Origin of the sequence: Sinimarinibacterium thermocellulolyticum, assembly GCF_040327995.1 — a bacterium.
Classification (GTDB): Bacteria; Pseudomonadota; Gammaproteobacteria; order Nevskiales; family Nevskiaceae; genus Solimonas; species Solimonas thermocellulolyticum.
The window spans coordinates 56310-154901 of the sequence record NZ_JBEPIJ010000008.1; the positions used below are offsets into that span (position 1 = coordinate 56310).

Here is a 98592-nt window from a genome sequence, read left to right on the forward strand (position 1 = left end):
CGCGCGCGGCGGGCGCTATGACGGTGTCGGCGCGGTGTTCGGCGCGGCGCGACCCGCAACCGGCTTTTCGGCGGATTTGAACGAACTGCTGCGGTTGGGTACGCAGCGTCAATCGAGAACCAAGCATGGGTGAGTCCGTGGCGATCATCGGCGCCCCGGGGCCGAGTTTCGTCCCGGCCGTGGACGATGCGGGGTATCGCCCCATTGGGCGCAGGAGCACGCAGCATGGGTAAGTCCGTAGTGATCATCGGCGCCCAATGGGGCGACGAAGGGAAGGGTAAGGTCGTCGACCTGCTGACCGACCGCGTCCAGGCGGTCGCGCGCTTTCAAGGCGGTCACAACGCCGGGCACACACTGGTCATCAACGGCGTCAAGACCGCGCTGAACCTGATTCCGTCCGGCATCATGCGCCCCGGCGTCGCCTGCCTGATCGGCAATGGCGTGGTGCTCTCGCTGCCACATCTGCTCGCCGAGATCGAAAAGGTCGAGGCCACCGGCGCGTCGGTGCGCGACCGCCTGCGCATCTCCGAAGCGGCGCCGCTGGTCCTGCCCGTGCACGCGCAGCTCGATCAGGCGCGCGAACACGCGCGCGGTGAGGCCAAGATCGGTACCACTGGCAAAGGCATCGGCCCAGCTTACGAGGACAAGGTCGCGCGTCGCGCGGTGCGCGTCGGCGATCTATTCCATCGCGAACAGCTCGCAGCCAAGCTCGGCGAGCTGCTCGCGTACCACAACTTCGTGCTGCAGAACTACTTCAAGCAGGAGCCGGTCGATTTCCAACGCACACTCGATGATCTGCTCGGCTACGCCGAAGTCATCCGGCCGATGGTCGCGGACGTCACCGAGCTGCTGCGTCAGCATCTGCAACGTGGCGACAACGTGCTGTTCGAAGGCGCGCAGGGCGCGCTGCTCGATGTCGATCACGGCACTTATCCGTTCGTGACATCGAGCAACACCACCGCTGGCGGCGCGGCCACCGGTACTGGCGTCGGCCCGCGCGAGCTGAATTACGTGCTCGGCATCGTCAAAGCCTACGCGACGCGGGTCGGTTCCGGCCCGTTTCCGACCGAGCTGGACGACGACATCGGCCAGCACATTCGCGACAAGGGCGCCGAGTACGGCACCGTGACCAGGCGTCCGCGGCGCTGTGGCTGGTTCGATGCGGTCGCGGCGCGGCGCTCGATCTTCAACAACAGCGTCAGCGGCCTGTGTGTGACCAAACTCGACGTGCTCGATGCGCTCGACGTGATCCGCATCTGCACCGGCTACAAGGTCGACGGCAGGCCGGTCGAAGTGCCGCCCATCGGCGCCGAGGGGTTGGCGAAGGTCGAGCCGATCTACGAGGAGCTGCCCGGCTGGAAGTCCAATACTTACGGCGTGAAGCGTTTCGGCGATCTTCCCGAGAAGGCGCGCAACTACCTCCGTCGTATCGAAGAGGTCACCGGCGTCGAGCTCGCGATCGTGTCCACCGGCCCCGATCGTGAACACACCATGGTGCTGCGCAATCCGTTCGATTGAGCCACTGCCGCCGGCGCGCGATCCGCTGCGGCTTGCGCGCCGGTCTGCCACGCTGGCATTGCGGCGGGCAAAGCCAGACACTAAAAAAGGCCGACCGCAGGGTCAGCCTTTTTCGAGATTCAAATGGTGCCGAGAAGAGGACTCGAACCTCCACGGTGTTACCCGCCAGTACCTGAAACTGGTGCGTCTACCAATTCCGCCATCTCGGCTTGAGGGCGCGCATTGTGGCGACGCCCCCGACCTTTGTCAATGAAACCCAAGACCCCGAAAAAACCCAGAAAATCCAACGGAAACACCGCTGTCGCGCCGTGGCGCAGCCGTGATCCGGATTTCGCGCAGCAGGCCGAGCGCTACGCCGAGCCGATCCCCAGTCGCGAGCTCATCTTGCAGACCTTGAGCGATCACGACGGGCCGATGACGCTGGATGATCTGATCGCCAGCTTCGAGCTGCGTCGTCTTGGCGAGCAGGAGGCACTGGCCAAGCGGCTGCAGGCCATGGTGCGCGATGGCCAGTTGGTGCAGAACCGACGCGGCGCCTACGGGCCGGTGACCGAGATGCACCTGATCGCCGGCGTGGTGCAGGCGCACCGCGACGGTTTCGGCTTCCTGATTCCCGATGCCGGCGGCGATGACGTGTTCCTGCCGCCGCGGCAGATGCGCGAGCTGATGAACGGTGACCGCGTGCTGGTGCGCGTGGTCGGTCGCGATTTCAAGGGACGCCCGGAGGGTGTGGTCGCCGAAGTGATCCAGCGCGTCACGCGCAGCGTGGTCGGACGGCTGCACGTCGAGCAGGGCGTGTCTTACGTGATTCCGGACAACCCGCGCGTGCAGCACGATCTGCTGATTCCGCCGGAGCATCGCGGCGGTGCACAGCACGGGCAGATCGTCGTCGCCGAGATCGTGACGCCGCCGGGACGCCGCACACTGCCCATCGGGCGTGTGCAGGAGGTCGTCGGTGACTACATGGCGCCGGGCATGGAGATCGAGGCCGCGATCCGTGCGCATGGTCTGCCACGCACCTGGCCCGACGCGGTCGAGGCCGAGCTCGCGAAGATTCCGGACGAGGTACGACCGCAGGACATCAGCGATCGCGTCGATCTGCGTGATCTGCCGCTGGTGACGATCGACGGCGAGGACGCGCGCGACTTCGACGACGCCGTCTACTGCCGTCCGCAGCGCGGCGGCGTGTTCGGCAAGGGCGGCTGGACCTTGTGGGTCGCGATCGCCGACGTGTCGGCCTATGTGAAGCCGGACACGCCGCTGGACAAGGAAGCGCTCAGTCGCGGCACCTCGGTGTACTTCCCGCAGCAGGTCATCCCGATGCTGCCGGAGAAGCTGTCGAACGGCCTGTGCTCGCTCAATCCGCACGTCGACCGTCTGTGCATGGTCTGCGAGATGCGCGTGCTGCCGGACGGCACGGTGGCCAAATCGCGTTTCTACGAGGCGGTGATGCGCTCGCAGGCGCGCCTGACCTACGACGAAGTGGCCGAGATCCTCGCGCAGCCGCAGGGGGCGCGCGCACGCGCCAACGCGGCGCTGGTGCCGCATCTTCAGGCGCTCGATGCGGTGTTCGAGGCCTTGTTCGCAGCGCGCACCGAGCGCGGCGCCATCGACTTCGATTCGACTGAGACGCGCATCGTGTTCTCGGGTGAACGCAAGATCGAACGCATCGTACCGGTGCGGCGCAACCGCGCGCACCGTCTGATCGAGGAATGCATGATCGCGGCCAATGTGCAGGCGGCGATGTTCGTCGCCCGGCGCAAATTGCCGAGCCTCTACCGCGTGCACGAGTCCCCCGATCCGGTCAAGCTCAGAACATTGCGCGAGTTTCTGGCGCTCAAGGGTCTGTCGCTCGGCGGCGGCGACAAGCCGACGGCGAAGGACTACAGCCGAACCATCGCGCAGCTCGCTGGACGCGACGACGCCCATCTGGTGCAGACGGTAATGCTGCGTTCGATGATGCAGGCGCGTTACAGCCCGGACAACGTCGGCCACTTTGGACTCGCGCTGGACCATTACGCGCACTTCACTTCACCGATCCGGCGCTATCCGGACTTGCTTCTGCACCGCGCGATCAAGCATGCCTTGGCGCGCGGCAGGGCGAGGGCCAGACGGGAGTGGTATCGCTACGATGCCGAGCGCATGCTCGCGCTCGGTGCACACTGTTCAATGACCGAGCGCCGCGCCGACGAGGCCACGCGCGAGGTGATCACCTGGCTCAAGTGCGAGTACATGCGCCATCGCATCGGCGAGGTGTTCGAAGGGACGGTGTCCAGTGTCGCGCCCTTCGGCCTGTTCGTGGAACTGGAGGGTCTGTACATCGAAGGCTTGGTTCACGTCTCGTCGCTGCGCAACGACTACTACGAACACGACGCGGCGGCGCAACGCCTCGTCGGCAGTCGCAGCCATACGGTCTATGCGCTCGGCGAGCGAGTGCGCGTCAAGGTGGTGCGCGTCAACCTTGACGAACGCAAGGTGGACTTGGATCTGGTCGAGGTGCTGCGGCATTCATCACGGATTAAGTCCTGCGGCTCAGAATCCGCAGCATCACGAAAATCACGTCAACGCCAGAGGAAACGTACATGAGGACCATGAAGATCGCGGTATGCGCAGCGGTCGCCGTCACGCTGGTCGGATGCGCCACGGACGATCCAAATCGTCGTGCCAAGACCGGTGCGGCGATCGGCGCGGTGGCCGGTGCGGTGCTCGGTAAGCAGGTCAGCGACGCGCGTGGTGCGCCGATCGTCGGCGCCGTCATCGGTGCGATCGCCGGTGGTGCCGTCGGCAATTACATGGACAAGCAAAAGGCCGAGCTCGAGCGTCAGCTGGCGGAGGAGGCGGCGCGCAACGAACTGCGCATCACGCAGCTTTCCGGCGACGCACTCAAGATCGGCATCGCCAGCGACGTCAGCTTCGACGTCGATAGCGCCCAGCTCAAGCCCGAGGCGCTGGCGACTTACGCCAAGATCGCCAACGTGCTCAAGACCTACGACAAGACCGTGGTGCACATCGTCGGGCACACCGACTCCACCGGCAGCGACCAGTACAACCAAGGCCTGTCCGAGCGGCGGGCGGCTGCGGTGGCCAGCTACATGGGCGGTCAGGGGCTGCCGGGCACGCGCGTGCGCGTGGAAGGTCGCGGCGAGAGCCAGCCGATCGCCAGCAACGATACGGCCGAGGGCCGTCGGCGCAATCGGCGTGTCGATATCGTGATCAAGCCGGTGGTCGAAGGCCGGGAGCAGGAAGCCTGGACGCCGCCGCCGTATCTCGGCGCCTGAACGATCTTGAGGTGCTCCCCCGAGACGCCCCCGGATGCGGGGGCGTCGCGCTTTGTGCACACTGCCGGGCACGGTCGATCATGCGAGTGACGAGGTGGCCAAGACAATCCTGATCGGCGGCTTTCACGCCGTGCTCGCGGCGCTCGAAGACGCCCACGACAAGCCCTTCGAGGTGCTGCTCGCCGACCGCCGTGACGACGCCCGCGCGCAACAGGTGCGCGATCTGGCCAAGGCCCATGGCGTGCGGCTGCGCGTGACCGCGCGCAGCGAGCTCGATCTGAAGGCGCCGGGCTTGCGTCATCAGGGTGTGCTGGCCTACGTGCCCGAAAAAGCCTTCGATGCCGAGGACCTGCTCTACCGACAAGCCGAGTCCTCGCACCTGCTGCTCGTGCTCGACGGGGTACAGGATCCGCACAACTTCGGTGCCTGCCTACGCACCGCGGAGGCGGCGGGCGTGACTGCCGTGATCGTGCCCAAGGATCGCAGCGTCGGCCTGACGGCGGTTGCGCGTAAGGCGGCGGCCGGTGCGGCCGAGCGCGTGCCGCTGGTTGCGGTGACGAATCTGGCGCGGACGCTGACACGACTCAAGGCGCTCGGCTACTGGATCACGGGCTTGGCCGGCGACGCCGACGAAACGATCTACGACGTCGATCTCACCGGACCGACCGTGCTGGTGATGGGCGCCGAGGGCGAGGGCATGCGCCGGCTGACGCGCGAATCCTGCGACCGGGTGGTCAAGATCCCGATGTACGGCAAGATCGAGAGTCTGAACGTCTCGGTGGCGGCCGCCGTGTGTTTGTACGAGGCCTTGCGCCAGCGGCGGCCGCGCAGGGGCGGCAAATCGGGCGCGAGCGGGGCGATTGCAACGAGTCGCTGATTCCCCTAATATCCGCCGCCCCCGTGCCGTCAGGGCTGCGGGTTTTCTGTTTTCTATCTGCCACTTGCTCCACGGCCGGCCTTCGGTCGCGACCGGGAGCCACACGGATCGCGATCGAACGACGCGTCCGCGTGTCCACAAGGAGATGCGATGCGACACTATGAAATCGTCGTCATGGTGCATCCTGACCAGAGTGATCAGGTTCCGGCCATGATCGAGCGTTACAAGGGCATGGTCGAGGCCGGCGGCGGTAAGGTCCATCGCCTCGAAGACTGGGGGCGTCGTCAGCTGGCCTATCCCGTCGCCAAGGCACACAAGGCCCACTATGTGCTGATGAATGTCGAGATCGGTGGCGAGACGCTGGCCGAGCTCGAAGCGGCGTTCAAGTTCAATGACGCCGTCATCCGCCGCCTGATCATTCGCAAAGACAAGGCTGTGACCGCGCAGTCGCCGCTGTTCAAGGCGCCGGAAGACGAGCGCAAGGGCGCCAGCGACTACCGCTCGCGCCGCAGCGAGGTCGATGCCGACGGCGATGCCGAGTCCGACAGCAAGGAGTCCGAGGAGGCCAACGCCTCGGAAGAAGGAGTCTGAGCCATGGCACAGTTTTTCCGTCGCAAGAAGTCCTGCAAGTTCAGCGCCGACGGCGCGCCCGAGATCGACTACAAAGATCTCAACGTGCTCAAGCAGTACATCGGCGAGAACGGCAAGATCGTTCCGGCGCGCATCACCGGGACGCGTTCGCGCTATCAGCGTGAGCTGGCCTTGGCCATCAAGCGCGCGCGGTATCTCGCGTTGCTGCCGTACACCGACCGTCACGGCTGAGGGAGTGCGAGCATGGAAGTGATCCTGCTGGAAAAAATCAAGAAGCTCGGTGACCTCGGCGATACCGTCAAGGTCAAGGCCGGTTTCGGCCGCAACTACCTGCTGCCGCAGGGTAAGGCGCTGCCGGCGACCGAAGAGAACCGCAAGGTCTTCGAGGCGCGCAAGGCCGAGCTGATCAAGAAGGCCCAGGACAGCCTCAACGCCGCGAAGATGCGCGCCGAGAAGCTCGCCGGCCTGAGCTTGACGGTCACGGCACTGGCCAGCGAGGAAGGCAAGCTCTACGGCTCGGTCGGCCCGGGCGACATCGTCGCCGCGGCCGCCGCACAAGGCGTGGAGCTGCATCGCAACGAGATCGACATGATCTCCGGGCCGATTCGTGCCGTCGGGACTTACACCGTCGCCGTGCAGTTGCACTCCGAGGTCCAGTCCAGCATCACGGTCGTGGTGCAGGAGCAGAAGGCGCAGGCCTGACGCTCTGACTTCGTCGTGAGCGGTACCGCGGCCCGCCTCGCGCGGGCCGCTGCGTTTTGTGCCGCCGTCATCCGAAATCCCCCGCTTGGTCCCCGGATATACACAGGAATTGCTCTTTCCCCGGGGACGATGGCGGGCGAGAATCCGCCCTTGCCATGAGCAGCCATGAGCAACACCGTGACCCGACTGCAGGCGCAACCCAAACTGCCGCCTTACTCGATCGAGGCGGAGCAATCGGTGCTCGGCGGACTGATGCTCGACAACCGCGCGTGGAACGAGGTGGCCGACCGGCTGTCGCCGGAAGATTTCTATCGCCAGGACCACCAGCTCATCTATCGCGCGATCTGCGAGCAGGTCGGCGCGGGCCGGCCTTGCGACTTCGTCACGCTGTCGGAGCATCTCAAGGCGCGCGGGCAGCTCGACGAGGTCGGGGGTCTGGCCTATCTCGGCAGCCTCGCCAACGACACCCCCAGCGCCGCGAACGTACTGGCCTATGCCGACATCGTGCGCGAACGGGCGGTGCTGCGCGGCCTGGTCGCCGTCGGCGGCGACATCGCCGAGCTGGGCTTTCGCGCCGACGGACGCAGTTACGCCGAGCTGCTCGATCTGGCCGAGCAGAAGGTCTTTGCCTTGCGCTCGCGCGCTGAGCACGCCCGCTCCAGCTATCACGCGATGCCGGAGCTGATGCAGAAGCTCGAGGAGAAGATCGAGTTTCTGCGCAAGAATCCGGGCGGTCTCGCGGGCCTGTCGACCGGCTTCGTCGACCTCGACGCCAAGACCACGGGCCTGCATCCGGGCGATCTGGTGATCGTGGCCGGACGTCCGTCGATGGGCAAGACGTCCTTTGCACTCAATATCGCCGAACACGTGGTGCTGTACGAGAAGAAGCCGGCAGCGGTGTTCAGCATGGAAATGCCGGCGGAGCAGCTTGCGCTGCGCATGCTGTCTTCGTTCGCGCGCATTCCGATGGGACGCTTGCGCAGCGGTGAGCTCGACGATCGCGACTGGGACCGCCTGGTCTCGCAGGGCGGCCTGATCCGCGAAGCGCCCCTGTACATCGACGAGACCGGCGCGCTGTCGCCGTTGGAGCTGCGCGCGCGCGCGCGGCGCATCAAGGCCCGCCATGGCCTGGGCCTGATCGTGGTCGACTACATCCAGCTCATGCAGGTGCCGGGCACCAAGGAAAACCGCACCAACGAGATCTCCGAGATCTCGCGCAGCCTCAAGGCTCTGGCCAAGGAACTCGAAGTGCCGGTGATCGCGCTCTCGCAGCTCAACCGTGGCGTCGAACAGCGCGACAACAAGCGGCCGCGCATGGCCGATCTGCGCGAATCCGGCGGTATCGAGCAGGACGCCGATCTGGTCCTGTTCATCTATCGCGACGAGGTCTACAACAAGGACTCGCCCGATGCCGGCACTGCCGAGATCATCATCGCCAAGCAGCGCAACGGTCCGCTCGGTACGGTGAAGACCGCGTTTCTCGGCGAGTTCACGCGCTTTGACAATCTCGCGCAGGGTTACGCAGAAGACTACGGCGCATGATCCCGCGCGTCACCGCGACCGTCGATCTGTCGGCGCTGACCCACAATCTCGGCATCGTCCGCAAGCTCGCCCCGCGCTCGCGGGTCATGGCTGCGGTCAAGGCCGACGCCTACGGACATGGCGCGGTGCCGGTGTCGCGCGCGCTCGAACAGGCCGGCGTCGACGCGCTCGCGGTGGCCTGTCTGGAAGAGGCGATGAGCTTGCGCCAGGCGCGTATCCAGGCACCGATCGCCTTGCTCGAGGGCGTGATCTCGGGCGAGGAGGCAGCGCAGGCGGTGTACGAGCAGTTGCAGATCGTCGTGCACGACCACTGGCAAATCGAGCTGCTGGAGCGGTTGCCCGACAGCGCGCGGCTGACGCTGTGGTTCAAGCTCGACAGCGGGATGCACCGCCTTGGCTTTCCGTTGGCCGACGTGCCGCGGCTGCGCGAGGTGCTCGCGCGGCATCCGCTTTGGCGTTTCGCCGGCTGGATCACCCATCTGGCCTGTGCCGACGAGCCCGACAATCCGTTCACACGGGAGCAGATCAGTCGGTTCGAGGCGGCCTTGGAGGGTGTGCCGGGGCCGCGTTCCATCGCCAATTCCGCCGGTCTGATCGCCTGGCCGCAGACGCGGGTCGACTGGGTGCGCCCCGGTCTGATGCTATACGGCTGCTCGCCGCTGCCGCAGGTCTCGGCGGCGGCGCTCGGGCTGCGGCCGGCGATGCGCCTGGAAAGCCGCATCATCGCCGTGCGCGAGTACGCGGCCGGCGAGGGCATCGGTTACGGGCTGAGCTTTCGATGCCCGGAACGCATGCGCATCGGCGTGGTCGCGATCGGCTACGCCGACGGCATGCACCGCGCATTCGGCAACGGTACGCCGGTGATGGTGCGCGGGCGCCGCGCCTATCTGGCCGGCCGCGTGTCCATGGACATGATCACCGTCGATCTGCGCGAGGTGCCCGACGCGGCGGTCGGCGACCCGGTATTGCTCTGGGGCGAGGGCCTTCCGGCCGAGGAGATCGCCGGCTGGGCTGGCACCTTGTCGTACGAGTTGTTTTGCGGCCTGACCCAGCGTGTGCGGTTTCGTTACCGATGACGGCTCATCGGTGACCGCCGCGCCGGGCCCGGTGCGGGATCAGCGTACGCTCGGCGACAGGCGACGGATCGCATCCGCCGTCGTCGTTGCGCCGGTGCGTTCGATCTCCTCGCGGGTGATCACCTGACCAGGCGCTGCCACACAGGGCCGCGCCTCGCTGCGGCGGATGCGGCTGCCGGTGTGCTGTAGGCAGTTGGAGCTCTCGGCCGCTGCGGTTTGAGCGTCGGCGGGCGCGGTCGGCGAGTGGGTTTCCGATGCGTACGCGGCAGACGAGGTCAGCAACGCGGCGGTGATCCAGACCAGCGGGTACAAGCGCTTGTGCTTGGCTGGGGTGTTCATGTCGCCCTCCGTGCGTCGATCGAGCGAGCCCTACGCTGCGCCGGGCTTGCCGAACGCTCGCTGAACACGCCCGCGTTCGCGGCTCATGGATGCATCAGGAAGGTCATCTTGGTGCCGACCAGCTCGACCGTATCGTTGTGGCTGAGCTTGCGTGCCTGGGTATCGATCGGTTGGCCATTGACCAGCGGGCGCTGCGAACCGGTGTCGCCGCCGACGTGCACGATGTAGTAGCCGTCGGCGCGCCTCGTCACCGCGGCGACCTGCACGCCGGGTTTGCCGATCGTCGTCAAGGCCTTGGACAGCTCCAGCTCCTTGCCCGCGTTCGGACCCGACGCGACGCGCAGCTTGGCGAGCATGGGCTTGGCTGCCGCCGGCGCTGCGGCGGCGGGCGGACGCGGCGCATCGCTCGACGGCGCGCCGCCGACCGCCTTGCCGACCTGGGCATCGAACGCCGCGCCGAACTGGCCCGGCTTGAGGATCATGGTCCTTTCGAAATCGTCCTCGGCGCCAGCGTTGCTTTCATAGCGCAGTGTGTTGCGGCCGATCGTGATCACATCGCCGTGCGACAGCGGGTGCTTGGTCACCGCCTTGCCATTGACCTGTGTGCCGTTGGTCGAGTCGAGGTCTTCGAGAAAGGACTCCTGGAGCACGGTGATCACGACCGCGTGGTGTCCGGAGACGGCCTTGTCCGCGAGCGCGATGTCGTTGTCGGCGTGGCGGCCGATGGTGACGCGCTCCTTGGTCAGTTCGAACTCTGATGTCTTGCCGCTGCTGTCGGTGACGATGAGCTTGCCCATATCAGAACCAGTCGATCAAACGTTCATACCAGCGTCGGCCGCGTGCGAACGAACGGTCCACGCGGGCCAGCGCCACCGAGACATTGTCTTTGCCGCCCCGGGTGTTGGCGAGCGTCACCAGCGCGTCGGCTGCGTAGTCAAGCGTAGCAGCGTGCTTGGCGAGTGTTAAGCCGATCAGCTCGTCGCTGACCATGTCGCTGAGGCCGTCCGAGCACAGCAGGATCAAGTCGCCGACCTCGACGGTGTCCTCGATCAGGTCGATCGCGACTTCGGGCTCGACGCCCAGCGCGCGGGTGACGATGTTCTTGCGCACGAGTCTCTCGGCGTCCGCCCGGCTGTAGTGGCCGCGGGCAATCAGCTCCTCGACCAGCGAGTGATCGCGCGTGATCTGCTCCAATTTGCCGTTGCGCAGGCGGTATAGGCGCGAGTCGCCGACGTAGGCGATCGACATGCGATCGTCGTGCAGCAGGCAGGCGACGATGGTGGTTCCCATGCCGGCACACTGAGGCTGGCTCTGCGCCAGCGTATGGATCGCGCGATGCGCCTGCTCGATCGCCGCGCGCAGGGTCAGTGCCTCGACGCTGTGGCCGCTGTCGGCATCCACCTCGCCGTGACGCAGCTGCGCCCAGCGCCGCCGGACGACGTCGAGTACCGTGGTGACCGAGATGCCGCTGGCGATTTCGCCGGCATTGTGGCCGCCCATGCCGTCGGCGAGCACCAGAAGGCCGATGTCCGGATCCTCGCCGACCGCGTCTTCATTGTTGCCGCGCACACGTCCGGTGTCGCTGCGCAGTGCGGTGGCGACCTTGCCCTTGAGCGCCATGCGCACCCTCAGGCCGCGGCGGCGCGTAGATCGCGTGCGACCTCGGCGCCGCGCGCGTAGCGGGCGTCGGCGCTCTTTTCGAGCAGCCGGTCGATGATCGGGACGATCGCCGCGGGCAGGTCGGGACGCAGCGTCAGGATCGGCGGATGCGGTTCGGCGGCGATTCGCATCATCAGATTGACCATCGAATTGGCCTGGAACGGCAGCGCGCCGGTGAGGAGCTGATAGAGCGTCACCCCGAGTGAGAACAGGTCGGACCTTCCATCGACGCGCTTGCCGGCGATCTGCTCCGGGGACATGTAGCTCGGCGAGCCGAGGATGGTGCCGGTTTTCGTCTTGCTCGAGTCGGTGAGCCGGGCGATGCCGAAGTCCATCAGCTTCACCGTGCGGCTGGCTGCGACCAGCATCATGTTCGCGGGCTTGACGTCGCGGTGGACGATGCCGTTGCCGTGCGCGTAGTCGAGCGCGTCGGCAGCGTCGGCGATCAGGCGTAGCACCTCGGGCACCGGTAGCAGCGCATCAGGTTTGACGTGGCGTGTCAGATCGTGGCCGTCGACGAACTCCATCGCGATGTACGCGAGCCCGTCCTGTTCGCCGACGTCGTAGATGGCGACGATGTTGGGGTGGTGTAGGCGCCCGGCCGTCTCGGCTTCGCGGAAGAAGCGTTCCTTGACGCCGGCGAGCTTGTCAGCGGCAAATTCCTGAGACAGCGCCAAGGTTTTGATCGCCACCCGTCGCCCGATCTTGGGATCGCGGCCCAGATAGACGACGCCCATGGAGCCTTTGCCCAGGGTTCTGTCGATCTGATAGCGGCCGAGCGTCGATACCGGGATGTCGGTCGCGCCCTGCGGCGCGCCCGCACCAGCGGGCTGTGCCTGCGCTTTGGGTTCGCCGAGTATCTCGGTCTCTATCGGCTGCTCGGCGCGATCGAGCTTGCGGTGCACGTCGCGATAATCGGGCTGGTGCGCGCCGATGTACCGATAGACCGCTTCGGCGCGATCGAATCGATGATCGCGTTCGAAGTCGAGGGCAAGCCCGTAGAGCTGATCGAGCAGGGGCTCATCGATCGGACGCACCCGGCGCAAGGCCTCGAAAGCCTCGTCGAGCTGGCCTTGCCGCTGCAGGTAGAGGCCGAGTGCGCGGCTCGACGCCGCGCCCGGGGCATCGCCCTGGGCACCACCGGCGCGCGCGGGGTGGGCATCCGGCTTGCGCTTTCTGAGCATGACGAAGAAATGCCCGGCGGGCAGGAACACCGCGGCGATGCTCAGTTTGATCCACAGCCCCTGGCCCACCATCAGGGCGAACGGGCCTGTGACGAGCAGCAGCGTGAGCAGCGCGGTGACGGCCGCAGCGGGCAGCGTCGCCAGCCGCGGCAGCAGCAGGGCGACATACGAGGCCAGGGCCGCGAACACCGCGCCCTCTACCCAGGGCGCCCACGCCGGTCGGACGACGAAGTCGCCCTGCAGCAGCGTCGATACGGCGTGGGCGAGTCCGATCACCGGGGTGGTCGCGGCCGAGACCGGCGTGGCGAAGGTCTCGACGCTGCCTGCGGCGGTGGTGCCGATCAGCACGACGCGATCGCGGTAGCGTCCCGCCGGCAGACGGCCGCCGAGGACGTCGGCGGCGGAATCGGCCACGAAGGCGGCTCCGCCGTCGCGCTCGCGATAAAAATGCGTGCGCATGCGTAGCGCCCGGTCGGTGTCGATCACCCGATCACCGAGCACGACGGCTTTGCCGGGCCGCACCGCGATGTCCCGGGCAGCGAGCTCGAGCGCCGCGGCCGCGATCAGCAGCGATAGCGACGGATACAGCGCATCGTCATAGCGCAGGACCAGCGGTTCGACGCGCACCTTGCCGTCGACGTCGGCCATCAGGTGCAGATGGCCGATGCCGGCCGCGGCATCGCCGATCGTGGCGATCGGCATCTGCGCGCCAAGGGCCTGCAGCGGCGCGGCGCCGGCGTCCATGTTTGCCGCGATCGTCGTCAGCGCATGGCGGCGCACGTAGTCCGGCAGCGGCGCCGGCGGTCGGCCGTCGGCCTCGCCGAGCACGAACCTCATCGGCAGGATCGCGCGACCCTGCGCGGACAGCGCGGCCGCGAGGGCGGCATCGCCGGCGCCCGCCTGGTCGGCGGCGAGGCCGATCCGGGCCGTAAGCTCCGTGATCAGTCGCGTGTAGTCGCGCGCCAGCGTGGAGTCGGCGTAGGCCGCCGCCAGCGGCCGCAGCCGCGGATGGTCTGCGGCCGCCTGCGCGAGATCCCGGCCGAAACGCTCGATCTCGGCGGGCACGCGTTGCGTCAGCGGCGAGGCGTCGAGCCAGCCGCGCAGCGCATTCAAGGTCTCGGCGCCGATCACGGACTCCGGCACCGAGTACGGCACGGTGATGCCGATCACCCGCGCGCCGTCTGCGCGCAGTTTGTCGATCAGCTCGGCCTGGCGCTGGCGCGGCCACGGCCAGCGGCCGAGGCTGCGGATGGATTCGTCGTCGATCGCGACGATGCGGATGTGCTCGGTCGGCGCACGCTCGCGCGCACGCAGAGCCAGGTCGTAGGTGTAACGCTCCAGCGACTCGAAGCTGCGGTCGAAGACCGCGAACGCGAGCAGTGCAAAGACCGCCGCGAACAGCAAGCCAGCGAATCCGTCGCGCTCCACGAGCTTGACGCTCACTGCGATCGTCCCCCAAGGCATTGCGCTAACCTGATGGTAACGGTTTTCCCCGATGACTCCACACGACCCGCGGCGGCCGATGGCGAAGAACAGGATCGAGTATGTCTGCCAGAGCTGCGGCGCGACGAGCCCCAAATGGGTCGGGCAGTGCGCCGACTGTGGCGCCTGGAACAGCCTGATCGAGACGCCGGCGGCGCCGCGCCTCGCTCGTGCCGGTGGCATGAGCGGCACCGCCGGCGGGGGCGTGCGGCGGTTGAGCGAGGTCGGTGCCGAGCCTGCGCCGCGACTGGCGACGGGTTTGATCGAGGTCGATCGAGTGTTCGGCGGCGGCATCGTCGCGGGCGGCGTCTGCCTGCTCGGCGGCGATCCGGGCATCGGCAAATCGACGCTGTTGCTGCAGGTGCTGTCGGCGCTGCAGGGACGCGCGTCCACGCTCTACGTCACCGGCGAGGAATCGCTGGCACAGGTCCATCTGCGCGCGCAGCGGCTCGGCCTCACCAACCTCGACGTGCCGGTGCTGGCGGAGACCTCGGTCGAGCAGATCCTCGCGCAGTTGGCGCAGCTCAAGCCGGATTTCGTCGTCATCGATTCGGTGCAGACGCTCTACACCGAGGCACTGGACTCGGCTCCCGGCTCGGTATCGCAGTTGCGCGAATCGGCCGCACGGCTCGTGCGCCATGCCAAGCTGCACCGCACCGCCATCGTGCTCGTCGGTCACGTCACCAAGGACGGCGCGATCGCCGGGCCGCGCGTGCTCGAGCATATGGTCGATACCGTGCTGTACTTCGAGCACGATGCGGGCTCGCGCTATCGCATCGTGCGTGCGATCAAGAACCGCTTCGGTGCCGTCAACGAACTCGGCGTGTTCGCGATGACGGACACCGGGCTCAAGGAAGTCGGCAACCCGTCGGCCCTGTTCTTGTCGCGGCACGGCGATCCGGTGCCGGGCAGTGTGATCACCGTGGTGCGCCAGGGCAGCCGGCCGCTGCTGGTGGAGGTGCAGGCGCTGGTCGATCGCTCGCTGGTCGGTGCGCCGCGACGGGTGACGCTGGGGCTGGAGAACAACCGACTGAACATGCTGCTCGCGGTGCTGCACCGTCACGGCGGCATCGCGCTCGGCGATCAGGACGTCTTCGCCAACGTGGTCGGCGGTATGCGCATCCAGGAGACCGCAGCCGATTTGCCGCTGCTGCTCGCAGTATTGTCGAGTTTCCGCTCGCGGCCGTGGCCGTGTGATACGGTCGTCTTCGGCGAAGTCGGGCTTGCAGGTGAGGTCAGGCCGGTGGCCGGCGGCGAGGAGCGGCTCGCCGAGGCGGCCAAGCACGGTTTTAAGCACGCCATCGTGCCGCACGCCAACAAGCCGCGGCGCGGCGCGAAGCTCGATATTGACGTCGTGCCGGTGACGCGACTCGATCAGGCGCTCGAGCGCCTGTAGGCCGACTCGGCGCCGCGGGCACCGCAGCCGCGGCGCTGCCGCGGAAATGGTCTCACGCCATCTTGCGCGCACCCGATGTCCCGGCCTGTGGTGGCCAGACGCGCGTCGACTTGACGGCATTGGCGCGCGTTTCGGTGATCTCGAAGACATAGCCGGCCACTTCGACCTTGGCGCCGGGTTGCGGCAGGGTTTCGAGCTGTTCGAGCAGCAGGCCGTTGATGGTTTTCGGACCGTCGGTCGGCAGCTTCCAGCCGAGATTCTTGTTCAGACTGCGGATGGTCACCGAGCCGGTAACGCGGTAGCTGCCGTCGGCATCGGCGTAGACGTTCTTGATGCGTGTGGCCGGATCGGAGGTGAACTCGCCGACGACCTCTTCGAGGATGTCCTCCAGCGTCACCAGGCCCTGGATGTCGCCGTATTCGTCGACGACGAAGCCGATGCGCCGCTTCTGGTTCTGGAAATTGAGCAACTGCTGGTTGAGCGGCGTGCCCTCGGGGATGAAGTAGGGCTCGCGCGCGAGCGCCAGCAGACCCGGTACGTCGAGCGTGTTCTCTGCGGCCAGGCGCACGACGCGGCGCAGGTGGACCACGCCTTTGAGGTGGTCGATCGAGCCATCGAACAGTGGAACGCGCGTGTGCTGGCTGTTGATGATCGCATCGCGGATCGCCGGCCACGGCTCGGAGATGTCGATGCCGACGATCTCGTTGCGCGGCACCATGATGTCTTCGACCGTCTCCTTCTCCAGATCGAGGATCGACAGCAACATCTTCTGGTGGCGCCGCGGAATCATCGCACCGGCCTCGGCGACCACGGTGCGCAGTTCCTCGGTGGACAGGCTGTGCTGGGCGGCATCTTCCGGCGAGACGCCGATCAGGCGCAGGATGCCGTTGCCGATCAGCGTGACCAGCCAGACCAGCGGCCAAAAAAGACGCATCAATGGCCACAGCACGTAGGCCGCGGGAATCGCGAAGCGTTCCGGGTGCAGCGCGGCGAGCGTCTTGGGCGTGACTTCGCCGAAGATCAAAAGCAGCAAGGTCAGGCCGCCCGTGGCCACGGCGATACCGGTCTCGCCGGGGAACAGACGCAGGCCGATCAGCGTCGCCACCGACGCCGCCAGCGTGTTGATGAAGTTGTTGCCGAGCAAGATGGTGCCGATCAGCCGATCGGGTCGCTGCAGCATGCTCTGCGCGAGCCGCGAGCCGCGGTCGCCTTTCTGCGCACGGGTTTTGAGGCGGTAGCGGTTCATGGTCATCAACCCGGTTTCGGAACCGGAGAAGAAGGCCGAACACGCCAAGAGGGCAAAGAGCAATCCGAACAGCGCGGATAAGGGGATGTCGTCCAAGAGGGCGGCACGTGATGACCGTTAAGGCCCCGTTAAGTAGCCAAGGCGGAGGTGCGCTGTCAACCGGCATCACTCGAAGTTTGTGGCTCAACTCCAATGTCTGCCGAGGATTTGTTCGAGAATCAGCTTGCTGCCGAAGTACGCGAGCAGCAGCGTCGCGTAACCCGCCAGCGTCCAGCGAATCGCCGTGCGGCCGCGCCAGCCATGGCGTAAGCGCCCCCACAGCAACACGGCGAAGATCAGCCATGCGGTGATCGACAGCACGGTCTTGTGCGCGAGGTGCTGGGCCAGCCAGTCGCGGATGAACCACATGCCGGACAGCAAGGTCAGCGACAGCAGGCCGAAGCCGATCGCGATGAGCTGGAACAGCAGGCGCTCCATCGTCTGCAAGGCCGGCAGGCTGCGCATCAGCCCGGTCATGCGGTGGTCGTGCAGCAGGCGCTCTTGCATCGCCAGCACGCCGGCGTGCACCGCCGCCAGCGTCAGGAGTCCGGCCGACAAGAGCGACAGCACGATATGCGTGCGTGCCTTCCAGTCGCCGGCGGTGACATCGCTCAGCGGCGTCGGCAGCGCGAACGCCATCAGCAGCGCCAGCGCGGCAAACGGATAGACCACGGCGCCGAGCACGCGCAGCGGCTCGCGCCAGCACAGGGCCCACAACAGCAGGGCCGACTGCCAGGCGAACAGCGACACGGCCTCGTTGACGCCGATGGTGATCGCATCGCCCCGGAACACGTGGTCGCTGAGCACCCAGACATGCAGGGCCAAAGCCGGTAGCGGCAACCAGCGCTCGAAGCGCCGCGCCTCGGGGCGAGCGTGCAGCCAGCCGGCGGCCAGGTACAGCGCGAGGGCGACGAGGACCGGGATCATGCGCGCAGCTTAGCATTGCATCCGTGGCCTTCCGTGGACGCGGGGGGGCGAGGGCGCTGTGCTAGCATCGCCAGCGACTTGCGCACGATCGACTGCATGCGGATCAAGGTCCTCGGCTGTAGCGGCGGCGTCGGTCCGGGGCTGCGGACGACGAGCCTTTTGGTCGACGACGAGTTCCTGATCGACGCCGGCACCGGCGTCGGCGATCTGACGCTGGCCCAGCAGCGCCGCATCCGCGGCGTTTTTCTCACGCATGCCCATCTGGACCATGTCTGTGGTCTGGCCTTCATGGCCGACAATCTGTTCGATCTGATCGATCGCCCCATCGCGGTGTACGCGACCGCCCAGACCCTGGCCGCGCTCCGTGAGCACATCTTCAACTGGACGATCTGGCCAGATTTCTCGACCTTGCCCAACGTAGACCAGCCGCTGCTGCGCTGGTGCGATATCGGCGTTGGCGATACGCTCGCGCTCGACGACAGCCGCGAGCTCACCGTATTCCCGGTGCTGCACACAGTGCCGGCGGTCGGTTGCGCGATCGCCGGGCGCCGCGGCACCTTCGCTTTTACCGGCGACACTTACGCCGACGACCGCCTCTGGACTGCGCTCAACGCCTTGCCGCGGCTGGACAAGCTGATGATCGAGATCGCGTTCGCCGACGAGCAGGCGGCGCTCGGACACGCGTCCAAGCACTTCACGCCGAGCCTGCTCGGCAGCGAGCTGCACAAGCTGCGCCACCACCCCAAGCTCTATCTGACCCATCACAAGCCCGGCTGCGAGGGCAGCATCGAGCGCCAGTGCCGCAGCGCGCTACGCGGCTGGGACTATGTGCACGTCAAGCGCGGCGACGTGATCGCGTTCGACTAGCACGGACGTCCTACAATGGCGGCCATCCAGTCGGTACTTCGCCCGGTTCACCCATGTTCGAAAATCTGACTTCGCGCCTGTCGCGCGTGCTCGACAGCATCCGCGGCCAGGGGCGCCTGACCGAGGAGCAGATCAACACGGCCGCGCGCGAGCTGCGCATGGCGCTGCTCGAGGCCGACGTCGCCCTGCCGGTGGTCAAGCGCTTCGTCGAGGAAGTCAAGCGCAAGGCGCTCGGTGCCGAGATCACGCAGTCGTTGACGCCGGGCCAGGAGTTCCTGCGCATCGTCCAGCGGGAGCTGACGGCGACGCTCGGCGGCAAGGCCGAGCCGCTGAACCTGCGGCAGCAGCCGCCGGCGGTCATCCTGATGGCCGGCCTGCAGGGCTCCGGCAAGACCACGACCACCGGCAAGCTCGCGCGCCTACTCAAGGAACACGAGAAGAAAAAGGTGATGCTCGTCTCCTGCGACGTCTACCGTCCGGCGGCGATCGAGCAGCTTCTTATCCTTGCCGGCCAGGTCGGCGTCGAGGTGTACCCGTCTGCGGTCGGTCAGGATCCGGTGGCGATCGCGAGCGCTGCGCTCGCCGAGGCCAAAAAGCAGTACGCCGACGTGCTGATCGTCGATACCGCCGGTCGCACCACGGTCGACGAGGAGATGATGCGCGAGATCGCAGCGTTGCACGCCGCGGTCAAGCCGGTCGAGACGCTGTTCGTGGTGGACAGCATGACCGGCCAGGATGCGGCCAAGACCGCGCGCGCCTTCGCCGACCGCGTGCCGCTGACCGGTGTCGTGCTGACCAAGGTCGACGGTGATGCCCGCGGTGGCGCGGCGCTGTCGGTGCGCGAGGTCACCGGCGCGCCGATCAAGTTCCTGGGCGTCGGCGAGAAATCCGACAAGCTGGAAGTCTTCCATCCGGACCGCATCGCCTCGCGCATCCTCGGCCAGGGCGACGTGATGACCTTGATCGAGGAGACAGTCCGCAAGGTCGATCACGACAAGGCCGCCAAACTCGCCGACAAGCTCAAGAAGACGAAGCGTTTCGATCTCGAAGACTTCCGCGAGCAGATGCTGCAAATGCAGAACATGGGCAGCATGGCCGCGTTGCTCGACAAGCTGCCCGGCGGTGCGCAGTTGCAGGCGCAGCTGCGCAACGTCGATGCCGACAAGCAGGTGCGCCGCGCGGTCGCGATCATCAACTCGATGACCCCGCACGAGCGGCGCTTCCCGGATGTGATCAAGGCCTCGCGCAAGCGCCGCATCGCCGCCGGCAGCGGCGTGGAGGTGCAGGAGGTCAACAAGCTGTTGCGCCAGTTCGACACCACGCGCGAGATGATGAAAAAGGTCGCCAGCGGGGGCATGGGCAAGCTGATGCGGGCGATGGGCGGCCGTCTGCCGCCTGGACTTTTGCCGCGACGCTGATGCCTGTAGGGTCGGTCAAGACGAGGCGCGGCGGCTTTCTGCTGCCCACTGCGTTGGCCGTGTTGACCGGCCTCGGTCCGCCGGCGTTGGCAAGCAGTGGCCATGCGCCCGGCGCCCCCTTGGGCCGCATGGAGTCGATCGGCGCCGGCGTCGAGGCGCCGGAAGCCTCCGGCATCCTCATCAGCGGCAGCGCGCCGGCCAGCGTCATGGCCTTGCGCGGGCGCGTGTTGGTCGTCGAGTTCTGGGCGTCCTGGTGCGGGCCGTGTATCGAGGCGTTGCCGCGTCTGGACGCCCTGCGCCGGGAAATGCACGCCGCCGGTTACGGCGATCGCTTCGAGGTGCTGGCGGTCGGGCTCGACAAACGGGTCGAGGATGCGCGCCGCTTCCTCGGCTCGCGGCCGGTGGGCTATCCGGTCGTGGTGGACACCATCGGCATCGCCTCGCGCAGCTACGGCGTCTGGCGCATGCCGGCGACCTTCCTCGTCGACGTCGACGGCACGATCAAGCAGATCTACCACGGCTACGGTCCGACTTTCGGCGCCGATCTGCGCCAGCGGGTGATCGATCTGCTGCGTGCCGACGCGATCCGGCGCGCGCAATCCATGCAAGGCGGCGGCGCCGTCCATCCGGTGCGGCGCACGGCGCCGTGATCGGGGCGCGCGCTACGCCGTTGGCGTGCGCCGCCCCCGGCTCGGTTGCGCCGGCGTTGGCAGGTTGACCCTCTACCCCGCGGTGTCTGCGCGGCTACAGCCTCCGCCCCGCGCCTGCGCTTGATCGAGCACCTTCCAAATGCCATCGGCGCTGGCCAGGGTCCGCGCGCCGGCCACGAGCAGGCCGCGCACGAAAATCAGATGCGTGCTGCGGCGGACCAGCTCGGGCCGGCAGTGGATGAACTCGCCGACGCGGCCGCCGGAGACGAAGTGCACCTGCAGTTGGGCGGTGACCAGATGCGAGCCGCCGAGGGCGTCGGCGGCGGCGTAACCGAGCGCGATGTCGGCGAAGGTCATCAAGGCGCCGCCGTGCACCGCGCCGGCCTGGTCGTTGCCCTGCTGCGCCGTGGCGATGAAACCGATCTGGCGCTCGCCGGCGCCGCCGAGGACCCAGATCGGCCCGAGCTGGGCCGTGAAGCCCCGACCCTCGATCGAGCGCCAGCCGGCGGCGCTCAAGGCGGCGCTGTCCATGGGCGAATACGTGGCGATCAGGCGGCTCTGGGCACGCGCTCGGCCAGTAGGGCTTCGGCGCACAGGTACTTGGTGGTGGTCCAGCCGCCATCCAGGGCGATGCTCTGGCCGTTGATGTAGCTGCCCTCCTTGGAGGCGAGGAAGTGCACGAGGTTGGCGACATCCTCGACGGTGCCGTCACGGTCGAACGGCGTCATTTCCTGATTGATGCGCTGGAACGGCGGTGCGTCCCAGTACGCGCGCGTCATGTCGGTCTTGATCACGCCGGGCGCGACCAGGTTGCTGCGGATGCCCTGGGCACCGTACTGCGCCGCCAGCGTCTGCGTCAGGCCAACCAGGCCGGCCTTGACCGCGCAGTAGGCGCCGCCGTCGAGCCCGCCGATCAGGCCGAAGGTGGAGCCGATGTTGATGATCGATGCGCCGCGCTTCATCACGCCGAGCGCCGCGCGGCAGAAACGGAACGGCGCCTTGAGGCTGGTCTCGACCACTTCGTCGAGCGTGGCGTCGTCGCAAAGATGCACCGGGGCCCACTTGCCGGCGCCGGCGTTGTTGACCAGGCAGTCGAGCCGATCGAAGGCCTGCATCGCCAGATCGACTGCCTGCTGCGGCGCGCTCGGTGCGGTGACGTCGAGTGCGAGCGTGCGCACCTCGGTGATCGGTGTGAGGCTGCGCTCGAGTGTGGCGAGTTTCTCCTTGCCGCGCGCCAGCGCGACGATGCGATAGCCGCCCGCCGCGAAACGCCGGGCGATGGCCTCGCCGATGCCGGCGCTGGCGCCGGTGATCAACACTACCGGCCGGTCTGCGCTGTGGTCCATGAACTGGGTTCTCCCGAGTGGACTGCACGAGAATCGGCACGGCCGCTGCGGCGCGCGTGCACGAGCTCTTTGCGATCTTATCGGCCGCGCGGCTCGATGCACGCCCGGCAAGGCGCTCGCCGAAAGGGATTGCGCCGGCAGACTGGTCGCCGCGCGGCCACAGACCAGGCGCAGCCCGGGGCTCCGGTGAGCTCAGCCGGTGTGTGCGCCGTCGGTATCGCGTGCCGGCATGTCCTGCACGGCTTCGCGCCGGAAGCGCTGCGGCGGCATGCCGGTCCAGCGCTTGAACGCACGGCCGAAGCTCGACCGGTCCGAGTAGCCGAGCATTGCCGCGATCGCGTCGATCGACAGCACGTTTTCCCGCAGCCGTGCCTTGGCCATGTCGATCCGCAGCGCTTCGAGCATGTCGGAAAACCGCAAGCCGTGTTCGCCCAGGCTCATCTGCAAGGCGCGTACCGACACGCCGAGTTTCTTCGCGCAGTGCTCGATCGAGCAGTTGCCTTGCGGCAGCGCGCCGCGCACGTAGTCCTGCACGCGCTCGACGAGCGACCTCCTCGACGCCGCGCGAACCCGGTCGAGATAGCCGTAGAGCAAGCGGAACAGCGTGCGGTTGGCGCTGGCCACCGGGCGGTCCAGAACGGCCGATGCGAACGCGATCGCGTTGTTCGGCATGTGTGCGCGAAACGTGCAGCCGAACATACGCTCGATCTCGGGAACGTCGAGGCTGCGCACCGGCACCGTGAGGTGGACGTAGCTGGGCCGGAAACTCTCGCCGCCGATCACGCGCAACAGCTTCACGTTCAGCAGCGCCGCCTGCAGGCTGGCCTGCACGTTGAGTCCGAGGTCCGCCGGCACGCGCCAGCGGATCTCGCTGATGTCGGCGCCCTCGACCAGCGCCAGTTCCGGCACCGGCGAATGGATCACCGGGATGTAGCGCACGAAGCAGTCGATCGCTTCGCGCATCGTCGCGGCGGCGCGGCACAGCACCGCGACCGCGCCGTAGACGTCGGGTTGCTGGTTCTGCGCCAGATGCAGGCCGAACAGCGGATCGCGCAGCGCGCTGCTGCAGTACTCCAGCACATCGACCAGTGCCTTGCTGTCGATGAAGGCATCCGGATCGTGGACGATGCGCGGGTCGATGCCGTGCTGCTGCAGGATCGCGCGCGGATCGGCGCCCAGAGCCCGCACCAGGTCGGCGAAGCCGCGCAGATTCGCGGTGCGCATCTGCCGCTCGACCGGCACGGAATCGAGCGGTCCTTCGAGGCTGAAGAAGTGGGTTTCGCCCATGATCCGTCCCATGCCCGTTGCCGCGCGCCCGTCGCCGACGGGCGGCGCGCCGGTGCGATGATGCTACGAAGCGCGGTGGCGCAGACTCAAGACTCGACCGGCTGCCGCCGATAAGGGCAGCGAGTCCCAGCGAAGTTCATCCGCCGTGTCCTACGTCGCCCTGCAGCACTATCGAAGCACGTCCCACTACGCCGGTGTGGTCGAGGCGACGCCGCACAAGCGGGTCGCGATGCTCTATGACGGCGTGATCGAGCGCCTGATGATGGCGCGCGGCGCGGTGCTGCGTGGCGAGGTGGCGGTCAAGCTGCGCACGCTCGACTCGGCGCTGGCCATCGTCGAGCACCTGCGCCTTGGGCTGGACCGCGACGCGGGCGGTGCGATCGCGCGCAACCTCGATGCGCTCTACGACTACATCGGCCGACGGCTGGTCGAGGCCAATGCGCGCGACCGCGTCGAGACCCTCGACGAGGTGCTGGCGCTGCTGCGTCAGCTCAAATCGGCCTGGGACGGCATCGCGCCGTCGCACTGAGTCGCCGATGCAAGGCCCGCTAGACCACTGGCTCGGCTATCGCGACTGCCTGCCGTTGGTGCTGTCGCCCTTGCCGGAGCTTTGTGCGGCACAGCTCGAACGCTGGCACGACCAGAATCTGCGCATGCTGCAGGCGATCGCCGTGCTCGACGAGCACCACGCCGCAGTCGAGGGCGGTGGCGCGCTGGAAGCCGAGATCGCTCGCCTGCACCAGAAGCTCGACGTCGCGCTCGAACTGCTGGGCGCGGTGCTGCGCGCGGGCCGCCGTGACGCGCCGCCGGTGGCCGTGCGCCTGAGCCGGGAAGGGCTGTCGTGGCCGGCGACGCTGCCGACGCCGCCGGCACCGCGGCTGCTGGTCGAGCTGGGCCTGCACCCCCTGGCGCCGAGCCCGCTGTGCTGGCCGGTCGTGCCGATCGGCACGCACGAGAACGAGGTATGCGCGCGCTTCGAGGACATGAGCGAGTCGCTCGGTGCGGCGCTGGAGCGCCATGTGTTCACCCGGCACCGGCGGTCGGTCGCCGGTGCGCGTTCGCCGGCCGGCGCGCTCAGCGCGTCAGGCGCTTCCCGACAATCGGTCCGTCATTCCTCAACATGAATAGGACCCTGCCATGCGCCTCGTTTTGGCCGATTCCCGAACGCTCGTCCTCGCCGGGTTCAAGCGGCTGATCGCCGAATACACCGACGCCAGCGTGGTCGGCGAGGCCCGCGACGGTCAGTCGCTGCTGGAGCTGGTCGGTCGCTTGCGCCCGGACGCCGTGCTCACCGAAATCGACCTGCCGAAGATCAGCGGCCTCGAAGCCCTGGTGCAGATCCACCGGCATTACCCGGAAGTCGCGGTCCTGATCCTGACCGGATTGACCGACGGCCAGCACGTGCGCGCAGCCCTGCGCGCCGGCGCCGCCGGCTTTCTCGACAAGGACGCAGAGCCGATCGAGCTCGGTCTTGCGCTGCGTGCGGTGCAGCGCCGCCAGATCTATCTCAGCCCGTCGATCTCGCACGCCGCGGTGGAGCGTCGCAACGGTCCTCTGGTCGAGGATCGCGTGAGCCTGACGCCTCGGCAGCGCCAGGTGTTGCAGCTCATCGGCCGCGGCAAGTCCACCAAGGAGATCGCGAGCCTGATGGGGGTGAGCGTCAAGACCGTGGAAACACATCGCGCGCGCATGATGAATGCGCTCGGCCTCTACGGTACCAATGCGCTGATGCGCTACGCGATCCGCACCGGACTCGACTACGCCCACGTCTGAGCCCGTACCGGCGGAATTCCGACGCAGCTAAGGGAATCCCTTACAAATCGTAAGGAAAATCTTGCTTTGGTTGGCGCCACCGTTTCGCCATGCTGACGGCACACCGATCGGCATGGCAAGACGAGGAGACAAGGCGCATGAAACCGCACCTGCAGATGAAGACGGCGCAATCCTTGGCGATGACGCCGCACTTGTTGCAGTCGATCCGCCTGCTGCAACTGACGTCGCTGGAACTCGAACAGGAATTGCGCGCGGCGCTGGCGCGCAACGTCATGCTCGAAGCGGTCGAGGACGAGGAGCCCGAACCCGAACCGGCCGCAGTGGCGCAGACGGACACCGACGGATTCGCGCCGGTGTCCGGCGCTGACGTCGGCGCCATCGCGCGCGTGGACGCCGACTTCGACTGGTCCAGTCGCGAATCCTGGTCCGGCGGTGAACCGGTGGACGAGGACGGCGAGCCCTGGGAGGCACGCATCGGCCAGCCGCGGACCACCGACGCGCGCGTGGCAGCGATCGAGCAGCTGCGTCTGATGGTGCTCGACCCGCGGCAGGCGCAACTGACGCTCACCATCGTCGATGCCGTCGACGACAATGGCTATCTGCGTCAGCCGCTGGAGGGCATCGCCCTCGAATCCGGACTCGACCCGGAGCCGACGCCGGCCGAGGTGGAGGCCGCGCTGCGGCTGGTGCAATCCGTGGAGCCTTGCGGCTTCGCCGCCCGCGACTTGCGCGAATGCCTGCATTTGCAACTGGCGTCACGGCCTGCCGACGCGCCGGGACTCGCGCTGGCCCGGCGCATCGTCGACGAATGCCTCGAAGCCATCGCCGAACGCGACTTCGATGGACTGTGCGCGCGCTACGGCGTCGATCGTGTCGAGCTGCATGCCGCGCTCGATCTGATCCTCTCGCTCGATCCCAAGCCGGGCGCGGCCTGCGCCGCCGATGCCGAAGCCGTGGTGCCCGACCTGATCGTCAGTGGATCGGTGGGGGCCTGGAAGGTCGAGCTCAACGCCGAGCGCCTGCCGCGTGTGCGCGTGAACGCGCTGTACGAACGGGCGCTGACCGTGCACGCGCACCGTGCCCTGCGCGAGCAATTGCAGGAAGCGCGCTGGCTGGTGCGCGGCATCGAGATGCGCCACGACACGCTGTTGCGCACCGCTCGCGCGATCTTCGAGCGGCAGACGGCCTTCCTCGAACGGGGCGAGACGGGCATGGCACCGCTGACCTTGCGCGAGATCGCCGAGGCGATCGGCATGCACGAGTCCACGGTCTGCCGTGTGACCAGCAACAAGTGGGTGCAGACGCCGTGGGGGGTCTACGAGCTCAAGGCTTTCTTCCCGTCGCAGATCGCGATGCGTCAGGGCGACACCTCCGGCACCGCGGTCAAGGCGATGATCCGGCGCATCGTCGACGGCGAGAATCCACACTCGCCGCTCGCCGATGGCGACATCATGGCGATCCTCGCGCGCAAGGGCATCCATATCGCCCGACGCACGGTCGCCAAGTACCGCGAGGCGATGAACATCCCGTCCGCCAAGGAACGGACGCCGGTCGTCGGTCCGCGTCGCGCAGGCTTGCGCATCTGACGTACAACCGTCTCCGGCGACCAGGAGCGGTTGCCGGCCTCAAACGATTCGAGCAGCGGTGCGACAGGGAGTCCTCGGCTGCGTGTCACGCGCAAGGAGTCATGCCATGTCCGAGGGACGGGTTCTGGTCATCGATGCGGATGAGGAGCGCTCGCAGGCGCTGCGTACGGTGCTCGAATTCGTGCACTGCCGCGCCCAGGTCACGGACCGGCCGTCCGACATCGCCGCGACCTCGCCGCGCGACTGGGATGCGGTGATCCTCGGCAAACTCGCCGCCGACCCGCTCGCCGAGTTGTTGCACTGGTTGCGCCGCGATCGTCTGCACGCGCCGCTACTGGTGCTGCAGCCCTATTACGATGCGGTGCTCGACCTCTCCGGCCTCGACCGCAGCGCCTGCCTGCAGCTCGACACGCCGGTGCGCTATGCCCAGCTCTCGGAGCTGCTGCGGCGTGCCGGACAGATGTCGCCGGCCGACGCCGGTGCATCCGGGTCCGGTCGTCGCAGCTTGGGCCCGACGGGCAATTCCGCGGCGGTACGACGCGTGCGTCGCCTGATCGAGCAGGTGGCCGGTTTCGACACCACGGTGCTCATCACCGGAGAGTCGGGCACCGGCAAGGAAGTCGTCGCCCGCGCGATTCACGAGCGCTCGAACCGCGCGCGCCAACCGTTCGTCGCGGTGAACTGTGGCGCGATCCCGCACGAGCTGCTGGAGTCCGAACTGTTCGGACACGAGAAGGGTGCGTTCACCGGCGCGATCACCGCGCGCAAGGGGCGCTTCGAAATGGCCGACGGCGGCACGCTGTTCCTCGACGAGATCGGCGACATGCCGCTGTCGATGCAGGTCAAGATCCTGCGCGTGCTGCAGGAACGCACCTTCGAGCGCGTGGGCGCCAACCGCAGTTCGCAGTGCGACGTGCGCATCATCGCGGCGACGCATCGCAACCTCGAGGATGCGATCGTCAAAGGCAGCTTCCGCGAGGATCTGTATTACCGCCTCAACGTCTTTCCGATCGAGATGCCGCCGCTGCGCGAGCGGCTCGAAGACCTGCCGCTGCTGATCGAGGACCTGATCCAGGCGCTGGAGCGCAGCGGTCACGGTTCGGTGCGGCTCGCCGCCGACGCGGTGCACGCGCTGCGCGCCTATCACTGGCCGGGCAATGTGCGCGAGCTGTCGAACCTGATCGAACGCCTCGCGGTGCTGCACCCGGGCGCCAGCGTCGGCGTGGCGGATCTGCCGCCGCGCTACCGCGCGCGCATCGAGTGTGCGCCGAGAGCCGCAACGGCGGATTCCTGGGACGAGCCGGAGTCCGATCCCGAAGCGCCGCTGCCGGTGCACAGCTTCGCGACCCCGGCCACGTGCGCCGCCGCGCACGTGGAACTGCCGCCCGGCGGCGTGAATCTCAAGGATCACATCGAAACCATCGAGCTGGCGCTGATCCGCCAGGCGCTGCAGCAGGCCGGCGGTGTGGTCGCGCATGCGGCCAAGCTGCTCAGCACGCGGCGCACCACGCTGGTGGAGAAGCTGCGCAAGTACGGTCTGAGCCGGGAAGTCGCCGCCTGAGCGGCCGAGCGGATACGATGCGCCGATGCGCGCGTCGATCCGAGCCTCATTGTTGCCGATCGTCCTCATGGCGTCGCTCACGGCGAGCGGCGCGGCGTGTGCGCTGGCGATCGGCGTTAAGCCGCCGCAGGCGCTGGGCCGAAGCGCGGACGCGCGCGTGCTGTGTACCGCCGATCACCTCGGACGTGTCCTGGTGGTGACCTTCTGGGCGAGCTGGTGCGCGCCGTGCCTTTCCGAGATGCGCGCGCTCGAAAGTCTGCAACGGCAGGCCGCTGGCCGGCTCGCGGTGGTGGCGGTGAACATCGAGGATCGTCGCCGCTTTCTTGCGCTGCATCGCGCACAGTCCGGGGATTTGTCTCTGACGCTCTCGCACGACGACGATGGGCGCGTGCGCGAGGCCTGGGGCGTAGGGCCCATTCCGCACACCTTCCTGATCGACCACGAAGGGCGGCTGGCTGGCGAATATCGCGGCTACGACGATGCGTTCATTCCGGTGCTGGTCGATCGCATCCGTGAGTTGTTGCGGCGCCGCGCCGCAAACGCCGCCGCGTCGGCGTCCTGACGCGCGAGGTACACCGGCGGCGGGAACGAAACTTGCTCCGCTGAGCGCAGGTTCCCGACGTGGTACAGGCGCATGAGCCAGATCGAGGTGAGTCGCGTGCTGGCGCAGATCCGCGCGCTGCAGCAGCAGGCCGCGGTCAAGCCGGCCGTCCGCGAGGCGGGCGCCTTTGCGGCGCCGGTGAGCTTCCCGTCGCTGCTCAAGGAGGCGATCGCACAGGTGAATGCGAGTCAGCAGGCCAGTGCGCGGCTGCAAGAGGCGTTCGCGCGTGGCGATCGCAGCGTCGAGCTGGCCGACGTGATGCTCGCATCGGCCAAATCGCAGGTGAACTTTCGCGCGATGACCGAGGTGCGCAACCGCCTGGTGGCGGCGTACCAGGACATCATGAACATGCCGATCTGAGACGAGCGCTGATCGATGACAGGGACTCGGACGGCTCTGGTGGACGTTCGCCAGCTCGGCGACTCGCCGGCGCTGCGTCAGCTCGTGCTGCTGGGCAGCATCGCGCTCGCGGTGGCGCTCGGGCTGTGGGTGTTCCGTTGGTCGCAGCAGCCAGCTTACGCGCCACTGTACAGCGGCCTCACCGACCGCGACGCGGCGGACGTGGCCGAGGCCCTGCGCGAAGGCGGCATCGAGTTTCGCTTCCACAACGGTGCCGTGCTCGTGCCGCAAGCGCAGGTCGATCAGGCACGGCTGCGGCTGGCGGCACGAGGTTTGCCCCGCAGCGGGGGCGTCGGTTTCGAGATGATGCAGCAGGACCAAGGCTTCGGCACCAGCCAGTTCATCGAGAGCGCGCGCTACCAGCACGCGCTCGAAACCGAGCTGGCACGGACCATCAGCGCCCTGCAACCGGTGCGTGCCGCGCGCGTGCACTTGGCGATCCCCAAGCCGTCGGCGTTCGCGCGCAACGGCGGCACGCCGAGCGCATCGGTGTTGGTCGACCTGCACGCCGGACGCACGCTGGAGCAGAACCAGGTGGCGTCGATCGTGTACCTGGTGGCATCGAGCGTCGCCGGCATGCCGGTGAGCGCGGTGGCGGTGATCGATCAGTACGGACGCCTGCTCAGCCAGAACGACGGCGACGGTGCCGCTGCGCCGAGTGCCGCCCAGCTCGAACACACGCGGCGCATCGAGAGCGATTACGTACGCCGCATCAACGAGCTCTTGCTGCCGATGCTCGGCCCCGGACGCGTCAGCGCGCAGGTCACGGCCAGCGTCGATTACGCGGTCACCGAGGAAGCGCGCGAGACCTACACCCCGGATCCGGCGAAGGTGCGCAGCGAGCAGATTTCCGAGAACTCGCGCCGTGGCGCGGCATCCGCGGTCGGGGTGCCCGGTGCGGTCAGCAACCAGCCGCCGCAGGAACAGGCCGCGGTGCCGCTCAACGCGCCCGCGAATGGCGAGGAGGTGCAGAACCTGTCGCGCGAGACGGTGCGCAACTACGAGCTCGACCGCACCCTGAGTCACACGCGCCAGGCCAGCGGCCGCGTGCAGCGCCTGTCGGTGGCCGTGCTGGTGGACTACGTGCCGCGGCCCAAGCCCGGCGGCGCGCCGGACGAGATCGAGCTTTCGCCGCTGACCGAGGCCGAGCTGGCCAAGGTCGAGGCGCTGGTGCGCGAAGCCGTCGGTTTCGACGCCGAGCGCGGCGACTCGGTCAGCGTGCAGAACGCGCCATTCATCCGGGACGGCATCGAGGCGCCGCAAGCGCCGCCGTTGTGGCAACGCCCGGAGCTGCGCGAGCTGGCGCGCCAGGCTGGTGGCGCGCTGCTGGTCCTGGTCCTGATCCTGTTCGTGCTGCGCCCGACGCTGCGCCAGTTGCTGGCGACGCCGCTGCGTGCGAGCCCGCCGGCGGCGCTCGCGCAGGGCGACGAGGCACAGCGTGCCGTCGCCGACGATCGCGTCGCGCTGTCCGCCGAGTCGGCCGCACTGCCGGCGCTGGCCTACGAGAACAAGCTGCAGACCGCGCGCGCCGCCGTCGCGCAGGATCCCAAGCGGGTCGCGCAGGTCATCAAGAACTGGGTGGGGCAGGAAGGCGGATGAGCGCAACGCAGACCAAGGCGACCGAGATCAGCGGCGTGGAACGCGCCGCGATCCTGTTGATGTCGCTCGGTGAAACCGAGGCGGCCGAGGTGCTCAAGCACATGGGCGCCAAGGACGTGCAGAAGCTCGGCGCGGCGATGGCGACGCTGTCGAACGTCTCGCGCGAACGCGCGACCGAGGTCGTCGATGCGTTCATCGCCGAGCTCGATTCGCAGACCTCGCTGGGCGTCGGCGCCGACGACTACGTGCGCCGCGTGCTGGTCGGCGCGCTCGGCCAGGACAAGGCCTCCGGGCTGATCGACCGCATCCTGCTCGGCCGCAACAGCAAGGGCCTGGAAGCCCTCAAGTGGATGGAGACGCGCGCAGTGGCCGACATCGTGCGCAACGAGCATCCGCAGATCGTCGCCATCGTGCTGTCCTATCTCGATCCCGACCAGGCCGCGGACGTGCTCGGTCAACTGCCGGACCGCATGAAGAGCGACGTTTTGATGCGCATCGCAAGACTCGATGGCATTCAGCCGGCGGCGCTGCGCGAGCTCGACGAAATCATGGAGAAGCAGTTCACCGGCGGCAACAACCTCAAGGCTTCGAGCGTCGGCGGCGTGAAAGTCGCGGCGACGATCCTCAATCTGATGGACTCCTCGGAGGAGCAGGCGATCATCGGCCGCATCGGCGAGCTGGATCAGGAGTTGTCGCAGCGCATCCAGGATTTGATGTTCGTCTTCGACGATCTCGCCGATGTCGACGACCGCAGCGTGCAGACGCTGCTGCGCGACGTCGGCAGCGAGACGCTGGGGCTCGCGCTCAAGGGCGCGGACCCGCGTGTGCGCGACAAGATCCTGCGCAACATGTCCAAGCGCGCCGCGGAGATGCTGGTCGAGGACATGGAGGCCAGGGGCCCGGCCAAGCTCTCCGACGTCGAGGCGGCGCAGAAGGAGATCCTGGCGATCGCACGCCGGCTCGCGGATGCCGGCACCATCGTCATCGGCGGCAAGGGCGAGGCCTTCGTATGAGCGCGACGCGTCGAGCCTGGTTGGGTGCTGGGCTGCGATCGCGATGCCGTGCGGACGGCTCGTGGTGCGCCGGGGCAGGGCGATGAACGATATCGAGACCACGGCGATACTCCCGGCGGAGACGCTCGCGGATCCACCGGTCCGCTGGCAGTTGCCGAACTTCGACACCGTCTCGGCCGAGCCGCCGAGCGCACAGCAGCTCGAATCGATCGAGGCTGCCGCCTATCAGGACGGGTATCAGCGCGGATATGGCGAGGGCTTCGCCGCCGGCCAGCACGCGGTGCTGCAGCAGGCGCAGCGCCTGCACGCGCTGGTCGAGCACATCATGCGCCCGCTCGCGCATCTGGACGAGGAGGTCGAGCGTGCGCTGGTCGATCTGGCCAGCGCGATCGCGCGGCGCCTTTTGCGCGACGAGATCAGGGCGGCGCCCGAGCGCGTCGTCGCACTGGTGCGCGAAGCCCTGTCGGGCCTGCCGCCGCAGTTGCGCAGTCTGCGCCTCTCGGTACATCCGCAGGACGTGACGCTGCTGCGCGAGCATCTGCAGCCGCCGGGCGATGTCCAAGACTTCTGCATCGTCGCCGATCCGGAGCTTTTGCCGGGCGACTGCCGCGTGGTCACCGAGTCCGCACTGGTCGATGCGCGCCTGGATCGGCGCATCCGCGTCATCGCCGAAGCCCTCGCCGGAGACGGCGCGTGAGCACCTGGGCGCAAGGCAGCAACCAGCGCCTGGCGGCTCGCTTGCAGGAACAGGCCTCGCGTATCGCCACGTTGCCGAGCGTGCAGGTCGAAGGGCAGTTGCGGCGCGTCGTCGGCCTGACGCTGGAGGCCGTCGGCTGCCAGTTGCCGATCGGTGCGCGCGCACGCATCGCCAACGCCGACGGCAGCGGCGTCGAGGCCGAGGTCGTCGGCTTTTCCGGCGATCGCATCTATCTGATGCCGAGCGGCGACATGCAGGGGCTCACGCCGCATGCGCGGGTGGTGCCGGCGGCGGGACGGCTCGAAATCGGCGTCGGCGGCGCGTTGCTCGGGCGCGTGCTCGATGCCCAGGGGCGCCCCATCGACGGTCGCGGACGCCTGGCCTGCGACGGACACGTGCGCCTGCACCGCCCGCCGCTCAACCCCCTGGAACGCGCGCCGATCACGCAGCCGCTCGACGTGGGCGTGCGCGCGATCAATGCGCTGCTCAGCGTCGGTCGCGGCCAGCGGCTCGGCTTGTTCGCTGGCACCGGCGTCGGCAAGTCGACGCTGCTCGGCATGATGACGCGCTACACCGCCGCTGACGTGATCGTCGTCGGCCTCGTCGGCGAGCGTGGCCGCGAGGTGCGCGACTTCCTCGATCACGCACTCGGCGCCGAAGGCCTCAAGCGCGCGGTGGTCGTCGCCACGCCGGCCGACCACTCTCCGCTGCTCAGGCTGCGCGCGGCCTACACGGCGACGGCCATCGCCGAATACTTCCGCGACCAAGGGCGCCACGTGCTGCTGCTGATGGATTCACTGACGCGCTTTGCCCAGGCGCAGCGCGAGATCGGGCTCGCCGTCGGCGAGCCGCCGACGACGCGCGGCTATCCGCCGTCGGTGTTCGCGCGTCTGCCGGGGCTGGTCGAACGCGCCGGCAACGGCCCGCCGGGCGGCGGTTCGATCACCGCCTTCTATACGGTGCTGACCGAGGGCGACGACCCCAGCGATCCCATCGCCGATGCCGCGCGCGGCGTGCTCGACGGTCACATCGTGCTGTCACGCGCGATCGCAGAGTCCGGACTGTATCCGGCAATCGACATCGAGGCCTCGATCTCGCGCGTGATGGATGCCGTCGTCCCCGTCGCGCACGTCGAGCGCGCACGCCAGTTGCGCACGCTGGTGTCGGCCTACCAGCGCAACCGCGACCTGATCCACATCGGCGCCTACCAAAAGGGTGCCGATCCGCGCGTCGATGCCGCGATCGCGCGCTGGCCGCAGATCGAGGAGTTCCTGCGCCAGAGCATCGACCGCGCGGCGAGTTTCACCGACAGCGCCCATGCGCTGGCGGCCCTGCTCACGCGGTCCACCGGAGATCGCCCATGAGTCGTGCGATGTCGTCCAGTCGCCTCAGACCGCTGCAGCGGATCGCCGAGTTGCGTGAAGACGAGGCGGCCAAGCGCCTGCTGGATCAGCGACGCGTGCTCGGCGAGCGCGAGCTGCGGCTGCAGGAGCTGACGCGCTATCTCGCCGAGTACGAGGGTCTGGCCAGCGCCCAACATCCGCGCCTGCTGATGAATCGGCAGGCCTTCATCGAGCGTCTGCGCGAAGCGGTCGCGCTGCAGGCGCAACTGGTCGAACAGGCGCGCAGCCAAGTCGAGGCGCAGCGTGCCGAGTGGCTGCTCCAGCACCGCGAGGTCGCGACGCTCGATCGGCTCGCCGACTGCTACCGTCGGCGCGAACGCCGCATCGAGGAGCAGCGCAGCCAGCGTCAGCTCGACGAGTTCGCGCTGGCCCGCTTCGTCGCGGCGGACACGCCGCCGTGAACCTGCCGGCGATCGGCGGTCCGGCCGCCGTGCCGCCGGCGGCGACACCGGCTGCGCCGGGCGCTGGCGGCGCGCCGCAGGCGCCGCCTTTCGTGCTGTCGGCAGACACCTCGCCGGCACTGGCGCCCACGCTCGTCCCGAGTGATGCGCCCGCCGCGCAAGCGCCGCCGGCCGACGACGCGGCGCCGCTGATCGGCTGGCTGTTCGCGAGCTTTGCGCTCGCGCCTGCGTGCGCTGCCGCAGCGCCGTCGCCCGCGACCGCGGCGGCTGCGCCAGCGGTCACGCGCAGGACCTCGGAGCCGCACGCGAGTCCGATGCCGACGCCGGACTGGAGCGCGGACACCGAGCGAGCCTTCGTGGCGAGCGTCGTGTCCGACACGAGGGATGCGGCTGGGGTGCCGGCGATCGCAGCTTCGCCCGCGGCCACCGGCGAAGACGGCGCGGACCCGGCGCCGCCGCTCGCCGCGGCCTCGTCGCCACCGTTGCCGGCGCCGGCGTCGCCTGTATGTGCGCCGACGGTGGCGAACGCCGCGCCGCAGGCGGCGGCCGTGAACCCATACGGCGCGTTACCGCTGGTCGTGGATGTGCCGGACGTGGCGCTGGACCTTGGCGAGCGCATCGCCTGGCTGCTCGATCAAGGCCTGAGCGAGGCGATTCTCGAACTGCACCCGGCGGAACTCGGCGCGCTGACCATCCGCATCGAGACGCAGGCGCAGCAGGCGCAGGTGCACATCATCGCCGCCGAACCGGCGGCCCGTGCGCTGCTGAGCCAGCACCTGCCGCAGTTGCGCGAGCTGCTCGGCGCCAGTGGTTTGACGCTGACCCGCGGACAGGTGGAGTGCGCCGAGCGTCGCGCGCCCCCGGCATCCGGCGCCGGCGAGCCGTCGGTGCGCATCGCGCGTCGACGCATCACCGCCGTGACTCTCGTCGACACCTACGTCTGAGCGTCGGGTCGCCGTCGCGGCTGCGTGGAACAGGACTTGCTCCGGGCCTGAGCACAGTTTCCCGACGAGCGAGCCCGAGCCGATGGCTGCCGCGAAATCCGAAGAGGCGATCGAGACCCAAGCCCCGCCATCATCGTCCGCTCCACGCAAGAACGGCGGTGTGGCGATGATGCTCATCGCCATCCTGCTGTCGACGCTCGGCGGTGGCGGCGCGGCGTGGTTCGTCACCCGGCAGGCCCTGGCCGGCGCACAGCCGAAGTCCGCCGATGTGCACGGCGCCGAGCCGCAAGTGCCGAAGGCACCGGCCCGCTACGTGGCGCTCGAGCCGCCGTTCATCGTCAACCTCGAGGATGACGGCGGCGAGCGCTTCCTGCAGGTTCAGGTCGAGCTGATGAGCCGCGATGCCAAGACCATCGAACAGATCCAAAAGCATGCGCCGCGCATCCGCAGCCAGTTGCTGTTGCTGTTCGGTCAGCAGCAGGCGAGCGCGTTGGCCACGCGCGTCGGCAAGGAGAAGCTGCAGGCCGATGCGCTCGCCGAGGTCCGGGCGATTCTCACCGCGGAGACCGGCGAGGCACAGGTCGAGGCGGTGTATTTCACCAGTTTCGTGATGCAGTAGGTGCGCGATGGCCAATCCCAACGATCTGCTGTCCCAGGACGAGATCGACGCGCTGCTGCACGGCGTCGACAGCGGCGCCGTCGACACCACGCCGCCGCCGCCGGCGCCGGGCGAGGCGCGTCCCTTCGACTTCACCGCGCAGGATCGCATCGTCCGCGGGCGCATGCCGACGCTGGAGATGATCAACGAACGCTTCGCGCGCCTGTTTCGCATCTCGCTGTTCAACATGCTGCGCCGCTCGCCGGAGCTGACGGTGGTCGGTGTGGAGACCGCTAAGTTCACCGAGTACACGCACTCGCTGTACGTGCCGACCAATCTCAACCTGATTCGCGTCAAGCCGCTGCGCGGCACGGCGCTGGTGGTGTTCGAGCCGCGCCTGGTATTCACCGTGGTCGAGAACTTCTTCGGCGGCGACGGGCGCCTGAACACGAAAATCGAGGGCCGTGAGTTCACGCCCACCGAAATGCGCGTGATCCAGCTCTTGTTGCGCCAGACCTTCGCCGACATGGTCGAGGCCTGGAGCCCGGTGATGCGGCTGGAGTTCGAGTATCTGAACTCCGAGGTAAATCCGCATTTCGCCAACATCGTCGCGCCGAGCGAGATCGTCGTCGTCAGCAAGTTCAAGATTGAGTTGGAAGGCGGCGGCGGCCATCTTCACGTGACCTTCCCGTACGCGATGATCGAGCCGATTCGCGAGCTGCTCGACGCCGGCATCCAGTCCGATCGCGTCGAGAAGGACGAGCGCTGGGTCACGGCGCTGCGCGAGCTGATCAAGGACACCGAGGTCGAGCTGTCGAGCGAGCTTGCGCGCACCACCCTCTCGCTGCGGCAGCTCGCCCGCCTCAAGCCCGGCGATGTCATTCCGATCATCCTGCCGAAGTCGCTCGATCTGTGCGTCGAACGCTTGCCGCTGTTCCGCGGTAGCTTCGGCGTCGCCAACGGCAACAACGCCATCCGCATCACCGACGTGAACGCAACCGCGCGTTCCGTCAGCCAACGAGAGGCCGCATGAGCGCCAGCACCCAAACCAACAGCAGGCCCGAGCCCGAGCGCGCGAGCTTTCAGAATCTCGAGGATCGCTCGCCGCCAAACAAAGACGGCGAGACCAATCTCGAGCTGATCCTCGACGTGCCGGTGACGCTCTCGCTCGAAGTGGGGCGTTCGCGCATTCCGATCCGCACGTTGCTGCAGCTCAACCAGGGCTCGGTGGTCGAACTCGACCGCGCCGCCGGCGAGCCGCTGGACGTCTACGCCAATGGCACGCTGATCGCGCATGGCGAGGTCGTCGTCGTCAACGAGAAGTTCGGCATCCGTCTGACCGACGTGGTCAGCCCGGCCGAGCGCATCCGCAAACTCAAGTGAACGAGCAAGCCGCCGTATCCGCCGCCGGCATGCTCGACGTCTTCGTCAGCCTGCTGCTGGTCATCGGCGCGATCTTCGCGCTGGCCTGGCTCGCGCGCCGGTTGCAGGGCGCACGCGTGGCCCGCGGTAGCGCGATCCGGGTCTGTGGCGGCGTCCAGCTCGGCGCCAAGGAGAAGGTCGTACTGCTGCAGGTCGGCGAAACCCAGTTCCTCGTCGGCGTCGCCAGCAGCAGCGTCAGCCTGCTGCATCGCTTCGAGTCGGCCGTGACCGACGATCCGCCGACGCCCGACACCGGCTTCGCCGAGCGTCTGCGCCAGGCGCTGACCGGCGGCCGGAGCGCGACATGAGATCCGCACTGCGCCTCGTTGGCACTTTGGCCGCGCTGTCCGCGCTGCCCGCCTTCGCCGCGCCGGCCTTGCCGGCCGTGACCGCGACGCCGCTGGCGAGTGGCGCCACCGAGTACAGCCTCAGCATCCAGGTGCTGCTGCTGATGACGGCGCTCACGTTGTTGCCGGCGGCGCTCCTATCGATGAGCGCGTTCACGCGCATCGTCATCGTGCTCGGCCTGCTGCGCCAGGCGCTGGGCACCGGGCAGACGCCGACCAATCAGGTGCTGATCGGCCTCGCGCTGTTCCTGACCTTCTTCGTCATGGCGCCGGTGATCGACAGCGTCTACGAGAACGCTGCGCAACCCTACATGGCCGGCGAACTCGCATTCGAGCCGGCGCTGAAGGCCGCCGCCGAGCCGATGCGCGCCTTCATGTTCGCGCAGACGCGCGAGGCCGACCTGCTCAGCTTCGCCCGCATCGCCGGCGACGAGCCGTACCGCTCGCCGCAGGACGTGCCCTTCGCCGTTCTTGCAGCTGCGTTCCTGACCTCCGAACTCACGACGGCCTTCCAGATCGGCTTTTTGCTGTTCATCCCGTTCGTGATCATCGACCTGATCGTCTCCAGCGTGCTGATGAGCATGGGCATGATGATGCTCTCGCCGATGCTGATCTCGCTGCCGTTCAAGTTGATGCTGTTCGTGCTCGTCGACGGCTGGTCGCTGGTCACCGGCATGCTCGCCGCCTCGTTCCGGGCCGTGTCATGACCCCGGAGAGCGTGCTGACCATCGGCCGCGACGCGCTCGTGCTCGGCATCCTGCTCGGTGCCCCGCTGCTGCTGACCGCGCTCGCCGTCGGCGTGCTCGTCGGCGTGTTCCAGGCCGCGACGCAGATCAACGAGATGACCTTGAGCTTCATCCCCAAGCTGCTGGCGATGGCCGCGGTCGGCGTCGTCGCCGGCCCGTGGATGCTGCGCCTGCTGATCGAGTACACGCGGCGCCTGGTCGATAGCATTCCGGGCATGCTGGCCTGATTCGTGTGAGCGCGCGATGAGTTTCACCGACGCGCAACTCATCGCCTGGGTCCAGCACTTCGTCTGGCCGCTGATCCGCATCAGCGCGCTGTTCATGATCGCGCCGGTGCTCGGCGCGCGCGCTGTGTCGCCGCGCATCCGCCTGCTCTTGGCGCTCGTGATCACCGCCGTCGTCGCGCCGCTGTTGCCGGCGCCACCGGTGACGGCGCCGCTATCGGCACCGTGGTTCTCGACGCTGCTGCAGCAACTGCTGATCGGCCTGATCGCCGGTTTCGTGCTGCTGCTGGTGTTCGAGGCCGTGGTCATGGGCGCCGAACTGATCGCCTTCGGCATGGGTCTGGGCTTTGCACAGCTCGCCGATCCGCTGCGCGGCACGACGACGCCGGTGATCGGCCAGTTCCTCACGGTGATGGCGAGCTTGCTGTTCCTCGCGCTCGGCGGTCACTTGATCCTGATCGAGATGATCGTCGCCTCGTTCGCGACGCTACCCATCGGCAGCGAGGGTCTGGGCATCGACCAGATCGGCACGCTGCTGCGCTTCGCCGGCATTATGTTCTCCGGTGGCCTGCAGCTCGCACTGCCGATCGTCATCGCCCTGCTCACCGTGAACCTCGCGATGGGCGTGGTCAGCCGCAGCGCACCGACACTCAACCTGTTCGCGGTCGGCTTCCCGGTCACGCTGGTCGCCGGGCTGTTGCTGCTGCGCGCCGGTTTGCCGGCGCTTGGGGAGGGTGTGGTCCAGTTGCTCGACGAGGCCTGGGTGCTGCTCGGTGCGCTGCTGAGGCTCTGAAGCCATGAGCGGACAGGCCGGCAGCCAGGACAGAACCGAACGCGCCACACCCAAGCGCCTGCGCGACGCGCGCCGTCGCGGCGAGATCGCGCGCTCGCGCGAGCTGGTCAGCTTCGTCGTCGTCGCCGGCGGTCTGCTGACGCTGCTTTTGTTCGCCGGCACCATCGCCAACGGCGCGGCCACGTGGATGCAGCGCGCGCTGTCGCCGGAACTGCCGCTGGTCGAACGCCCGCAGGATCTGGCGCGCCACTTCGGCTTGATGCTCGGCGCCGGCTTCGCCGTCGCGCTGCCGCTGCTCGGTGCGGGCTTTCTCGCCGGCATCGTCGGCCCCATCCTGCTCGGCGGCTGGAACGTCTCGGCGGAAGCGCTCAAGGCGGACTTCAAGCGCGTGAACCCACTGTCCGGACTCGGCCGCATGTTCTCCGCGCAGAGCCTCGTCGAACTCGGCAAGGCCCTGCTCAAGGTCGGCGCGCTCGGCGCCATTGCCGTGCTCTTCCTCGTCACGCGTCTCGACGAGATCATGGCGCTGGGCCGCGAACCGCTGGAACCGGCGATGGCGCATGCCATGCGCATCGCGCTGGGCTGCCTCGGCTGGATGTGCGGCGGCCTGCTGCTGATCGCGCTCATCGACGCGCCTTACCAGCTTTGGTCGCATGCGAAGAAGCTGCGCATGACGCGCCAGGAAGTGCGCCAGGAACACAAGGAGACCGAAGGCAGCCCGGAAGTGAAGGGCCGCCAGCGCCAGCTACAGCAGCAAATCTCACGGCGCCGGATGATGGAGGCGGTGCCGGGCGCCGACGTCGTCGTCGTCAACCCGACCCACTATGCCGTGGCCCTGAAGTACGACGCCGGCAAGATGCGCGCCCCGCGCGTCGTCGCCAAGGGCGTCGATCTGATCGCCCTGTCCATCCGTGAACTCGCGCGCCGGCACCGCATCCCCATCGTCGATGCGCCGCCGCTGGCGCGCGCGCTGTACCGCAGCGCGGGCCTCGGCGACGAGATTCCCGCTCCCTTGTACGCGGCCGTCGCCCAGGTGCTCACCTACGTCTATCAGCTCCGCGACTGGCGCCGTGGACCCGGAGCCCGTGGGCCTAGGCCGTGCGCGCCGCAGATCGGCGAAGTGCCCGGCGGGGAGGCGGATGCCGGGGCTTGATGCGCCGCGCGCCTGTGCTCGCCGACGCGCCCGGTGCGCGCGGCGCCGGACTCGCCACCGGGCCGACCGGAACGCCGAAAAAAGAAGGCCGCCCGGGGGGAGCTGGGCGGCCAAGGTGCGAGATCCCGTGACCGGGATCTGGAGGAGACTCGTTGCCGACCGGGCGGTGGCACCAAGGCACGCCGCTCGCGGTGGTCATGGCGGCATTCTGGGGCTCCGGGTAAAGTCCGACAACCGAGATTTTTCCCGCGATGATTAATCAAATCTAAATCGATGCGTCTCCCCCCTTTGAACGCACTGCGGGCTTTCGAGGTCGCGGCACGGCATCTGAGCGTACAGAAGGCGGCGCAGGAACTGTTCGTGACGCCCGCCGCCGTCAGCCAGCAGATCAAGGCGCTCGAACAGCGTCTGGGCGTGTCGCTGTTCCGGCGCCTGCCGCGCCGACTCGAGCTCACCGAGACCGGCGCGGCGCTGATGCAGCGCCTGAGCGCGGCCTTCCGCGAGATCGAGGACGCCGTCCAGCAGGTCGAGATCAAAAAGTCCGATGCACGCGGGCGCTTGGTGATCGGCGCGCCGCCGGGTTTTGGTTCGAGTTGGCTCTTGCATCGACTCGCCGATTTCCAGACGCATCGACCGGACATCGAGTTGCAGTTGGCCGCGAGGCCGACGATGTCAGATCCGGTGCGGCGCGCCTCCGACGATCCGGACGATCTGTTCGAAGGCTGCGATGTCGCCATCCGTTTCGGCGATGGCCACTATCCGGGCTGCGTGGTGCACAAGCTGTTCTCGCTGCATTCGACGCCGATGTGTCACCCGGCCCTGATCGACGGCCGCCACCCGCTGCGTGAACCCCGCGATCTCGCCGACCACACCTTGCTGCACATCCGCAACGACGTGCCGCAGATGGATGTCGGCTGGCCGGGATGGCGTGACTGGTTCAAGGCCGCCGGCGTGCCCGACCTGGACTACCGCCGCGGCCCGGTGTTCAACCAGGTCGCACTGGCGATCGAGGCGGCGGCCGATCGTATGGGGGTGGTCCTCGGCGTGCCGCTTTTGGCTGCGCGCGAACTCAGCCGCGGGCGCCTGGCGATTCCGTTTCCGATCAGTCTGACCATGAGTGCCGCGTACTACGTCGTGCATCCGCAGCAGGCTGCGGACGAGGTGATCACCTTCCGCGACTGGCTGATCGGTGAAGCCGCACGCGAGAAATGGGCCCGTCCGCTCGGCGGTCTCGAACCGCTACGCTGGATTCCGTAGCTCGCCCCAGGGCGATCGCCGCCGGCACCGCGCCTGCACGCGGATCGAGGACGGATTAGCATCACGCCCGGCGATCCTGCGGTTGGCTGATCCATCCGCTCCACGCCCGCCCATGGAGGTCCTCGTGCGCCGCATCCGCAAGCTGCTCGTCGCCAACCGTTCGGAAATCGCGATCCGTGTGATGCGCGCAGCGGCGGAGCTCGGCATCCGCACGGTGGCGATCTATGCGAACGAGGACCGCTACGCGCTGCACCGTTTCAAAGCGGACGAAAGCTACCGGGTCGGCGCGGGTCTGAAGCCCATTGCGGCATACCTGGACATTGCCGGCATCATCCGTATCGCCAAGCAGGCCGGCGTCGATGCCATCCACCCCGGCTACGGTTTTTTGTCGGAGAACCCGGACTTCGCCGAGGCCTGCGACAAGGCCGGCATCCTCTTCGTCGGTCCGCGGCCCGAGGTCATGCGCACGCTGGGCAACAAGGTCGCCGCGCGCAACGTGGCGATCGAGGCCGGCGTGCCGGTGATGCCGGCCACCGGCCCGCTGCCGCGCGATGCCGCCGAGGTTCGCCGGCTCGCCGCCGAGATCGGTTATCCGCTGATGCTCAAGGCGAGCTGGGGCGGCGGCGGTCGCGGCATGCGCGTGATCGAGTCGGAAGCCGACCTGGAGCATCAGGTCGAGGTTGCGCGCCGCGAGGCGGCGTCGGCCTTCGGCAACGACGAGGTGTATCTGGAAAAGCTGGTGCGCCGCGCGCGTCACGTCGAGGTGCAGGTGCTCGGCGACACCCACGGCAATCTCGTCCACCTATTCGAGCGCGACTGCTCGGTGCAGCGGCGCAACCAGAAGGTGGTCGAGCGCGCGCCGGCGCCTTATCTCGACGACGCGCAGCGCGCGCAGTTGTGCGAAGCCGCGCTCAAGCTCGCGCGCGCGGTCGACTACACGCACGCCGGCACCGTCGAGTTTCTGATGGATGCCGACAGCGGCAAGTTCTACTTCATCGAGGTCAATCCGCGCATCCAGGTCGAGCACACGGTCACCGAGGAAGTCACCGGCATCGATATCGTCAAGGCGCAGATCCGCATCACCGAGGGCATGCGCATCGGCACGCCGCAGTGCGGGGTGCCCGAGCAGAAGGACATCACGCTCACAGGTCACGCGCTGCAGTGCCGCGTGACCACCGAGGATCCGGAGAACGGCTTTCAACCGGACTACGGCCGACTCACCGCGTATCGCAGCGCCGCCGGTTTCGGCGTGCGCCTCGACGGCGGCACGGCGTATCCGGGTGCGGTGATCACGCCGTACTACGACTCGCTGCTGGTCAAGGTCACCACCTGGGGCGCGAGCAGCGACGAGGCGGTGCAGCGCATGGACCGTGCGCTGCGCGAGTTCCGCATCCGCGGCCTGTCGAGCAATCTGCAGTTCCTCGAAAACGTCATCAACCATCCGACTTTCCAGTCCGGCGAGAACACGACGCGTTTCATCGACGAGACCCCGGAGCTGTTCAAGTTCGCCAAACGCCGCGACCGTGCGACCAGACTGCTGCGCTTCATCGGCGAGGTCGTCGTCAACGGCAATCCCGAGATGAAGGGCCGCACACCCCCGGCGACGCCGATGGCCGAGCCGGTGCTGCCGCCCGTCGACCTCGCCGGCGACGCTGGCGGCAAGATTGCCCCGGGCACGCGCGATCGCCTGCGCCAGCTGGGCGCGGACGGTTTCTCCGCGTGGATGCTCAAGCAGCCGCAGGTGCTGCTCACCGACACGACGATGCGCGATGCGCACCAGTCGCTGTTCGCGACGCGCATGCGCACGCGCGACATGGTGGCGATCGCGCCGTACTACGCGCGTCTGCTGCCGCAGTTGTTCTCGCTCGAATGCTGGGGCGGTGCGACCTTCGACGTGGCGCTGCGCTTTCTCAAGGAAGACCCCTGGGACCGACTCGCGCAGTTGCGCGCGGCGATCCCGAACATCCTGTTGCAGATGCTGCTGCGCGCGTCCAACGCCGTCGGCTATACCAACTATCCGGACAACGTCGTGCGCCAGTTCGTGCAGCAGGCGGCGGCGAGCGGCGTCGACCTGTTCCGCGTGTTCGACTCGCTGAACTGGGTCGAGAACATGCGCGTGGCGATCGACGCCGTGCGCGAGACTGGCGCACTGTGCGAGGGCACGATCTGCTACACCGCCGACCTGTTCGACGAGTCGCGCCCCAAGTACAACCTCAAGTACTACGTCGACATGGCCAAGGCGCTGGAGAAGGCCGGCGCGCACATCATCGGCATCAAGGACATGGCCGGCGTGTGTAGGCCGCGTGCGGCGCATGCGCTGGTGACCGCGCTCAAGCAGGAGGTCGGCCTGCCGATTCATTTCCATACGCATGACACCAGCGGCATCAGCGCCGCCAGCGTGCTCGCCGCGGTCGAGGCCGGTTGCGATGCGGTGGACGGCGCGCTCGATGCGATGTCCGGCCTGACCTCGCAGCCGAATCTCGGTTCGATCGCCGCGGCGCTCGCCGGCACCGCGCGCGATCCGGGCCTGTCTTTGGATCACATGCAGGCGATCTCCACCTACTGGGAAGGCGTGCGCCGCTACTACGCGCCGTTCGAGGCCGACATCCGCTCCGGCACCGCCGACGTCTATCGCCACGAGATGCCGGGCGGGCAGTACACCAATCTGCGCGAGCAGGCGCGCGCGCTCGGCCTCGAAGCGCGCTGGCCGGAGGTGTCGAAGGCCTATGCCCAGGTGAACCGCCTGTTCGGCGACATCATCAAGGTCACGCCGACCTCCAAGGTCGTCGGTGACATGGCGCTGTTCATGGTCGCCAACGATCTGGACGCAGACGACATCACCGACCCCGATCGGGAGATCGCGTTTCCGGAATCGGTGGTGTCGCTGTTCAAGGGCGAACTCGGCTATCCGCCGGACGGTTTTCCGAAGGCGCTGCAGGCCAAGGTGCTCCAGGGCGCGCGCCCGATCGAGGGCCGGCCCGGCGCCTCGCTGCCGCCGGTCGATCTCGAACGCGCGCGCGCCGAAGGCGAGAAGGCGACCGGGCGCAAGCTCAGCGATACGGACCTCGCCTCGTACCTGATGTATCCGAAGGTGTTTCGCGAGTATGCCGAGCACCGCAGCCAGTTCGGCGATGTCTCGGTGCTGCCGACCCCGACCTTCTTCTACGGTCTGCAGGAAGGCGAGGAAATCTCGGTGGACCTCGAGCCCGGCAAGACGCTGCTGATCAAGCTGCAGGGCAGGGCCGAGGTGCCGGAGGAAGGCATCGTCAAGCTGTTCTTCGAGCTCAACGGCCAGCCGCGTGTCGTGCGCGTGCCCAAGGCCGGTGCCGCGACCAAGGCCGAACGCGCCAAGGCCGAGGACGGCAATCCGGCTCACGTCGGCGCGCCGATGCCGGGTATGATCGTCGCCGTCGCGGTCAAGCCGGGGCAGAAAGTCAGAAAGGGCGATCCGCTGCTGTCGATCGAAGCGATGAAGATGGAAACCCAGATCCGCGCCGAGGCGGACGCGACGGTCCGTGAGGTGAACGTATCCCGTGGCGCCACCGTCGAAGCGCGCGATCTGTTGATCGTGCTCGAAGCAGGTTCCGCATGAATAAGGTTTCGTCGGCGTTGATGCTGTTGCTGGCCGGGGCGGCGCATGCCCAGAACGAACCCTTGACGGCCGAGGCGTTGGCGCGATGCGCGCAGCAGGTCCTGCACCTGCGCAGCGAAGCCCCCCGACTTATGGCGCGCAACGCCGAGCTGGACCTGCAGCGCGAGTCAATTCAGCAGCGTCAGCGTGCGTTGGCCGATGAGGCCAAATCGATCGGTGTCGACGATCTGCGCGCCGGCCTCGATTACACCGAGCGCCGGCGCGCGCTCAACGACGAGGCACGCGCCTTCAATGCCGCGATCGAACGCATCAAGGACGAGATCCGTGCGATCAACTTGGTCAAGCAGCGCTACGACGCCGACTGCGCGCGACGCAGCTACCGTCGCGCCGACTTCGAGCGCCTGAGCCCCGAGGCGCAGGCGGCGATGCGCGCGGGGCTCGACGGCATCGTGGTGCCGTATACGGAGCCGTGACCGCCGGCTCGTGAGCCGCGCGGCCCTTGTGGGCTTGGGGCCGAGGTCATGGTGCGGCGCGCAGCGGTTGCAGGGCGGCGCGTAGCGCATCGGCATCGACGCCGCGCGCTGCCCCGGCCTCGCGCCCCGCGGCACCGCGAGCAATCTCTTGCAGGTAGCCGCGAACCGGCTCCGCCGGCGCTGCTCCGATGGCGTCGAGTTCGCGCAGGATGCGCCGTGCCAGCGACGGTGACAGCGGCGGCGGTGCGCCGGCGAGCTGCGCACGCAGCGTTTCGGCGAGTGCTTCGACTGAGCGGTCCTTGAGCAGGTGGCCGTCGGCACCGGCGTGGATCGCGCGAAACAGGTACGCATCGTCGTCGAAGATCGTCGGCACGAAAATGTGTGCGTCTGCTCGCGCGCGAAACAGCGCCTCGATCAGCTCGACACCGCTACCATCCGGCAGTCGCAGGTCGATCAGCGCCAGATCCGGCCAAGCCTGGTCGACGCACAGGCGCCGCGCGGCCGCGAGGCTGCCAGCATGGTCGACCCGTATCGTGCCGAAAGCCAGGCGCAGGGCCGCGTCCAGCCACTGACGCGTCCGTGGCTGGTCATCGACGACCCAGGCGGTGCGCGGCGTCATGCCCGGGTGCCCGGCAGCGGAAAGCGCAGCAGCACCTGGGTGCCGCCCAGCGTGTCGGTGTTCCAGGCGATGGTGCCGCGCAGTTCCGCGGCGCGCCGGCGCATGTTGTCGCTGCCGCGACCCTCCGGTTCGCCGGCGCTACCGGCGCCGTCATCGGTGATCTCGAACACCAGCTGATCAACGCTGCAGACGACGCGGATGCGGACATGGTTCGCCGCGCCGTGGTGCAGAGCATTGCTCAGCGCTTCGCGCACGATGCGGAAAAGATGCAAGGCCTGACCCTGGGCGAGTGGCGGGTCCGGCAGGTCCTCGGCCTGCTGCCAGTCCAGGCGGCCGCCGACGAGCAAAAGACGCTGCTCGGCTTCGCCGCGGATATCCTGCAGCACTTCGTGCAGGGTGCCCGGTGCGCCGCACGAACGCGAGACGACGTCGCGCAGGTCCTGGAGTATCGTGCGCGCGATGTCGGCCTGCACCGCCGAGGGGCTGGCGTGGATCAGGTTCAAAAGGCGCGCGCCGATGTCGTCGTGAAGATCGGCAAGGATGCGCTCGCGCTCTTCGGCGGCGAGGCGCTCGCGCGCCAACGCCTCGCGTTCGGCGAAGCTGGCTTCGAGTTCGGCGCGGGCGCTGCTGCGCTCGCGCAGCAGGCGACGCGCGAGACGGCGTTCTCGCCACCACAGCGCGCAGGCGAGCAGAAACAGGATCAAGAGGGCGAGCGGCGCGGCGTTCATCGCGCCCGCATCTTAGCCTGCACGGTGCGGGTTTTCCCCGTGAGCGCCGTCCTTCATGGCACGTATACTGGCCGCAAAAGCAAGTGGACACGCAGTCCAGATGCACCTTGGGTCGCCGCCAGGCGAGAGGAGAGGGCGATGCGGTCTGATCTGATGCAGGAGCACGAGCTTCTGCTGGCGCGGCTCGATGCGCTGGCCGAAAGTGGCGTCGAGGCCGGTGAGCGCGCCCAGTTCCGCCGCTTCTTACGCCATTACTACGAGTCGGCCTCGCTCGATGCGCTGCGGCTGCGCACGCCCGAGGAGCTGGTGCGCGTCTGCCGCGCGCACTGGATGCTTGCGCGCGAACGCCGCGCCGGCGAACTCCGCCTGCGAGTGACGCCGCCGGAGCCCCAGGCCACGTATGCGCTCGCGCAGGTCGACACCGTCGTCGAAGACATGCCGTTTCTGGTCGACTCGCTGTACATGGCCGTGCGCGCCGCCGGCAGTTCGATCGACTGGACCGTCCATCCGGTGCTGGCCGTGCGCCGTGACGCCGAGGGGCGGCTGACGCAGGTGCGCGCGGCCACGGATGAGGCGCGCGAGGTCGAGTCGCTGATCCATCTGGAGTTCGAGGCCCTGCACGACGAGGCCGCATACGCGGCGCTGGAAGCGGAGCTGCGCCGGGTGATCGACGATCTGCGCGTGGTGGTGTCGGATTTTCCGGCGATGCGCGCGCGCGTCGCCGAACTGGTGCAGGCGCTCGAAGCGCCGCCGCCCGGTGTGGATGCGGCCGAGGCGGCCGAGGCGCGCGCCTTCCTGCAGTGGCTCGACGATCGGCATTTCACCTTCCTCGGCGTCGCCGAGACCGAGATCGTGCACGCGCTCGGGCGCAGCCGCTTCGTGCTCAAGCCGGAAACCTCGCTGGGCCTCGCGCGCAGCGGCGCGCGCTTTGCCGATCCGGACCAGCTCATCGCGCCGCCCGAGGAGCTCGACAAGTACAGCGAGTCGACTCGGCTGATCGTGGTCACCAAGGCCAATCACCGCTCGACCGTGCACCATCCCGAGTACATCGACGTGGTCTCGGTGCGCCGCTTCAACGCCGACGGCAGCGTGCGCGGCATCTGCCGGCTGATCGGCCTGTTCTCGTCGGTGGCCTACACCGAGCGGCCCAGCAACATCCCGCTGATCCGGCGCAAGGTCGAGTACGTGATGCAGCGTTCGCGCCTGCGCGAAGGCTCGCACTCGGAAAAGAACCTGCGCGAGATCCTGCAACAGTTGCCGCGCGACGAGCTGTTCCAGTCCAGCGAGGACGAGCTCTACAGGGTCTGCACCGGTATCCGTGCGCTGCGCGATCGTCACCAGTTGCGCCTGTTCATGCGCCGCGACCGTTACGGGCGCTTCTACTCGTGCATGGTCTATCTGCCGCGCGACCGCTACTCGCGCGAGCTGCGCGACCGCATCGCCGCCGAGCTGACCGCGATCTGCAATGCCACCGGTATCGACCGCAACACCGAGTTCCTGCGCCATGGCCTCGCGCGCATCCACTACATCGTGCGCACGCCGCCGGGCACGACGATCCCGCTGTCCGGCGCCGAGGTCGAGGCGCGTCTGCTGGCGGCCACGCGCTCGTGGCGCGACCAGTTGCGCGAGGTGTTGCAGCGGCACGGCCGCGCCGGCGCCGACGCGCTGGCGTTCATCGACGGTTTTCCGTTGTCGTATCAGGAAGCCGTGGCGCCGATCGAGGCGGCGGCCGATTTGCAGCACCTGATACAGCTCGGCGCCGAGCGGCCGATGCTGCCGCGCCTGCTGATCGATACGACCGCGACCGGCAAGGTCTGCCCGACGGCGCTCAAGCTGTATTGCTGGAAGCGGCCGCTGCCGCTGTCCGACGTGCTGCCGGCGCTGGAGAACTTCGGCCTGCGCGTGATCTGGCAGGACCCGACCGAGGTGCGCGCGCACGGCCGCGAGACCTGCTGGATCCAGGAGTTCAAGGTGCAAGCCGCCGGCGACTGCGCGCTCACGCCCACCGAGCAGCGCAGCTACTTCGAGTCGGCGTTCCTCGACACCTGGAACGGCGTCGCCGAGAACGATGGCCTCAACCGTCTGGTGCTGCTCGCCGGGCTCGATGCGCGCCAGGTCGTGTGCCTGCGCACGCTGACCAAGTACCTGATCCAGACCGGCCTGCCGTACAGCCAGGACTACATGGAGCGCCTGCTCGCCGAGCACGCGCCGATCGCACGCCTGCTGGTGCAGTGGTTCGAGACGCGCTTCGATCCGCAGCTCGCGCGCGCCGAGGTACGCAGCGCCGCCGAGCGGCGCGTGATGCAGGAACTCGATCAGCGCCTCGACGAGGTCGCCACGCTCGACGGCGACCGCGTGCTGCGCGCCTACGCGGCCGTGGTGCGCGCGACGCTGCGGACCAACTACTTCCAGCGTACCCCCGAGGGTGCGCCCAAGCCCTACGTCAGCATCAAGCTCGATCCGCGCCAGGTCCCGGAACTGCCGGCGCCGCTGCCGATGTTCGAGATCTTCGTCTACGCGCCCTGGGTCGAGGGCATCCACCTGCGCGGCGGCAAGGTCGCGCGCGGCGGCCTGCGCTGGAGCGACCGGCGTCAGGACTTTCGCACCGAGGTGCTCGGCCTGATGAAGGCGCAGATGGTCAAGAACGCGATTATCGTGCCGGTCGGCGCCAAGGGCGGCTTCGTCGTCAAGCAGGGCGATCCGTCCGATCGCGAGGCCTGGCTCAAGCAGGGCATCGAGTGCTACCAGACCTTCCTGCGCGGCCTGCTCGACATCACCGACAACCGCGTCGGCGACGAGGTCGTCACGCCCGAGGCGGTCGTGCGCTACGACGAGGACGATCCGTATTTGGTGGTCGCGGCGGACAAGGGCACGGCGACGTTCTCGGACATCGCCAATGGCCTGGCGCAGGAGTACGGCTTCTGGCTCGGCGATGCCTTCGCCTCGGGCGGCTCGGCCGGTTACGACCACAAGAAGATGGGCATCACCGCGCGCGGCGCCTGGGAGAGCGTCAAGCGCCATTTCCGCGAAATCCCGCGCGGCGACGGCGATGCGATCGGTATCGACATCCAGCATCAGCCGTTCACGGTGGTCGGCATCGGCGATATGTCCGGCGATGTCTTCGGTAACGGCATGCTGCTGTCGCGGCAGATCCGGCTGATCGCCGCCTTCGATCACCGCCACATCTTCATCGACCCCGATCCCGACCCGGCGAGCTCCTTCGCCGAGCGCGAGCGCCTATTCAAGCTGCCGCGCTCGAGCTGGGCGGACTACGACCAGACGCTGATCTCGCCCGGCGGTGGTGTATGGCCGCGCAGCGCCAAGCTGATCAAGCTGTCGGACGAGGCGCGGCGCGCGCTCGGCATCGAGCAGGCCAGCCTGACGCCGCAGCAACTGATCAAGGCGATCCTCAAGGCGCCGGTCGATCTGCTATGGAACGGCGGCATCGGCACTTACGTCAAGAGCCACACCGAATCGCACCAGGATTGCGGCGACCGCGCCAATGACGCGATCCGCATCAACGGACGTGAGCTGCGCTGCCGCGTCGTCGGCGAGGGCGGCAATCTCGGTCTCACTCAGCTCGGCCGCGTCGAGGCGGCGCTCGCTGGTGTGCGCCTGAACACCGATTTCATCGACAACGCCGGCGGGGTGCACAGCTCGGACCGCGAGGTCAACATCAAGATCCCGCTCAATCAGTTGATGCGCGAGGGCGATCTGACGCGCGAGGTGCGCGATCCTCTGCTCGCCGCCATGACCGAGGATCTCGCCCAGGCCGTGCTGCGCGACAACTACGTGCAGAGCCTCGCCCTGTCACTGCTCGAACGCGATGCCGCCGCACGCCTCGACGAGCATGCCAACCTCATGCGTCTGCTCGAACGCGATGGCCTGCTGTCGCGCGCGGTCGAGTATCTGCCGGACGACGAGGAACTCAAGGAGCGGCGCGCCGCCGGGCGTGGGCTGACGCGGCCGGAGCTGGCGGTGCTGCTGTCGTACTCGAAGCTCTCTTTGTTCGCGGCGATCACCGCGTCCGAGGTGCCGGACGACCCGTTCTTCGACCGCGATCTGCTGGATTACTTTCCCGGGCCCTTGGTCGCGCGTCATCGCGACGTCCTGCTCCGGCACCGCCTGCGCCGCGAGATCATCGCCACGATTCTCTCCAACGCGGTGGTCAACCGCATGGGCTTTGCCTTCGTGCATCGCTTCGCCGAGGACCACGGCATCGCCCGCGCGCAAGTGGTCAAGGCCTATGCGATGGCGCACGAGATCTACCGCGGCGACCGTTACTGGCTGCCGATCCAGGCGCTGGACCTCAAGATCCCGGCGGACACGCAGTTGCGCCTGTTCGGTCGTGCGATCGGCCTGATGAAGCACGTCACCACCTGGCTACTCAACTACCGCTGGAGCGGGCGGCCGATCGGCGAAGCGGTGGCCAAGTTCCGCGACGGCATCGACGAGATCACCGCGGCGATTCCCGAGATCCTGCCAGGCAGCTACCGCGCCGACTGGGACAAGGCCGCAGCGGCGATGGCTGCGGATCGCGTGCCGCAAGCACTGGCCGAGCAATTGGCGACGACCATGGTGCTCGGCAGCGCACCGGACATCATCGAACTCGCCGAGCAGGCCGGCGTCTCGCGCATCGAGGCGGCGCGGGTCTACTTCGAGATCGGTGACAGACTGCGCATCCTCTGGCTGCTGTCCTCCATCATCGGCTTTTCGGTGCGCGGCAAATGGCAGGCGCTGGCACGCTCGAACCTGCGCGAGGACACCTACCGCCTGCACCGGCAACTGGCCGCGCGTGTGCTCGCCCATCCGGGAGACGATGCGGCGGCGCGTTTCGAGCATTGGATGCGCACGCACGGCGACGCCGTGCAGTTCGGCATGCGCCGTCTGCAGGAGCTGCAAGCGACCGGCGTGCAGGACTTCATGACCCTCGCCGTCGGCGTGCGTGAACTGCGCAAGCTGCGCGCACTGTGATGGCGACGGTCTTCGTCACCGGCGGCTCCGGCTACGTCGGCCGCAATCTGATCCGGCATCTGCTCGCACGCGGCGATCGCGTGCGCGCGCTGGTACGCAGCGCCTCGTCGGCGGCGCTGGTGCAAGGGCTCGGCGCCGAGCCGGTGCATGGCGACCTGCACGCCGTCGATGCCATGCACACCGGCATGCGTGACTGCGCGGCGGTGTTCCACTGCGCCGCGCTGGTCGACGAATGGGGTGACAAGGCCGCGTTCCAGCGTATCAATGTCGACGGCACGCGCCACGTGATCGAGGCCGCGCGCGCCGCCGGCGTGCCGGTGCTGGTCCACGTCAGCACCGAGGCGGTGCTCGCCGATGGCACGCCGATCATCGACGCCGACGAAACCCGTCCGCTGCCGGCGCATCCGTTGCCGCGCTATCCGGCGACCAAGGCCGAGGCCGAACGCCTCGTACGCGCTGCCGACGGCGACGGTCTGCGCACGGTGATCGTGCGTCCGCGCCTGATCTGGGGCAATGACGACAGCTCGGTGCTGAGCAAGCTCGAACACGCCGTCAACGCCGGTCGTTTCATGTGGGTCGACGGCGGCCGCTATCCGACCTCGACCTGCCACGTCGACAACCTGTGCGAGGCCCTGCTGCTCGCCGCCGAGAAGGGTCGCTGTGGCGAGGCCTACTTCGTCACCGACGGCGAGCCGGTCGAACTCCGCGGCTTCTTCACCGCGATGCTGCGCACCCGCGGCGTGGACGCCGGCGAGCGCTGCGTGCCGCACGGCGTCGCCTTGGCGCTGGCGACGGTCGGCGAGAAGCTCTGGGAACTGCTCAGGCTCAAATCCGCGCCGCCAGCCACGCGCATGGCCGTGCGCCTGATCGGCGAGCCGGTGACCGTGCGCGACGACAAGGCGCGCCGCGAACTCGGCTACGTCGGCCGCATCACGCGCGAACAAGGTCTCTCGACGCTGCGCCGTCCGCAGGGCGGCGGCTTGACGTAGCGTCGGCGGCCTCAGGCGCCTACGGCAGGTGCGGTCTGGCGAGGTATTCCTCGGACTGCATCTCGGTCAGGCGCGATTGCGTCCTCTGGAACTCGAAACGCGATTTTTCGCCGACGTAGAGTTCCGTTTGCGGCACCTCGGCGGCGATGATCAGCTTGACGCCGCGATCGTAGAACTCGTCGACCAGGTTGATGAAGCGCCGCGCGGCGTCCTCGTGCAGCGCGGTGAGCTGCGGTACGCGTGACAGCAACACGGTGTGGTGGGTGCGCGCGATCTCGATGTAGTCGGCGGCGCTGCGCGGGCCTTCGCACAGATTGGCGAAGTCGAACCAGGCGACGCCATCGGCGAGGCGGCGACTCTGGATCACACGGCCGTGGATGTTCAAGACCTCGTTGGCGCGGCCGGGCTCGGGCGCGATGTCGGCGAACCATTCGGCGAGGTTGCGCTCGGCTTGGGCGTCGCTCGGATGGTGGTAGATCGCGGCGCGGGTCAGCGCGCGTAGCCGGTAGTCGGTGCCGCCGTCGACGTTGAGCACGGCGACGTGCCGCTGCAGCACGTCGATGAACGGCAGGAAGTTGGCGCGTTGCAGGCCGTTCTCGTAGAGCCGCTCGGGCGGGATGTTGGAGGTCGCGACCAGGGTCACGCCGCGCGCGAACAGGTTCTCGAACAGCCGGCCTAGGATCATCGCATCGGCGATGTCGGACACGAAGAACTCGTCGAAGCACAGCACGCGCAGCTCGGTGGCGTACTCGGCGGCGACCAGGCGCAGCGGATCCTGCTCGTCCGGGTAACGGCGGCGGCGTTCGTGTACGTCGAGCATGAAGCGATGGAAGTGCGTGCGCAGCCGCGGGGTGTCGCCGAGCGTCTCGCTGAAGGCGTCCATCAGCCAGGTCTTGCCGCGACCGACGCCGCCCCACATGTACAGCCCGCGCACGGCGGTCCAGCGCCGCGGACCGATGCCGAACAGGCGCCGCGGCGGATGCGCGCGCAGCTCGTCGTGGATGCGCTGCAGCGCATCGATCGCGCGCGCCTGCGCCGGGTCGCTGACGAAGCCGGCGCGTCCCAGCGCCTGCGCGTAGCGTTCGCGCGGCGAAGCGATCATGCCGGCGTTCAGCGCAAGGGCTCGCCGAGCACGGCGGCGAGATGCGGATTGAGGAACAGACCGCGCGGATCGAGCTGCCGGCGCAGTGCGCGAAAGTCGTCGAAGCGCGGGTACAGGCGCTGCAACTGAGGCGCGGTCGAGTCGTGCACCATGCCCCAGTGCGGACGAGCGTCGTAGCGTTGCATCAGCTCGGCGATCGGCGCGAAGTAATCGCCAAAGCCGGTGTCCGCGTAGGCCGGCACGGTGATGCAGGCGCTGTCGCGCTCGAAGTGTGGCGACAGCCAGTTGCGGTCGGGTCCGACGAAGCGCACCTCGATGGGGAAATGCACGCGCGCGTCCAGCGCCTTGAACAAGCGGTCGAGCGAGCGCAGCACCGTGCCGAGCGCGTCCACCGGTAGCGCGAACTCGAGCTGCTGGAAGCGGTTGCGCCGGCGCAGTGTGTAGGCGCTGCGCGCATCGAGCACGTCGCGACGGCCGGCGACCAGGCGCGAGGCCAGGCTGCCGCAGCGCTCGGCGATGCGCGGTGCACGCCGTGCCGCCTGCGACATACCGGCGAACACCGCCTTGTCGACGCCCTGCCGCAGTGTGCGTTGTAGCACCGACAGCCGCGTCGGCCGCTCGCGAGTGACGTCGGCGCAGCGCAGCACCACCGAATCGGTGTACGGAAACCAGAAGAACTCGCTGTTGCGGTGAGCGCGGCGCAGCTCGGTGAGGCGCTCGAGGGTCTCGCCGAGACTGGCGGCGGCGCTGCTGACGACGAGCCGGTAGTCGTCGACGCATTGCAGTTCCACATGGGTGATCACGCCGAGCGCGCCGAGCGACACCGCACCGGCGCGCAAAAGGTCTTCGTCGCTCTGCAGCGAGGCGCTGCGCACGGTGCCGTCGGCGCAGACCAGACGCAGTCCGGTGACCAGTGAGGAGAGGTTGCCGAAGGCGGCGCCGGTCCCATGCGTGCCGGTGGCGATCGCACCGCCAATGGTCTGCTCGTCGTAATCGGGCGCGTTCTCGAGCGCGAGACCGTGGCGCGCCAGCGCCTCGGTGAGTCGCCGCAGCCGCGTGCCGGCGCGCGCCCAGACGCGGCGCCGCTCCAGGTCCACCGACTCGATGCCGGTGAAACGATCGAGCGACAGGTGGTTGTCGTCGGTCCAACACAGCGGCGAGAACGAGTGGCCGCTGCCGACCACGCGCAGGCGTTCGCCGTCCTCGAAGGCGCGCAGGACTTCCGCCTGGATCTGCTCGATGGTCACCGGATGTGCGCAATACGCCGGTTCGCAGCGCACGGTGCCTGACCAATTGGTCCACTGATGGGAGCGCGTGGAAAAGAGCGCCATGGATTGCGCGGGAGCCTGCGGTGACGACGGCGGCGCAGGATACCGGAATCAGCTCGGCGCGTCCGTGCCGGCGCGATCGACCTCGCCGCACAAGGCGAGCACGCGAGCGCGGACTCGATCGCGCAGGGCCAGCGCCGCCTCGCGTCCGCTGCCTTGCGCGCTGAGCGCGGCGGCGAACTCGATGCGCACCACGCTCCAGCGCGGCAGGTGCCGTCCGCCGCCGTAGAGGCGGCGCGTGCCGCGGATGCCGGCCGGCACCACCGGCGCCGCCGTGCGTGCGGCGATGACGAAGGCGCCGTCCTTGAATCGCAGCAGGCCGGGTTCGGGCTTGAACGTGCCCTCGGGGAAGATCGCGATCGGCTCGTCGGCGTACAGGCGGCGCATGAGCTGGCGCGTGAGCTGCGCGCTCTGCTGCGCCGAGGCGCGGTTGACGAAGATCACGCCCATGCGTCTGAGCGTCAGGCCGACGATGGGCCAGCGCGCCGCACCGTCCTGGACGACGAAGCTGAAGCGCCGCGGCAGTGCCGCGGTCAACACCAGGCCGTCGAGATAGCTGGCGTGATTGGCGACGACGATACAGCGCCCCGCCGGCAGATGCTCGCGGCCGCGCACGATCAGCGGTACGCCGATGCTGGCGAGCATCACGCGCACACCCAGGCGCCCGAGCTCGCGGCGGATCGCAAGCGTCGGACCGGCAATGACGATCAGACAGACGAGCAAGGTCACCGCGACGAAGACGATCGCCGCGCAGAGCGCGTACACGCCGTGGATGGCACGCTTGAGCATGGCCACTTGCCTTACGGTTCAGCGGTGAGGATCTCGACGCCGAAGGCTTTCCGGCGGCCGGGCGTCGCTCGGGGCGAAAGCGGGTGCGGGCGCGGCAGACCGCGGCGGGCGAAGCCGGGGGTATTGGTGTTCATGCGCTGATCCTAGCGGTGACGCAGCACCCAGCAGCGATGCGCGGGCGGCGGACGCTTGAAGTCCTCGTCGAGCGTCTGCGCGGTGATGTCGTCGATGTGGGCGATCTCAGCGAGCGCGGGGTCGAGCTTGAAGCCGCGGCGGTTGGTCGAGAAGTACAGCTTGCCGGCCGCCGCGAGCAGGCCCAGGCAATGTTGCAGTAACTCGGTGTGGTCGCGCTGGATGTCGAGGGTGCCGTCCATCTTCTTGGAGTTCGAGAACGTCGGCGGATCGCAGAAGATCAGGTCGAACTGCGCACGCTGCGTGCGCCCGTTCTGCTCGGCGAGCCAGCGGCGCACATCGCAGCGCACGAGGGCATGCGGCGCGAGTGGCTCGTCGGCCGCTGGCGCATGCGCGTACAGCCGCGCACGGATGCCGTTCTGTTCCAGGTTGCGCTGCGCCCATTCGAGATAGGTGTTCGACAGATCGATCGACAGGGTCTGCCGCGCGCCGCCGACGGCGGCGTGGACGCTGGCCGCGCCGGTGTAGCAGAACAGGTTGAGCAGGCGCTGGCCGCGCGCTTCGCGCTGCAGGCGCAGACGCAGCGGCCGGTGATCGAGGAACAGGCCGGTGTCGAGGTAGTCGTCGAAGTTCACCTGCAGCTTGCAGCCGTGCTCGACGACGGTGTGGAAGGCGTCGGTCTGGTTCTGGCGCGTGTACTGCGCCTCGCCCTTTTGCGGCTGGCGCAGCTTGTAATGGATGCGTGCCGCCGGCAGTTCGAGCACCTGTTGCAGGTGCGCGAGCCCTTCGCGCAGCCGCGCCTGGGCGCGCGCCGGGTCGATGGTCTTGGGCGCGGCGTATTCCTGCACGTGGGCGTGCAGCTCCGGCGTCGCGTACAAGTCGATGGCGAGCGCGTAGTCCGGCAGGTCGGCGTCGTAGACGCGGTAGTTCGTCACTCCCGCGCGCCGCGCCCATTTGTTCAGGTGCTTGAGGTTCTTGCGCAACCGGTTGGCGAAGTCGGCGCCGGTGCTGCCGACGGCGCTGGCTGCGGCGGCACGGATGTCGAACTGCAGCAGCTTGCAGGCGATCGCGCCGTTCCAGAACGCATCGATGCGATCGGCCGACAGGCCGAGCCGTTGGCCGAGGTCGGACCGCGCGGTGAAGATCGCGGCGCGCCAGCCGCCGAAGCGCTGCTTGAGGTGCACGCCGAGCAGCGAGTAGAGCTTGACCAGCTCGGCCTCGGCGCCGAGGCGTTCGCCATAGGGCGGGTTGCAGACGATTAGACCCGACACCTTCACCGGCGGGGTCGATGCGAGTGCATCGCCGGGCGTGACCTCGACCCAGTCGCCGACGCCGGCGCGCGCGGCGTTGTCGCGCGCGGCGCTGACCGCGCGTGGGTCGATGTCGCAGCCCGCGACCGGCGGCCGCGCGGTGGCGAGGCCGGCGCGGCGCCGGGTCAGGGCCTCGTCGCGCAGCCGATTCCACAGCAGCGGCTCATGGTCGAGCCAGTGCTCGAAGCCCCAGCGTTTGCGCAGCAGACCCGGGGCGATGTCGGCGGCGATCCACGCGCCTTCGATCAGCAGTGTGCCGGAACCGCACATCGGATCGAACAGCGGCGCCTGCCGCGATGCGAGCTCAGGCCATCCGGATTTCAGCAGGATCGCCGCGGCCAGATTCTCTTTCAGCGGCGCCTCGACGCCGTCGCGGCGATAGCCGCGCCGGTGCAGGCTGTCGCCGGCCAGATCCAGGCTCAGCGTCGCGTGCTCGCGTTCGAGGTGCAGGTGGATGCGGATGTCGGGCCGCTCGGTGTCGACGTTCGGCCGCGGCCGTCCGCTATCGCGGAAGTGGTCGGCGATGGCGTCCTTGACCTTGAGGCCGGCGTAGTGGGTGTGGCCGATGCCATCCGAGCGGCCGGCGACATCCACGGCGAAGCTCGACGTGGCCGCGAACAGCTCGGGCCAGGCGATGGCGCGGGCCGCGGCGTACAGCGTCTCGGCATCGGTGGCCTCGAAGCGCCGCAGCGGCATCAGCACGCGGCTCGCCAGCCGCGACCATAGGCAGGCGCGGTAGGCGGTTTCGAGCGTGGCCTGCGCCGATGCCCCACCGCGCTGCGCCTGCACCGCCTGCAGTCCGAGCGACGTCAGCTCGCTCGCGAGCAGGGCCTCGATGCCGCGCGGGCAGCTCACGAACAGGGGGAAAATGGACATGCGGCATTATCGCAGCGGCGGGGATGCATGACGATGCGCGCGCCGTCTGCGCGCGGTACGGGCGCGGTTCTGCATCGTGTCGTCGGTACTACAGCACGCGCCGATAGGCCTCGAGCACCTCGTCGTTGAAGCAGGCGAGGATCACGCGGCGCAGCGTGCCGGGAATGTGCGCACGCAGCTCGCGCACGGCGATCGCACAGGCCGCGTCGATGGGGTAGCCGTAGACGCCGCAGGAGATCGCGGGGAAGGCGAGGCTCTGCAGCCCGTTCGCTTCGGCCAGTGCCAGCGTGTTGCGGTAGCAGCGCGCCAGCAGCGCCGGCTCGCCGTGCCCGCCGCCGCGCCAGACCGGGCCGACGGTGTGGATCACCCAGCGTGCCGGTAAGCGAAAGCCCGGCGTGATCCGCGCCTCGCCGGTCGGACAGCCACCGATGCGGCGACAGGCGTCGAGCAAGTCGGGTCCGGCGGCGCGATGGATCGCGCCGTCGACGCCGCCGCCGCCGAGCAGGCTCTCGTTGGCGGCATTGACGATCGCATCGACGTCGAGCTGGGTGATGTCGGCAAGCCGGGCCTCGATCTGCAGCATGTCGGCATTCATGCCGACGATGGTAGGTCAGATCAGACCGCGCGCGCGACGGATCAGTTGGCGCTCGATGCGGTGGAGGGCCTGCGCCAGGCGCTGCCGCGCCTCGCGGTGCAGCCCGGCGAAGCGCAGACCCAGGTGCAGGCGGCCGGCAGCGGGGCGGGTGCTGCGCACCTCGGCGGCAGTGTCGACTTCGGTATCGGGCAGATGCAGGCGAAGCTGCAGCAGGTCGCCCGACTCGATGGCCGCGTCGCGGCGCGTGTGCGCGCCGGCCCCCAGATGCGACAGGTCGGTGAGCCGCAGCGCGTGCGCCTCGTCCCCCATCGATGCAGTGACGGTGGTGTTCGGCAGCAGGCGCACGCGGTGGGCTGCGCGGCGCTCGAACAAGGCGATCTCGGTCGGCAGTTCGACGCGCAGCGCAGGATGGCCGCCGACGGCGGCGGCACCCAGAACCGGGCAGGTGAAGCGCAGGTCGCCACCGTCGACGCGGCCGCGTACCGAGAGCACATCGCCGCTGCTCACCGCGAGCGCGGGTTGCGGCGCGTCGAGGTCGAGCCCGGTCGCCGGGTTCACCGCGAGCACGATGCTCGCATGGGCACCGAAGCCGCCATGACGCCGCAGGCTCAGCGGCTCGCGAGTCACCCGCAGGCGGTGCAGTACGGCGAGGATGCGTTCACGTCCGTGCAGCAGCAGCGGCGCCGGTTCGCGGGTCGCGGCCTCCTTGTTCGCTGTGGTGGCTGGGTTCGCGTTCACGCTGCGCCGAAGGAGCGGCTGCCGAAACTCAGGCTCTGGGCGCCGCCGCGTCCGTAGGCCGTGAGCGCGCCTGGACGCAGGAGCTGCAGCGCACTGCGGATCTGCTGCTGGCGCGCGGCGAGCAAGGCGGCGTTGTCGCGGTTGGCCGCGAGACAGTGCGCGGCGAGCTCGGCCAGGCGGCGCCCGGCTTGGGGCTCGACGCCGGAGGCCGCGAGCAGCGCGTGCAGGCCGTCGAGGCCAGCGGCCACACGCTGCTGCTCGATGTCACGACTCAGGCGTTCGATTTCGACCGCGTGCGCGTGTTTGTCGCGGGTGAGGGTCTCCAGCGCGGCGACGTCGTTGCCGAGGAGTGCTTCGCGTTCCCGCGCCAGTAGCGTGGCCAGCGCCTCGGTGCCGGCGATCAGCGCCTCGATACGCGCGCAAAGAGCGCTTGGCGCCGGGGCGGTGGCGTGTTGCTCGAAGGTCATGATCGCTGCAGTGCCCATTCAAAGCGCAGCAGCTTGTCGGCGATGCGCTGCGGGTCGACCGAGTACCGGCCCTCGGCCAGCGCCAGCCGTGTTTCGGCGACGCGCTTGCCGTCGATCGTCGGCGCTGCCGCGATGTGCTCGCGCAGCTCGGCCAGCATCCGTGCCGTGTCGGTCAGGCGCACCGAGTCGGCGGGTGTGACGGCGCCTATCGTGCCCTGCTTGCCGGCCTGCGCCGACGGCACGGCCGCGCCCACCCGCGGCGGCGTCGCCGCGGCTTGCGGGCCATAGGACTCGATCTTGCCGGTCATGCGCGCGACTCCGTGTCAGCTTCGTCTCGGCCGCCTTATCGGCCGCCCGGCGAAGAACTTGAGGCCGAAGCTCGCAGACTAGGGCAGGTGCGCTCACAGCGCGATCTCGACCACGCCGTCGGCGCTGACCACGCCCTCAATGATGCGTTTGGACGCGCTGTTGCGCACGCGCACGCGCTCACCGCGCGCGCCAGCGGCGAGCGCCGTGCCTTCGGCGCGCACTTCGATGCCCGCGCCGCGGCCGATCAGGGTCACGGTCTGCCCGCGCTTGACGAGCTGCGGCGGTCGCGCGTCGCCGGGGGTGAGCACGGCGCCGGAGGGCAGGGCGCGACGGGCTTGGAGCCCCGCAGCCTCCTCCAGCGAGGCGACGTAGCCGAACGGCAGCGCGGCCACATCGCGCATCTCAAGGCGCAGCCGCGCAGGGTCGAGGCGCTCGCCGGGCGCGACCGCCTGCGCCAGCACCACGACCAGCCTCAAGTCGCTGATCCGCACTGGCACGTAGACGGTCCACGGCGGGCGGGTGCAGCGCACGGTCACGCTGGTCTGCGCGCCGCGCAGCGTCGGCGGATCGGCGAGCGGTGTCTCGGTACAGGCCGGCAGCCGCAGCCGCGGGTCGAGTACCCCGCCGCTGACCCGCGCGCTCGCCGGCATCTGGGCGGCGACCGCGGCGATGGCGACGCTTTGGATGCGCGCCGGATCCTCGATGCGGTCGGCGCGCACGGCATCCGTTGCCAGCAGCGCGAGGGCAGTCAGGGTCAGGGGCAGGGCTCTCATGCCCTGTGTGCTACAAGCCGCGTGCCAGCGGGTCCGTTCTCGCCGATCAATTTCGCCGCGGCGCTGCCGATAAGGCTTGCACGACCGCATCGAACCGACTGCCATGGCCTACGGACTGCTCGAAAGCATCGACCGCAGCACCCAGCTCGCCGGACACAATCGCCTGGCGCTGCTGCTGTTCCGTCTGGGGCCGCGCCAGATTTTTGGCATCAATGTCTTCAAGGTGCAGGAAGTCATCCGCACGCCGCCGCTGTCGGCGCTGCCCGGAGCGCATGCCTACGTCGCCGGGGTCGCCGACATTCGCGGCCGTATCGTGCCGGTGATCGACCTGCAGCGCGCGATCGGCGCCGACGCGCTCGGCAAGAGCGCGCGCGCGCACGTGGTCATCGCCGAGTTCAACCGCTCGGTGCAGGGCTTCTTGGTCAGCGCGGTCGATCGTATCGCGCACGTCGATGTCGCCGCGCTGCAGCCGCCGCCGAGCGGCGGTGCCGAGGGCTATCTGACGGCGATCACGCGCCTGGGCGATCAGCTCGTCGAGGTCATCGACGTGGAAAAAGTCCTGGCCGAGGTCGTCGGCGACTGCCCGGAACTGTCGAGCCGTTTGCGCGAGGGCGCACGCGCGCTGGTGCCGCGCGGGCTCAAAGTGCTCCTGGCTGACGACTCGCGCGTCGCGCGCAGCCAGATCGAGCGCGTGCTGACTCAGCTCGGGGTGGACAGCATCCAGGTGAGCGACGGCCGCGAGGCGCTGCGCCAGTTGCAGCGCATGGCCGAGCAGGGGCCGGTGCACGAGCAGGTGCTGATGGTGATCTCGGATGTCGAGATGCCGAACATGGATGGCTACACGCTGACGACGGAAATCCGTCGCGATCCGCGGCTCAAGGACCTGTATGTGATGCTGCACACTTCGCTGTCCGGCATCTTCAACAACGCGATGGTGCAGCGCGTCGGCGCCGACCGCTTCTGCGCCAAGTTCAGCTCCGACGAGCTGGCCGAGGGCGTGCTCGAACGCCTGCGCATGGTCGCGCAGCCGGCCTGAGCTCGTCCCCGGTTTGCGGCGGCGATAGCCGGCCGCCGTCCTGGCAACCTGCGACTGCCGCTTCTGGCACAGGACTTGCCCCTGACCCTGCACATCCACGTGGCGGGGTTTTGCCATGACCATCGACGACCCGGTGTTCGGGATCCATCCGGCGGCGCTGCAGCTGCAACGACGACGCCTGGAGCTGATCGCCGCCAACATCGCCAATGCCGACACGCCGGGCTTCAAGGCGCGCGACCTCGATTTCCGCGAGGTGCTGGCGTCGGCCCAGACGGTCGGTCGAGTGTCGACGGGCGAACCGGGGTATCGCCTCGCCGTACAGCCCTCGGCAGACGGCAATACCGTCGACGTGCAGATCGAACAGGCGCAGTTCGCCGATGCGGCGCTGCGCTACCAGGCGAGCCTGCAGTTTCTCGATGCGCGCATCAAGGGTCTGCTGACCGCGCTCACCGGACAATAGGAAGACGCGCCATGTCCTCGTTCCGCATCTTCGACATCGCCGGTTCGGCGCTGTCGGCGCAGTCGGTGCGCCTGTCCACCGTCGCCTCCAATCTCGCCAACGCCGATGCCGTCGGCGGCGATCCCGATGCCGTCTACAAGGCGCGCATGCCGGTGTTTGCCGCAGCCCTCGAACCTGGACGCGACGAGGCCGTCGGCGTGCAGGTGCTCGGTGTGGTCGAGTCGAAGGCGGCGGCCGAGAAGCGCTACGCGCCGGGCCATCCGCTCGCCGATGCCGAAGGCTTCGTCTACGCCCCCAACGTCAATGTCGTCGAGGAGATGGTCGACATGATCTCGTCGGCGCGCTCGTACCAATCCAGCGTCGAGATGTTGAACACCGCCAAGGAACTGGCGCTGGCCACCCTGCGGCTCGGCCGCTGAGGGTTGACCGCATGAGCACGATCGACCCCACCTACGCCGATCTGGGACTGGCCTTGCGCCAGCCGGCGGCGCGGCAGTCGCTGGGCCAGGACGACTTCCTGCGCTTGATGACCACGCAGTTGCAGAACCAGGACCCGTTCAAGCCGATGGAGAACGGCGAGTTCCTGGGGCAGATCGCGCAGTTCAGCACCGTCTCCGGCATCCAGGAACTGCAGGCGTCGTTCGCGAGTCTGGCCACGTCGCTGGCCGCCAACCAGACGCTGCAGGCCGCGAGCCTCGTCGGCCGCGGCGTGCTGGTGTCCAGCGAGACCGGCTGGCTGCCCCAAGGCGGCGAACTGCGCGGTGCCGCCGTGCTGCCGGCGAGCGGCGATGTGGTCATCGACATCGTCGATGCCAGCGGCACCGTGGTGCGCACCCTGGATCTGGGGCCGCAGGCCACCGGGGTTGCGCGTTTTGCCTGGGACGGCCGCGACAACGCCGGCGCTGCGGCGGCCGAGGGCCGCTATACGATGCGCGCGCGTCTGCTGCAGGGCGCTGCCCAGACCGCGCTCGAAACGCTGGCGGTCGGCCAGGTGCAGTCCGTCGGCCTGGGTCGCAACGGGCTGACGCTGGAACTCGTCGGACTCGATCCGGCGCCGCTCGCCGACATCGTGCAAATCCTCTAGGCGCTTTTACACCGGAGTCTCTCATGTCCTTCAGCATCGCCCTGTCGGGTCTGAAAGCCGCCTCGGCGGATCTTGGCGTGACCGCCAACAACATCGCCAATGCCAACACCACCGGCTTCAAGCAGTCGCGCGCGGAGTTCGCCGAACTGTTTCCGGTATCGTCCTACGGCGTCGCCGCGAATGCCACCGGCGCCGGCACACGGCTGGCGCGCGTCGCGCAGCAGTTCCAGCAGGGCGCGATCAATTTCACCAACAACTCGCTGGATCTCGCGCTCTCCGGCGAGGGATTCTTCACGCTCTCCGACAATGGCGCGATGGTGTATTCGCGCGCCGGCGCCTTCGGCACCGATCGCAACGGCTATGTCGTCAACGCCGCCGGCCAGCGCCTGCAGGTGTTCCCGCCGATCGCCGGCGCCCAGGGTTTCGATACCGCACGGCTCGCCGACCTGCAGCTCACCACTGGCGACAATCCGCCGCGGGCTAGCACCCGCCTAACCGCAGCCGTCAACCTGCCGGCCAGCGCCCAGCCGCCCGCCAACGGGAGCTTCGACGCCGGCGATCCGACCAGCTACAACTTCACGCGCTCGGTGACCGTATACGATTCGCTCGGCGCCGCACACACGGCGAGCCTGTTCTTCGTCAAGGGCGCGAGCCCGAACGAATGGAACGTGCATGCGCAGATCGACGGCAGCGACGTCGGCGGGGCCAACGCGCTGACGTTCACCGACAGCGGCACGCTGCTGACCCCGGCCAATGGCGAGATCACGCTGCCGGGCTTTGCGCCGACCACCGGCGCCGCCGATCTGAACCTCACGCTGAACTTCGCGGCGGCGACGCAGTTCGGCGACGACTTTGGCCTCGCCGAGCTGAGCCAGGACGGTTACGCGACCGGCCGGCTCACCGGCATCGAGATCACCCAGGACGGCATCGTGCAGGCGCGCTACACCAACGGCCAGGCGACGCCGCTGGGCCGGATCGCACTGGCCAACTTCCCCAATCCGCAGGGCCTGCAACGGCTCGGCGACAACGCCTGGGGCGAGACCTTCGCCGCGGGCCCGGTGCTGCGCGGCGCCGCCGGCGAGACCGACTTCGGCCTGATCCAGGCCGGCGCACTCGAAGGCTCCAACGTCGATCTGACCGAGCAGCTCGTCAACATGATCACCGCGCAGCGCAACTTCCAGGCCAATGCGCAGATGATCTCGACCACCGACCAGATCACGCAGACGGTGATCAACATCCGATAACGGCAGTTTCCAGTCACCCGTTTCCAGCTTCCAGAAAGCAAGGCTGCGTCGGCCTCGATTGCGAACTGCAAACCAGAAACCGGAGACCGTTCGCGGAGCGAGCATGGATAGAGCCCTTTACGTCGCCATGACCGGCGCCATCCAGACCCTCAAGGCGCAGGCGGCGAACAGCCATAACCTCGCCAATGCCTCGACCACCGGCTTTCGCGCCGAGCTGATCGCCAACCAGTCGCGTGCGGTCGAGGGCGCCGGTTTGCCGACGCGCGTCAACGCGCTCGGCGTCGGTGTCGGCTGGGACGCGCGCAGCGGCGCGCTGCAACAGACCGGCCGCGATCTCGACCTCGCCTTCGCCGAAGACGTCTGGCTGGCGGTGCTGGCGCCGGACGGCAGTGAGGCCTACACCAAGGCCGGCGACTTGCGGATCGACAGTGCGGGACAGTTGCGTACCGGCGCCGGTCACGCCGTGCTCGGCGACGGCGGACCGATGGCGGTGCCCCCGCACACACAGCTGCGCATCGGCGGCGACGGTACGGTCTCGATCGTGCCGCAGGGCAGCGGCGCCGAAACCCTCGCCGCGATCGGCCGTCTGCGCACCGTCAGCGCGCAGCCGCAGCAGCTCGAACGCGGCGCCGACGGCCTGATGCGCGCCCGTCCCGGGCAAACGCCCGCACCTGCGCCGGGCAATGTGCTCGTCACCGGCGCGCTCGAATCCAGCAACGTCTCGCTGCCCGAGACGATGGTCAACATGATCAGCCTCGCACGCCAGTTCGAGCTGCAGGTCAAGCTGATGCGCACCGCCGAGGACAATGCCCGGGCGGCGACGACGTTGCTGCGGGTCGGCGGCTGAGAGCCTGTGCATCCTTCAGGCTCCTAGGAGTTTGGGCGGCCGAAATTTACAGCGGCACTTGATTCGAGCGTGCCAGTGCCGGCGAGGCGACGGTCGATCAGGCGCGTGCCGGACACGAATGCTGAATCGCCGAAAGTCCGTCGCCTGCTTGACCCAGCCGAAGACCGGCTCCGGAATGAATTGGCGCTGCTGGTAGTGATCCTTGCCCTCGGGCGTGGCCAGGCGCTCGGCTATGCGCTGCGTCGCCAGATGGCGTTCCGGATCAATCGGGCGAATGGCCTTGCCTTCAGCGCTACGCATGCCGTCAGCTGCTGTGCCTTAAGCGCCGCAAAGCTGTCCTCGCTGGCCTAGCCGCAGTAGGCCAGTGTCATCATCTGTGCAAGGCCTGCGTTGCGCGTCACGGCCTCGATCATCGGCAGCAGCAGCTGCTGGGGGTCTGCTGCGCAGTCCATCAACCCGGCCCGACGATGATCTTGGTGCCGTCGATGCCGATCCGGCCCCGCTTCCCCAGACCGGCTTCTCGCGCCAGTTGCACGATCTGCACGAACAACGCCGAGAACTCCCCCAGGTGCCGAAAGCCGCGGGGATCAGCAGTCCGACCAGCAACGGATCAGGTTGTTGTACAGCGCGGTCAGGCGTACCAAGTCCGGCTGTGCATCGCCCAGTTGGGCGCGCAAACGACGCAGCGCGCAGTCCATCTCATAGAGCAGACGTCGCTGCTCGGAGCTTTTGACGACGCTCTGCATGAAGAAATAGCAGGCCAGGCGTTCGCCACGCGTGACTGCTCGGACCTGATGGAGCGATCCAGAGGGATAGATCACCAAGCTGCCGGCGGCGAGCTTGATCAGATGCCGGCCAAAGAGGTCCTCGATTTCCAGCTCGCCGCCGTCGTAGTCCGCCGGGTCGGACAGGAAGAGCGTGGCGGAGATGTCGGTGCGCAACCAGCTGCCGTCGGGCAGGCTGCGCAGCGTCGCATCGGCGTGAACGCCATAAGCGTTGTGTGCGCCGCTATAGCGATTAAAGTTCGGCGGTAGGATCTTGTTCGGCAGGGCCGCCGATAGCAGCTCCGGGCTGCGATTGAGGGCGCGCATCACGATGAGGCGGAGCTCCCGGAGCTGTGGCGCAGACTCCGGGAGCTGCTGGTTGTTCTTGACGAGGACGGCCTGTGCTCCGGCGGAAATGCCGATGGCCCAGTCAGCCGCAGCGAGCTGGCGGCGAATCGCCGCCAGCTCGTCGGTCCGGAGAATGCCCTCGAACGTGACGACCAAGGGTGTCTTGCTCAGAAGTCGTGCCGCAGGCTGACGATGGCCTGACGTCCGCGACCGGGGATACCCTGTCCACCGCCTTCGGCCAGCTGCGAGATGTAGCGTTCGTCGAAGGCATTGAGCATGTTGATGCGCACCTGGGTCTGGCCGGTGAATTTGTAGCTGGCGTATAGATCGGCCACTGTGTAGTCGTCGACGGTCACGGTGACATTGCCGGCATTGGGCAGGGGATCGACGCCGCTGGTGACGTCGTCGACGTACTGGACACCGCCGCCGAGGACGAGTTTTGGCGTGACATCGTAGGTCGAGAACAGATTGAACGAGTGGCGCGGCGTGCCGCCGAGTTTCTGGGTGAGCACGAAGTCGCGGTCCAGCGCTTCGGACGTCGGCGGCGCGTCGGTGATCTCCGAGTGCAGATAGGTGTACCCAGCATACAGCCGCCAGTTCGCGGTCGGGGTTCCGGCGGCCAGCACCTCCACGCCCTGGATGTGGTACTCGACGTTGGGTGTGGTGATGTTGGCCGGATCCTGTGCCGGAAAGCGGCCTTTGGAGGTTTCGGTGCGGAACACGGCCGCTCCCAGGTCCAGGCCGGCGCCGAGGGTCTGCTTGATCCCCAGTTCATAGGCCTTGACTTGTTCGGGCGGCGTATCGAAGCCGACGCCGACGATGGCCTCCGTCGCGCCGCCGCCGGCGAGTTGGACGCTGTTGCGGTCGAAGTTGGCCGACATCACATAGGCGTTGCCGAAGGCAGCGTAGACTGAGGTTTCCGGCAGGGGCTTGTACACCAGACCGAGGTTGTAGCCGACTTCGTCGTCCTTGCGCTCGTGTGTCGTGTTGTTGCTCGACGGGCCGTTGACGTCGTTGAACCCTCGCCTTGTCGCGGTGGCCTCGACCTGGTCCCAGCGCAGGCCCAGGTGCAGATCCCACTGCGCGTTTAGCGCCAGGGTGTCGAGCACGTAGACGCCGATCTCGTCGGTTTCGAGCCGGTAAGTGGTCCCGTCATAAACCGGAAGGCCGAACAGCGTGCCGTCGATGACCTGGTGAGGGGGTAGCACGCGCGTGCCCGGGTCGTACAGGCGAGTCCAGGGACCGCGGGTGTCGCGGCGGCGGTCGTTCTCATAGCTGTAGCGCGCGATCTCGACGCCGGTCACCAGGGCGTGTGTGATGCGGCCGGTGTTGAAGTTGAACAGCAGATCGGTCTGGTTGTTGACCCCTTGGTCGACTTGGTCGCGCGGCTTGGTCTCGCCGCGAACGCAGGGATCTTCGACCGAACACGACAGGTTGTCCGGGTTCAGGCCGCCAGGGTCAGCCGCGATCGAGATGCGCGGCGACGATATCCAGCCATCGTTGTGCACGCGCGACAGCCGCAACTGATTCTTGAACACCGTCCCAGCGGCGAATGCGTGCTGGACGGTGAGTCCGAGTTGGCTGACGTCGACGATCTTTTCGTCGTTGGTATGGCCGTAGAAATTGTCGAAGTCGAGGCCGGGGGGGATGCGTCCGCCCTGACCGAGCAGGTTGCCGCGGTCGGCCGGTAGGCCGGCGTCGGGCAGATCGTCCTGACGCAGGAGCAGCACGTCGGCGCTCAGGTGCGTGGGCCCGTTGAAGCCCCAAGTATAGGCGGCGTAGAGGCCATAGCGCGATTCTTCGGCGACATCGCGTCCCGGAATCTCGGCGTCGTGTGCCAGTAGGTTGACCCGCAGCGCGCTGTCGTCGCCGAGGGTCCGGTTGGTATCCAGGGTCCCGCGATAGAGCCCGTCGGTACCGAGGCTGGCCTCGAAGCGGCTACTGTCGTTTTGCCGGGGCTTCTTGGTCACGAAGTTGATCGTGCCGCCGGCGGAGCCGCGCCCGGCGTACGCCGAATTAGGGCCTTTGACAATCTCGATCTGCTCGATGTAGAACGGATCGCGGAAGTAGTTGCCGAGGTCCCGTGTCTCGTTGACGTTGATGTCATCGCGAGCGTTGAAACCGCGGATCTTGAGCTGGTCGCCACCCGGGGGATTGCCTTCGCCGGCCTGCAGGCTGATGCCGGGGATGTTTTTCATCGCATCGCGCAGCGACAGCGTGCTCTGCTCCTCCAGCAGGTCCGAGGGCAGCACCGTGATCAGGCGTGGCGTCTGCTGCAGGTCACGGGTGTACTTCAGGCTGTCCACCTGTTCACCGCGAAAATCCACCACGGCGATTGGCGGCAGCACGATCGGCTCGTCGTCCTGACTCTCGGCAGGCTGGCCGGACAGGGTGTCCGCCGATGCTGCGCGGTCCGGGGCCGGCGCCTGGGCGGCCAGGCCGACGCTCGCCAACCCGTAGGAGCCGGCGCACAGCAGCACACGGGCGATCGGGGTTAGGCCGCAGCGGGGCGCCGCGACGCGGCCAGGACGAAACGTGTTCATTGCTCAGACTCCCTGTTCGATTGGATCAGTCAACGGCGTGCCGCGGTGGCGGTCCGCGGTGGCGGTGCACGGGCACGGCGGCGGATCTTAGATGAGGATAATTCTCATTGCAATGTGTAAAGGCAATCCATTAATGCCCATAGCCCATGATCGAGTCGCCGGCGACACGTCGCGGCTCGCCTGCCCCTGGCCCGGAACTTGTAGGCCCCTTGCCAAAGGCGGATTTCCGTCGCCGGAGGCAGTCATGAACCAGTCCCTGTGGGTGGCCAAGACCGGGCTCGATGCGCAGCAGACACGCATGAGCCTGATCGCGAATAACCTCGCCAACGTCAACACCACCGGCTTCAAGCGCGGCCGTGCGTCGTTCCAGGATCTGATCTATCAGACCGTGCGCCAGCCGGGCGCGCAGACCTCGCAGCAGACGCAGGCGCCGTCGGGGTTGATGGTCGGCACCGGCACCCAGGTGGTGTCGACGGAGAAGCTGTTCGCGCAGGGCAATCTGCTGCAGACCAACAATCCCCTCGACCTGGCGATCAATGGCCGCGGTTTTTTCGAGGTGCGCCTGCCCGATGGCTCGGCCGCGTATACGCGCGACGGTTCGTTCCAGGTCGACGGCCAGGGCCAGATGGTGACGGCGAGCGGCTATCCGCTGCAGCCGGGCATCACCATTCCGCCGAATGCGCAGAGCGTGACCATCGGCAGCGACGGCACGGTCAGCGTGCAGCTCGCCGGCGAGGCGGCGCCGCAGCAGGTCGGCAGCATCACCGTCGCCGATTTCATCAATCCCGCGGGCCTGCAGCCCAGGGGCGAGAACCTGTTCGCCGAGACCGCCGCGAGCGGCGCGCCGCAGACCGGTGCGCCGGGTCAGTCGGGCCTCGGCCTGTTGATCCAGGGCTCGCTGGAGTCCTCGAACGTCAACGTCGTCGAGGAACTGGTCAACATGATCGAGACGCAGCGCGCCTATGAGATGAACTCCAAGGCGATCTCGACCACCGACCAGATGCTGGCCTACGTGTCGAACAATCTGTGAGCCGGATCGTGCGTACCGCCATCGGCATCGCCGCGCTCGCCGTGAGTGCCTGCGCGACTTCTCCCGGACCCGACCCCTACCGTCTGCCGCCCGAAGCGGTGGCGACGCCGGCGCCGGTGTCCAACGGCAGCATTTATGCGAGCGCGCAGAGCATCGCGCTGTTCGAGGATCGCAAGGCGCGCCAGGTCGGCGACGTGCTCACGGTGCTGCTGGTCGAGAGGACCGACGCCAAGAAATCGGCGGCCACGAACACGAAGAAGGATGCCAGCTTCGCCATGCCCGGGCCGACGTTGTTCGGCCGTCCGGTGACGGCCGGCGGCACCGAGGTGCTCGACTTCGACATCCGCGGTGAGCGTGGCTTCACCGGCGCTGGCGGCAGCACCCAGTCCAATGCCCTGACCGGCTCGGTCAGCGTGCTCATCGCGCAGGTGCTGCCCAACGGCAACTTCGTCGTGCGCGGCGAAAAACAGATCGCGATCAACCGCGGCTCGGAAACGGTATCGATCGAGGGCATCGTGCGTGAAGCCGACATCGCCGCCGACAACACCGTGCGTTCCGACCGCGTCGCCAATGCGCGCATCCACTACGGCGGTCGCGGCGAGCTGGCCGATGCCAATGCGCAAGGCTGGCTGTCGCGCTTCTTCAACTCGCCGTGGTTTCCGTTCTGAGGTCCGCCATGCGCAATCTGCTCATCGCAATGCTCGCCATGCTCACCCTGCCGGCACAGGCCGAGCGCATCAAGGATCTCGCCAGCATCGAGGGGGTCCGCGGCAATCCGCTGGTGGGCTATGGCCTCGTCGTCGGTCTCGACGGCACCGGCGATCAGACCACGCAGGCGCCGTTCACGACGCAGAGCCTCAAGGCCATGCTCAGCCAGCTCGGCGTCGTCGTGCCGCCGAACCTCAATCCGCAGCTCAAGAACGTCGCCGCCGTCGCGGTGCACGCCGAACTGCCGGCTTTCGCCAAGCCGGGACAGCGTATCGACGTCACCGTCTCGTCGATCGGCAATGCCGGCTCGCTGCGCGGCGGCGCGCTGCTGATGACGCCGCTCAAGGGTGCCGACGGACAGGTCTACGCGATTGCCCAGGGCAATGTCGTCGTCGGTGGCCTCGGCGTCTCCGGCCGCGACGGCTCGCGTATTTCGATCAACGTGCCCAGCTCGGGGCGCATTCCCAACGGTGCGCTGGTCGAGCGCACGGTGCCCAACAGCTTCGCCAGCAGCGGCGAGCTGCGGCTCAACCTGCACACGCCGGATTTCACCACGGCCGCGCGCGTCGCGCAGGCGGTCAATGCGCGACTCGGCGGCGATTTCGCCGAGGCGCTGGACGCGGTCACGGTGGCCGTCGTCGCGCCGGCCGACGCGCGTGAGCGTGTCGCCTTTCTCGCCGCGCTCGAAACCATCGAAGTCGCGCCCGGCGAAGCCGCGGCGAAGGTCGTGATCAACTCGCGCACCGGAACCGTCGTGATCGGCAGCCATGTGCGCGTGCTGCCGGCAGCCGTCGCGCACGGCTCGCTGGCGGTGACGATCTCGGAGAATCCGGCGGTGAGCCAGCCGGGAGCCTTCTCGGACGGGCAGACCGTGGTCGTGCCCGATACTTCGATCGAGGTCACGCAGCAGGGCGAGGGCCGCATGTTCCTGTTCCAGGCCGGCGTGTCGCTCGACGACATCGTGCGCGCGGTCAACCAGGTCGGCGCCGCGCCGGGCGACCTCGTCGCGATTCTCGAGGCCTTGCGTCAGGCCGGTGCGCTGCGCGCCGAGCTGGTCGTGATCTGATGCGGTCTGCGGCCGTCACCGATTTTTCGCAGTACGCGCAGTTGCGCGCGCAGGCGCGCAGCGACGATCCGGCGGCCTTGCGGGCGACGGCCAAGCAGTTCGAGGCCCTGCTGCTGCAGCAGATGCTCAAGAGCATGCGCGCGGCGAGCCTCGGCGACGACGTCCTCGGCGGCGAGCAGACGCAGTTCTACCAGGAGATGTTCGATCAGCAGATCGCGCAGCACCTCGCCGCTGGACGCGGCCTGGGTATCGCCGATCTGATGATCCGGCAGATGCAGAACGGCGACGTGAGTCGTCAGACGTCAGACGTCAGACGTGATCCGGTGTCGACGCTCGCGCCGCTTCCCCGTGCATCTGAGTCCTCGGTTAGCCCATCGTCGCAAGCGCTCGCCAACGCCGCGAGCGTCGACGCCGCACCGCTGGCGTCTCACGGCTCACGTCTCACGCCCCACGAGTTCGTTCGCAGCATCCTGCCGTATGCCGAGAAGGCCGCGGCCGAACTCGGCATTCCTGCGCGCGTGCTCGTCGCCCAGGCTGCGCTCGAAACCGGCTGGGGTCAGCAGATGATGCGCCGCGCCGACGGCCGTCCGGCGTTCAACTACTTCGGCATCAAGGCCGATACACGCTGGCAGGGCGAGAAGGTGCAGACCATGACCCGTGAATTCGAGAACGGCGAGATGCGCCGGCGAAGTGCCGAATTCCGTGCCTACGACTCGCGGGCGGCAGCCTTCGACGACTACGTGCGCTTCCTCAAGTCCAATCCGCGCTATGCCCAAGCCCTGCGCCACGGCGGCGACGCCGCGCGCTTCACATCGGGGCTGCAAAAAGCCGGCTATGCCACCGATCCGGCGTATGCCCGCAAAATCCAGCACATCGCCGACGGGCAGACGATGAAGGCCGCGCTCCAGGCCGCGCGCCCGGTGCGTTTGATCCAGACCTAGCGCCATGGCCGACCTTCTTTCCATCGGCATGTCTGGCCTGCTCGCCTACCGGCGCGCGCTGGATACCGCCGGCCACAACATCGCCAACGCCAACACGGCGGGCTACAGCCGCCAGCGCGTCGAATTGGCGGCGCGGCCCGGTGCCGGCTCGGGTTCCGGCTACGTCGGCACCGGCGTGGATGTGGCCACCGTGCGTCGTCTCGGCGACGATCTGATCAGCGCACGCCTGCAGACCGACGCCTCTGCCTACGCACGCCTGCAGACCTACCACGGCTTCGCGTCGCGCGTGGACAGCCTGCTGTCCGACGCGGATGCCGGCTTGTCGCGTCCCTTGCAGGGATTCTTCGATGCCGCCAACGCGCTGTCGCAGACCCCGTCGTCGACGGCGGCGCGGCAGAACCTCATCGGCGCCGCCGACACGCTGGCCGCGCGCATGCGCGAGACCCAGGCGCAGCTCGACGGCATGGCAGGCGAGATCCACACGCGCATGCGCGCGACCGTCGACGAGGTCAACGAGCTGTCCGGCGCGCTCGCCGACCTGAACCGCGAGATCGTGCAGGCTTACGGCAGCTTCGGCGGGCAGCCGCCGAACGATTTGCTCGACCGCCGCGATCAGTTGCTGCAGGAGCTGTCGGCGCGCGTCGGCATCAGTACCTCGGCGCAGGCCGACGGCAGCGTGAACGTCTACGTCGGTGGCGGCCAGGCGCTGGTACTCGGTCCCCGCTCGACCGCTCTGGGCGTCGCTGCCGATGTCTACGACAGTGGCCGGCTCGACATCGTCCATGCCGGCGGTGCGCGCATCACCGCACAGCTCGGCGGCGGTGTTCTCGGCGGCCTGCTCGACGCGCGCCGCGAGCTGCTCGATCCGGCACGCGCGCGGCTCGGCCGCATCGCCGCGGGCCTCACCGAGGCGGTCAACACGCAGCACGCACAAGGCTTCGACGCCAACGGCATCGCCGGTGGCGATTTCTTCGCGCCGCTGCGCGGCGCCGCCTTTGCCGCGACGGCGAATACCGGAACGGCGCAAATCGAAGTCAGCTTCGGCGATCCGGGCGCGCTCGGCGAGGGCGACTACGAACTGCGCTTCGACGGCAGCGCATGGTCGCTGAGCGATCTGCGCAGCGGCCAGTCGGTGGCGCTCACCGGCTCCGGCGCGCCGGGCGATCCGCTGGTCGGCGCCGGGCTCGAACTGCAGATCGGCGGCAGCGCCAGTGCCGGCGATCGTTTCCTGATCCGTCCGACGGTGTCGGCTGCAGCCGGCATGGCCGTTGCACTGGACGATCCCGCGCGACTGGCCGCCGCGGCGACGACGGCCAGCGGCGACAACGGCAATGCGCGCGCGCTCGCGGATCTGGCGAGCGGCGGCGTCTTCAACGGCGGCACGCAATCGGTGCTGGCCGCGCATGCGGCGCTGGTGTCCAGTGCGGGTGCACGCGCGCAACAGGCCGCAATGCAGCTCGACGCGCAAGCGGCCATCGGCCAGCAGACGCGGGCGCAGCGCGAGTCCGTCTCCGGCGTGAATCTCGATGAGGAGGCCGCTGACCTGATCCGCTACCAGCAGGCCTACCAGGCTGCGGCGCGCGTCGTGCAGGTGGCCGATACCCTGTTCCAGACGCTGCTGCAGGCGGCGGCACGCTGACGGAGAGCAGCATGCGCGTATCGACCTTGCTGCTGCACCAGCGCAGTCTCGATCTGATGCAGATGCAGCAGCAGAACCTGCTGCGCACACAAACACAGTTGGCCACGCAGCAGAAGCTGCTGACGGCGGCCGACGACCCGGGCGACTGGGCTGCCGCAATGGGCATGGACCAGTTGCTCGCGCAGGCCCGGCGCTATCAGTCCAACGCCGAGGCCGCGCAGCACCGGCTGTCGCTCGAAGAGAGTGCCCTTGCCGAAGCGCAGGACGTGCTCGCGCATGCGCGCGAACTGGCGATCCAGGCCAACAGCAGCACGCAGTCGCCACAGACCCGCGCGGTCATCGCGCAGGAACTCCAAGGCCTGCGCGCGCAATTGCTGGCCATCGCCAACCGCGACGACGGGCAGGGGCGATATCTGTTCGCCGGCGCCCGCGATGCCGCCGAACCTTTTTCGTGGAACGGCAGTTCCGCGAGCTACGCCGGCGACGACGCGCCGCGGCTGTTGGCGATCGGCAATGCGCGCAGCATCGCCGTCGGCGATGCCGGCAGTGCCGTGTTCATGGGGCTTGCGACCGGCGACGGCCAAGTGCAGGTGAGCGCCGACGTGGCCAATACCGGTGCGACGCACCTGCAGCAGGCGCAGCTGCGCAATCCAGCCGCCTACGACGGCAACGCGTTCTCGCTGCGCTTCGTCGGCGGCAGCGTGGAGATCCGCGATGCGGCGGACACGCTCGTCGAGACCCGAAGCTACGAGCCCGGCAGCAGCCTGCAGGTCAATGGCGTGGAGCTGCGCTTCGCCGGCACGCCCGCGGACGGTGACCGTTACCACATCGAGCCGAGCACGCAGCAGGACATGTTCGCGCTGCTGGACAAGCTCGCGAACATCGTCGCCGGACCGCAGCAGACGACCGGCGAGCGCGCCGGCGCACAGACGGCGATGCAGCAGGCGCTGTCGGAACTGGAGGCGGCGCAAGCGCGCCTGTCGTCGATCCGCACCGGCGCCGGCCTGCGCCTCGGCGCGGCGCAGGATGCCGCGGCGATGCTGTCGGCGCAGACCGTCGAAGCCGAATCCGCACTGTCGAAGCTGCGCGACGTCGACGTCGCCGAGGCCGCGAGCCGGCTGCAGCGCGAGCTACTGGCGCTGCAGGCCGCGCAGGCCGCGCATGCACGGGTGCAGGGGCTGAGCCTGTTCGACTACCTGCGCTAGGCCGCTTAGACGGCGCCTGCTTTGCGCAGCAGCTCGGCGATCGCCTCGGCCATCTGCCGGTAGCCGCGTGCGTTCGGGTGGATCTGGTCGGCGCGCAGGGCGCGTTCGGACAGCGTCTCGGCAATGACGTCGCGTTCGATCGGGATGCCATGCTCACGTGCGAGTTCGGCATAGCGTCTTTCGGCCTGCAAACCGAACAGCGCCGGCTCCGGCACGCCGAGCAGCACCACGGCGATGCCGCGCCCGCGGATCTCCCGGATCATCGCATCGAGGTTGGCTTTCATCGCGTCGCGATCGCCCTTGCGCAGCATGTCGTTGCCGCCCAGGCACAGGATCACCAGATCGGGCCGTGTCTCGTCGAGCACGGCCGGCAGCCGTTCGCGCCCTTCGGCGCTGGTTTCGCCGGGCACGCCGGCATTGATTACCTCGCGACCGATCAGTTGCCGCAGTTGCGCCGGGTAGGCCTGCTCCGCATTCGCGCCGGTGCCAAAGGTGAGGCTGTCGCCGAAGGCCAGCACCACCGCATCGCTGGGCAGCGGCGGCAGCGCCGGCACGCGCTCGCCGCAGGCCGACAGCCACAACATCGCTTGCAACAGCAGCAAGGCGGTCGGCAGACTGCGCCGCACATTTCTACCGGGATGCTCTCGCATGCTCTATACCCTCGATGGTCGCGCGCCGCAGATCGCCGATGATGCCTGGGTCGCGCCCGATGCCAGCGTCATCGGCACGGTGACACTGGGCGCACGCGCGAGCGTGTGGTTCGGCTGCGTGCTGCGCGGCGACACCGATCTGATCACCATCGGCGACGATAGCAACATCCAGGACGGCTCGGTGCTGCACACCGATGCCGGCATCCGCCTGAACGTCGGGCGCGGCTGTACGATCGGACACAAGGTGATGCTGCACGGCTGCGAGATCGGTGACAACAGTCTGATCGGTATCGGCAGCATCGTGCTCAACCGCGCGCGCATCGGCGCCAACTGCATCGTCGGTGCCGGCGCGCTGGTGACCGAGAACAAGCAGTTCGGCGACGGCGTGCTGATCATGGGCGCGCCGGCCAAGGTCGTGCGCGAGCTGCAGCCGCCGGAGATTCAGATGCTGCGGCTCATGGCGCAGCACTACGTCGCCAACGCGGCGCGCTACCGCGAAAAGCTCAAACCTTGTCCCTGAACTGCTTGGGGAACGCGTAGAAGCGCTGCGTGCCGGCGCGCTCGTCGACGTCGCTCCAAGACTTCACGTCGAAGCCGATCTGCACTACGGCGCAGGTGGGCATGTCGTCGAAGCTGCAGCGCGCGAGCCGGTGCGCCAGATCGGTCAGGCCCGGATTGTGACCGAACAGCATCACGTGTCGATCGTCGTCGTCGAGCATCTGTACCAGGGTCAACAGCGTCTCGGCGCTGGCCTCGTAGTAGATGCGCGGGCGTTGGTCGAAACGGGCAGCGCTGACACCCAGGGTTTCGGCGAACACACGCGCGGTGGTCAGAGCGCGCACGGCCGGGCTGCTGAGGATGCGGTCGGGGCTGCCGAGCGCGCGCTTCACGTGCAGCGCCATGCGCGGCGCGTCGCGCTCGCCGCGTGCGTTGAGCGGGCGGTCGAAGTCGTCGAGCGCGGGATCGTCCCAGGAGGATTTGGCGTGGCGCACCAGCGTGAGCAGCAGCATGCAGCGGATTGTATCGCTGCGCGGTCACCTGGCCAGCGGCGTCGTCGCGACGTCGGCTGCTTCAGCGCGCAAGATAGACGTCGTAGCGCGCCTGGGTGCCGGCGAGCTGGAAATCCGGCGCCTGATCACCCAGATGCGGCGCATGCAACTGCCGCTTGACGACGGTGCGCAGCCGGCACGCCGCGCGCGCCGGCGCCAGCAGGGCGTCGGCGTCGGCATCGTCGCCGACGAGTTCACGCAGCAGTTGCATTTCGCGCTGCGGCAGCGCGTGTCGACCGTGGTCGGGATACATCGGATCGAGATGCACGACGTCCCAGCGCGCATCGCCGCCGAGCACGACGGCGGCGTCGGCTTCGATCACCTGCAATCGCTGCGCCGTTGCCGCATGCTGCGGATCGGCCAGCGCACGCGTATGCGCGTCGCGCAGCAGCGCGGCGAGCAGAGGCTGGCGCTCGACCAGATCGACGCGCGCGCCCAGCGCCGCGAGCGTCCAGGCGTCGCGGCCGAGGCCACCGGTGGCGTCGAGCACGTGCAGATCGGCGTGCTTGTGCAGGCCGATCGCCCGCGCCAATAACTGCTTCTTGCCGCCGGCGACGCGGCGCCGCTGCTCGCGCGAAGTCCAGTCGATGCGCAGCGGCGCATACTTCGGTCGATGTCGCGCTCGCAGTTGCAGCCCCTCATCGGTGGGTTCGAGCGCAAAAGCAAAACCCCGGGCCGCAAGGCCCGGGGTTTCGGGGTACTGCTTGGGCACCTCTTACAGCTTGCCGGCGTCGAAGAAGCTCGCCATGCGCTGTGCCAGCATCAGATCGCCGTCGATCTGCAGCTTACCGGTCATGAACGCGGTCATGCCGTTGAGCTCGCCCTTCATCAGCGCGACCAGATCCTCGTCTTCCATGGTGATGGTCACGTCGGCATTGCCGGACTGGCCGTCGCTGACGGTGCAGGTGCCGTCTTTGATCGTCGTGTACATCGGCGTCGAGCAGTTGAACTGGATCGTCGCGGTGGTGCCGGCGGCCGCGGCGGCGTTGAACGCGGCGGGCAGTTTCTTGAGCAGATCGGCTGCGGACATAAAAGCTCCAAAAGGTGAGAGTGGAGCGGCATCCTAACCAGCGGCGTGCGCCAACGGCAACCATCCGATCGGACGAGGGATAAGGCTGGTTACCCCTGCGCCGAGCCGTGGCGGCGCAAGGCCTCTAGGATTTGCGATGCAGCGGACTCGCCCAGCAGCACGACGTTGACGCTGCCGGCATAGATGCGGCCGGCTGCGCGCAGCGCGGCGATGGCAGCTCGATCCTCGACGTGATGCAGCACGCGATAGTCGATGCCAGCGCGCCACTGCGCCTCAAGTGCGCGAAAGCAGCGGAACGCCGCGCCCTTTGCCGAGCCGGAGGCGAGGTCGATTTCGCGCAGTGTGCGCCAGTCCCGGTAATCGTTCATTCCGCCGTTGCCAGCAGAAAGTGCGCGCGCGCGAGCGCGATCGGTCGCGCCGGATCGTCCTGCCAGCAACGGATCTGCGCATGGGCCACACGGCCGCCGACCCGCGTGATCTCGCAGGCGGCGTGGCAGTCGAGCGTGCGCGCCGAGCGCAGGTAGTCGATGGCAAAGTCGATGCTCTTGGGAATGCGCGTCTGGTCGAGCTGCAACAGCAGGTGCAGCAGCGCCGCGTTTTCCATGAACGCTGCAGTGACGCCGCCGTGGATCGCCGGCAGCGCCGGATTGCCGACGAGTTCGGCGCGAAACGGCAGCCGCATGCGCAGCCCTTCCGCGCTCTGCTCGACGCGCAGGCCCAGAAATCGGGCGTAGGGGACGAGCTCGACGAATCCGTCGAAGTCGCCGTGTTCGCGCGCGCGCCGCCGCGCCGCGGCGAGCCGTGGGCCGAGGGCGTCGTTCACAGGATAGCCGCCGCCGCGCGGCGGCCGGCGCGCACGAAAGCCGCGTGCGCCACCGCGACCGGGGACTCGCGGTGCTGCTGCCACGCCGTGGCCCGCACGAAGGCGATGCCGGGGGTGAGGCGATGGCATTCGGCGTGGCAGTGGATGTCCAGATCGCGCACCGCGGCGCGCAGATAGTCCATGCGCAGGTCCAGCGTCGCCACGCGCTCGATGTCGGCGATGCGTGCGAGCACCGCGGCGCCGCAGGCCGAGTCCACCAGCACGGTGACGATGCCGGGGTGGATCAGGCCGCGTTCGACGTCGCCCAGCCAGTCCTCGCGAAACGGCAGATGTGCCTCGACGCCATCGTCGCCGACGGCGGTGAGCCGCATTCCGCAGGCCGCGACGTGCGGCGTCACCTCGGCGAAGCGTCGTTGCAGCGTCGCGTGAAAGCCGGTCCTGTCCATGACGGTGAATCGTGAGGATGAGTCGCGATTGTACGGGGCGCGACGGGCCCATCCGTTACACTCGCCACATGAGCCCTGACGCAGTACTTGGCGAGATGACCGAACTGGAGCGGCGCTTGCGCGACGCCTTGGCGTCCACGCATCTCGATGCGCCGCGGCCGCTGATCGATCTGGAGCTGCCGCTCGGTCTGGCCCGGCTGATCAAACCGGCGTTGCTCGACAATCTGCGGCCTGCCGCCGTGCTCGCCCCGGTGCTGCGGCGCGGCGATCGGCTGTCGATGATGTTCACGGTGCGCTCGCAGTTGCTGCGGTCCCACAAGGGCCAGATCAGCTTTCCGGGCGGCGGTCGCGACGCGGAGGATCGCGACGCGGTGGACAATGCCCTGCGCGAAGCCCATGAGGAAGTCGGCCTCGATCCGCGGCGCGTCGAGGTGATCGGCTATCTCGACGACTATCCGACGATGACGCGCTACCTCGTCACGCCGGTGGTGGGCATCGTCGACACGACGCAACTCGAATGGCGCATCGATGCCGCCGAGGTCGCCGACATCTTCGAGGTTCCGCTCGAGGTGGTGCTCGACCCGGCGAGCTTCAAGCGCAGCACGCTCGTGCGTGACGGCATCAAGCTGCCGTTCTACGAGCTGCAGTGGCACGAGCACCGCATCTGGGGCGCGACGGCCGGTATGTTGTGGAATCTGGCGCAGAAGGTGGCGCGCTCGTGAGCACGTCCGGTGCCGATCCGCTGGCCGAGGCGCTGCGTCTGCAGCGCGACGCCGCCGCGCTCGGTTTCGACTGGCGTCATCTGGATGAGCTGTGGTCCAAGCTCGCCGAGGAGACGCGCGAGCTCAAAATGGCCGCCGGCCAGAACCGCGACGCCGTCGAGGACGAGCTCGGCGATCTGCTGTTCATGGCGGTCAACCTCGCCCGCCACCTGCAGGTCGATCCGGTCGCGGCGCTTGCGCGCAGCAATGCCAAGTTCGTGCGTCGCTTTGCGCACGTGATGGCGGCCGCGGCCGAACTGCCACCGCTCGGTGACCCGGCGCGGCTGGATGCGATGGAGGCACGCTGGCAGGACGCCAAGCGTCTCGAAGACAAGTGATGAACCGGCACCGCAACCGTGCGCGCGCCGCCCGGGGGGAAGGCTACTCTATAGAGCCGATTCGCGCCGAGTTTGCTCCATGAACAAGACCCGTATCGCCGTACTGGGCGCCACCGGCCGCATGGGCCGCGCGGTGATCCAGACCGTCTGTGAATCCACGTTGCCGGTGGTGCTCGGCGCCGCGTTCGAGCGCGGCGGCCACGCGGCGGTCGGCACCGACGCGGCGCAGAGCGCCGGGCTGGGCGCGTGCGGCGTGCGGATTCACGACGATGTCGCCGCGCGCACGGACGATTTCGATGTACTCGTCGACTTCACGCGGCCGCAGGGCACGCTGGCGGTGCTGCCGGTCTGCGCCGACGCGGGCAAGCCGATGATCGTCGGTACCACCGGTTTTAGCGACGGCGAGAAGGCCCGTATCGAGGCGGCGGCGCAGCGCATCCCGATCTGCATGGCCGCCAACTTCAGCGTCGGCGTCAACCTGTGCCTGAAGCTGCTCGAAGAGGCCGCGCGCGTACTCGCCGCCGACTGCGACATCGAGATCGTCGAGGCACACCACCGCTTCAAGGTCGATGCGCCCTCCGGCACGGCGCTGGCGATGGGCGAGGCGGTGGCGCGCGGTGCCGGCATCGATCTCGGCCGGCATGCGGTGCTGTCGCGCGAAGGCCAGACCGGCGCGCGCCCCAAGGGTGCGATCGGCTTCGCCACCGTGCGCGGCGGCGATGTCGTCGGCGACCACACGGTGATGTTCCTCGGTGATGGCGAGCGTGTCGAGATCACGCACAAGGCATCGAGCCGCCTGAATTTTGCGCGCGGAGCGCTGCGCGCCGCGCTGTGGGCGCAGGCGCGCGAACCGGGCCTGTACTCGATGCGCGACGTGCTCGGCCTGTGAGCGGGATCGAGATCCGCGCGGCCGCGCCCGGCGACGTCCCGGTCTTGCTCAGGCTGATTCGGGCGCTCGCCGACTACGAGAAGCTGCTCGATCAGGTGGTCGCCACCGAGGACGCGATCGCCGCGGCCTTGTTCGGGCAGCCCCGGTATGCCGAGGCGCTGCTCGCGCGCTGCGACGGCGAGGCCGTGGGCTTTGCGCTGTTCTTCCACAATTACTCGACCTTTCTCGGCCGGCCGGGCCTATATCTGGAAGATCTCTTCGTGGTGCCCGAGGCGCGCGGCCGCGGCATCGGCCGCGCCCTGTTCGCGCAGGTCGCGCGTATCGCCGTCGAGCGCGATTGCGGGCGTCTGGAATGGGCGGTGCTCGACTGGAACCAGCCGGCGATCGAGTTCTACCGCCGGCTGGGCGCGCAGGCGCTCGACCAGTGGACCCTGAACCGGCTCACTGGCGCGCCGCTGCGGGCACTCGCCGACGACAGTCGCTCTCGCTAAAGACCCGCGGGGCGCGGCACGATGCCGGGGGCTGCCTTGACCGTGGACTCGGCGGCGACGATGTAGGCGCCGTCGATCAGTTGCTGCAACCGGTCGTAGGTGTCGACGCCGCCATTGCGCTCGGCCAGTTCCTGCGCCGAGTGCCGGCCGTCGACCTGCACCAGCAAGGCGCGCAGCCGCGGCGGCAGACCGTACCGGCGCGTGCTCAGTTCCTCGCGTCCCTTGTCGCTCTTCAGATACACCGTCTGCGAATTCATGCGACCCTCCTCCAGGCCGGATTCGCGGTTGCGCGGCTTGGCCGCTGCGATCTGGGGGCGAGTGTATGAGTCACAGGGGCGGGGGGTAAACTCGGGGGATTCCCCTGCAGTTCGAGGTGAGGCGATGACGGCAGGCATTCGCGGCATGGCAGCGCTGTTGGTTTTCGGCTGCGGGCTGGCCGAGGCGGCGCCGGACTGGTCGGCGGCGGCCAGCGACATCGAGGCGCGTGTGATCGCGCACCGCCGTCATCTGCATCAGTATCCGGAACTGTCGAACCGCGAGTTCGAGACCGCGAAGTACCTGGCTCAGCATCTGCGCGCACTGGGCCTTGCGGTCGAGACCGGCATCGCCCACACCGGCGTCGTCGCCGTACTCGAAGGCGACAAGCCGGGCAAGACCGTGGCGCTGCGCGCGGACATGGACGGCCTGCCGGTGACCGAGCAAACCGGCCTGCCGTTCGCGTCCACGGTCAAGACCACGTACGACGGCCGCGAGGTCGGCGTCATGCATGCCTGCGGCCACGATGGCCACATGGCGATCCTGCTCGGCGTCGCCGAGCTGCTGGCCGCGCGCAGGGCCGAGTTGCCGGGGACGGTCAAGTTCATCTTCCAGCCGGCCGAGGAAAGCCCGCCGGTCGGCGAAGACGGTGGCGCCAAGCTGATGGTGGAACAGGGCGTGCTGAGTACCGCACCGAAGCCGGACGCGATCTTCGGTCTGCACCTGCTGTCGATGTACGAATCCGGGCAGGTCGGCTGGCGCAGCGGCGGCATCATGGCCAGTGCCGACGACCTGCGCATCGTCGTGCACGGCAAACAGACCCACGGCGCCGCGCCGTGGCTGGGCATCGACCCGGTGGTCGTCGCCGCGCAGATCGTGCTCGGCCTGCAGACTATCGCCAGCCGGCAGATGGCGTCCACCGAGGCGCCGGTGATCGTGACCATCGGCAAGGTCGACGGCGGCGTGCGCGACAACATCATTCCCGACCGCGTCGAGATGAAGGGCACGCTGCGCGCGCTCAACGAGCCGATGCGCCGCGACCTGCACGCGCGCGTCAAGCGCACCGCCGAGAAGATCGCCGAGTCCGCCGGTGCGCGCGCCGAGGTGTTCATCGCCGAGCGTCATGCCTATCCGGTCACCTACAACGATCCGGCGCTGATGCGCAGGATGCTGCCGTCGCTGCAGGACGAATTCGGCGAACGCTTGATCGAGGCGCAGCCGATTCTCGGCGCCGAGGACTTCTCGTTCTTCCAGCGCGAGATTCCGGGCTTGTATCTGTTCGTCGGCATCCGTCCGTCGGACGTGCCGGCCGAGGACTTTCCGGCCAATCACTCGCCGAAGTTCACCATGGACGAGGCGGCGCTGGCCGTCGGCGTGCGCACCTTGTCGCGGCTGGCCTGGGATTATCTGGCGGCACCATGAGCCCGGCGTCGGATGCGGGCGAGGATGGCGTCGGTCGCGCGCGGCGGCTGGTCAAGGGGCGTGGCAGCACCCTCAACCCGGAAGGACGCTTCGAGAAGTCGTCTCGCGAGGGTTTCGATGATGGATGGAATCTCGGCGATGAAGAGCGGCCATCTCCCGAAACCCAGCTTTTCATCGATCACGCGCGCAGCATCATCAGCCGCAACGACTCGCCGGACATTCCGTTCCGGCAGTCGGTCAATCCGTATCGCGGGTGCGAGCACGGCTGCATCTACTGCTATGCGCGGCCGGCGCACGCCTATCTCGACCTGTCGCCGGGTCTGGACTTCGAGACCAAGCTGTTCTACAAGCCCAACGCCGCCGCGCTACTCGAACGCGAGCTGCGCAGGCCCGGCTACGTGCCCGAGTGGATCTCGCTAGGGGCGAACACCGATCCGTGGCAGCCGGTCGAGCGTAAGCTCGGCATCACCCGCAGCCTGCTCGAAGTGCTGGCGCGTTTCCGCCATCCGGTCGGCATCGTCACCAAGGGGGCGGCGCTGATCGAGCGCGACATCGACCTGTTGACCGATCTGGCTCGCGACGGCCTGGTCTTCGTCGCGATCTCGGTCACGACGCTCGATCCGGCGCTCAAGCGCATCCTCGAACCACGCGCCTCGGCGCCGGCGACGCGCCTGCGGGTGATGCGCAAGCTCGCCGACGCCGGCATCCCGACCATGGTGCTGTTCTCGCCGGTGATTCCATACGTCAACGACGCCGAACTCGAGCGCGTGCTCGAAGCGGCGCGCGATGCCGGCGCCCGGCGCGCGAACTACGCGGTGCTGCGGCTGTCGCACGAAGTCAAAGATCTGTTCCGCGACTGGCTCGACGCGCACCTGCCGCTCAAGGCTGCGCACGTGATGAGCCTGGTGCAGCAGATGCGCGGCGGCCGCGACTACGATGCGGACTATGGTCAGCGCATGCGCGGGCAGGGGGTGTATGCCGACCTGATCGCCCAGCGGTTTCGCAAGGCCTGCCAGCGGCTTGGCCTGAATCGCGATGGTCGATTCAAGCTGTCGACGGCGCATTTTCGGGTTCCGCCAGCAGCGGGCGATCAGCTCCCGCTGTTGTGAATGTGCGGCAAGATTTCCGTGGACGGGCCGGGGATGAATCCCTATAATGCGCGTCTAATCCTTGAACGGGGGCGCAAGCCCCCGTTTCAGTGTGTGACGACCGGATTAGAAACAACCCCATGCCAGACCTCAAACCGGCCTTGCTCGCGCTCGCGGACGGCTCCATTTTCTCGGGCGTTTCCATCGGCAGTGACGGTCAGACGGTCGGTGAAGTCGTGTTCAACACGGCGATGAGCGGCTATCAGGAGATCCTGACCGATCCGTCCTACCGTCAGCAGATCGTCACGCTGACCTATCCGCACATCGGCAATGTCGGCACCAATCCGGACGATGCCGAATCGGATCAGGTCCACATCGCCGGTCTGGTGCTGCGCGAGGTGCCGCGGCCACCGAGCAACTTCCGTTCGACGCAGGACTTGCGCGCCTATCTGAAGGCCAACAAGGTCGTCGCCATTGCCGGCATCGACACGCGCCGGCTGACGCGCATCTTGCGCGACACCGGCGCCCAGAGCGGCTGCATCGTCGCCGGTGGACGCATCTCCGAAAAGAAGGCGCTGGAGGCAGCGCGGGCCTTCGGCGGTCTCAAGGGCGCCGATCTGGCCCAGCTCGTCACCTGCGAAAAGCCCTATCGCTGGACACGCGGCTCCTGGCAGCTCGAAACGAATCGCGAGATCGAGCGCGACGACGGCAAGCACCACGTCGTCGTCTACGATTTCGGCGTCAAGCGCAACATCCTGCGCATGCTGGTGGACCGCGACTGCCGCGTGACCGTGGTCCCGGCCAAGACCAGCGCCGCCGAGGTGCTCAAGCTCAAGCCGGACGGTGTGCTGCTGTCGAATGGTCCGGGCGATCCGGAACCCTGCGACTACGCAATCAAGGCCGCCCGTGAATTGATGAGGAAGCGGATGCCGATCTTCGGCATCTGCCTGGGCCACCAGATCCTGGGCCTCGCCGCCGGCGCGAAGACGCTGAAGATGAGCTTTGGCCACCACGGTGCGAACCATCCTGTGCAGGACCTCGAAACCGGCCGCGTGATGATCACCAGCCAGAACCACGGCTTCGCCGTCGACGAGGCGAGCCTGCCGGCGAACGTAAAGGTCACGCACCGCTCGTTGTTCGACGGCTCCAACCAAGGCATCCGCATCACCGATGCGCCGGCCTTCAGCTTCCAGGGCCACCCGGAGGCTAGCCCCGGCCCGCACGACGTCGGCGAGCTGTTCGACCGCTTTATCCAGATGATGCGCGCCTGATCCAAGCCTCATGCCCAAGCGTCAAGACATTCAGAGCATTCTCATCATCGGTGCCGGCCCAATCGTCATCGGCCAGGCCTGCGAGTTCGATTATTCCGGGGCACAGGCCTGTAAGGCGCTGCGCCAGGAGGGTTACCGGGTCATCCTCGTGAACTCCAACCCGGCGACGATCATGACCGACCCGGAGATGGCCGATGCGACCTACATCGAGCCGATCCGCTGGCAGGCGATCAAGAAGATCATCGAGAAGGAGCGCCCGGACGCGCTGCTGCCGACGATGGGTGGCCAGACCGCGCTCAACTGTGCGCTGGATCTGGTTCGGCACGGCGTGCTGGACAAATACGGCGTCGAGCTGATCGGCGCCAAGGCGGAGGCGATCGACGTCGCCGAGGACCGGCAGAAGTTCCGCGACGCGATGACCGAGATCGGGCTCGGTTCGGCTCGGTCGGGCATTGCGCACACCCTGGACGAGGCGCGGGCGATCCAGGCCGAGATCGGCTTTCCGGTGATCATCCGTCCGAGCTTCACGCTCGGCGGCACCGGTGGCGGCGTCGCTTACAACGTCGAGGAGTTCGAGGAGATCGTCGCCCGCGGCCTCGACCTGTCGCCGACCACCGAGGTGCTGATCGAGGAGTCGCTGCTCGGCTGGAAAGAGTACGAGATGGAGGTGGTCCGTGATCGCAAGGACAACTGCATCATCGTCTGCTCGATCGAGAACCTCGACCCGATGGGCGTGCACACCGGCGACTCGATCACCGTCGCCCCGGCGCAGACGCTCACCGACAAGGAGTACCAGATCATGCGCAGCGCGAGCATCGCGGTACTGCGCAAGATCGGTGTCGATACCGGCGGCTCCAACGTGCAGTTCGCGGTCAACCCCAAGGATGGCCGCCTGATCGTCATCGAGATGAATCCGCGCGTGTCGCGCAGTTCGGCGCTCGCGTCCAAGGCCACCGGCTTTCCGATCGCCAAGATCGCCGCCAAGCTCGCCGTCGGCTATACACTGGACGAGCTGCAGAACGACATCACTGGTGGACGCACGCCGGCGTCGTTCGAGCCCAGCATCGACTACGTCGTCGTCAAGATTCCGCGCTTCACCTTCGAGAAGTTCCCGCAGGCCGATTCGCGCCTGACCACGCAGATGAAGTCGGTCGGCGAGGTCATGGCGATCGGTCGTAATTTCCAGGAGGCCTTGCACAAGGCGATGCGCGGCCTGGAGATCGGTTCCGAGGGTTTCGAGCCGCAGGTGGCACCGGAGCACGGAACATACACTCCGGAGTCGATCAACCATATCCGTGCCGAACTCGCGATACCGCGCGCCAAACGCCTGTGGTACGTCGGGGATGCGTTCCGCGCCGGCATGAGCCTCGACGAGGTGCACCAGCTCTCGAAGATCGATCCTTGGTTCCTCGAACAGATCGCCGAACTGATCGCGACCGAGCAGTCGCTACGCGGTCAAAAGCTGTCCCAGCTCGATGCGGCGACGCTGCGTCGCTGCAAACGTCTGGGTTTTTCCGACGCACGTCTGGCGAAGCTGCTCGGCGTCAAGGAAGAGTCGGTGCGCCGCGCACGACTCAAGCACGGCATCCGTCCGGTGTACAAACGCGTCGACACCTGCGCGGCCGAGTTCCCGACTGCGACCGCCTATCTGTACTCGTCCTACGACGAGGAATGCGAGGCGCAGCCGAGCGCGCGCGACAAGATCATGATCCTCGGCGGTGGCCCCAACCGTATCGGCCAGGGCATCGAGTTCGATTACTGCTGCGTGCACGCCGCGCTGGCGCTGCGTGAAGATGGCTTCGAAACCATCATGGTCAACTGCAATCCGGAGACGGTGTCGACCGATTACGATACCTCGGATCGCCTGTACTTCGAGCCGCTGACCTTCGAGGACGTGATGGCCATCATCGACCTCGAAAAGCCCAAGGGCGTGATCGTGCAGTTCGGCGGTCAAACGCCGCTCAAGCTCGCGCGCCGCTTGGAGGCGGCCGGCGCGCCGATCATTGGCACGACGCCGGACGCGATCGATCTGGCCGAGGATCGCGAGCGGTTCCAGAAGCTGGTGGACGAGCTGGGGCTGCTGCAGCCGCCGAACGGCACCGCGACGTCCGAAAAGCAGGCGCTCGCGGTGGCCAAGAAGGTCGGCTACCCGCTGGTCGTACGTCCGTCCTACGTCCTCGGCGGCCGCGCGATGGAGATCGTGCACGACGACGAGGATCTCAAGCGCTACATGCGCGAGGCGGTGCAGGTCTCGAACGACTCGCCGGTGCTGCTCGACCGCTTCCTCAACGATGCGATCGAGGTCGATGTCGATGCGCTCGCCGACGGTCACGACGTGGTCATCGGCGGCATCATGGAGCACATCGAGGAGGCCGGGGTGCATTCCGGAGACTCGGCCTGCTCGCTGCCGGCGTACTCGCTGCCGAAGAAGATCCAGGACGAAATCCGCAGGCAGGTGGTCAAGCTGGCCAAGGCCCTGCACGTGGTTGGGCTGATGAACACCCAGTTCGCGGTGCAGGACGGCAAGGTCTACCTGCTGGAGGTCAATCCGCGCGCTTCACGTACCTCGCCCTTCGTGTCCAAGGCGACCGGTCGGCCGCTGGCCAAGATCGCCGCGCGCTGCATGGTGGGGCGTACGTTGAAGTCCCAGGGCGTGACCCGTGAAGTCGTGCCGCCGTACTACGCGGTGAAGGAATCGGTGTTCCCGTTCAACAAGTTTCCGGCCGTGGACCCGCTACTGGGGCCGGAGATGCGTTCGACCGGCGAGGTCATGGGCACCGGCGCGCATTTCGGCGAGGCCTTCCACAAGGCGATCCTCGCCGGCGGCATGGACATCCCGCGCGGCGGCCAGGCGTTCATCTCCGTGCGTGATCACGACAAGAAAAAAGCCGTGGAGTTGGCGCGCATCCTGGTCGACAAGGGCTTCCGCGTCTTTGCGACGCATGGCACCGCGGCGGCAATCCAGAAGGCCGGCATCGCCTGCGTGGGCGTGAACAAGGTCAAGGAGGGCCGGCCACACTGTGTCGACATGATCAAGAACGGCGAGATCCAGTTCATCGCCAACACCACGGAAGGCAAACAGTCGATCGAAGAGTCGCGCTCGATCCGCGCCTCGGCGATCCAGAACAAGGTCTGCTACTTCACGACGATCGCCGGCGCGCTGGCCGCCGCCCAGGCCATGGATCACCTCGACCGGCTCGACGTCAACCGCCTGCAGAGTTTGCACGCCGGGTGCCAGTCGGTACCATAGTAAGGCCGATCATGCGTCGTTTTTGCCCGCCGCCGTGCTGCGGCCGGCTTTGTTTTTGCCAGAAGAATCAATGATGAACAAGATCCCGATGACCGCGCGGGGCGCCGACAAGCTGCGCGAGGAACTGCGTTACCGCAAGAGCGAGTTGCGTCCGAAGATCATTGCTGCGATCGACGAGGCCCGCAAACAGGGTGATCTGCGCGAGAATGCGGAGTATCACGCGGCGCGGGAGCAACACGGTTTCAACGAGGGGCGGATCCAGGAAATCGAATCCAAGCTCAGTTCCGCGCAGATCATCGATGTCACTCAGATTCCGCCTTCCGGTAAAGTGATCTTCGGGGTCACCGTGGACTTGGCCGACGCCGACTCCGGCGAGCAGCTACGCTATCAGATCGTCGGCGAGGACGAGGCGGACGCCAAAAGTGGTCTGATTTCGGTGAACTCGCCGATCGCACGCGCCTTGATCGGCAAATCCGAGGGCGACGTGGTCCAGGTCGTCGCCCCCGTTGGTGCGCGCGAACTTGAAATCGTCAAAGTGCACTACATATGAGGAGCATCGGGCGCCGCTCAAGCCGGTGCTTCGCGAACCGGTGCTGATCCCTACCATTCGGGTGCCCGCTTGCCATGACACAGAAACGTCGTCCCAGCTCGGCTCGCTGGATCGCCGAGCACGAAGCCGATCCCTACGTGCTGGAGGCCCGGCGACTCGGGCTGCGCTCCCGTGCAGCGTTCAAGCTCAAGGAGATCCAGGAGCGCGACCGCATCTTGAAACCCGGCCAGGTGGTCGTGGATCTGGGCGCGGCCCCGGGCGGCTGGAGCCAGGTCGCACGGCCGCTTCTGGGCAGCCGTGGGCAGCTGTTCGCGCTCGATCTTTTGCCGATCGAGCCGATACCCGGGGTGGACATCATCCGCGGCGATTTTCGCGAGGATGCCGTGCTGCATCGCCTGGAGATCCGGGTCGGTGATCAGATGGTGGACGTGGTGCTCAGCGACATGGCGCCGAACATCACCGGCATCGACAGCGTCGACCAAGCGGCGAGCATGCATCTGTGCGAGCTGGCGCTGGAGTTCGCCAAGGCGCATCTCAAGCCGCGCGGCACGCTGCTGGTCAAGGCCTTCCACGGCGAGGGCTTCGACGCTTACGTTAAGGCCTTGCGCGAGCATTTCGACAGCGTGGTCACACGCAAGCCCTGTGCATCGCGGTCGCGCAGCAGCGAGGTGTATCTGCTGGCGCGCAACTTTCGCACGGTGTAGTGTTCTGATGGCAGGGCATGGGCTGCGTCGCGTGCCGGTGTAACAAGAGGAACTGCGTTGAACGATCTGGCAAAGAATCTGCTGCTCTGGGTAGTGATCCTCGTCGTCTTGATGAGTGTCTTCCAGAGCTTTTCGACGCGTTCGCGCGGTCAGCCCGAGCTCGCGTACTCGGAGTTCATCAACCAGGTCGAGAGCGGTAACGTCGCCGAGGTCTACATCGCGGGTCAGGTCATCCGCGGTGAACTGCGCGGCGGCGCGCGTTTCGTGACCATCAGCCCGGAGACCGACAACCGGGCGATGATCGGTACCCTGCTGGAGAACAAGGTCAAGTTCACCGGCGAGGAGCCTGCGCGTACGCCGTGGTTCCTGCAGCTACTCTTCAATGCGTTTCCGGTGCTGCTCTTGATCGCCGTGTGGATCTACTTCATGCGGCAGATGCAGGGCGGTGGTGGCGGGCGCGGCGCGCTGTCGTTCGGCAAGAGCCGTGCGCGCATGCTCAACGCCGATCAAGTCAAGGTCACGTTCAACGACGTGGCCGGTTGTGAGGAGGCCAAGCAGGAAGTCGCCGAGCTGGTCGATTTCCTCAAGGATCCGGGCAAGTTCCAGAAGCTGGGCGGAAAGATCCCGCGCGGCGTGCTGATGGTCGGCCCGCCGGGAACCGGCAAGACGCTGCTGGCCAAGGCCATCGCCGGCGAGGCCGGTGTGCCGTTCTTCACGATCTCCGGTTCGGACTTCGTCGAGATGTTCGTCGGTGTCGGTGCTTCGCGCGTGCGCGACATGTTCGAACAGGCCAAGAAGCACGCGCCGTGCATCATCTTCATCGACGAGATAGACGCCGTGGGCCGACACCGCGGCGCGGGCCTCGGCGGCGGCCACGACGAGCGCGAGCAGACGCTCAACCAGTTACTGGTCGAGATGGACGGTTTCGAAGGCAACGAGGGCGTGATCGTCATCGCCGCGACCAACCGCCCGGACGTGCTCGATCCGGCGCTGTTGCGTCCGGGCCGCTTCGATCGCCAGGTGGTCGTGCCGCTGCCGGACGTGCGTGGCCGCGAACAGATTTTGAAGGTGCACATCCGTGCGGTGCCGCTGGCCGACGACGTCAAGCCGGAGATCATCGCGCGCGCAACCCCGGGCTTTTCCGGTGCGGACCTCGCCAATCTCGTCAACGAGGCCGCGCTGTTCGCCGCGCGTGCCAACAAGCGCCTGGTCGATCAGGACGATTTCGAGCGCGCCAAGGACAAGATCATGATGGGCGCCGAGCGCCGCAGCATGGTGATGTCCGAGGACGAGAAGCGGCTCACCGCCTATCACGAGGCCGGGCACGCGATCGTCGGCTTGTCCGTGCCCGAGCACGATCCGGTCTACAAGGTCACGATCATCCCGCGCGGCCGTGCGCTCGGCGTGACCATGTTCCTTCCTGAGGAGGACCGCTACAGCTACACCCGGCAGCGCCTGAACTCCCAGATCTGTTCGCTGTTTGGTGGGCGCTTGGCCGAAGAAATCATCTTCGGCGCCGACAAGGTGACGACTGGGGCCGCCAACGACATCGAGCGCGCCACCGAGATCGCGCGCAACATGGTCACCAAGTGGGGCATGTCCGACAAGCTCGGTCCGTTGTCCTATAGCGAGGACAACGGCGAGGTCTTCCTGGGCAAGAGCGTGACCCAGACCAAGCACGTCTCCGACGATACGGCGCATGCGATCGACGAGGAGGTGCGCCGGGTCATCGAGTCCAACTACCAGCGAGCCAAGAAGATCCTGCTGGACAACATCGACAAGCTGCACGCGATGGCCGACGCGCTCATCAAGTACGAAACCATCGACGCGGAGCAGTTGCGACGCATCATGGCCGGACAGGATCCGGGGCCGCCCGAGAGCTGGTACGATGGCACTCGCCCCGGCGGTAAACCCAAACCGGCGTCCGAGCCGACGCCGCAGACCACCAGCCCGCCGCCACCGAAACCGGCGAGTCAGATCTGACCGATACCGGCGCCGCTGCGCTCTGCGGGGTGTGCGCCGTGCCTCGGCCTTCGACGATGCAGCTCGTTCTGCCGCACCGCGTTCTCGACCTGAGCGAGCCCTGCGTCATGGGCGTGCTCAATGTCACGCCAGACTCATTCTCCGACGGCGGTCGACATCAAACGCGTGACGCCGCAGTCGCGCACGCGCTGCAGATGGTTGCGCAGGGTGCGCGCATCGTCGACATCGGCGGCGAATCGAGCCGACCGGGCGCAAGTCCCGTGTCCGAGGAGGACGAGCTGGCGCGGGTGATCCCGGTGGTCGAGGCCTTGCGCGCGTGCAGTGACGTGGTGATCTCGGTGGACACGACCAAGCCCGCGGTGATGCGCGCGGCCTGCGCCGCGGGCGCCGACATCATCAACGACATCAACGCACTGCAGACCCCGGGCGCGCTCGAGGTGGTGGCCGATGCCAAGGTAGCGGTGTGCCTGATGCACATGCAGGGGCGGCCGCAGACCATGCAGACCGCGCCGCGGTATGACGATGTCGTGCGCGAGGTGCGTGAGTTCCTGGCAGCGCGCATCGCTACCTGCCGCGCCGCCGGGATCGGCGCGGACCGGATCGCGATCGACCCCGGCATCGGCTTCGGCAAGACGCTAGAGCACAACCTGACCCTGCTCGCCAATCTGCGCGCCTTGCAGATCGACCCGCATCCTTTGCTCGTCGGCGTGTCGCGGAAATCCATGTTCGGTCAGCTGCTCGGCCGCCCCCTCGATCGGCGCCTGGCCGGTAGTCTCGCCGCCGCTGCTATTGCGGTCTGGCAGGGGGCGGCTATAGTGCGCGCCCACGATGTGGCCGAAACTGTCGACGCGATCCGCACGGCCACCGAAATCCGCAGGAGGGGGGCTGCGCCTTGACTCGCAGGTACTTCGGCACCGATGGCATCCGCGGTCGCGTCGGCGAGCCGCCGATGACGCCCGAGTTCGCGCTCAAGCTCGGCTGGGCCGCGGGGCGCGTGCTCGGCGGGGGTGCGCGCGCCCGTGTGCTCATCGGCAAGGACACGCGCCGCTCGGGCTACATGTTCGAGTCCGCGCTGGAGGCGGGTTTCGCGGCGGCCGGCGTCGAATCGGAGCTGCTCGGCCCCTTGCCGACGCCGGCCGTCGCCTACCTGACGCGCGCCCTGCGTGCCCGCGCCGGCGTGGTCATCTCGGCCTCACACAATCCGCATCACGACAACGGCGTCAAATTCTTCGGCGCCGATGGCAGCAAGCTCAGTGATGCGATCGAGCAGCAGATCGAGGACATGCTCGATCGCCCCCTCGAGTGCGTCGCGCCGGAACGTTTCGGGCGCGCGCGCCGCATCGAGGACGGCGCCGGCCGTTACATCGAGTTCTGCAAGAGCAGCTTCGGCGATCGCAGCCTCGACGGCCTGTCGCTGGTGCTCGATTGCGCCAACGGCGCCGCGTACAAGGTCGGCCCGGCCGTATTCGCCGAGCTGGGGGCGGATGTCGACGTCATCGGCAACACCCCGGACGGGCTCAACATCAACCGTGACTGCGGATCGACCCATCTGCAGGCGCTGCGTGCGCGCGTGGTCGAGCGCGGCGCGGCGCTGGGCATCGCACTCGACGGCGACGCCGATCGCTGCCTGATGGTCGATGCCGAGGGCCGCGAGATCGACGGCGACCAGATCCTCTACGTGATCGCCTGCGCGCGCCTGGCTGCCGGCACTTTGCAGGGGCCGGTGGTCGGCACGTTGATGTCCAATCTCGGTCTCGAACACGCGCTGCGCGAGCGCGGCGTCGAGTTTCGGCGCGCACAGGTCGGCGACCGCTACGTGATGGAAATGCTCAAGGCCAGCGGCGGCGTGCTCGGCGGCGAAACCTCGGGACATACCATCTGCCTCGACCGCACGACGACCGGAGACGGCATCATCACGGCCTTGCAGGTCCTCGCGGTGCTGGTACGCGAAGGTCGTTCAATCGACCAGTGTGTCGCCGGCATGCGCAAATACCCCCAGGTCCTCATCAACGTGCCAGTGAACGGGCGCGCGCGTGAGATCATGGATAAGCCCGAGATCCGCGCAGCGCAGGCAGACGTGCTCGCACGCATCGGCGACCGCGGTCGTCTCTTGCTGAGGCCGTCGGGGACTGAGCCGCTGATTCGCGTGATGGTGGAGGGGCAGGACGCTGCCGAGACCAGGGCGGCGGCCGAGTATCTGGCCGACTGTGTGCGCACAGTCTGCGGCTGACGACGACAGGACACGAGATCGATGAAGCGAAGAGCGCTGGTGGCCGGCAACTGGAAGATGAACGGCTCGCACGATTTCAACGCGAGCCTGGTGCGCGAGATTGTGCTCGAGATCAAACGCTTCCCCGACATCGACGTGCTCGTGTGTCCGCCGGCGCCCTATCTGGACGCCGTGGGCCGTCAGCTTGCGGGTAGCGCGATCCAGCTCGGTGCGCAGAACCTGTGCGAGCAGCCAAAGCCGGGGGCTTTCACTGGCGAGATCCACGGCGGCATGTTGCGCGACGTGGGGTGCGCCTATGTCATCGTCGGGCACTCCGAGCGCCGTGCGCTGTACGCCGAGACCGATGCGCGCGTCGCACAGAAGTTTGCCGTGGCGCTCGCGTGTGGACTCACACCGATCTTGTGCGTGGGCGAGACGCTGGACGAGCGTGAACAGCACCGCACCGAGGCGGTCATCGCCCGCCAGCTGGCTGCCGTGATCGAGGACAGCGGGATCGCCAGCTTCAAGCAAGCGGTCATCGCCTATGAGCCGGTGTGGGCGATCGGCACGGGCAAGACGGCGACCCCGGCGCAGGCCCAGGAGGTGCACGCCTTCATCCGTGGCCAGTTGGCGGCGGCAGATGCTAGAATCGCAAATTCGACGCGGATTCTCTACGGTGGCAGTGTCAAGGCCGAGAATGCGCAGTCACTGTTCAATTGTCCCGACGTCGACGGCGGCCTCATCGGAGGGGCGTCATTGAAGGCGGACGAGTTCGTGGCGATCTGTGCGGCCGCGCAGTCGCGCAGCAAGTGAGATTCAAAAAAATCATGTATACGGTATTGGTGATCGTGCAGGTGCTGACTGCCGTCGGGCTCATCGGCCTGATCCTGTTGCAGCACGGCAAGGGGGCCGATGCAGGGGCCGCCTTCGGCAGCGGTGCCTCCGGCACGGTCTTCGGTGCGCGCGGCTCGGCCAATTTCCTGTCGCGTGCCACGGCGTGGCTGGCCACGGTGTTCTTCGCTGTGAGCCTGGCTCTGGCCTACCTCGTCCATGGCGAGCGCGAGGCGGCTTCGGTGATCGACCGCATCCAACCTGCGGCTGCCCAAACCGCACCGGCCGAGGCCAGCTCCGCTGAGGCTCCACCGACCCAAGCGCCCGCGGTCGAGGCGTCCGAGCCGGCCCCGATCATTCCCGACTGAGCACCGCAGACAAAGGGCGCGACAAAACACGCGGTCGACGCTAAACTGCGCGCCCCATCGCCCACGTGGTGGAATTGGTAGACACGCTACCTTGAGGTGGTAGTGACGAAAGTCGTGGGAGTTCGAGTCTCTCCGTGGGCACCAACGCAAGCTCGGGCCAAGCCTGGCCAATCCGATAACCCCGCTTCCACGCGGGGTTTTTCGTTGGTGCGGCGGGTGCGGATCGTGTCGGCAGCCGGCGAGGCGATCGCGGTCTGCCCGCTTTGTTGAGGGCTGAACTGTCTCTTGACCAGAACCGCACGCGCCGTTGTGCGGAGCCCGGCGGCATCCCTACGCTGGGAACCGTAATCACGGCCCCGCCAGGGTTCTTTCGACGACGTTCCATGTCCACGGTGTGCCAACGGCGCAGACACGCACAGAATGCGATGCAGCGGGTCGTGCGTGACGTACGCAAACTGCCGGATCGTGGTGTCGCGGCATGAGTGTCGGATCGGCGTGGGCAGCGGCGCCCGCGGTCGTCGTCACGGGCGCGTCGCAGGGTATCGGCGCTGCGATCGCAGAGCGCTTCGCGACCTGCGTACCCGGTGTGCGGCTGGCACTGGTCGCCCGCGATCGCCAGCGCCTTGAGGCCGTCGCGGCGCGTTGTGCGTCGACTGGGGCACAAGCCATCGTGCTGTCGGCCGATCTACTGGAAACGGCACAGGTCGAGCGCATGGCCGGGCAGGTGTTATCGAGCTTCGGGAGCGTCGACGTGCTGGTGAACAATGCCGGCCGGTGGCGCGGCGGCGCGGTGCACGAGATGTCGGTTGGCGATTTCGCTCTGACCTTGCAGGAAAACCTGGTCAGCATGTTCGCGGTGACGCGCGCCTTCTTGCCAGCAATGCTGGCGCGCGGTCGCGGCGATCTGTTCTTCGTGTCGTCCACGTCGGGGCTAGAGGGGCTGGCCAACAATGCTGCGTACTGTGCTGCCAAGCATGGTGTCGCCGGTCTGGCGAAGGCGGTGCGTGCGGAGCTTGCTGGGCGGGGTTTGCGCGTTTGCTGCGTGTATCCGGGTGCGACCGACACGCCGACCTGGGACGGCTCTGGCGTCGATCGCGCGAGCCTGATAGCCGCGAGCGATGTCGCGCAGATGATCGTGGAGGCGCATCGACTGTCGGGTCGGTCGATGCTGGAGGAGCTGATCCTGCGTCCTGTCGCGGGGCGTTGATCGGTGGATCGTTCGTTTCGTTTGGTATGTCGAATGGCATGGCGGCGAGTCGCCGTTTGGAGGAGGCGGTGCATGCATCAAGGTGATGACTCGGTTGCCCGACGCGGGCTCAGGGCGGTGGCCGTCGCGGCGCTGCTGATCGGCCAGTCGGCTTCTGCCGCGACGGTCCCCGAGGTGATCGACGCGAGCAACGCGTGGCTAGTGGCGCAGGCGCAGAGTCAGCGGCGCGTGGACGATCTGGGGGAGGAGCGGCGGGGCCTGGCGGAGGAATACCGGACGGTATTGCGGGAGATCGAGGGTCTGGAGGCGTACAACCGTCAGCTCGAG

The 98592-nt window shown here is 68.0% G+C and carries 101 protein-coding genes, 2 tRNA genes and 1 pseudogene (1 of these 104 cut by a window edge); 71 read left to right on the forward strand and 33 right to left on the reverse strand.

The window, feature by feature from the left end; all coding sequences use genetic code 11:
• Both ABSH63_RS08585 and ABSH63_RS08590 read left to right on the forward strand, forming a co-directional pair.
• A protein-coding gene (locus tag ABSH63_RS08585) for an ATP phosphoribosyltransferase regulatory subunit (protein WP_352889015.1) crosses the window boundary here: on the forward strand, window positions 1-133 show its 3' end. Its footprint begins 878 nt before the window's first position; the window shows 133 of its 1011 coding nt (coding positions 879-1011); its start codon lies off the left edge, out of view; it ends in the stop codon at window positions 131-133.
• A 92-nt stretch (window positions 134-225) separates the two neighbouring features.
• The gene (locus tag ABSH63_RS08590; RefSeq protein ID WP_352889016.1) at window positions 226-1518 is read left to right on the forward strand and encodes an adenylosuccinate synthase; all 1293 of its coding nucleotides are present in this window, start codon (window positions 226-228) and stop codon (window positions 1516-1518) included.
• Between the two features lie 124 nt (window positions 1519-1642).
• On the opposite strand, the gene ABSH63_RS08595 is transcribed toward ABSH63_RS08590, so the two are convergent.
• Window positions 1643-1727 (reverse strand) — tRNA-Leu (locus ABSH63_RS08595).
• 40 nt (window positions 1728-1767) lie between these two features.
• Here ABSH63_RS08595 and rnr point away from each other — a divergent pair.
• The 8 genes from rnr to alr all read left to right on the forward strand — a co-directional run bounded on the left by rnr (window position 1768) and on the right by alr (window position 9584).
• On the forward strand, window positions 1768-4104 hold the full coding sequence (gene rnr, locus ABSH63_RS08600; protein ID WP_352889017.1) for a ribonuclease R: 2337 nt from the start codon (window positions 1768-1770) through the stop codon (window positions 4102-4104).
• The gene (locus ABSH63_RS08605; RefSeq protein ID WP_352889018.1) at window positions 4101-4796 is read left to right on the forward strand and encodes a YiaD family glycine zipper/OmpA-like lipoprotein; all 696 of its coding nucleotides are present in this window, start codon (window positions 4101-4103) and stop codon (window positions 4794-4796) included. The genes rnr and ABSH63_RS08605 overlap by 4 nt, the downstream gene beginning before the upstream one ends.
• 94 nt (window positions 4797-4890) lie before the next feature.
• A complete protein-coding gene (gene rlmB, locus ABSH63_RS08610) occupies window positions 4891-5673 on the forward strand; it encodes a 23S rRNA (guanosine(2251)-2'-O)-methyltransferase RlmB (RefSeq protein ID WP_352889019.1) in 783 nt (260 codons plus the stop codon).
• Window positions 5674-5823: 150 nt separating this feature from the next.
• Entirely contained in the window at window positions 5824-6264 is a 441-nt protein-coding gene (gene rpsF, locus ABSH63_RS08615; RefSeq protein ID WP_352889021.1) for a 30S ribosomal protein S6, read from the forward strand.
• A 3-nt stretch (window positions 6265-6267) separates the two neighbouring features.
• Window positions 6268-6495, forward strand: coding sequence for a 30S ribosomal protein S18 (rpsR, locus tag ABSH63_RS08620; protein WP_352889022.1), 228 nt, complete (start codon window positions 6268-6270; stop codon window positions 6493-6495).
• A gap of 12 nt (window positions 6496-6507) precedes the next feature.
• On the forward strand, window positions 6508-6966 hold the full coding sequence (gene rplI, locus ABSH63_RS08625; RefSeq protein WP_352889023.1) for a 50S ribosomal protein L9: 459 nt from the start codon (window positions 6508-6510) through the stop codon (window positions 6964-6966).
• A 165-nt stretch (window positions 6967-7131) separates the two neighbouring features.
• Window positions 7132-8508 carry a replicative DNA helicase gene (gene dnaB / locus ABSH63_RS08630; protein WP_434223259.1) on the forward strand — a complete coding sequence of 459 codons (1377 nt, stop codon included), beginning with the start codon at window positions 7132-7134 and terminating at the stop codon, window positions 8506-8508.
• Window positions 8505-9584 (forward strand): alanine racemase, encoded by a 1080-nt coding sequence (alr, locus tag ABSH63_RS08635; protein WP_352889024.1) that lies wholly within the window; start codon window positions 8505-8507, stop codon window positions 9582-9584. Before dnaB ends, alr begins: the two co-directional genes overlap by 4 nt.
• Window positions 9585-9623: 39 nt before the next feature.
• On the opposite strand, the gene ABSH63_RS08640 is transcribed toward alr, so the two are convergent.
• From ABSH63_RS08640 to ABSH63_RS08655, 4 genes are all read right to left on the reverse strand, one after another.
• Window positions 9624-9923 (reverse strand): Plug domain-containing protein, encoded by a 300-nt coding sequence (locus tag ABSH63_RS08640; RefSeq protein WP_352889026.1) that lies wholly within the window; start codon window positions 9921-9923, stop codon window positions 9624-9626.
• A gap of 83 nt (window positions 9924-10006) precedes the next feature.
• Entirely contained in the window at window positions 10007-10720 is a 714-nt protein-coding gene (locus ABSH63_RS08645) for an FHA domain-containing protein (RefSeq protein WP_352889027.1), read from the reverse strand.
• A gap of 1 nt (window position 10721) precedes the next feature.
• Complete coding sequence (locus ABSH63_RS08650) at window positions 10722-11543, reverse strand: Stp1/IreP family PP2C-type Ser/Thr phosphatase (protein ID WP_352889029.1); 822 nt, start codon at window positions 11541-11543, stop codon at window positions 10722-10724.
• 8 nt (window positions 11544-11551) lie between these two features.
• On the reverse strand, window positions 11552-14209 hold the full coding sequence (locus ABSH63_RS08655; RefSeq protein WP_352889030.1) for a CHASE2 domain-containing serine/threonine-protein kinase: 2658 nt from the start codon (window positions 14207-14209) through the stop codon (window positions 11552-11554).
• A gap of 79 nt (window positions 14210-14288) precedes the next feature.
• Here ABSH63_RS08655 and radA point away from each other — a divergent pair, with 79 nt between their 5' ends.
• Window positions 14289-15644, forward strand: coding sequence for a DNA repair protein RadA (radA, locus tag ABSH63_RS08660; protein ID WP_352889031.1), 1356 nt, complete (start codon window positions 14289-14291; stop codon window positions 15642-15644).
• A 52-nt stretch (window positions 15645-15696) separates the two neighbouring features.
• Here the strand turns inward: radA and ABSH63_RS08665 are convergent, their stop codons facing one another.
• Together ABSH63_RS08665 and ABSH63_RS08670 are read right to left on the reverse strand one after the other, a co-directional pair.
• Window positions 15697-16986 (reverse strand): HlyC/CorC family transporter, encoded by a 1290-nt coding sequence (locus tag ABSH63_RS08665; RefSeq protein ID WP_352889032.1) that lies wholly within the window; start codon window positions 16984-16986, stop codon window positions 15697-15699.
• Window positions 16987-17073: 87 nt separating this feature from the next.
• A complete protein-coding gene (locus tag ABSH63_RS08670) occupies window positions 17074-17856 on the reverse strand; it encodes a cytochrome C assembly family protein (RefSeq protein ID WP_352889034.1) in 783 nt (260 codons plus the stop codon).
• 96 nt (window positions 17857-17952) lie between these two features.
• On the opposite strand from ABSH63_RS08670, the gene ABSH63_RS08675 reads away from it, so the two are divergent.
• The 3 genes from ABSH63_RS08675 to ABSH63_RS08685 are packed head-to-tail and all read left to right on the forward strand — an operon-like array spanning window position 17953 to window position 20791.
• Window positions 17953-18723, forward strand: coding sequence for an MBL fold metallo-hydrolase (locus tag ABSH63_RS08675; RefSeq protein ID WP_352889036.1), 771 nt, complete (start codon window positions 17953-17955; stop codon window positions 18721-18723).
• A 53-nt stretch (window positions 18724-18776) separates the two neighbouring features.
• A complete protein-coding gene (ffh, locus tag ABSH63_RS08680) occupies window positions 18777-20141 on the forward strand; it encodes a signal recognition particle protein (protein ID WP_352889037.1) in 1365 nt (454 codons plus the stop codon).
• The gene (locus ABSH63_RS08685) at window positions 20141-20791 is read left to right on the forward strand and encodes a TlpA family protein disulfide reductase (RefSeq protein ID WP_352889039.1); all 651 of its coding nucleotides are present in this window, start codon (window positions 20141-20143) and stop codon (window positions 20789-20791) included. Before ffh ends, ABSH63_RS08685 begins: the two co-directional genes overlap by 1 nt.
• Before the next feature lie 72 nt (window positions 20792-20863).
• On the opposite strand, the gene ABSH63_RS08690 is transcribed toward ABSH63_RS08685, so the two are convergent.
• The 3 genes from ABSH63_RS08690 to ABSH63_RS08700 form a co-directional block, all read right to left on the reverse strand.
• Complete coding sequence (locus ABSH63_RS08690) at window positions 20864-21322, reverse strand: PaaI family thioesterase (RefSeq protein WP_352889040.1); 459 nt, start codon at window positions 21320-21322, stop codon at window positions 20864-20866.
• 17 nt (window positions 21323-21339) lie between these two features.
• Window positions 21340-22137, reverse strand: coding sequence for an SDR family NAD(P)-dependent oxidoreductase (locus ABSH63_RS08695; RefSeq protein WP_352889041.1), 798 nt, complete (start codon window positions 22135-22137; stop codon window positions 21340-21342).
• 192 nt (window positions 22138-22329) lie between these two features.
• Window positions 22330-23424, reverse strand: coding sequence for an AraC family transcriptional regulator (locus ABSH63_RS08700; protein WP_352889043.1), 1095 nt, complete (start codon window positions 23422-23424; stop codon window positions 22330-22332).
• A gap of 145 nt (window positions 23425-23569) precedes the next feature.
• On the opposite strand from ABSH63_RS08700, the gene fliS reads away from it, so the two are divergent.
• The 24 genes and pseudogenes from fliS to ABSH63_RS08820 all read left to right on the forward strand — a co-directional run bounded on the left by fliS (window position 23570) and on the right by ABSH63_RS08820 (window position 46006).
• Complete coding sequence (gene fliS, locus ABSH63_RS08705; protein WP_352889045.1) at window positions 23570-23953, forward strand: flagellar export chaperone FliS; 384 nt, start codon at window positions 23570-23572, stop codon at window positions 23951-23953.
• Window positions 23954-23960: 7 nt separating this feature from the next.
• A complete protein-coding gene (locus ABSH63_RS08710) occupies window positions 23961-24548 on the forward strand; it encodes a PilZ domain-containing protein (RefSeq protein WP_352889047.1) in 588 nt (195 codons plus the stop codon).
• Window positions 24549-24561: 13 nt separating this feature from the next.
• On the forward strand, window positions 24562-25197 hold the full coding sequence (locus tag ABSH63_RS08715; RefSeq protein WP_352889048.1) for a response regulator: 636 nt from the start codon (window positions 24562-24564) through the stop codon (window positions 25195-25197).
• A 137-nt stretch (window positions 25198-25334) separates the two neighbouring features.
• Window positions 25335-26783 carry an RNA polymerase factor sigma-54 gene (rpoN, locus tag ABSH63_RS08720; protein WP_352889050.1) on the forward strand — a complete coding sequence of 483 codons (1449 nt, stop codon included), beginning with the start codon at window positions 25335-25337 and terminating at the stop codon, window positions 26781-26783.
• Window positions 26784-26889: 106 nt separating this feature from the next.
• The gene (locus ABSH63_RS08725) at window positions 26890-28344 is read left to right on the forward strand and encodes a sigma-54 dependent transcriptional regulator (RefSeq protein ID WP_352889051.1); all 1455 of its coding nucleotides are present in this window, start codon (window positions 26890-26892) and stop codon (window positions 28342-28344) included.
• 52 nt (window positions 28345-28396) lie between these two features.
• Window positions 28397-28906, forward strand: coding sequence for a TlpA family protein disulfide reductase (locus ABSH63_RS08730; protein ID WP_352889053.1), 510 nt, complete (start codon window positions 28397-28399; stop codon window positions 28904-28906).
• 72 nt (window positions 28907-28978) lie between these two features.
• A complete protein-coding gene (gene fliE / locus ABSH63_RS08735; protein ID WP_352889054.1) occupies window positions 28979-29305 on the forward strand; it encodes a flagellar hook-basal body complex protein FliE in 327 nt (108 codons plus the stop codon).
• A 39-nt stretch (window positions 29306-29344) separates the two neighbouring features.
• On the forward strand, window positions 29345-30943 hold the full coding sequence (gene fliF / locus ABSH63_RS08740) for a flagellar basal-body MS-ring/collar protein FliF (RefSeq protein WP_352889055.1): 1599 nt from the start codon (window positions 29345-29347) through the stop codon (window positions 30941-30943).
• Between the two features lie 26 nt (window positions 30944-30969).
• Window positions 30970-31956, forward strand: coding sequence for a flagellar motor switch protein FliG (gene fliG / locus ABSH63_RS08745; protein WP_352889172.1), 987 nt, complete (start codon window positions 30970-30972; stop codon window positions 31954-31956).
• A gap of 82 nt (window positions 31957-32038) precedes the next feature.
• Window positions 32039-32653, forward strand: coding sequence for a FliH/SctL family protein (locus ABSH63_RS08750; RefSeq protein ID WP_352889057.1), 615 nt, complete (start codon window positions 32039-32041; stop codon window positions 32651-32653).
• Entirely contained in the window at window positions 32650-34017 is a 1368-nt protein-coding gene (gene fliI / locus ABSH63_RS08755; protein WP_434223260.1) for a flagellar protein export ATPase FliI, read from the forward strand. The genes ABSH63_RS08750 and fliI overlap by 4 nt, the downstream gene beginning before the upstream one ends.
• A complete protein-coding gene (gene fliJ / locus ABSH63_RS08760) occupies window positions 34014-34457 on the forward strand; it encodes a flagellar export protein FliJ (RefSeq protein WP_352889058.1) in 444 nt (147 codons plus the stop codon). The genes fliI and fliJ overlap by 4 nt, the downstream gene beginning before the upstream one ends.
• Window positions 34454-35401: a flagellar hook-length control protein FliK gene (locus tag ABSH63_RS08765; RefSeq protein ID WP_352889060.1), complete on the forward strand. Its 948-nt coding sequence runs from the start codon at window positions 34454-34456 to the stop codon at window positions 35399-35401. Before fliJ ends, ABSH63_RS08765 begins: the two co-directional genes overlap by 4 nt.
• Window positions 35402-35483: 82 nt before the next feature.
• On the forward strand, window positions 35484-36020 hold the full coding sequence (locus tag ABSH63_RS08770) for a flagellar basal body-associated FliL family protein (protein ID WP_352889062.1): 537 nt from the start codon (window positions 35484-35486) through the stop codon (window positions 36018-36020).
• 7 nt (window positions 36021-36027) lie between these two features.
• Window positions 36028-37032: a flagellar motor switch protein FliM gene (gene fliM, locus ABSH63_RS08775; protein ID WP_352889063.1), complete on the forward strand. Its 1005-nt coding sequence runs from the start codon at window positions 36028-36030 to the stop codon at window positions 37030-37032.
• A gap of 83 nt (window positions 37033-37115) precedes the next feature.
• Window positions 37116-37382 (forward strand): annotated as a pseudogene (gene fliN, locus ABSH63_RS08780) (flagellar motor switch protein FliN); the annotation flags it as partial.
• Window positions 37379-37729 carry a flagellar biosynthetic protein FliO gene (gene fliO, locus ABSH63_RS08785; RefSeq protein ID WP_352889064.1) on the forward strand — a complete coding sequence of 117 codons (351 nt, stop codon included), beginning with the start codon at window positions 37379-37381 and terminating at the stop codon, window positions 37727-37729. The pseudogene fliN and the gene fliO, both read left to right, overlap by 4 nt.
• Window positions 37726-38475 (forward strand): flagellar type III secretion system pore protein FliP, encoded by a 750-nt coding sequence (gene fliP / locus ABSH63_RS08790; RefSeq protein WP_352889065.1) that lies wholly within the window; start codon window positions 37726-37728, stop codon window positions 38473-38475. Before fliO ends, fliP begins: the two co-directional genes overlap by 4 nt.
• On the forward strand, window positions 38472-38741 hold the full coding sequence (gene fliQ / locus ABSH63_RS08795) for a flagellar biosynthesis protein FliQ (protein WP_352889067.1): 270 nt from the start codon (window positions 38472-38474) through the stop codon (window positions 38739-38741). The genes fliP and fliQ overlap by 4 nt, the downstream gene beginning before the upstream one ends.
• A gap of 16 nt (window positions 38742-38757) precedes the next feature.
• Window positions 38758-39531 carry a flagellar biosynthetic protein FliR gene (gene fliR, locus ABSH63_RS08800; protein WP_352889069.1) on the forward strand — a complete coding sequence of 258 codons (774 nt, stop codon included), beginning with the start codon at window positions 38758-38760 and terminating at the stop codon, window positions 39529-39531.
• 4 nt (window positions 39532-39535) lie between these two features.
• Window positions 39536-40684: a flagellar biosynthesis protein FlhB gene (gene flhB / locus ABSH63_RS08805; RefSeq protein ID WP_352889071.1), complete on the forward strand. Its 1149-nt coding sequence runs from the start codon at window positions 39536-39538 to the stop codon at window positions 40682-40684.
• 273 nt (window positions 40685-40957) lie between these two features.
• The gene (gcvA, locus tag ABSH63_RS08810; protein ID WP_352889073.1) at window positions 40958-41941 is read left to right on the forward strand and encodes a transcriptional regulator GcvA; all 984 of its coding nucleotides are present in this window, start codon (window positions 40958-40960) and stop codon (window positions 41939-41941) included.
• Window positions 41942-42053: 112 nt separating this feature from the next.
• Window positions 42054-45533, forward strand: a complete 3480-nt coding sequence (locus tag ABSH63_RS08815; RefSeq protein WP_352889074.1) for a pyruvate carboxylase — start codon at window positions 42054-42056, stop codon at window positions 45531-45533.
• Window positions 45530-46006 (forward strand): hypothetical protein, encoded by a 477-nt coding sequence (locus ABSH63_RS08820; protein WP_352889076.1) that lies wholly within the window; start codon window positions 45530-45532, stop codon window positions 46004-46006. The genes ABSH63_RS08815 and ABSH63_RS08820 overlap by 4 nt, the downstream gene beginning before the upstream one ends.
• Before the next feature lie 46 nt (window positions 46007-46052).
• Here ABSH63_RS08820 and ABSH63_RS08825 read toward each other — a convergent pair whose 3' ends face one another.
• Window positions 46053-46625, reverse strand: a complete 573-nt coding sequence (locus ABSH63_RS08825; RefSeq protein ID WP_352889077.1) for a response regulator — start codon at window positions 46623-46625, stop codon at window positions 46053-46055.
• Window positions 46622-47353, reverse strand: coding sequence for a sensor histidine kinase (locus ABSH63_RS08830; protein WP_352889079.1), 732 nt, complete (start codon window positions 47351-47353; stop codon window positions 46622-46624). The genes ABSH63_RS08825 and ABSH63_RS08830 overlap by 4 nt, the downstream gene beginning before the upstream one ends.
• A 138-nt stretch (window positions 47354-47491) precedes the next feature.
• Between ABSH63_RS08830 and ABSH63_RS08835 the strand changes: the two genes are divergently transcribed.
• Entirely contained in the window at window positions 47492-52327 is a 4836-nt protein-coding gene (locus ABSH63_RS08835; RefSeq protein WP_352889080.1) for an NAD-glutamate dehydrogenase, read from the forward strand.
• Window positions 52327-53316: an NAD-dependent epimerase/dehydratase family protein gene (locus ABSH63_RS08840; protein ID WP_352889082.1), complete on the forward strand. Its 990-nt coding sequence runs from the start codon at window positions 52327-52329 to the stop codon at window positions 53314-53316. The genes ABSH63_RS08835 and ABSH63_RS08840 overlap by 1 nt, the downstream gene beginning before the upstream one ends.
• A 19-nt stretch (window positions 53317-53335) precedes the next feature.
• On the opposite strand, the gene zapE is transcribed toward ABSH63_RS08840, so the two are convergent.
• From zapE to flgA, 10 genes are all read right to left on the reverse strand, one after another.
• Window positions 53336-54418 (reverse strand): cell division protein ZapE, encoded by a 1083-nt coding sequence (gene zapE, locus ABSH63_RS08845; protein ID WP_352889084.1) that lies wholly within the window; start codon window positions 54416-54418, stop codon window positions 53336-53338.
• 8 nt (window positions 54419-54426) lie between these two features.
• Entirely contained in the window at window positions 54427-55749 is a 1323-nt protein-coding gene (locus ABSH63_RS08850; protein ID WP_352889085.1) for a D-arabinono-1,4-lactone oxidase, read from the reverse strand.
• A 48-nt stretch (window positions 55750-55797) separates the two neighbouring features.
• Window positions 55798-56535 (reverse strand): lysophospholipid acyltransferase family protein, encoded by a 738-nt coding sequence (locus tag ABSH63_RS08855; protein ID WP_352889087.1) that lies wholly within the window; start codon window positions 56533-56535, stop codon window positions 55798-55800.
• Between the two features lie 11 nt (window positions 56536-56546).
• Window positions 56547-56669, reverse strand: a complete 123-nt coding sequence (locus tag ABSH63_RS08860; protein ID WP_352889089.1) for a hypothetical protein — start codon at window positions 56667-56669, stop codon at window positions 56547-56549.
• Between the two features lie 9 nt (window positions 56670-56678).
• A complete protein-coding gene (gene rlmKL / locus ABSH63_RS08865; RefSeq protein WP_352889091.1) occupies window positions 56679-58853 on the reverse strand; it encodes a bifunctional 23S rRNA (guanine(2069)-N(7))-methyltransferase RlmK/23S rRNA (guanine(2445)-N(2))-methyltransferase RlmL in 2175 nt (724 codons plus the stop codon).
• An 88-nt stretch (window positions 58854-58941) separates the two neighbouring features.
• Window positions 58942-59448 carry an O-acetyl-ADP-ribose deacetylase gene (locus tag ABSH63_RS08870; protein ID WP_352889095.1) on the reverse strand — a complete coding sequence of 169 codons (507 nt, stop codon included), beginning with the start codon at window positions 59446-59448 and terminating at the stop codon, window positions 58942-58944.
• A gap of 15 nt (window positions 59449-59463) precedes the next feature.
• Window positions 59464-60186 (reverse strand): flagellar brake protein, encoded by a 723-nt coding sequence (locus ABSH63_RS08875; protein WP_352889097.1) that lies wholly within the window; start codon window positions 60184-60186, stop codon window positions 59464-59466.
• Complete coding sequence (locus tag ABSH63_RS08880) at window positions 60183-60671, reverse strand: flagella synthesis protein FlgN (RefSeq protein WP_352889099.1); 489 nt, start codon at window positions 60669-60671, stop codon at window positions 60183-60185. Before ABSH63_RS08880 ends, ABSH63_RS08875 begins: the two co-directional genes overlap by 4 nt.
• Entirely contained in the window at window positions 60650-60961 is a 312-nt protein-coding gene (flgM, locus tag ABSH63_RS08885; protein WP_352889101.1) for a flagellar biosynthesis anti-sigma factor FlgM, read from the reverse strand. The genes ABSH63_RS08880 and flgM overlap by 22 nt, the downstream gene beginning before the upstream one ends.
• A gap of 93 nt (window positions 60962-61054) precedes the next feature.
• Window positions 61055-61735 carry a flagellar basal body P-ring formation chaperone FlgA gene (flgA, locus tag ABSH63_RS08890; protein ID WP_352889103.1) on the reverse strand — a complete coding sequence of 227 codons (681 nt, stop codon included), beginning with the start codon at window positions 61733-61735 and terminating at the stop codon, window positions 61055-61057.
• A 103-nt stretch (window positions 61736-61838) separates the two neighbouring features.
• Between flgA and ABSH63_RS08895 the strand changes: the two genes are divergently transcribed.
• From ABSH63_RS08895 to ABSH63_RS08920, 6 genes are all read left to right on the forward strand, one after another.
• Entirely contained in the window at window positions 61839-62771 is a 933-nt protein-coding gene (locus ABSH63_RS08895) for a chemotaxis protein CheV (RefSeq protein ID WP_352889105.1), read from the forward strand.
• A 115-nt stretch (window positions 62772-62886) separates the two neighbouring features.
• Window positions 62887-63231: a flagellar basal body rod protein FlgB gene (locus ABSH63_RS08900; RefSeq protein WP_352889107.1), complete on the forward strand. Its 345-nt coding sequence runs from the start codon at window positions 62887-62889 to the stop codon at window positions 63229-63231.
• An 11-nt stretch (window positions 63232-63242) separates the two neighbouring features.
• Window positions 63243-63650, forward strand: coding sequence for a flagellar basal body rod protein FlgC (gene flgC, locus ABSH63_RS08905; RefSeq protein WP_352889109.1), 408 nt, complete (start codon window positions 63243-63245; stop codon window positions 63648-63650).
• A gap of 11 nt (window positions 63651-63661) precedes the next feature.
• Window positions 63662-64315: a flagellar hook assembly protein FlgD gene (locus tag ABSH63_RS08910; protein ID WP_352889111.1), complete on the forward strand. Its 654-nt coding sequence runs from the start codon at window positions 63662-63664 to the stop codon at window positions 64313-64315.
• A 23-nt stretch (window positions 64316-64338) separates the two neighbouring features.
• Window positions 64339-65559, forward strand: a complete 1221-nt coding sequence (gene flgE / locus ABSH63_RS08915; protein WP_352889113.1) for a flagellar hook protein FlgE — start codon at window positions 64339-64341, stop codon at window positions 65557-65559.
• A 103-nt stretch (window positions 65560-65662) separates the two neighbouring features.
• Window positions 65663-66406, forward strand: a complete 744-nt coding sequence (locus tag ABSH63_RS08920; RefSeq protein WP_352889115.1) for a flagellar basal body rod protein FlgF — start codon at window positions 65663-65665, stop codon at window positions 66404-66406.
• 15 nt (window positions 66407-66421) lie between these two features.
• On the opposite strand, the gene ABSH63_RS08925 is transcribed toward ABSH63_RS08920, so the two are convergent.
• The 3 genes from ABSH63_RS08925 to ABSH63_RS08935 form a co-directional block, all read right to left on the reverse strand.
• Entirely contained in the window at window positions 66422-66706 is a 285-nt protein-coding gene (locus ABSH63_RS08925) for a transposase (protein ID WP_352889117.1), read from the reverse strand.
• 287 nt (window positions 66707-66993) lie between these two features.
• Entirely contained in the window at window positions 66994-67674 is a 681-nt protein-coding gene (locus ABSH63_RS08930; RefSeq protein WP_352889119.1) for a Fe2+-dependent dioxygenase, read from the reverse strand.
• 11 nt (window positions 67675-67685) lie between these two features.
• Window positions 67686-70061: a TonB-dependent receptor gene (locus ABSH63_RS08935; protein WP_352889121.1), complete on the reverse strand. Its 2376-nt coding sequence runs from the start codon at window positions 70059-70061 to the stop codon at window positions 67686-67688.
• 244 nt (window positions 70062-70305) lie between these two features.
• On the opposite strand from ABSH63_RS08935, the gene flgG reads away from it, so the two are divergent.
• The 6 genes from flgG to flgL are packed head-to-tail and all read left to right on the forward strand — an operon-like array spanning window position 70306 to window position 76650.
• Entirely contained in the window at window positions 70306-71091 is a 786-nt protein-coding gene (flgG, locus tag ABSH63_RS08940) for a flagellar basal-body rod protein FlgG (protein WP_352889123.1), read from the forward strand.
• A gap of 8 nt (window positions 71092-71099) precedes the next feature.
• Window positions 71100-71759, forward strand: a complete 660-nt coding sequence (gene flgH, locus ABSH63_RS08945; RefSeq protein WP_434223261.1) for a flagellar basal body L-ring protein FlgH — start codon at window positions 71100-71102, stop codon at window positions 71757-71759.
• A gap of 8 nt (window positions 71760-71767) precedes the next feature.
• The gene (locus ABSH63_RS08950; protein ID WP_352889125.1) at window positions 71768-72865 is read left to right on the forward strand and encodes a flagellar basal body P-ring protein FlgI; all 1098 of its coding nucleotides are present in this window, start codon (window positions 71768-71770) and stop codon (window positions 72863-72865) included.
• Window positions 72865-73806: a flagellar assembly peptidoglycan hydrolase FlgJ gene (gene flgJ, locus ABSH63_RS08955; protein WP_352889126.1), complete on the forward strand. Its 942-nt coding sequence runs from the start codon at window positions 72865-72867 to the stop codon at window positions 73804-73806. Before ABSH63_RS08950 ends, flgJ begins: the two co-directional genes overlap by 1 nt.
• 4 nt (window positions 73807-73810) lie before the next feature.
• Window positions 73811-75445 (forward strand): flagellar hook-associated protein FlgK, encoded by a 1635-nt coding sequence (gene flgK, locus ABSH63_RS08960; RefSeq protein WP_352889127.1) that lies wholly within the window; start codon window positions 73811-73813, stop codon window positions 75443-75445.
• 11 nt (window positions 75446-75456) lie between these two features.
• Complete coding sequence (gene flgL / locus ABSH63_RS08965; protein WP_352889129.1) at window positions 75457-76650, forward strand: flagellar hook-associated protein FlgL; 1194 nt, start codon at window positions 75457-75459, stop codon at window positions 76648-76650.
• A 5-nt stretch (window positions 76651-76655) separates the two neighbouring features.
• On the opposite strand, the gene ABSH63_RS08970 is transcribed toward flgL, so the two are convergent.
• Window positions 76656-77300, reverse strand: coding sequence for an arylesterase (locus tag ABSH63_RS08970; RefSeq protein WP_352889130.1), 645 nt, complete (start codon window positions 77298-77300; stop codon window positions 76656-76658).
• Between ABSH63_RS08970 and ABSH63_RS08975 the strand changes: the two genes are divergently transcribed.
• A complete protein-coding gene (locus tag ABSH63_RS08975) occupies window positions 77299-77820 on the forward strand; it encodes a gamma carbonic anhydrase family protein (protein WP_352889132.1) in 522 nt (173 codons plus the stop codon). The two genes, ABSH63_RS08970 and ABSH63_RS08975, sit on opposite strands and share 2 nt — an antisense overlap.
• Here the strand turns inward: ABSH63_RS08975 and ABSH63_RS08980 are convergent.
• The 6 genes from ABSH63_RS08980 to ABSH63_RS09005 form a co-directional block, all read right to left on the reverse strand.
• Window positions 77804-78310: a SixA phosphatase family protein gene (locus ABSH63_RS08980; RefSeq protein WP_352889133.1), complete on the reverse strand. Its 507-nt coding sequence runs from the start codon at window positions 78308-78310 to the stop codon at window positions 77804-77806. The genes ABSH63_RS08975 and ABSH63_RS08980 overlap by 17 nt on opposite strands.
• A 61-nt stretch (window positions 78311-78371) precedes the next feature.
• A complete protein-coding gene (locus tag ABSH63_RS08985) occupies window positions 78372-79061 on the reverse strand; it encodes a class I SAM-dependent methyltransferase (protein ID WP_352889134.1) in 690 nt (229 codons plus the stop codon).
• A gap of 3 nt (window positions 79062-79064) precedes the next feature.
• Window positions 79065-79379 carry an SCP2 sterol-binding domain-containing protein gene (locus ABSH63_RS08990; RefSeq protein ID WP_352889135.1) on the reverse strand — a complete coding sequence of 105 codons (315 nt, stop codon included), beginning with the start codon at window positions 79377-79379 and terminating at the stop codon, window positions 79065-79067.
• Between the two features lie 89 nt (window positions 79380-79468).
• On the reverse strand, window positions 79469-79747 hold the full coding sequence (locus ABSH63_RS08995; protein WP_352889136.1) for a hypothetical protein: 279 nt from the start codon (window positions 79745-79747) through the stop codon (window positions 79469-79471).
• A complete protein-coding gene (locus ABSH63_RS09000; protein ID WP_352889137.1) occupies window positions 79744-80202 on the reverse strand; it encodes a PaaI family thioesterase in 459 nt (152 codons plus the stop codon). The genes ABSH63_RS08995 and ABSH63_RS09000 overlap by 4 nt, the downstream gene beginning before the upstream one ends.
• Window positions 80199-80648, reverse strand: a complete 450-nt coding sequence (locus tag ABSH63_RS09005) for a PaaI family thioesterase (RefSeq protein WP_352889139.1) — start codon at window positions 80646-80648, stop codon at window positions 80199-80201. Before ABSH63_RS09005 ends, ABSH63_RS09000 begins: the two co-directional genes overlap by 4 nt.
• A gap of 68 nt (window positions 80649-80716) precedes the next feature.
• Between ABSH63_RS09005 and ABSH63_RS09010 the strand changes: the two genes are divergently transcribed.
• From ABSH63_RS09010 to ABSH63_RS09025, 4 genes are all read left to right on the forward strand, one after another.
• The gene (locus ABSH63_RS09010) at window positions 80717-81370 is read left to right on the forward strand and encodes a CoA pyrophosphatase (protein WP_352889140.1); all 654 of its coding nucleotides are present in this window, start codon (window positions 80717-80719) and stop codon (window positions 81368-81370) included.
• Window positions 81367-81747 (forward strand): MazG nucleotide pyrophosphohydrolase domain-containing protein, encoded by a 381-nt coding sequence (locus ABSH63_RS09015; RefSeq protein WP_352889142.1) that lies wholly within the window; start codon window positions 81367-81369, stop codon window positions 81745-81747. The genes ABSH63_RS09010 and ABSH63_RS09015 overlap by 4 nt, the downstream gene beginning before the upstream one ends.
• A gap of 79 nt (window positions 81748-81826) precedes the next feature.
• Window positions 81827-82636, forward strand: a complete 810-nt coding sequence (gene dapB / locus ABSH63_RS09020) for a 4-hydroxy-tetrahydrodipicolinate reductase (protein WP_352889143.1) — start codon at window positions 81827-81829, stop codon at window positions 82634-82636.
• The gene (locus ABSH63_RS09025) at window positions 82633-83127 is read left to right on the forward strand and encodes a GNAT family N-acetyltransferase (protein WP_352889145.1); all 495 of its coding nucleotides are present in this window, start codon (window positions 82633-82635) and stop codon (window positions 83125-83127) included. The genes dapB and ABSH63_RS09025 overlap by 4 nt, the downstream gene beginning before the upstream one ends.
• Here the strand turns inward: ABSH63_RS09025 and ABSH63_RS09030 are convergent.
• On the reverse strand, window positions 83124-83384 hold the full coding sequence (locus ABSH63_RS09030; protein WP_352889146.1) for a hypothetical protein: 261 nt from the start codon (window positions 83382-83384) through the stop codon (window positions 83124-83126). The genes ABSH63_RS09025 and ABSH63_RS09030 overlap by 4 nt on opposite strands.
• 124 nt (window positions 83385-83508) lie before the next feature.
• Between ABSH63_RS09030 and ABSH63_RS09035 the strand changes: the two genes are divergently transcribed.
• The 14 genes from ABSH63_RS09035 to ABSH63_RS09100 all read left to right on the forward strand — a co-directional run.
• A complete protein-coding gene (locus ABSH63_RS09035) occupies window positions 83509-84804 on the forward strand; it encodes an amidohydrolase (protein WP_352889147.1) in 1296 nt (431 codons plus the stop codon).
• Window positions 84801-85913, forward strand: a complete 1113-nt coding sequence (locus ABSH63_RS09040) for a PA0069 family radical SAM protein (protein ID WP_352889149.1) — start codon at window positions 84801-84803, stop codon at window positions 85911-85913. Before ABSH63_RS09035 ends, ABSH63_RS09040 begins: the two co-directional genes overlap by 4 nt.
• A 119-nt stretch (window positions 85914-86032) precedes the next feature.
• Window positions 86033-87163, forward strand: a complete 1131-nt coding sequence (carA, locus tag ABSH63_RS09045; protein WP_352889150.1) for a glutamine-hydrolyzing carbamoyl-phosphate synthase small subunit — start codon at window positions 86033-86035, stop codon at window positions 87161-87163.
• A gap of 10 nt (window positions 87164-87173) precedes the next feature.
• Window positions 87174-90413, forward strand: a complete 3240-nt coding sequence (gene carB / locus ABSH63_RS09050) for a carbamoyl-phosphate synthase large subunit (protein ID WP_352889151.1) — start codon at window positions 87174-87176, stop codon at window positions 90411-90413.
• A gap of 73 nt (window positions 90414-90486) precedes the next feature.
• On the forward strand, window positions 90487-90963 hold the full coding sequence (greA, locus tag ABSH63_RS09055; RefSeq protein ID WP_352889152.1) for a transcription elongation factor GreA: 477 nt from the start codon (window positions 90487-90489) through the stop codon (window positions 90961-90963).
• Window positions 90964-91037: 74 nt separating this feature from the next.
• A complete protein-coding gene (rlmE, locus tag ABSH63_RS09060; protein WP_352889154.1) occupies window positions 91038-91667 on the forward strand; it encodes a 23S rRNA (uridine(2552)-2'-O)-methyltransferase RlmE in 630 nt (209 codons plus the stop codon).
• 57 nt (window positions 91668-91724) lie between these two features.
• Window positions 91725-93650 (forward strand): ATP-dependent zinc metalloprotease FtsH, encoded by a 1926-nt coding sequence (ftsH, locus tag ABSH63_RS09065; protein ID WP_352889156.1) that lies wholly within the window; start codon window positions 91725-91727, stop codon window positions 93648-93650.
• A 56-nt stretch (window positions 93651-93706) separates the two neighbouring features.
• Complete coding sequence (gene folP / locus ABSH63_RS09070; RefSeq protein WP_352889157.1) at window positions 93707-94546, forward strand: dihydropteroate synthase; 840 nt, start codon at window positions 93707-93709, stop codon at window positions 94544-94546.
• The gene (gene glmM, locus ABSH63_RS09075; RefSeq protein WP_352889159.1) at window positions 94543-95880 is read left to right on the forward strand and encodes a phosphoglucosamine mutase; all 1338 of its coding nucleotides are present in this window, start codon (window positions 94543-94545) and stop codon (window positions 95878-95880) included. Before folP ends, glmM begins: the two co-directional genes overlap by 4 nt.
• 21 nt (window positions 95881-95901) lie before the next feature.
• Complete coding sequence (tpiA, locus tag ABSH63_RS09080; protein ID WP_352889161.1) at window positions 95902-96672, forward strand: triose-phosphate isomerase; 771 nt, start codon at window positions 95902-95904, stop codon at window positions 96670-96672.
• A 29-nt stretch (window positions 96673-96701) separates the two neighbouring features.
• Window positions 96702-97058, forward strand: coding sequence for a preprotein translocase subunit SecG (gene secG / locus ABSH63_RS09085; RefSeq protein WP_434223262.1), 357 nt, complete (start codon window positions 96702-96704; stop codon window positions 97056-97058).
• A gap of 59 nt (window positions 97059-97117) precedes the next feature.
• Window positions 97118-97202 (forward strand) — tRNA-Leu (locus ABSH63_RS09090).
• 334 nt (window positions 97203-97536) lie between these two features.
• Window positions 97537-98265 carry an SDR family oxidoreductase gene (locus tag ABSH63_RS09095; RefSeq protein WP_352889163.1) on the forward strand — a complete coding sequence of 243 codons (729 nt, stop codon included), beginning with the start codon at window positions 97537-97539 and terminating at the stop codon, window positions 98263-98265.
• A gap of 72 nt (window positions 98266-98337) precedes the next feature.
• Window positions 98338-98592 (forward strand): DUF3450 family protein (locus ABSH63_RS09100; RefSeq protein WP_352889165.1); only part of this gene is annotated, 255 nt, incomplete at its 3' end.

Excerpts from the sequence above, each read along its gene's own strand:
- ABSH63_RS08990 (WP_352889135.1), bottom strand. The coding sequence starts at position 79,379 with ATGTCCGCAGCCGATCTGCTCAAGAAACTGCCCGCCGCGTTCAACGCC.
- ABSH63_RS08825 (WP_352889077.1), bottom strand. The coding sequence starts at position 46,625 with ATGACGCCGCGCACCGCCTGGGTCGTCGATGACCAGCCACGGACGCGT.
- rpsF (WP_352889021.1), top strand. The coding sequence starts at position 5,824 with ATGCGACACTATGAAATCGTCGTCATGGTGCATCCTGACCAGAGTGAT.
- ABSH63_RS08980 (WP_352889133.1), bottom strand. The coding sequence starts at position 78,310 with ATGCTGCTGCTCACGCTGGTGCGCCACGCCAAATCCTCCTGGGACGAT.
- fliP (WP_352889065.1), top strand. The coding sequence starts at position 37,726 with ATGAGATCCGCACTGCGCCTCGTTGGCACTTTGGCCGCGCTGTCCGCG.
- ABSH63_RS08870 (WP_352889095.1), bottom strand. The coding sequence starts at position 59,448 with ATGAATGCCGACATGCTGCAGATCGAGGCCCGGCTTGCCGACATCACC.
- ABSH63_RS09095 (WP_352889163.1), top strand. The coding sequence starts at position 97,537 with ATGAGTGTCGGATCGGCGTGGGCAGCGGCGCCCGCGGTCGTCGTCACG.
- flgC (WP_352889109.1), top strand. The coding sequence starts at position 63,243 with ATGTCCTCGTTCCGCATCTTCGACATCGCCGGTTCGGCGCTGTCGGCG.
- ABSH63_RS08700 (WP_352889043.1), bottom strand. The coding sequence starts at position 23,424 with ATGGGCGAAACCCACTTCTTCAGCCTCGAAGGACCGCTCGATTCCGTG.
- ABSH63_RS08910 (WP_352889111.1), top strand. The coding sequence starts at position 63,662 with ATGAGCACGATCGACCCCACCTACGCCGATCTGGGACTGGCCTTGCGC.
- ABSH63_RS08860 (WP_352889089.1), bottom strand. The coding sequence starts at position 56,669 with ATGAACACCAATACCCCCGGCTTCGCCCGCCGCGGTCTGCCGCGCCCG.
- ABSH63_RS08685 (WP_352889039.1), top strand. The coding sequence starts at position 20,141 with ATGCCTGTAGGGTCGGTCAAGACGAGGCGCGGCGGCTTTCTGCTGCCC.
- ABSH63_RS08895 (WP_352889105.1), top strand. The coding sequence starts at position 61,839 with ATGGCCTACGGACTGCTCGAAAGCATCGACCGCAGCACCCAGCTCGCC.
- ABSH63_RS09035 (WP_352889147.1), top strand. The coding sequence starts at position 83,509 with ATGACGGCAGGCATTCGCGGCATGGCAGCGCTGTTGGTTTTCGGCTGC.
- ABSH63_RS09040 (WP_352889149.1), top strand. The coding sequence starts at position 84,801 with ATGAGCCCGGCGTCGGATGCGGGCGAGGATGGCGTCGGTCGCGCGCGG.
- ABSH63_RS08975 (WP_352889132.1), top strand. The coding sequence starts at position 77,299 with ATGCTCTATACCCTCGATGGTCGCGCGCCGCAGATCGCCGATGATGCC.
- ABSH63_RS08670 (WP_352889034.1), bottom strand. The coding sequence starts at position 17,856 with ATGATCCCGGTCCTCGTCGCCCTCGCGCTGTACCTGGCCGCCGGCTGG.
- ABSH63_RS08695 (WP_352889041.1), bottom strand. The coding sequence starts at position 22,137 with ATGGACCACAGCGCAGACCGGCCGGTAGTGTTGATCACCGGCGCCAGC.
- radA (WP_352889031.1), top strand. The coding sequence starts at position 14,289 with ATGGCGAAGAACAGGATCGAGTATGTCTGCCAGAGCTGCGGCGCGACG.
- ABSH63_RS08850 (WP_352889085.1), bottom strand. The coding sequence starts at position 55,749 with ATGGCGCTCTTTTCCACGCGCTCCCATCAGTGGACCAATTGGTCAGGC.
- ABSH63_RS08970 (WP_352889130.1), bottom strand. The coding sequence starts at position 77,300 with ATGCGAGAGCATCCCGGTAGAAATGTGCGGCGCAGTCTGCCGACCGCC.
- tpiA (WP_352889161.1), top strand. The coding sequence starts at position 95,902 with ATGAAGCGAAGAGCGCTGGTGGCCGGCAACTGGAAGATGAACGGCTCG.
- ABSH63_RS08855 (WP_352889087.1), bottom strand. The coding sequence starts at position 56,535 with ATGCTCAAGCGTGCCATCCACGGCGTGTACGCGCTCTGCGCGGCGATC.
- ABSH63_RS08815 (WP_352889074.1), top strand. The coding sequence starts at position 42,054 with ATGGAGGTCCTCGTGCGCCGCATCCGCAAGCTGCTCGTCGCCAACCGT.
- ABSH63_RS08770 (WP_352889062.1), top strand. The coding sequence starts at position 35,484 with ATGGCTGCCGCGAAATCCGAAGAGGCGATCGAGACCCAAGCCCCGCCA.
- rlmE (WP_352889154.1), top strand. The coding sequence starts at position 91,038 with ATGACACAGAAACGTCGTCCCAGCTCGGCTCGCTGGATCGCCGAGCAC.
- gcvA (WP_352889073.1), top strand. The coding sequence starts at position 40,958 with ATGCGTCTCCCCCCTTTGAACGCACTGCGGGCTTTCGAGGTCGCGGCA.
- rplI (WP_352889023.1), top strand. The coding sequence starts at position 6,508 with ATGGAAGTGATCCTGCTGGAAAAAATCAAGAAGCTCGGTGACCTCGGC.
- dnaB (WP_434223259.1), top strand. The coding sequence starts at position 7,132 with ATGAGCAACACCGTGACCCGACTGCAGGCGCAACCCAAACTGCCGCCT.
- carB (WP_352889151.1), top strand. The coding sequence starts at position 87,174 with ATGCCCAAGCGTCAAGACATTCAGAGCATTCTCATCATCGGTGCCGGC.
- ABSH63_RS08880 (WP_352889099.1), bottom strand. The coding sequence starts at position 60,671 with ATGGGCACTGCAGCGATCATGACCTTCGAGCAACACGCCACCGCCCCG.
- flgE (WP_352889113.1), top strand. The coding sequence starts at position 64,339 with ATGTCCTTCAGCATCGCCCTGTCGGGTCTGAAAGCCGCCTCGGCGGAT.
- flgL (WP_352889129.1), top strand. The coding sequence starts at position 75,457 with ATGCGCGTATCGACCTTGCTGCTGCACCAGCGCAGTCTCGATCTGATG.
- alr (WP_352889024.1), top strand. The coding sequence starts at position 8,505 with ATGATCCCGCGCGTCACCGCGACCGTCGATCTGTCGGCGCTGACCCAC.
- folP (WP_352889157.1), top strand. The coding sequence starts at position 93,707 with ATGCAGCTCGTTCTGCCGCACCGCGTTCTCGACCTGAGCGAGCCCTGC.
- rpoN (WP_352889050.1), top strand. The coding sequence starts at position 25,335 with ATGAAACCGCACCTGCAGATGAAGACGGCGCAATCCTTGGCGATGACG.
- ABSH63_RS08690 (WP_352889040.1), bottom strand. The coding sequence starts at position 21,322 with ATGGACAGCGCCGCCTTGAGCGCCGCCGGCTGGCGCTCGATCGAGGGT.
- ABSH63_RS09010 (WP_352889140.1), top strand. The coding sequence starts at position 80,717 with ATGAGCCCTGACGCAGTACTTGGCGAGATGACCGAACTGGAGCGGCGC.
- greA (WP_352889152.1), top strand. The coding sequence starts at position 90,487 with ATGAACAAGATCCCGATGACCGCGCGGGGCGCCGACAAGCTGCGCGAG.
- ABSH63_RS08835 (WP_352889080.1), top strand. The coding sequence starts at position 47,492 with ATGCGGTCTGATCTGATGCAGGAGCACGAGCTTCTGCTGGCGCGGCTC.
- ABSH63_RS08820 (WP_352889076.1), top strand. The coding sequence starts at position 45,530 with ATGAATAAGGTTTCGTCGGCGTTGATGCTGTTGCTGGCCGGGGCGGCG.
- ABSH63_RS08900 (WP_352889107.1), top strand. The coding sequence starts at position 62,887 with ATGACCATCGACGACCCGGTGTTCGGGATCCATCCGGCGGCGCTGCAG.
- dapB (WP_352889143.1), top strand. The coding sequence starts at position 81,827 with ATGAACAAGACCCGTATCGCCGTACTGGGCGCCACCGGCCGCATGGGC.
- ABSH63_RS08830 (WP_352889079.1), bottom strand. The coding sequence starts at position 47,353 with ATGAACGCCGCGCCGCTCGCCCTCTTGATCCTGTTTCTGCTCGCCTGC.
- ABSH63_RS08645 (WP_352889027.1), bottom strand. The coding sequence starts at position 10,720 with ATGGGCAAGCTCATCGTCACCGACAGCAGCGGCAAGACATCAGAGTTC.
- fliQ (WP_352889067.1), top strand. The coding sequence starts at position 38,472 with ATGACCCCGGAGAGCGTGCTGACCATCGGCCGCGACGCGCTCGTGCTC.
- flgG (WP_352889123.1), top strand. The coding sequence starts at position 70,306 with ATGAACCAGTCCCTGTGGGTGGCCAAGACCGGGCTCGATGCGCAGCAG.
- flgJ (WP_352889126.1), top strand. The coding sequence starts at position 72,865 with ATGCGGTCTGCGGCCGTCACCGATTTTTCGCAGTACGCGCAGTTGCGC.
- flgM (WP_352889101.1), bottom strand. The coding sequence starts at position 60,961 with ATGACCGGCAAGATCGAGTCCTATGGCCCGCAAGCCGCGGCGACGCCG.
- ABSH63_RS08950 (WP_352889125.1), top strand. The coding sequence starts at position 71,768 with ATGCGCAATCTGCTCATCGCAATGCTCGCCATGCTCACCCTGCCGGCA.
- ABSH63_RS08715 (WP_352889048.1), top strand. The coding sequence starts at position 24,562 with ATGCGCCTCGTTTTGGCCGATTCCCGAACGCTCGTCCTCGCCGGGTTC.
- ABSH63_RS09030 (WP_352889146.1), bottom strand. The coding sequence starts at position 83,384 with ATGAATTCGCAGACGGTGTATCTGAAGAGCGACAAGGGACGCGAGGAA.
- ABSH63_RS08650 (WP_352889029.1), bottom strand. The coding sequence starts at position 11,543 with ATGGCGCTCAAGGGCAAGGTCGCCACCGCACTGCGCAGCGACACCGGA.
- ABSH63_RS09005 (WP_352889139.1), bottom strand. The coding sequence starts at position 80,648 with ATGGACAGGACCGGCTTTCACGCGACGCTGCAACGACGCTTCGCCGAG.
- ABSH63_RS08750 (WP_352889057.1), top strand. The coding sequence starts at position 32,039 with ATGAACGATATCGAGACCACGGCGATACTCCCGGCGGAGACGCTCGCG.
- ABSH63_RS08605 (WP_352889018.1), top strand. The coding sequence starts at position 4,101 with ATGAGGACCATGAAGATCGCGGTATGCGCAGCGGTCGCCGTCACGCTG.
- rnr (WP_352889017.1), top strand. The coding sequence starts at position 1,768 with ATGAAACCCAAGACCCCGAAAAAACCCAGAAAATCCAACGGAAACACC.
- ABSH63_RS08920 (WP_352889115.1), top strand. The coding sequence starts at position 65,663 with ATGGATAGAGCCCTTTACGTCGCCATGACCGGCGCCATCCAGACCCTC.
- ABSH63_RS08590 (WP_352889016.1), top strand. The coding sequence starts at position 226 with ATGGGTAAGTCCGTAGTGATCATCGGCGCCCAATGGGGCGACGAAGGG.
- ABSH63_RS08840 (WP_352889082.1), top strand. The coding sequence starts at position 52,327 with ATGGCGACGGTCTTCGTCACCGGCGGCTCCGGCTACGTCGGCCGCAAT.
- ABSH63_RS08710 (WP_352889047.1), top strand. The coding sequence starts at position 23,961 with ATGCAAGGCCCGCTAGACCACTGGCTCGGCTATCGCGACTGCCTGCCG.
- ABSH63_RS08640 (WP_352889026.1), bottom strand. The coding sequence starts at position 9,923 with ATGAACACCCCAGCCAAGCACAAGCGCTTGTACCCGCTGGTCTGGATC.
- rpsR (WP_352889022.1), top strand. The coding sequence starts at position 6,268 with ATGGCACAGTTTTTCCGTCGCAAGAAGTCCTGCAAGTTCAGCGCCGAC.
- rlmKL (WP_352889091.1), bottom strand. The coding sequence starts at position 58,853 with ATGTCCATTTTCCCCCTGTTCGTGAGCTGCCCGCGCGGCATCGAGGCC.
- ABSH63_RS08675 (WP_352889036.1), top strand. The coding sequence starts at position 17,953 with ATGCGGATCAAGGTCCTCGGCTGTAGCGGCGGCGTCGGTCCGGGGCTG.
- ABSH63_RS08725 (WP_352889051.1), top strand. The coding sequence starts at position 26,890 with ATGTCCGAGGGACGGGTTCTGGTCATCGATGCGGATGAGGAGCGCTCG.
- fliE (WP_352889054.1), top strand. The coding sequence starts at position 28,979 with ATGAGCCAGATCGAGGTGAGTCGCGTGCTGGCGCAGATCCGCGCGCTG.
- zapE (WP_352889084.1), bottom strand. The coding sequence starts at position 54,418 with ATGATCGCTTCGCCGCGCGAACGCTACGCGCAGGCGCTGGGACGCGCC.
- fliJ (WP_352889058.1), top strand. The coding sequence starts at position 34,014 with ATGAGTCGTGCGATGTCGTCCAGTCGCCTCAGACCGCTGCAGCGGATC.
- ABSH63_RS08925 (WP_352889117.1), bottom strand. The coding sequence starts at position 66,706 with ATGCGTAGCGCTGAAGGCAAGGCCATTCGCCCGATTGATCCGGAACGC.
- flgA (WP_352889103.1), bottom strand. The coding sequence starts at position 61,735 with ATGAGAGCCCTGCCCCTGACCCTGACTGCCCTCGCGCTGCTGGCAACG.
- fliM (WP_352889063.1), top strand. The coding sequence starts at position 36,028 with ATGGCCAATCCCAACGATCTGCTGTCCCAGGACGAGATCGACGCGCTG.
- fliR (WP_352889069.1), top strand. The coding sequence starts at position 38,758 with ATGAGTTTCACCGACGCGCAACTCATCGCCTGGGTCCAGCACTTCGTC.
- flgK (WP_352889127.1), top strand. The coding sequence starts at position 73,811 with ATGGCCGACCTTCTTTCCATCGGCATGTCTGGCCTGCTCGCCTACCGG.
- ABSH63_RS08935 (WP_352889121.1), bottom strand. The coding sequence starts at position 70,061 with ATGAACACGTTTCGTCCTGGCCGCGTCGCGGCGCCCCGCTGCGGCCTA.
- carA (WP_352889150.1), top strand. The coding sequence starts at position 86,033 with ATGCCAGACCTCAAACCGGCCTTGCTCGCGCTCGCGGACGGCTCCATT.
- ffh (WP_352889037.1), top strand. The coding sequence starts at position 18,777 with ATGTTCGAAAATCTGACTTCGCGCCTGTCGCGCGTGCTCGACAGCATC.
- ABSH63_RS08995 (WP_352889136.1), bottom strand. The coding sequence starts at position 79,747 with ATGAACGATTACCGGGACTGGCGCACACTGCGCGAAATCGACCTCGCC.
- flhB (WP_352889071.1), top strand. The coding sequence starts at position 39,536 with ATGAGCGGACAGGCCGGCAGCCAGGACAGAACCGAACGCGCCACACCC.